This window comes from Bradyrhizobium sp. 134 (assembly GCF_023074155.1).
Taxonomy (GTDB): Bacteria; Pseudomonadota; Alphaproteobacteria; order Rhizobiales; family Xanthobacteraceae; genus Bradyrhizobium.
The window spans coordinates 452364-565672 of record NZ_JADPKX010000046.1 but is presented as its reverse complement, the minus strand read 5'-3'; the positions used below and the strand labels follow the sequence as shown (position 1 = coordinate 565672).

105 protein-coding genes, 1 other RNA gene and 3 pseudogenes (2 of these 109 cut by a window edge) are annotated in these 113309 nt (G+C 63.9%); 48 read left to right on the top strand and 61 right to left on the bottom strand.

Annotation, left to right across the window (positions count from 1 at the left end; translation table 11 throughout):
• The 4 genes in view from IVA75_RS20040 to IVA75_RS20025 are tightly spaced (at most 54 nt apart) and all read right to left on the bottom strand, a layout consistent with a single transcriptional unit that may run on beyond the window.
• Positions 1–434: the beginning of a CoA transferase gene (locus tag IVA75_RS20040; RefSeq protein WP_247284004.1), read on the bottom strand. Its footprint begins 832 nt before the window's first position; 434 of the gene's 1266 nt are visible here — the first part of the coding sequence; the start codon lies at positions 432–434; its stop codon lies off the left edge, out of view.
• A gap of 54 nt (positions 435–488) precedes the next feature.
• The gene (locus tag IVA75_RS20035) at positions 489–1511 is read right to left on the bottom strand and encodes an ABC transporter substrate-binding protein (protein WP_247284001.1); all 1023 of its coding nucleotides are present in this window, start codon (positions 1509–1511) and stop codon (positions 489–491) included.
• Positions 1512–1544: 33 nt separating this feature from the next.
• Positions 1545–2318 (bottom strand): ABC transporter permease, encoded by a 774-nt coding sequence (locus IVA75_RS20030; RefSeq protein ID WP_247283999.1) that lies wholly within the window; start codon positions 2316–2318, stop codon positions 1545–1547.
• Positions 2302–3090: an ABC transporter ATP-binding protein gene (locus IVA75_RS20025; RefSeq protein ID WP_247283998.1), complete on the bottom strand. Its 789-nt coding sequence runs from the start codon at positions 3088–3090 to the stop codon at positions 2302–2304. Before IVA75_RS20025 ends, IVA75_RS20030 begins: the two co-directional genes overlap by 17 nt.
• 164 nt (positions 3091–3254) lie before the next feature.
• On the opposite strand from IVA75_RS20025, the gene IVA75_RS20020 reads away from it, so the two are divergent.
• Entirely contained in the window at positions 3255–3944 is a 690-nt protein-coding gene (locus tag IVA75_RS20020) for an IclR family transcriptional regulator (RefSeq protein WP_256465100.1), read from the top strand.
• Positions 3945–4259: 315 nt separating this feature from the next.
• The gene (locus IVA75_RS20015) at positions 4260–4622 is read left to right on the top strand and encodes a hypothetical protein (protein WP_247283995.1); all 363 of its coding nucleotides are present in this window, start codon (positions 4260–4262) and stop codon (positions 4620–4622) included.
• Between the two features lie 289 nt (positions 4623–4911).
• Here IVA75_RS20015 and IVA75_RS20010 read toward each other — a convergent pair whose 3' ends face one another.
• Positions 4912–5400 carry a hypothetical protein gene (locus IVA75_RS20010; protein ID WP_247283993.1) on the bottom strand — a complete coding sequence of 163 codons (489 nt, stop codon included), beginning with the start codon at positions 5398–5400 and terminating at the stop codon, positions 4912–4914.
• Positions 5401–5724: 324 nt separating this feature from the next.
• Between IVA75_RS20010 and IVA75_RS20005 the strand changes: the two genes are divergently transcribed.
• Complete coding sequence (locus IVA75_RS20005) at positions 5725–7431, top strand: outer membrane beta-barrel protein (RefSeq protein ID WP_247283991.1); 1707 nt, start codon at positions 5725–5727, stop codon at positions 7429–7431.
• A gap of 853 nt (positions 7432–8284) precedes the next feature.
• On the opposite strand, the gene IVA75_RS20000 is transcribed toward IVA75_RS20005, so the two are convergent.
• Positions 8285–8536, bottom strand: a complete 252-nt coding sequence (locus IVA75_RS20000) for a hypothetical protein (RefSeq protein WP_247284119.1) — start codon at positions 8534–8536, stop codon at positions 8285–8287.
• 731 nt (positions 8537–9267) lie between these two features.
• Complete coding sequence (locus IVA75_RS19995; protein WP_247283989.1) at positions 9268–10506, bottom strand: MATE family efflux transporter; 1239 nt, start codon at positions 10504–10506, stop codon at positions 9268–9270.
• Positions 10507–11291: 785 nt separating this feature from the next.
• Here IVA75_RS19995 and queD point away from each other — a divergent pair.
• From queD to IVA75_RS19980, 3 genes are all read left to right on the top strand, one after another.
• Positions 11292–11654 carry a 6-carboxytetrahydropterin synthase QueD gene (gene queD, locus IVA75_RS19990; RefSeq protein WP_018454585.1) on the top strand — a complete coding sequence of 121 codons (363 nt, stop codon included), beginning with the start codon at positions 11292–11294 and terminating at the stop codon, positions 11652–11654.
• 463 nt (positions 11655–12117) lie between these two features.
• Positions 12118–12261 (top strand): hypothetical protein, encoded by a 144-nt coding sequence (locus tag IVA75_RS19985; RefSeq protein WP_247283987.1) that lies wholly within the window; start codon positions 12118–12120, stop codon positions 12259–12261.
• A gap of 1165 nt (positions 12262–13426) precedes the next feature.
• Positions 13427–15130 carry a recombinase family protein gene (locus IVA75_RS19980; RefSeq protein ID WP_247283985.1) on the top strand — a complete coding sequence of 568 codons (1704 nt, stop codon included), beginning with the start codon at positions 13427–13429 and terminating at the stop codon, positions 15128–15130.
• Here IVA75_RS19980 and IVA75_RS19975 read toward each other — a convergent pair.
• The 6 genes and pseudogenes from IVA75_RS19975 to IVA75_RS19950 all read right to left on the bottom strand — a co-directional run.
• Positions 15112–15222: pseudogene (locus tag IVA75_RS19975) on the bottom strand (acyl-CoA thioester hydrolase); the annotation flags it as partial. The gene IVA75_RS19980 and the pseudogene IVA75_RS19975 sit on opposite strands and share 19 nt — an antisense overlap.
• 38 nt (positions 15223–15260) lie before the next feature.
• The gene (locus IVA75_RS19970; RefSeq protein ID WP_247283983.1) at positions 15261–16178 is read right to left on the bottom strand and encodes a metallophosphoesterase; all 918 of its coding nucleotides are present in this window, start codon (positions 16176–16178) and stop codon (positions 15261–15263) included.
• Positions 16179–16307: 129 nt separating this feature from the next.
• Positions 16308–17342 (bottom strand): Holliday junction branch migration DNA helicase RuvB, encoded by a 1035-nt coding sequence (gene ruvB, locus IVA75_RS19965; RefSeq protein ID WP_197031222.1) that lies wholly within the window; start codon positions 17340–17342, stop codon positions 16308–16310.
• Positions 17343–17497: 155 nt separating this feature from the next.
• Entirely contained in the window at positions 17498–18115 is a 618-nt protein-coding gene (ruvA, locus tag IVA75_RS19960) for a Holliday junction branch migration protein RuvA (RefSeq protein ID WP_247283980.1), read from the bottom strand.
• On the bottom strand, positions 18112–18639 hold the full coding sequence (ruvC, locus tag IVA75_RS19955; RefSeq protein ID WP_007599969.1) for a crossover junction endodeoxyribonuclease RuvC: 528 nt from the start codon (positions 18637–18639) through the stop codon (positions 18112–18114). The genes ruvA and ruvC overlap by 4 nt, the downstream gene beginning before the upstream one ends.
• Positions 18640–18710: 71 nt before the next feature.
• Positions 18711–19457 carry a YebC/PmpR family DNA-binding transcriptional regulator gene (locus IVA75_RS19950; RefSeq protein ID WP_027570279.1) on the bottom strand — a complete coding sequence of 249 codons (747 nt, stop codon included), beginning with the start codon at positions 19455–19457 and terminating at the stop codon, positions 18711–18713.
• Positions 19458–19663: 206 nt separating this feature from the next.
• On the opposite strand from IVA75_RS19950, the gene IVA75_RS19945 reads away from it, so the two are divergent.
• Both IVA75_RS19945 and IVA75_RS19940 read left to right on the top strand, forming a co-directional pair.
• Positions 19664–21412 (top strand): methyl-accepting chemotaxis protein, encoded by a 1749-nt coding sequence (locus IVA75_RS19945; RefSeq protein WP_247283978.1) that lies wholly within the window; start codon positions 19664–19666, stop codon positions 21410–21412.
• Positions 21413–21521: 109 nt separating this feature from the next.
• Positions 21522–22946: a methyl-accepting chemotaxis protein gene (locus IVA75_RS19940; RefSeq protein WP_247283958.1), complete on the top strand. Its 1425-nt coding sequence runs from the start codon at positions 21522–21524 to the stop codon at positions 22944–22946.
• A 278-nt stretch (positions 22947–23224) separates the two neighbouring features.
• Here IVA75_RS19940 and IVA75_RS19935 read toward each other — a convergent pair whose 3' ends face one another.
• The gene (locus tag IVA75_RS19935; protein ID WP_007599963.1) at positions 23225–23488 is read right to left on the bottom strand and encodes a hypothetical protein; all 264 of its coding nucleotides are present in this window, start codon (positions 23486–23488) and stop codon (positions 23225–23227) included.
• 179 nt (positions 23489–23667) lie between these two features.
• On the opposite strand from IVA75_RS19935, the gene IVA75_RS19930 reads away from it, so the two are divergent.
• The 5 genes and pseudogenes from IVA75_RS19930 (at position 23668) to IVA75_RS19910 (ending at position 28645) form a co-directional block, all read left to right on the top strand.
• Positions 23668–23988, top strand: coding sequence for a hypothetical protein (locus IVA75_RS19930; RefSeq protein WP_081747973.1), 321 nt, complete (start codon positions 23668–23670; stop codon positions 23986–23988).
• Between the two features lie 77 nt (positions 23989–24065).
• Positions 24066–24206, top strand: a pseudogene (locus IVA75_RS19925) (ATP-binding protein); the annotation flags it as partial.
• Between the two features lie 448 nt (positions 24207–24654).
• The gene (locus tag IVA75_RS19920; RefSeq protein WP_247283948.1) at positions 24655–25119 is read left to right on the top strand and encodes a (2Fe-2S)-binding protein; all 465 of its coding nucleotides are present in this window, start codon (positions 24655–24657) and stop codon (positions 25117–25119) included.
• Between the two features lie 8 nt (positions 25120–25127).
• Positions 25128–27305 carry a molybdopterin cofactor-binding domain-containing protein gene (locus tag IVA75_RS19915; RefSeq protein ID WP_247283938.1) on the top strand — a complete coding sequence of 726 codons (2178 nt, stop codon included), beginning with the start codon at positions 25128–25130 and terminating at the stop codon, positions 27303–27305.
• Entirely contained in the window at positions 27302–28645 is a 1344-nt protein-coding gene (locus IVA75_RS19910; RefSeq protein WP_247283935.1) for a cytochrome c, read from the top strand. The genes IVA75_RS19915 and IVA75_RS19910 overlap by 4 nt, the downstream gene beginning before the upstream one ends.
• Positions 28646–28810: 165 nt before the next feature.
• Here the strand turns inward: IVA75_RS19910 and IVA75_RS19905 are convergent, their stop codons facing one another.
• From IVA75_RS19905 to IVA75_RS19885, 5 genes are all read right to left on the bottom strand, one after another.
• A complete protein-coding gene (locus tag IVA75_RS19905) occupies positions 28811–29635 on the bottom strand; it encodes a TIGR00282 family metallophosphoesterase (protein WP_247283933.1) in 825 nt (274 codons plus the stop codon).
• Positions 29613–30209 carry a 5-formyltetrahydrofolate cyclo-ligase gene (locus IVA75_RS19900; RefSeq protein WP_247283930.1) on the bottom strand — a complete coding sequence of 199 codons (597 nt, stop codon included), beginning with the start codon at positions 30207–30209 and terminating at the stop codon, positions 29613–29615. The genes IVA75_RS19905 and IVA75_RS19900 overlap by 23 nt, the downstream gene beginning before the upstream one ends.
• A 196-nt stretch (positions 30210–30405) precedes the next feature.
• Positions 30406–30565, bottom strand: a non-coding RNA gene (gene ssrS, locus IVA75_RS19895) — 6S RNA.
• Positions 30566–30613: 48 nt separating this feature from the next.
• Positions 30614–30997, bottom strand: a complete 384-nt coding sequence (locus tag IVA75_RS19890; protein ID WP_007599950.1) for a cell division protein ZapA — start codon at positions 30995–30997, stop codon at positions 30614–30616.
• Positions 30994–31284, bottom strand: a complete 291-nt coding sequence (locus IVA75_RS19885) for a DUF4164 domain-containing protein (protein WP_007599949.1) — start codon at positions 31282–31284, stop codon at positions 30994–30996. Before IVA75_RS19885 ends, IVA75_RS19890 begins: the two co-directional genes overlap by 4 nt.
• A 454-nt stretch (positions 31285–31738) precedes the next feature.
• Between IVA75_RS19885 and tkt the strand changes: the two genes are divergently transcribed.
• From tkt to IVA75_RS19840, 9 genes are all read left to right on the top strand, one after another.
• Positions 31739–33724, top strand: a complete 1986-nt coding sequence (tkt, locus tag IVA75_RS19880; protein WP_247283928.1) for a transketolase — start codon at positions 31739–31741, stop codon at positions 33722–33724.
• Positions 33725–33870: 146 nt separating this feature from the next.
• Positions 33871–34878, top strand: a complete 1008-nt coding sequence (gene gap / locus IVA75_RS19875) for a type I glyceraldehyde-3-phosphate dehydrogenase (protein ID WP_247283909.1) — start codon at positions 33871–33873, stop codon at positions 34876–34878.
• A 33-nt stretch (positions 34879–34911) separates the two neighbouring features.
• Complete coding sequence (locus IVA75_RS19870) at positions 34912–35070, top strand: hypothetical protein (RefSeq protein WP_247283907.1); 159 nt, start codon at positions 34912–34914, stop codon at positions 35068–35070.
• Positions 35067–36263: a phosphoglycerate kinase gene (locus tag IVA75_RS19865; protein ID WP_247283905.1), complete on the top strand. Its 1197-nt coding sequence runs from the start codon at positions 35067–35069 to the stop codon at positions 36261–36263. Before IVA75_RS19870 ends, IVA75_RS19865 begins: the two co-directional genes overlap by 4 nt.
• A gap of 66 nt (positions 36264–36329) precedes the next feature.
• Positions 36330–37397 (top strand): class II fructose-bisphosphate aldolase, encoded by a 1068-nt coding sequence (gene fba / locus IVA75_RS19860; protein ID WP_027570269.1) that lies wholly within the window; start codon positions 36330–36332, stop codon positions 37395–37397.
• Between the two features lie 165 nt (positions 37398–37562).
• On the top strand, positions 37563–38603 hold the full coding sequence (locus IVA75_RS19855) for a class I fructose-bisphosphate aldolase (RefSeq protein WP_247283903.1): 1041 nt from the start codon (positions 37563–37565) through the stop codon (positions 38601–38603).
• A 3-nt stretch (positions 38604–38606) separates the two neighbouring features.
• Positions 38607–39281 carry a thiamine phosphate synthase gene (locus IVA75_RS19850; RefSeq protein ID WP_247283901.1) on the top strand — a complete coding sequence of 225 codons (675 nt, stop codon included), beginning with the start codon at positions 38607–38609 and terminating at the stop codon, positions 39279–39281.
• A gap of 8 nt (positions 39282–39289) precedes the next feature.
• Entirely contained in the window at positions 39290–40384 is a 1095-nt protein-coding gene (locus IVA75_RS19845; RefSeq protein ID WP_247283888.1) for a tetratricopeptide repeat protein, read from the top strand.
• 85 nt (positions 40385–40469) lie between these two features.
• The gene (locus tag IVA75_RS19840; RefSeq protein ID WP_247283884.1) at positions 40470–41255 is read left to right on the top strand and encodes an inositol monophosphatase family protein; all 786 of its coding nucleotides are present in this window, start codon (positions 40470–40472) and stop codon (positions 41253–41255) included.
• A 33-nt stretch (positions 41256–41288) separates the two neighbouring features.
• On the opposite strand, the pseudogene IVA75_RS19835 reads toward IVA75_RS19840, so the two are convergent.
• The 5 genes and pseudogenes from IVA75_RS19835 to IVA75_RS19815 all read right to left on the bottom strand — a co-directional run bounded on the left by IVA75_RS19835 (position 41289) and on the right by IVA75_RS19815 (position 51244).
• A pseudogene (locus IVA75_RS19835) lies at positions 41289–42420 on the bottom strand (AAA family ATPase).
• Positions 42421–42701: 281 nt separating this feature from the next.
• Positions 42702–45854 (bottom strand): multidrug efflux RND transporter permease subunit, encoded by a 3153-nt coding sequence (locus IVA75_RS19830; RefSeq protein ID WP_247283874.1) that lies wholly within the window; start codon positions 45852–45854, stop codon positions 42702–42704.
• Between the two features lie 6 nt (positions 45855–45860).
• Complete coding sequence (locus tag IVA75_RS19825; protein ID WP_247283864.1) at positions 45861–47054, bottom strand: efflux RND transporter periplasmic adaptor subunit; 1194 nt, start codon at positions 47052–47054, stop codon at positions 45861–45863.
• A 266-nt stretch (positions 47055–47320) separates the two neighbouring features.
• Entirely contained in the window at positions 47321–49921 is a 2601-nt protein-coding gene (locus IVA75_RS19820; protein WP_247283862.1) for an autotransporter outer membrane beta-barrel domain-containing protein, read from the bottom strand.
• A gap of 303 nt (positions 49922–50224) precedes the next feature.
• Positions 50225–51244, bottom strand: coding sequence for a cyclopropane-fatty-acyl-phospholipid synthase family protein (locus tag IVA75_RS19815; RefSeq protein ID WP_247283851.1), 1020 nt, complete (start codon positions 51242–51244; stop codon positions 50225–50227).
• A 219-nt stretch (positions 51245–51463) separates the two neighbouring features.
• On the opposite strand from IVA75_RS19815, the gene IVA75_RS19810 reads away from it, so the two are divergent.
• The 4 genes from IVA75_RS19810 (at position 51464) to IVA75_RS19795 (ending at position 54298) form a co-directional block, all read left to right on the top strand.
• Entirely contained in the window at positions 51464–52486 is a 1023-nt protein-coding gene (locus tag IVA75_RS19810; RefSeq protein WP_247283840.1) for a flagellar motor protein MotA, read from the top strand.
• Positions 52487–52490: 4 nt separating this feature from the next.
• On the top strand, positions 52491–53519 hold the full coding sequence (locus tag IVA75_RS19805; RefSeq protein WP_247283836.1) for a peptidoglycan -binding protein: 1029 nt from the start codon (positions 52491–52493) through the stop codon (positions 53517–53519).
• Positions 53519–53965 carry a GNAT family N-acetyltransferase gene (locus tag IVA75_RS19800; RefSeq protein ID WP_247283834.1) on the top strand — a complete coding sequence of 149 codons (447 nt, stop codon included), beginning with the start codon at positions 53519–53521 and terminating at the stop codon, positions 53963–53965. The genes IVA75_RS19805 and IVA75_RS19800 overlap by 1 nt, the downstream gene beginning before the upstream one ends.
• A 111-nt stretch (positions 53966–54076) precedes the next feature.
• Entirely contained in the window at positions 54077–54298 is a 222-nt protein-coding gene (locus IVA75_RS19795) for a hypothetical protein (RefSeq protein ID WP_027570257.1), read from the top strand.
• A 331-nt stretch (positions 54299–54629) separates the two neighbouring features.
• Here IVA75_RS19795 and IVA75_RS19790 read toward each other — a convergent pair whose 3' ends face one another.
• Together IVA75_RS19790 and IVA75_RS19785 are read right to left on the bottom strand one after the other, a co-directional pair.
• Entirely contained in the window at positions 54630–54803 is a 174-nt protein-coding gene (locus IVA75_RS19790; protein ID WP_247283832.1) for a hypothetical protein, read from the bottom strand.
• Between the two features lie 253 nt (positions 54804–55056).
• Complete coding sequence (locus IVA75_RS19785) at positions 55057–56883, bottom strand: ABC transporter ATP-binding protein/permease (protein WP_247283831.1); 1827 nt, start codon at positions 56881–56883, stop codon at positions 55057–55059.
• Positions 56884–57101: 218 nt separating this feature from the next.
• Here IVA75_RS19785 and rpmE point away from each other — a divergent pair, with 218 nt between their 5' ends.
• A complete protein-coding gene (rpmE, locus tag IVA75_RS19780) occupies positions 57102–57329 on the top strand; it encodes a 50S ribosomal protein L31 (protein ID WP_007599895.1) in 228 nt (75 codons plus the stop codon).
• A 90-nt stretch (positions 57330–57419) separates the two neighbouring features.
• Here the strand turns inward: rpmE and IVA75_RS19775 are convergent, their stop codons facing one another.
• Together IVA75_RS19775 and IVA75_RS19770 are read right to left on the bottom strand one after the other, a co-directional pair.
• Positions 57420–57929 (bottom strand): DUF1465 family protein, encoded by a 510-nt coding sequence (locus tag IVA75_RS19775; RefSeq protein WP_007599893.1) that lies wholly within the window; start codon positions 57927–57929, stop codon positions 57420–57422.
• A gap of 538 nt (positions 57930–58467) precedes the next feature.
• Positions 58468–58659, bottom strand: a complete 192-nt coding sequence (locus IVA75_RS19770) for a DUF1192 domain-containing protein (protein WP_247283829.1) — start codon at positions 58657–58659, stop codon at positions 58468–58470.
• A 111-nt stretch (positions 58660–58770) separates the two neighbouring features.
• On the opposite strand from IVA75_RS19770, the gene IVA75_RS19765 reads away from it, so the two are divergent.
• Positions 58771–59769 (top strand): NAD(P)H-quinone oxidoreductase, encoded by a 999-nt coding sequence (locus IVA75_RS19765; protein WP_007605500.1) that lies wholly within the window; start codon positions 58771–58773, stop codon positions 59767–59769.
• Between the two features lie 154 nt (positions 59770–59923).
• Positions 59924–62800, top strand: a complete 2877-nt coding sequence (locus IVA75_RS19760) for an EAL domain-containing protein (protein ID WP_026232774.1) — start codon at positions 59924–59926, stop codon at positions 62798–62800.
• Between the two features lie 12 nt (positions 62801–62812).
• On the opposite strand, the gene IVA75_RS19755 is transcribed toward IVA75_RS19760, so the two are convergent.
• Positions 62813–63082, bottom strand: coding sequence for a hypothetical protein (locus IVA75_RS19755; protein ID WP_027570252.1), 270 nt, complete (start codon positions 63080–63082; stop codon positions 62813–62815).
• Positions 63083–63226: 144 nt separating this feature from the next.
• Here IVA75_RS19755 and IVA75_RS19750 point away from each other — a divergent pair, with 144 nt between their 5' ends.
• A complete protein-coding gene (locus IVA75_RS19750) occupies positions 63227–64723 on the top strand; it encodes a diguanylate cyclase (protein ID WP_247283827.1) in 1497 nt (498 codons plus the stop codon).
• 106 nt (positions 64724–64829) lie between these two features.
• Here the strand turns inward: IVA75_RS19750 and IVA75_RS19745 are convergent, their stop codons facing one another.
• Positions 64830–65705, bottom strand: a complete 876-nt coding sequence (locus IVA75_RS19745) for a UTP--glucose-1-phosphate uridylyltransferase (protein WP_007599884.1) — start codon at positions 65703–65705, stop codon at positions 64830–64832.
• 203 nt (positions 65706–65908) lie between these two features.
• Between IVA75_RS19745 and IVA75_RS19740 the strand changes: the two genes are divergently transcribed.
• On the top strand, positions 65909–67306 hold the full coding sequence (locus IVA75_RS19740) for a lytic murein transglycosylase (protein ID WP_247283816.1): 1398 nt from the start codon (positions 65909–65911) through the stop codon (positions 67304–67306).
• A gap of 202 nt (positions 67307–67508) precedes the next feature.
• On the top strand, positions 67509–69197 hold the full coding sequence (locus IVA75_RS19735) for an SGNH family hydrolase (RefSeq protein WP_247283813.1): 1689 nt from the start codon (positions 67509–67511) through the stop codon (positions 69195–69197).
• 138 nt (positions 69198–69335) lie between these two features.
• Here the strand turns inward: IVA75_RS19735 and IVA75_RS19730 are convergent, their stop codons facing one another.
• Both IVA75_RS19730 and IVA75_RS19725 read right to left on the bottom strand, forming a co-directional pair.
• Entirely contained in the window at positions 69336–69710 is a 375-nt protein-coding gene (locus IVA75_RS19730; RefSeq protein WP_247283788.1) for a CsbD family protein, read from the bottom strand.
• Positions 69711–69769: 59 nt separating this feature from the next.
• A complete protein-coding gene (locus IVA75_RS19725; protein WP_247283786.1) occupies positions 69770–70507 on the bottom strand; it encodes an SDR family oxidoreductase in 738 nt (245 codons plus the stop codon).
• Positions 70508–70606: 99 nt separating this feature from the next.
• Between IVA75_RS19725 and IVA75_RS19720 the strand changes: the two genes are divergently transcribed.
• Together IVA75_RS19720 and IVA75_RS19715 are read left to right on the top strand one after the other, a co-directional pair.
• Positions 70607–71386 carry an SDR family oxidoreductase gene (locus IVA75_RS19720; protein WP_247283784.1) on the top strand — a complete coding sequence of 260 codons (780 nt, stop codon included), beginning with the start codon at positions 70607–70609 and terminating at the stop codon, positions 71384–71386.
• 200 nt (positions 71387–71586) lie between these two features.
• Positions 71587–72474 (top strand): TauD/TfdA family dioxygenase, encoded by an 888-nt coding sequence (locus IVA75_RS19715; protein ID WP_247283782.1) that lies wholly within the window; start codon positions 71587–71589, stop codon positions 72472–72474.
• 129 nt (positions 72475–72603) lie between these two features.
• On the opposite strand, the gene IVA75_RS19710 is transcribed toward IVA75_RS19715, so the two are convergent.
• Positions 72604–73248 carry a YqgE/AlgH family protein gene (locus IVA75_RS19710; RefSeq protein WP_007605477.1) on the bottom strand — a complete coding sequence of 215 codons (645 nt, stop codon included), beginning with the start codon at positions 73246–73248 and terminating at the stop codon, positions 72604–72606.
• A 142-nt stretch (positions 73249–73390) separates the two neighbouring features.
• Here IVA75_RS19710 and IVA75_RS19705 point away from each other — a divergent pair, with 142 nt between their 5' ends.
• From IVA75_RS19705 to IVA75_RS19685, 5 genes are all read left to right on the top strand, one after another.
• Positions 73391–74230, top strand: a complete 840-nt coding sequence (locus IVA75_RS19705) for a protein-disulfide reductase DsbD domain-containing protein (protein ID WP_247283772.1) — start codon at positions 73391–73393, stop codon at positions 74228–74230.
• A gap of 230 nt (positions 74231–74460) precedes the next feature.
• A complete protein-coding gene (locus IVA75_RS19700) occupies positions 74461–75828 on the top strand; it encodes a flippase (RefSeq protein WP_247283770.1) in 1368 nt (455 codons plus the stop codon).
• Positions 75829–75881: 53 nt separating this feature from the next.
• Entirely contained in the window at positions 75882–76118 is a 237-nt protein-coding gene (locus IVA75_RS19695) for a hypothetical protein (protein ID WP_106941873.1), read from the top strand.
• Entirely contained in the window at positions 76115–76429 is a 315-nt protein-coding gene (locus tag IVA75_RS19690; RefSeq protein ID WP_247283760.1) for a type II toxin-antitoxin system RelE/ParE family toxin, read from the top strand. Before IVA75_RS19695 ends, IVA75_RS19690 begins: the two co-directional genes overlap by 4 nt.
• A 222-nt stretch (positions 76430–76651) precedes the next feature.
• Entirely contained in the window at positions 76652–77476 is an 825-nt protein-coding gene (locus IVA75_RS19685; RefSeq protein WP_247283758.1) for a sulfite exporter TauE/SafE family protein, read from the top strand.
• A gap of 46 nt (positions 77477–77522) precedes the next feature.
• On the opposite strand, the gene IVA75_RS19680 is transcribed toward IVA75_RS19685, so the two are convergent.
• The 12 genes from IVA75_RS19680 to cysG all read right to left on the bottom strand — a co-directional run bounded on the left by IVA75_RS19680 (position 77523) and on the right by cysG (position 88740).
• Positions 77523–78311, bottom strand: coding sequence for a 3-hydroxybutyrate dehydrogenase (locus IVA75_RS19680; RefSeq protein ID WP_247283756.1), 789 nt, complete (start codon positions 78309–78311; stop codon positions 77523–77525).
• Position 78312: 1 nt separating this feature from the next.
• Positions 78313–79488: a patatin-like phospholipase family protein gene (locus IVA75_RS19675; RefSeq protein WP_247283755.1), complete on the bottom strand. Its 1176-nt coding sequence runs from the start codon at positions 79486–79488 to the stop codon at positions 78313–78315.
• A 78-nt stretch (positions 79489–79566) separates the two neighbouring features.
• The gene (locus IVA75_RS19670) at positions 79567–80070 is read right to left on the bottom strand and encodes a CAP domain-containing protein (RefSeq protein WP_247283753.1); all 504 of its coding nucleotides are present in this window, start codon (positions 80068–80070) and stop codon (positions 79567–79569) included.
• 91 nt (positions 80071–80161) lie between these two features.
• Positions 80162–81199, bottom strand: a complete 1038-nt coding sequence (locus tag IVA75_RS19665) for a sulfate ABC transporter ATP-binding protein (protein ID WP_027570238.1) — start codon at positions 81197–81199, stop codon at positions 80162–80164.
• Positions 81189–82100, bottom strand: a complete 912-nt coding sequence (gene cysW, locus IVA75_RS19660) for a sulfate ABC transporter permease subunit CysW (RefSeq protein ID WP_247283751.1) — start codon at positions 82098–82100, stop codon at positions 81189–81191. Before cysW ends, IVA75_RS19665 begins: the two co-directional genes overlap by 11 nt.
• Positions 82101–82109: 9 nt before the next feature.
• Positions 82110–82946 carry a sulfate ABC transporter permease subunit CysT gene (gene cysT / locus IVA75_RS19655; RefSeq protein WP_346658431.1) on the bottom strand — a complete coding sequence of 279 codons (837 nt, stop codon included), beginning with the start codon at positions 82944–82946 and terminating at the stop codon, positions 82110–82112.
• Positions 82947–82982: 36 nt separating this feature from the next.
• Positions 82983–83984, bottom strand: coding sequence for a sulfate ABC transporter substrate-binding protein (locus IVA75_RS19650; protein WP_247283740.1), 1002 nt, complete (start codon positions 83982–83984; stop codon positions 82983–82985).
• A 120-nt stretch (positions 83985–84104) separates the two neighbouring features.
• Positions 84105–84836 (bottom strand): phosphoadenylyl-sulfate reductase, encoded by a 732-nt coding sequence (locus IVA75_RS19645; RefSeq protein ID WP_247283730.1) that lies wholly within the window; start codon positions 84834–84836, stop codon positions 84105–84107.
• Positions 84833–85348, bottom strand: coding sequence for a DUF934 domain-containing protein (locus IVA75_RS19640; protein WP_247283721.1), 516 nt, complete (start codon positions 85346–85348; stop codon positions 84833–84835). The genes IVA75_RS19645 and IVA75_RS19640 overlap by 4 nt, the downstream gene beginning before the upstream one ends.
• Complete coding sequence (locus tag IVA75_RS19635) at positions 85335–86990, bottom strand: nitrite/sulfite reductase (protein WP_247283711.1); 1656 nt, start codon at positions 86988–86990, stop codon at positions 85335–85337. The genes IVA75_RS19640 and IVA75_RS19635 overlap by 14 nt, the downstream gene beginning before the upstream one ends.
• Positions 86991–87001: 11 nt before the next feature.
• Positions 87002–87319, bottom strand: a complete 318-nt coding sequence (locus IVA75_RS19630) for a DUF2849 domain-containing protein (RefSeq protein WP_247283709.1) — start codon at positions 87317–87319, stop codon at positions 87002–87004.
• Complete coding sequence (gene cysG, locus IVA75_RS19625) at positions 87316–88740, bottom strand: siroheme synthase CysG (protein ID WP_247283707.1); 1425 nt, start codon at positions 88738–88740, stop codon at positions 87316–87318. The genes IVA75_RS19630 and cysG overlap by 4 nt, the downstream gene beginning before the upstream one ends.
• A gap of 245 nt (positions 88741–88985) precedes the next feature.
• Here cysG and cysD point away from each other — a divergent pair, with 245 nt between their 5' ends.
• The 3 genes from cysD to IVA75_RS19610 all read left to right on the top strand — a co-directional run bounded on the left by cysD (position 88986) and on the right by IVA75_RS19610 (position 94168).
• Positions 88986–89780, top strand: a complete 795-nt coding sequence (cysD, locus tag IVA75_RS19620) for a sulfate adenylyltransferase subunit CysD (protein ID WP_027570229.1) — start codon at positions 88986–88988, stop codon at positions 89778–89780.
• A gap of 19 nt (positions 89781–89799) precedes the next feature.
• A complete protein-coding gene (gene cysC / locus IVA75_RS19615) occupies positions 89800–91716 on the top strand; it encodes an adenylyl-sulfate kinase (protein WP_247283705.1) in 1917 nt (638 codons plus the stop codon).
• Positions 91717–92002: 286 nt separating this feature from the next.
• Complete coding sequence (locus IVA75_RS19610) at positions 92003–94168, top strand: malate synthase G (protein ID WP_247283704.1); 2166 nt, start codon at positions 92003–92005, stop codon at positions 94166–94168.
• A 151-nt stretch (positions 94169–94319) separates the two neighbouring features.
• Here the strand turns inward: IVA75_RS19610 and IVA75_RS19605 are convergent, their stop codons facing one another.
• Entirely contained in the window at positions 94320–94475 is a 156-nt protein-coding gene (locus IVA75_RS19605; RefSeq protein ID WP_007599832.1) for a Thivi_2564 family membrane protein, read from the bottom strand.
• Positions 94476–94748: 273 nt separating this feature from the next.
• On the opposite strand from IVA75_RS19605, the gene IVA75_RS19600 reads away from it, so the two are divergent.
• On the top strand, positions 94749–96842 hold the full coding sequence (locus IVA75_RS19600; protein ID WP_247283702.1) for a methyl-accepting chemotaxis protein: 2094 nt from the start codon (positions 94749–94751) through the stop codon (positions 96840–96842).
• A gap of 75 nt (positions 96843–96917) precedes the next feature.
• On the opposite strand, the gene IVA75_RS19595 is transcribed toward IVA75_RS19600, so the two are convergent.
• Together IVA75_RS19595 and IVA75_RS19590 are read right to left on the bottom strand one after the other, a co-directional pair.
• On the bottom strand, positions 96918–97571 hold the full coding sequence (locus IVA75_RS19595) for a DUF2865 domain-containing protein (RefSeq protein ID WP_247283700.1): 654 nt from the start codon (positions 97569–97571) through the stop codon (positions 96918–96920).
• Between the two features lie 17 nt (positions 97572–97588).
• On the bottom strand, positions 97589–98392 hold the full coding sequence (locus IVA75_RS19590) for a L,D-transpeptidase (RefSeq protein WP_247283698.1): 804 nt from the start codon (positions 98390–98392) through the stop codon (positions 97589–97591).
• A 231-nt stretch (positions 98393–98623) separates the two neighbouring features.
• Here IVA75_RS19590 and IVA75_RS19585 point away from each other — a divergent pair, with 231 nt between their 5' ends.
• The 5 genes from IVA75_RS19585 (at position 98624) to IVA75_RS19565 (ending at position 102746) form a co-directional block, all read left to right on the top strand.
• Complete coding sequence (locus IVA75_RS19585) at positions 98624–99736, top strand: AI-2E family transporter (protein WP_027570223.1); 1113 nt, start codon at positions 98624–98626, stop codon at positions 99734–99736.
• A gap of 78 nt (positions 99737–99814) precedes the next feature.
• The gene (locus IVA75_RS19580) at positions 99815–100186 is read left to right on the top strand and encodes a DUF883 family protein (RefSeq protein ID WP_027570222.1); all 372 of its coding nucleotides are present in this window, start codon (positions 99815–99817) and stop codon (positions 100184–100186) included.
• A gap of 76 nt (positions 100187–100262) precedes the next feature.
• Entirely contained in the window at positions 100263–100718 is a 456-nt protein-coding gene (locus IVA75_RS19575; protein ID WP_027570221.1) for a hypothetical protein, read from the top strand.
• Positions 100719–100906: 188 nt separating this feature from the next.
• Positions 100907–102049 (top strand): OpgC domain-containing protein, encoded by a 1143-nt coding sequence (locus IVA75_RS19570; protein ID WP_247283696.1) that lies wholly within the window; start codon positions 100907–100909, stop codon positions 102047–102049.
• A gap of 88 nt (positions 102050–102137) precedes the next feature.
• Complete coding sequence (locus IVA75_RS19565) at positions 102138–102746, top strand: TetR/AcrR family transcriptional regulator (protein ID WP_247284112.1); 609 nt, start codon at positions 102138–102140, stop codon at positions 102744–102746.
• A gap of 7 nt (positions 102747–102753) precedes the next feature.
• Here IVA75_RS19565 and IVA75_RS19560 read toward each other — a convergent pair whose 3' ends face one another.
• The 13 genes from IVA75_RS19560 to urtC form a co-directional block, all read right to left on the bottom strand.
• The gene (locus IVA75_RS19560) at positions 102754–104412 is read right to left on the bottom strand and encodes an HWE histidine kinase domain-containing protein (protein WP_247283695.1); all 1659 of its coding nucleotides are present in this window, start codon (positions 104410–104412) and stop codon (positions 102754–102756) included.
• 299 nt (positions 104413–104711) lie between these two features.
• A complete protein-coding gene (gene ureG / locus IVA75_RS19555; protein ID WP_247283693.1) occupies positions 104712–105335 on the bottom strand; it encodes an urease accessory protein UreG in 624 nt (207 codons plus the stop codon).
• A gap of 50 nt (positions 105336–105385) precedes the next feature.
• Positions 105386–106114 carry an urease accessory protein UreF gene (locus tag IVA75_RS19550; protein WP_247284107.1) on the bottom strand — a complete coding sequence of 243 codons (729 nt, stop codon included), beginning with the start codon at positions 106112–106114 and terminating at the stop codon, positions 105386–105388.
• Positions 106095–106703, bottom strand: coding sequence for an urease accessory protein UreE (locus tag IVA75_RS19545; RefSeq protein WP_247283691.1), 609 nt, complete (start codon positions 106701–106703; stop codon positions 106095–106097). The genes IVA75_RS19550 and IVA75_RS19545 overlap by 20 nt, the downstream gene beginning before the upstream one ends.
• A gap of 14 nt (positions 106704–106717) precedes the next feature.
• Complete coding sequence (locus IVA75_RS19540) at positions 106718–107017, bottom strand: putative quinol monooxygenase (RefSeq protein WP_007599815.1); 300 nt, start codon at positions 107015–107017, stop codon at positions 106718–106720.
• 140 nt (positions 107018–107157) lie between these two features.
• Entirely contained in the window at positions 107158–108873 is a 1716-nt protein-coding gene (gene ureC, locus IVA75_RS19535) for an urease subunit alpha (RefSeq protein WP_247283689.1), read from the bottom strand.
• A 37-nt stretch (positions 108874–108910) separates the two neighbouring features.
• Positions 108911–109450 carry an HD domain-containing protein gene (locus IVA75_RS19530; protein ID WP_247283681.1) on the bottom strand — a complete coding sequence of 180 codons (540 nt, stop codon included), beginning with the start codon at positions 109448–109450 and terminating at the stop codon, positions 108911–108913.
• 57 nt (positions 109451–109507) lie between these two features.
• A complete protein-coding gene (locus IVA75_RS19525; protein ID WP_007599812.1) occupies positions 109508–109813 on the bottom strand; it encodes an urease subunit beta in 306 nt (101 codons plus the stop codon).
• Between the two features lie 9 nt (positions 109814–109822).
• The gene (locus tag IVA75_RS19520; protein ID WP_027570212.1) at positions 109823–110125 is read right to left on the bottom strand and encodes an urease subunit gamma; all 303 of its coding nucleotides are present in this window, start codon (positions 110123–110125) and stop codon (positions 109823–109825) included.
• A 24-nt stretch (positions 110126–110149) separates the two neighbouring features.
• On the bottom strand, positions 110150–110980 hold the full coding sequence (locus tag IVA75_RS19515) for an urease accessory protein UreD (protein WP_247283678.1): 831 nt from the start codon (positions 110978–110980) through the stop codon (positions 110150–110152).
• A 31-nt stretch (positions 110981–111011) separates the two neighbouring features.
• The gene (urtE, locus tag IVA75_RS19510; RefSeq protein WP_007599806.1) at positions 111012–111707 is read right to left on the bottom strand and encodes an urea ABC transporter ATP-binding subunit UrtE; all 696 of its coding nucleotides are present in this window, start codon (positions 111705–111707) and stop codon (positions 111012–111014) included.
• A gap of 3 nt (positions 111708–111710) precedes the next feature.
• Positions 111711–112472 (bottom strand): urea ABC transporter ATP-binding protein UrtD, encoded by a 762-nt coding sequence (urtD, locus tag IVA75_RS19505; RefSeq protein ID WP_247283666.1) that lies wholly within the window; start codon positions 112470–112472, stop codon positions 111711–111713.
• Positions 112469–113309 carry the 3' portion of an urea ABC transporter permease subunit UrtC gene (gene urtC / locus IVA75_RS19500; RefSeq protein ID WP_247283646.1) on the bottom strand. The gene runs 338 nt beyond the window's last position, so 841 of the gene's 1179 nt are visible here — the last part of the coding sequence; its start codon lies off the right edge, out of view; it ends in the stop codon at positions 112469–112471. The genes urtD and urtC overlap by 4 nt, the downstream gene beginning before the upstream one ends.

Genomic DNA, 113309 nt, shown 5'->3' with positions numbered 1-113309 from the left:
ATCTGGTCATAGGCCGGACGGGCGGACCATGGCCCGCTCTGCCCAAAGCCGGAGATCGCGCAGTAGACGAGACGCGGGTTGTGCCTGCTGAGCACATTAAAGCCTAGGCTAAGCCGTTCCATCACCTTCGGCCGGAAGCTTTCGAGCACCACATCGGCTTCCTTGACGAGTCGCAAGAATACCTCGCGGCCCGATTCCGACTTCAAGTCCAGCGCCACGGATTGCTTGCCGGCGTTCACCGCGACAAAAGAGAGGCCCTGCAAGCGCTCTGCCCTTTGCGGATCGGCGCCGAGGCGCCGCGCGAGGTCGCCGCCGTTCGGATTTTCGACTTTGATGACCTCCGCGCCAAGACGCGCGAGATGATAACCGCAGAACGGACCGGCCAACACGTTCGACAGGTCCAGGACGCGGATGCCGGTGAGCGGCAGAGACATCTGAAGACGCCTTCCTTTAGGTGATCCGATGGTGAGGGCTTGGCCGGCTGGCAGCTATTTCAGTTGTTGTGCGGCGCGTTCCGCGAAACGATTGGTGAAGGTTTTGTTCAAGTCGATCTTTGCGGCAGCGATTTTTGGATCAAAGTCGCTTAGGACAGCCAGCGGGACCTTGGCCGCCTCGATGTCCATCTGTCCGGTTGGCGAGAAGAGCGCTTTCGATGCGTTCATGATTTCGATATTCACCTCGCGATTGTCAGTCTTGTAACCAGGAGGAATCGTATCGACGAGCTGCTCCGTCGGCGTTGCGTTGATCCAGCGGTGAGTTTTGAGCAAGGCGTTGACCAGGCGCTGGACCGTTTCGGGATTTTTGTCGATGAAAGTCTGCTGAAGGTAGAGACACGCGGTCGGATAGGACCCGCCGAAGGCCTGCTTTGAGCCTTCGATCGTGCGCGCATCGAACAGCGCTGTCGCGTTCTTTTTGCGCGCGAGAAGCGTCGCGATGGGATCGAAATAGACCAGGGCATCGACGTTCATGGCCTCAAGCGCCACCATGCCCGGTGCGCCGCTGCCGACGGCAATGATGTTGACATCGCGTGAACCCAATCCTGACTTCTTGATGTAGTAGCGCGCCATACTCTCCGTCGATGACCCCGGCGCCGTGATCCCGAGCCTGAGCCCCTTCAGGTCGGCGCCGGATCTGACCTTGTCGGCGAGGTCGCTGCGGACACCGAGCAGGACGCCGGGAATGTCATTCAGCAGGAACACGCAGGAAATTTGCTTACCCAGCACCTGCATCTGAATGGTATGATCGTAAAAGCCGATAGTCCCGTCGACAGAGCCGCCGATCAGGGCCTGCAGAGCCTTTGAGCCACCGGCCTGGAAGTTCTCGACGGTAACGTCAAGGCCTTCTTCCTTAAAGGAGCCAAGCTTCACTCCAAGTTCGACAGGCATATAGTTGAGGATTTGTGACCCCACCGCGATCTTCAATTTTGTTTTCTCGGGCTCGGTGGCATGCGCCAAAATGACCGAGAATGCGGCCAGCGCCACCACCGGCATCAATCTTATGGAAACGTGCATGCGAACCTCCATAATTGAGGGGAGAGCGTACCATCAGCTTTCGTGCGCAGGCGCCGGCCGCCAGACCAGGAGCCGCTTTTCCGCGCAGTCGACAATGGCATCGAGGACAACGACGAAGGCGGAGAGAACGATAATTCCTGCGAACACTCCGGTCGCATCGAGGACGCCTTCGGCCTGCGCAATTAAGTGCCCCAATCCTGCGGACGAGCCGAGATATTCCGCGACCACGGCTCCCATCACAGCCATGCCGACGGACACCCGCAGGCTCGACAAAATCCAGGTCGTGGCGGACGGCAGGTAGACGTGCCGTAGCAGGGACGACTTCGATGCACGCAGCAGGCGGGCATTCGCCAGCACGACCGGATTGACCTCGCGGACGCCCTGGAACGTATTGAAGAATGCGACGAATAGAACCAGCGTGACGCCGAGCGCAACCTTGGAGGTGAGGCCCAATCCGAACCAGATGACGAAAATGGGTCCAAGCAAGATCCGCGGGATGGCGTTGAACATCTTGATAAAGGGCTGAACGACTTCGGCAGCAAATGGGCTTAAGCCCAGCCAGATCCCAAGCGCTGTGCCGATCCCGATGCCAGCCAGGAACGACAGGACCGTCTCCAGCAATGTTATGCCAATATCGCCCCAAAAGTCCGCCGTCGACATCCACTCCCCGATCCTTACGACAAGTGTCGACGGTGCCGGAAAGAAGAAGGGATCGATCAGTCCGGCCCAGACGCCCAATTCCCAGATCAGGATCATGCCAAGCAGGATGGCGAACTGCGTGAGAGCGACCCTACCCCTGCGTGACATAGCTTTTCTCCACTTCGGCGCCGAGCAGCGACCAAATTTCACGATAGAGCGCGACGAATTCGTCGGTGGTCTGCAGCGCAGAAACATCGCGCGGACGAGGGAGCGTGATCCTGACGTCGGCAACCATGCGGCTGGCGGGACCGGCAGACATCACAACGACGCGGTCCGCCAGCGTGATCGCCTCATCGAGATCATGGGTGATGAAGATGAGCGAGCGCCGGTCCGCCTGCCAGAGGTCGAGCAGGATGCGGTGCATGAGTCGGCGTGTGTGAACGTCCAGCGCGGAGAACGGCTCATCCATGAGAACGATTTTGGGCTCCATGATGAGGGTTTGTGCCATCGCAATGCGCTTGCGTTGGCCGCCGGACAATTGATGCAGATAGCGCTCCTCGAATCCCTTCAATCCGACCTTGGCGAGCCAGGGCCGTGCCTGCTCGCGCGCTTTCGCGACCGACCTGCCCTGAAAGACGAGCCCGAGGCCGACATTGTCCTGGGCGGTCTTCCAGGGCAGCAGCCCTTCCTGTTGAAGCATGTAGCCGGACTGACCGTTCAGGCCCGTAAGAGACTTGCCGAAAATGCGAACGTCGCCGGCGGCGGGCTTCAGCAGTCCGGTGACAGTGTTGAGAATGGTCGATTTTCCGCAGCCGGTCGGCCCCACCACTGCAACGAATTCCGTCTCGGCCACCTGGAGGTTCATGCTTTTGACTGCCGTGAAGTCGCCGAAGCGAATCATGACGTCGTGCAAGTCCACGGCAAGTCCCGGCCGCCCCATTGTTTCGCTCCATAGAACTTGTTCTGAAACCTGGAACCGAGTAGCTCGCGTTCTCACGAGGAGTCAATCGTATTCTGGCGTGCAGGATTGTGCTCGCGCTAGCTTGGGTGGACTCCTGGCGTCATTTTGACTATTGGTTCTGCAGAGCAGAACCAGAGGTAGCGATGGTAAGAACAGGCGTTGATGCGGTCGGGCGGGCACTGGCAATCCTTAAGGCATTCGACCCGGAGCGCGCCGCGATGACGCTGACGGAGATTGCGAATGCGACTGACCTCTACAAGAGCACAGTCCTTCGCCTTGCCGCATCTCTGGAGGCGGATGGCTTCCTGGTGCGGGGTACGAACCGGCTATTTCGACCCGGACCGGAGCTATGGCGCCTTGGGGCGCTCTATCAGCGCGGGCTCGACCTTGGTGACCTGATCAGACCCTCGCTCCATCGTCTGGTCGAGGCTACCGGAGAGACCGCATCCTTCTACATCGCGGAGGGCGACGAGCGCATCTGCCTTTATCGCGTCAATTCTCCGCGTTCGGTCCGGCATCACCTCGAAGAGGGTCACCGACTGCCGATTGACCGCGGCGCTGCCGGCCGTGTTCTTACCGCCTACCGCGATTCTGCATCAACTGATGGAAAGAAGGTCAGAGATCGTGGCTTCTACGTCTCGATCGGCGAGCGGGATCGTGAGGTCGCGGCCGCAGCTGTGCCTGTGATCGACGTTCATGGCCAATTGCGCGGCGCTCTCTCGGTCTCCGCCATTCGGAGTCGGTTTGATGCAGATGCTCGGAAGGCTGCGATTCTAGTTCTGAAGTCCGAGGCTAAAGCGCTGATCGGTCAGCTGCCCGCAAGCGAGCGCTGAACTACAATGGCAGCGTTCCGTTTATGACGCACAGCTCAGCGGGTGCCGCCAGGGCCTCTCCTAAGCGCAGCGTGCATTTTTCACATTGTTGAGGAGCATCGGGGCGCGAATCGGCGAGGCGTTCTTTTGCAACAAGAATTTGGTGGTGGAAGGAATGCCCTGACAACGACAGAGCGTGCAGTGGTGACGCCCCTGAAGCCGTTCCTGGAGTCGTCCAAGTGATCCCGCCGCAGATCATCCTCGAGCTCGACGCCACCCACCTGTACACGGGCATCAGGAGGGAGGCTTCTTCAAAGGCTACGCTGCTGGATATATGTGCTGGTGTTCTGGAGCCGGCATCTGCTGAGGGCCAAGCTGCGGCGCGCTGACATCGATGCAAGCGCGGCCAGAACGTTGCGCAGATTGTGCGGACGTTCGACCCATTTGGCCACCATCTTCGGCGTGGTGTTGAACTGGCGCGGCGGCGTGCATTGCTCAGTGCCGTTTCCACACACCGCACCATGGCCTCTCGACCTTTCGGCGCTCCTTGAGAGCTTCTGGCAGGCTCGACATCCGCCTGATACGCCGCCTATCTCAGTCCGTCATCACCCAGGTTATTCAGAGATCGAAGTGATCGATGATGATCTCGGTCGTTCAGCCGCCGGCGGCTTACACACGCCGGCTTCGAGCGAATGGTAGCGGAGGTTTGCCTTGGTAGGGTTGGTGCGGTTTGCGCCCGCGAGGTCTCGCGCTTCGCTCGCAACAGTCGGGATTGGCAGCAACTCATCGAGATGTGCCGCGTGGCCGATACCGGTTCTGGTCGATCAGGAGACCATCTAAGCGCCGAGGCATGGCAACGACCGCCTGCTGCTCGGGGTAAGGGGCAGCCTCAACGAGTACGAACCGGATCTGTTGCGCCAGCGCTCGCTCTCGGCACGCTGTGAGAAGGCGCTCCGGGGCGAGTTGGTTATGGCAGCGCCCGTCGGCTTCATGAAGCCCGGCCACCGTTATGAGAAAGACCCGGATCGGCGTGTCCAGGATCAAGATGGTGTTCGACCAGGTCGAGGAACTGGGCGGATCGCGACAGGCGCGTTGCTGGCGCCACGGGTCCAATCTCGATCCCGGTGAAGCAGACCAACGGGGACACGGCCGGCGGCGACCACACTACTCCGCCATCAGCAGGCTTAAACACCGGGATATGGTAGTTCGAGCGCATTGATGTGACGCGCTCGGGGTACGCGATTGCCGTTGCCGGTCTTGAGGCCATTGCGATTGAGGGGGCGGCAATGAGATCGTCGCTGGCGATCAGCACCAGTCGGCGCGCGGTTGGATGGTGTCGGCGGAGAGCATCACGCAACTGATGCCGCCGTTCTTTAGCTCTCTTGCCGGCCGCGGTTGCAGCGGCGATCGCCCCGGGGACCGACGACACCAAAGCGGCGCTTCCTCGATCACCGCGCTGAACGATGCGGAGTTGCATGCCCTACACCGGCGTATTGACGGGCGATGGGACAACTGTTCGAAGCGCGACGCCCTGTCGGACGATAGCAGCGCAGGCTGTCAGTCTTGAGACAAATGTCAGCAACTTGACGCTACACACCTCACGGAGTGCCTGCAGAGCGTCGAACTCTCTTCGGCACGAGGTTTGCTTTACTCAGTCATCATCATCACCACGCAGTGCGATGGTCTTCGGGACGGGCTCGGCGCATCGCCGTTAGCGTCTGGTCCGCCCCGACGTTTTGCTGCGGCGATAACTTAAGGGCGCTCGGTTGTCGACCGAGAAAATGCAGGGAAGGAAGTATTGGTGCGATCTGGAGTTTTTCTTTCGGGAGCCACAACAATTGCGCTCATCGCAACCGGTGCAGCCAATGCGGCGGACCTTGAGCCAGAAGTGAAACTGCCACCAGCGGTGTGGAGCTGGTCCGGAGGCTATATTGGCGGGCACGTCGGCGGTGGGTACGGCCGAACCTCCTTCGGTAATCCCTACGGTCCGTCAATCTATGGCGGCGGCGTCGATACCCCAGTGTTCCTCGCAGGAGGCCAGATCGGCTACAATTGGCAGAAGAACGGCTGGGTCTTTGGCGTCGAACTAGATGCCAGCGGCGCTGTCTCCGATGGCACAAATACTTGTCTGGCCGCCTCCGGCTTTGTTGTGAGCGCAAACTGCACGGCTGGTCCAAACCTCTTTACCACCGGGACCGGTCGCGTCGGTTACGTGTTGGATGCTCTCGGCCATACGCTGGCCTATCTCAAGGGAGGCGTGGCTTGGCAATACAATCAGGGCAACGTCCTCAATAACTACGAATTCAATGACCTCGGGCTACAGAAGAAAACTCATTTCGACTATGGTCAGGTCGGTGGCGTCATCGGGCTGGGCGTCGAACAAGCGCTTACGCCTGCATGGTCGGTCAACGTAGAGTATGACTATCTGCATTTCGGTGGGCCAAGCGTCGCAACGCCTACGACGGTGCAGCTTCCGCCGTTCGCAATTCTTCCGGCGAACACAACGAGCCTGTCCAGCAGCTATCACATCGGAAAGATCGGGTTGAACTACCATTTTGGCGCCGACCCATGGGCGGCGCAATGGGCCGATGCGCCGCTGTATGCGAAAGCACCTGCCGGCGCGCCGCCGATTGCTTACACGGCCGGTTGGTCGTTCGAAGGCGGATCGCGGCTCTGGCTCAGCCGGGGACGATTCCAATGGGACGCCAGCGCTGTTCCCCATGGGATCGCTACTGGAGATCCTAACATTCTTGTATCAAGGCTCACCTACCATGGCCTCGACGGACTTTCCGGGGAATTATTTGGCCGTCTTGACAGCCCGTGGGGAGTGTTCCTGAAGAGCAACGTCGGCATCGGGCGCTTCGATAAAGGAAAGATGAACGATGAAGATTGGAGCCTCCCGAGCGGGGTCTCTTATAGCAACACCATATCGGGCCAGGCAAACGGAAGGTTCACCTATTATACGGTCGACGCGGGTTACGATTTTTTGCGCGGCGCCAACTACAAGCTAGGCGGATTTATCGGCTGGGCCTATTACGCCCAGAACTCCGACACGATGGGATGCATGCAGATTGCCAACCCCATGACACTATGCCCGGCGTCGGCTGATCAAATCATTGGCAGCCAGGATACGCAGTGGAATGCACCTCGCGTCGGCCTGAGCGCCGAAACCATGCTTACCGAGCGTTGGCGTTTAAGCACGGATGTCGCTTACCTGCCTTGGACCGATTTCGCTGGTCGCGACCACCATCTCTTGCGCCCGGGGACGACCTTCGTTGATCAACGCGGCAACGGAGGCGGGGGTGTACAGGTTGAAGGCGTGTTGTCCTACTTCATTACCGATAATCTCAGCATCGGCGTCGGCGGGCGCTATTGGGCAATGTGGAGCGAAAAGGACAGCGAAACGACGTGCACAGGCTGTTATCGGGGAACCACTGCGACTCAGTTTTCAAGGTTCAGCATGGAGCGCTGGGGTACGTTCTTTCAGGCCTCTTACAAGGTCAATTGAAAAGGCCCCACCTTAGTCAAGCTCCAGACACCAGCCCTGCTGGACGAGCATCCTGAAGCCGTACGCGTTTCCCTGGCAGAAGTACCTTGAACCGTCCTAGGCGTTTTCGAAGCTGGAAGTCATTACCGGCGTGGCCCGCCCGGATTTACGTTGGATTCCGCCGCCAAATAATAGTGAGATACTGTCGAGCAGCTGATGGAAACGTGGAAGCGGCGCCAGGCTGAAATCGGTAACTTCAACAAGCTCCGCATTTGCCTTTGTAGGACGATTCGCGAAGTGTGACGGGTGAAAACAAGGTTCAATTCTGATCGACGGGCGGTTCGTAAGACGCACGCACTCATTCACTAGTAAAGAAGGGGCCGCCGCCGTGAACTTCGGCGGTGACCCACCTAGGCCTACGGTGCAGAAACTCCGGTCCGTCATCGGCCCGGCATATCGAACTGGATAACAAAGACATTCAGCGAGATCACACTAATGGGGAAACCGTCCGCGTGTTTCTTTTGCTCCACGAACGCGCTCGACACCTATCGCGATGGCTGCCGTGCGATTGTTTTCACGTTTGCTTCGCGCCAAGACGCGCTCGAAAGCACGATCCAAAGTTGATACTCCCTACTCGTGACTTCCTCCTCCCAGAATAGTCGTTGGAAGCCCTGCACCCCATTCAAAGTAGCTGACCACGACACCGCCCGAGTTGCGGAGAATATGGGGATGAGAAAGATCTGCTCCTGATGGCCTTGCTACTGGCTATTTCGCGGTCGATGCCCCGTTCCGGGCAGCCGGAACAAGCACGTCACACGGGATCGTCAGCAGCTCGCCTGGGTCTAGAGCAAGCTCGCTGGAGTGGCCAACCAGGCTACCTAGGAGGCAGCATGTCCGACCAGCTGTGGTATATCGAGCGCCGAAGTCGATAAAGCGCGCCCGTGTGATCTCTGACTCCGATCACTTTCGCTCGCATATTGTGTAGCTCGAGTGCGGTGATCGAACCGACATCTCCAAAGCCTTGAACAATACCGTGACAGATTCCTTCGGCATCAGCAGGCGGGTTCTTAGGTCGTCTGGTATCCTCGGGATAATTCGCGATCAGTTCGAATTGCTTTACGGCCATCTCAAACACTTGCCCAGTGCAGACAGTCACGATAGCTCCTGAGCCTGGATATGAAACGTCGGAATGCTTGTGCTTCAGAGCACCGAGCTCCCTGGTGCGTGTTGCGCGTTTCAGACGCGGGTGAGACAACTAGTCCAATCAGCAAGATTGCGTCTCGCGGTCACGCCAGAAATATCACCAATGCGATGAAAGCGAGATTGACCGAGGCGGCCACGACGGCCCAACAGCAAATCGTGGCAGGCGAAAATTCAAGAGCGTCCTGCGAAGTGTCGACCCAAAGCGGCGGCATTCAAGTCAGCTCCAAAGACGCGGGTTAAGAGACAAACCTGCATAAGCGCAGAAACCACCCACTCTGCTAAAGCCGAGCCTTTCGACCGCGCGTAGAGCCCTTGCCACCCCGCCTGCGAGCGGGAGCACATCGGCTATCGCTCGCCGAACTGCCCGATCCGTCCGCTAGGCGAGCCGGTGCGATCGGCGAGCGCGAGGAGCACGGCTGGAGGAAGGACCGCGCGGATCGCACGCCCGCGAGCCCGCAAAATCCGTACCCACTGGCAGCCCGTCTTGCCGCGAGCTTCTCGGGAGGCTTGCGCCCAATGCTCTGGGTTCGATGACATCCATTCTAAGGTCAACCCCCTATCCCGATCGCTCTTGAGCCACGGTGCCGGAGCGCTCGTCTGAGCTCACCGAACTGATGGAACATGACGAACAGAGCGATCATTCCGGCGCCCAACTCAGCGATTGCTTGACTGGCTAACAGCCCATCGAAACCCGCAACCACCGGGAATAACAGTACGGCCGGTATGAAGAGATAGCCCTGCCTCGCCAGGGCCACAATTGCACTGAGGCGTGCTCTCCCAAACGCCTGAAGCATTGCCGTCACGAAACTCTGAACCCGCCAAAGGCCTTGCAAAAACAACAACGGCCGCAGAATACGCGATGGAGAATGCGACCGTCACGAAGAGCATGAACTTCGCAGCCTTCAGAATACGAACATAGTCGCGTGCGCCCCAACCGAAACCCAGGATAGCTTGAGCGCCTATGCAGAACCCGGTGATAGGCAGTGCGCCGACCATCAAGATTCGCACAGCTATTCCAACTGCAGCGATGGAATCATCGCCGAACGGTGCGGCAGCTCCGTACAAGAGCATAACCGCAAGAGCCGATAAGATACTCGTCATTGTCGCTGGCGCGCCCACCAACGCGAGCTGTCTGATGCGATCTGCTCGCAATGATATGTGAGATATCCTGACGAGAACTGTCCCGCCAAGCTTCGAAAAATACGCAATATACAGTCCAATAGCGGCGATCTGCGATGCCAACGTTGCGAGGGCTGCGCCACGCACGCCAAGGTCAAACAAGAATATGAAGACAGGGTCAAGCACAGCGTTCAGTAGAAACGCGGTAAGCATCGCCCACATGCTGAATCGCGTATCGCCTTCGGCTCTGACAATGAACCCGCTAACGATGTTTAGAAGCATCAGGGTGTTCCCGAACAAAAGCGTTCCCGCGTAATCGAGCGCCACGGGCATGATGGTTGGAGTCGCTCCGAGGATTGCGAATATCGCTGGCAGACTTGGAAGCAGAGCGACGGTAACTATGATGCCAATCGGAGCGGTGAGCGCGAGAGCTGTACTTGCGCCTCGACTCGCCTCTAGGTACTCACGAGCGCCCAGATGACGAGATATGAAGGACGCCGTTCCAACACCGATTCCCTGTGCGGCTGCCGCGAGCAGGACCATGATCGGCAAGGTCATGCTCACAGCTGCGGTCGCCTGCGCGCCAAGTGCGCCAACAAAGATCGCATTGACGACCTGCTGTAAAGCATGGATCGATAACCCAACGACAGATGGAATGGCGAGCCGCAGGATAAGGCTCGAGAGATTCGGGTCCGATAGATCGATGTGCTGTTTCTTCTGTGGCATCAAACTTCGCTCGCTCTCGAGCGCGAATTCCGTATCCGGCTCATTCATGCATGAACGTGTCGCGACTTTCCAAATTCGCTGATCGCGCACTCAGCGCAAGCTTTTCCGATCCGCTCTTGCACAGCGGTACATAAGTTTATCTGCGCCGATCGATCGTCGTGATCGCGTGGACCCGTTTGACGTTTCACAAGCTGATTTTTGCCTTGGTCGATTTTCCCTAGGCATACGCCTCCCGCCAATCGCAGGCTTCTGCGGCTCTTAAGTAGAACAACGAGGATCCTGATTGAGGTGTCCGTGCGTAGCCACCTAGGTTCTGCCAGTCATATTGTGCCGTTCTGCCCTTTGTTGACTTCTCATCCGTTGCGTTTTTCCTCGATGATGATCGGCGGGGGAACGCGGCCGGACCCTAGAGCCTCAACCTGGCTTTGGCATCTACCGGATCTTGTAGTAGACGCTCCATCGTCTGCATGGCACACGCAATGAACGTGCCCAGAACCAGTGTTAGGTTCGGCGACGATGTCGTGCAAGCGCTCCATGATCTCGGGTTCCTTGTCGCGATCGAGACGAACGGCAGGCTGCTGGTCCCGGCCGGCGTGGTAACTGGGTTTGCGGCAGCAAATCGCGCCGCACTGGCCATCGCTCGCGGACACGAACTCAAAATTCGTGTAGCCGCAGCCGTGTGCCGGCGGTTCGATGAGAGGGCTCGGACGATTTCTGCTTCGGCCCACAGACGGCCCTGGCGCCGTCGACCACATGCGGCAGGCCGTCGCGCAACGCCTGACTGATCGGAAATGGCGAATCAGCGTGCAATGTCACAAACATCCCGGCATCAGATGAAGATATCCCAGGTATTTAAGTTCGAGGCAGCGCACCGACTTCCAACCGTCCCGCAGACACATCGCTGTCATCGGACGCACGGTCATTCCTATCGCGTCGAGGTCGTGCTGAACGGGCCCGTCGATCCGCACACCGGGTTCGTAATGGATTTCTTCAGCATGGAAGAAGCGTTCGGTCTTCTTCTAAAGAAGCTCGATCACCATTGCCTGAACGAAGTCCCGGGACTCGAAAATCCGACGGCGGAAAATATCGCCATTTGGATCTGGCAGCACGCGAAACCGCGCCTTGCGCAACTCTCGAGCGTGAGGGTGTACGAGACGACAGATTGTTGGGCCGAATATGAGGGGCCCGATCGCTGAATTCCGCGCTCATTTTGGGCTGTATTGATGCGGCGCGCCTGTCCTTCTTCGGCTCCGAAACGACGATCTGCGCTTCGGCTCCTCATCGGCCCGATCCGCGGGCAGATTCCCTCGCTCGCGGGAGGTCAGACGACGGCGCCCAGCAAGGCTAGGATCTCAAGGAGCGCGAGGCAGCCATTGACAGCGCCATGAGCCGCCGCCTTCATCAGCAAATGCGGCAGCCGTAAGCCTCCGAAGCCCGCCGGACCAATTGCCCGGGTTGAGCCGATTTATGCCTCCCGCGACGACCTGGTGTATGTGCCTGCATGGATGATGATCAGGACCTTTACGCGAGAGGCGGCCTTGAGGGACGACCGGGTTTGACGGGAATCTGAGTCGAGAAGGCCCTCATCATAGGGCACTTTCGGCTTCGGTAGGTTCCCCTTCCACGCCACGCTCGTCGAGCGCTTGACGCGCCGCGCCGGTGAAGCCATCCGGCGTCAGCCTCGAGGGACTGGCACGGCCATGGGGCGTGGCCGAGCCGTACAAGACGGGCCTTGCCCAGAGCGGTGCGAAGCGCGCGCAAGGCCTGATCTTCACCGCCGAGCTTGGTGAACTCACACACTAGGAAGACAGCGTCATCCTTCTTGCGCTCGATCTTTTCAAGCGAGGTCTGATGCTTTGGCATCGTGGTCTCCGTTCCCACAAAACATGGGCGCATAAACGCGAAGACGTTCAATAAAATAGGACAAAACATAATTACACCACTCCGACGCACCGAGGCGGCCATCCTAATGCCTCGACGGAGCCGCGATTCCCGTTGCGGGCTGGCTGATTCCTCGTGGAAAACGGCGAAGGTATCCTGTCCAACCCGATCTTGGCCGAGACGGCAGACTCGGCGTGCTCTTCCCACCACAGGCCAGCGGGTCGCGTATATCGCCAGCGCTGGTGAGGCGCCACGTGGCATCATCGACGGTGTCTCGCCAGCCGACAGGGAGGAAATCCGCGGGGATCCAGACGCCGGACGGGAGCTGAAGCGAGTTCAGTTTTGAACTGCTTGGATGCCGGAACGGGAGGACTCTGTCAGAAGTAAGCGTTTTTCTGACAGTGCTTTTTCGACGCGCGCTTGCGGAGCTCACCCACACGCGAGTGCTTGCTCTTGGAGGCTCGACGAAAGGGTCATCGAACCAACGGAATAAGAAAGCCCCAACCAGCGACGGTTCCTTGGGTCGAACCACGGCGTCTGGGCTGTGCGCGACAATCCGTCCGCCAGCGGTTGATGGACGAGCCGGCGCTCCGCGCCGGCCACTACACATCTGTACGAGAAGCCTCATGAACCGAGAACGGGTCCGCTAGGCACAGCTCACGCAGCCACGGACTTCGTCGCCGTCACCCGCAAGTATTTTTACTCCGCTTTGCTTAGCGTATCTGCTCTCGACTACGCGCCTCATCGCTAGGAATGCCCTCACGCGCGCCGCGGCACTTCAACAATTTCATTTTCATTCGACGCTGCCGAAGTCAGCATGCGAGAAGCGTTGCGAGTAATCGCTGCGGCTTGGCTGTAGCGCAGCGCAGAAATTTAGGCTAGCTTCTGCTCGCGAGTTTGCAAATGCGTACCCGCACCCGACCTCTCCGAAGACAACGAGCGATCATTCGACCGCTCGCCCCCTCACATCCTCAGAGCTGGGATAATCCGGACAATGAGGAAATCTGGTTTGAGTTGGCACGCGCTATCGGACGTCAGGTCGCACGGGATGAAAATCACGGCTCGGGGCAGCCGATAAAGGACCGACATGACGACAGCGTCATCGAAGAAAACGGCCGTACTATACGCCCGTTATTCCAGCGACATGCAAAAGGCGACCTCGATTGATGGTCAGCTATTGCTCTGCCGGAAGGTCGCATTGCGCAACGACCTCGATGTCATCGGCGAGTTTGTCGATGCCGCAAAATCTGGTCTTACCGAAGGTGCGCGGGACGGCTATCAGCGTTTACTCAACGGTGTGAGAAACCGGGTCTTTGACGTAGTCGTGGTTGAGCATTTCGACCGCTTGTCGCGCGATCCCGCAACCATCCAGCGTCTCAAGCAGGTTTTCGAGTTCAACGGCGTTGAGCTGATGGATCAGAAGGGGGTCTATGCGACCGCCACTGACATCAGCATCGCAAGTCTCTACAACACGATTTACAAGCCGCAGCTCGCCGAAAAGGTTCGGCGCGGCCATGACAACGCTGTTGCCAACGGAAGAATTCCTGGCTCATGCGCCTATGGTTATCGACCGAGGCCGGGCGCGCCGGGCGAACGCGTGATCGATGACAACGAAGCAAAGATTGTGCTCCGCATCTTCAGCGAATATGCAGCGGGCCGCTCGACCCGAACTATCGCCGCTGATCTCACCCGCGAAGGCGTGCCCTCACCAGGGGCAACTCGTCACAAGAACAAGGCTGATCGTACCACCTGGAATCACCAGTGCATTACAGGCGGCCGGCATGGTCGCGGTATTATCGGCAACGATCTATATATAGGCGAGATACATTGGAACGTTCGCTCGACAATTCTCAACCCGGAGACCCAGAAGAAACAGAAGCGCCGCAATCCAGAAGAGCGCCACATCATAGTTAAGAAGCCGGAGCTACGGATCGTGCCGCAAGCGCTCTGGAATCGAGCGCATGAGGTTCGTAGCGCGCGCGCCGTATCTATGTTCGGACCGACTGGCAAGCCGCGGCGTCGCGCCGTGATCCCGCGCAACAACGAGCACCCGCTTGCCGGTGTGCTCCGGTGCGGCGTCTGCAATGGCCACATGCGAATCGCTCAATCCTCGCGTAACGGTGCACCGCGCGCGGCATGCGCGAGCGCGCATCAGCGGGGCACGTGCGAGCACACCCGTAGCTTCGACATGGACGTTCTGCTCGAGGATGCCTCCGACAAAATCCAACTGAAATTGCTTTCGCCGAAAGCCATTGAAGAGGCGATGTGTGCCTGGAAGGAGGAGCGCAAAAACGATCGGAACAAGGGCAGCGAACACTCTAAGCTAGAGCGTCGACGCCGCGTGTTGACTACCGAGATGGAACGCCTGTCATATGCCATCGCAAATAGCCGCCGGAAGCCGGACGAGTTGCTCAAGCGCATCGATGAGTGCGACCTGGAGCGGGAAAGCGTTGAAGAGCGCTTGCGGCTGCTGGGCGCTGGCGGCGAAAATGTCATTGGCTTCGATCACCCGAAATTCGGTGACCGATACCGTTCGGAGGTTAGAAGACTGGTCACCGCGCTCAAGGCCAATCCGAAGGCGATCGAAACTCGCGTAGCCTTCCGCAACTTGATCGAATGCATAGTAGTGCATCCGGTTCGCAAGCGGATGCCCTACGAATATACGCCCTACCTGAACAGCTCCGCGCTTTACGGCAAGAACCTTTTCCCAGAAAACCGCAGCAAGGCGCGAGAAATCAGCACGTTTGCCTGCTACGACAATGGCAAGTCAGGGAAATCCGTGTCCTCGTAGTAGACGCGGACCTGCATGTGGTGGCGGCCGTCGCGGATCTCGCCGTCGAGATGAGCTGTCACGTCACGAGCCTCTTCGCTTTCGGTAACCAGTCCGTTTTGCGCAAAAACGGCCGGCTGCGCAAGCGCGGCTAGACGATCAAAGGCCCCCGACCCAGCGTCACCTCGACGATCTCCGGCGGCACGCCGACGCGGAGCGGCATGATGCTGCAACCGAGGCCGCCGGAGATGATGACGTCGCATTTCAGCCGGATATGACCATAGGCGAGCCGGAGGCCGTGCTGCGGCGGAACTGCCGGCGACCAGCCGAGCAGGCGGACCTGACCGCCATGGGTGTGGCCGGACAGCTGCAACGCGACGCGGGCGGGCACGCGCGGCGCGATATTGGGCTCATGCGCGAGCAGGATGATCGGCGCATCGTCGCTGACCTTGGCAAGCGTCGCGTCGAGATCGTCGGCGCCGAAGCGCCCCGTGCTCCGGAAGCGTCGCGCCGGCAGAAAGGCGAGCTGATCACCGAGGCCGGCGAGCCAGAACGCGCGACCATCCTTGGTGAGCCGAATGACGTCGTTCTCGTAGACGGGAATACCGGCCGCCTCCAGCGCGCGATGCGCGACCGTCGGCCCGTGGCCGGCCTGCTGCACGGTCCTGTCCGCCCAATAGTCGTGGTTGCCCATGACGGCATGGACGCCGAGCGGCGCTTTCAGGCCGGCCAGCACCTTGGCCCATTCGTTCGCCGGAATGATGCGCGTGACCTGGTGCAGGCCCGCGACATAGTCGCCGAGCAGCACGATGATATCCGCGTTCAGCGCATTGGTGCGATCGACGATGGCCTCGATTCGCTCCAGCGACATCCAGGGATCGCAGGCGTGGATGTCGGCGATCACGGCGATCTTCAGCGGAAAATCCGCAGGCCATTGCCGCGGGGTTGGATGATAGCGGGTGACCCGAAGCCGCAGCATCGGCTCGACGCCGACGCCATAGGCCGCGGTCGATACACCGAGGGCGGACAGGCCGCCGATGGAACGGAAGAAATGACGGCGCGTGATCATGGCAGCCCGATCGTGATGCGGCTTCTTGATGCGATCCTATTGGAGCGGAAATGGGGTGCGTTTGTGCAGACCCTCTGCACGAGATGACCGGAAATTCATGACGGCCCGAGCAGGCTGCACTTGCGTAGATCAGTCGTCGCTCTCGTCGGTCCCGAACAGGCCGAACTGTGCCGCCGCATCGCGCGAGGGCTCGGCTATCCCGAGATGGCGGAAGGCGTGCGAGGTGAGCAGGCGGCCGCGCGGGGTCCGCTGCAGATAGCCACACTGGATCAGATAGGGCTCGATGATGTCCTCGATCGCGTCGCGCGGCTCGGACAAGGCGGCGGCCATCGTCTCGACGCCGACCGGGCCGCCGCCATAGTTCTGTGCGATGGTCGTGAGGTAACGGCGGTCCATCGCATCAAGGCCGGCGGCATCGACCTCGAGCGCGCTCAGCGCGTGATCGGCAATCTTGCGATCGATCCTGTCGGCATCGGCCGCCGAAGCAAAATCGCGCACGCGGCGGAGCAGCCGGCCGGCGATGCGTGGCGTGCCGCGCGCGCGTCGCGCGATCTCGTTGGCGCCATCCGCGCTCATGCCGACGTTGAGCACGCGTGCGCCACGGGTGACGATGCTCTCAAGCTCTTCGATCGTGTAGAAATTCAACCGGATCGGAATGCCGAAGCGGTCGCGCAAGGGATTGGTGAGCAGGCCGGCGCGCGTGGTGGCGCCGACGAGGGTGAATTTCGACAGCTCGATCTTCACCGAGCGCGCCGCCGGGCCCTCGCCGATGATGAGGTCGAGCTGGAAATCCTCCATCGCGGGATAGAGCACTTCTTCCACCGCAGGGCTGAGGCGATGGATCTCGTCGATGAAGAGCACATCGCGCTCTTCGAGATTGGTGAGGAGTGCTGCGAGATCGCCGGCCTTGGCGATCACCGGGCCCGACGTGGCACGAAAGCCGACGCCGAGCTCCTTGGCCACGATCTGCGCCAGCGTGGTCTTGCCGAGGCCGGGGGGACCGACGAACAACACGTGATCCAGCGCCTCGCCGCGCTTGCGCGCCGCCTCGATGAAGATGGACAGATTCTTGCGCGCCTGCTGCTGGCCGACGAAATCGGACAGCGATTGCGGGCGCAGCGCGGTGTCGCCGACATCATCGCTGCGGCGCTCGGGCGTGACCATGCGGTTGGCCTTGGGATCGCTCACTCAGCGGACTCCCGAAAATCGTAGGGTGGGCAAAGGCGCTCTTCGCGCCGTGCCCACCATGTCGCTGATCGCTCTATAGATGGTGGGCACGCTTCGCTTTGCCCACCCTACGAGATTGACCATTTCCGCGCTCACTTCGACAGCTCCTTCAGGCCGAGCCGGATCAGCTGCGCGGTCCCGGCGCTCTCGCCCGCGCTGCGCGCGGCCGATGCGATCGCGGCCGCCGCCTGCGGCTGGCCGTAGCCGAGATTGACCAGCGCTGAGATCGCGTCCGCCACGGGTCGCGGCGCGCGCTGGTCGTCGACGGCACCGGCGAGGTGCACGACCGCCGGATCGACATTGGCGAAGGCCGGCGCCTTGTCCTTCAGTTCGGTGACGATGCGCTCCGCGACTTTGGGGCCGACACCGGGCGTGCGCGCCACCGCGGCCTTGTCGCGCAACGCGATCGCGTTGGCGAGGTCGGACGGCTGCAGCGTACCGAGCACGGCGAGCGCGACCTTCGCGCCGACGCCCTGCACGGTCTGGAGCAGGCGAAACCATTCGCGTTCCTGGTCGCTGCGGAAGCCGAACAGTTTGATCTGATCCTCACGAACATAGGTCTCGATCGACAGCACGGCGGCCTCTCCCGGCGAGGGCAGATGCTGCAGCGTGCGCGTCGAGCAATGCACCTGATAACCGACACCGCCGACGTCGAGGATGACGAAATCCTCGCCGAAGGAATCGATCAGGCCCTTGAGCTTGCCGATCATAGGCCTGCCACCTTCAGCCGCAGCGCGGTGCTCTGGCGATGATGGGCATGGGTGATGGCAATGGCGAGCGCGTCGGCGGCGTCCGCGGACGGCGGATCGGCCTTGGGCAGCAAGATCTTGAGCATCATCGCGATCTGCTGCTTGTCGGCGTGGCCGGCGCCGACCACCGTCTTTTTCACCTGGTTCGGCGCGTATTCGGCAACGCTGATGCCGAACATCGCGGGCGCGAGCATGGCGACGCCGCGGGCCTGGCCGAGCTTCAGCGTCGCGACGCCGTCCTTGTTGACGAAAGTCTGCTCGACCGCGGCTTCCATCGGCTTGTGACCGGACAGGACGGCGGCGAGCCCCTCATGGATCGCGAGCAGCCGGCTCGCCAGCGGCAAATCGTCCGGCGGCTCCACCGAGCCGCAGGCGACATAGATCAGGCGATTGCCCTCGGCCTCGATCACGCCCCAGCCGGTGCGGCGCAGGCCAGGGTCGATGCCGATGATGCGAACGGGGCCACGAATCGGAAGCGTCGTCATGGGCCAGTGATAGCGGCTGGCCGCCGTGGGGGAAACAGAAACAGAACGGAAGTAACAGGGGAAGTGGCCCCCTACCCGCCCATCTTCGCCAGCAGCGCGTCCGACACCTCGAAATTGGCGTAGACGTGCTGGACGTCGTCGTGCTCGTTGAGCAGGTCCATCAGCTTGAGCAGCTTCTCGCCGGTCTCGTCGTCGACCGCGACCGTGTTCTGCGGCTTCCAGATCAGCGCGGCCTTGCGCGGCTCGCCGAACTTGGCTTCCAGCGCCTTGGCGACGTCGCGATAGCCTTCGGTCGAGGCGTAGATCTCGTGGCCGGCTTCGCTCGATATCACGTCGTCGGCGCCGGCCTCGATCGCGGCATCCAGCACCGCATCGTCAGAGGCAACGCTGCGGTCGTATTCGACTATGCCGGTGCGGTCGAACATGAAGGACACCGAGCCGGTTTCGCCGAGATTGCCGCCGGACTTGGTGAAGAAGGAGCGGATGTCGGAAGCCGCGCGGTTGCGGTTGTCGGTCAGCGCCTCGACGATGACGGCAACGCCGCCGGGTCCGTAACCCTCGTAGCGGATCTCGTCATAGTTCTCGCCGTCATTACCGAGCGCCTTCTTGACGGCGCGCTCGATATTGTCCTTCGGCATGTTCTCCTGGCGCGCCGCCGTGATGGCCGCACGCAGGCGCGGGTTCATGTTGGGGTCGGGCGTCCCCAGCTTGGCCGCGACGGTGATTTCCCGCGCCAGTTTGCCGAACAGTTTCGACTTCTGGGCATCCTGCCGCCCCTTGCGGTGCATGATGTTCTTGAATTGGGAATGTCCGGCCATGCGTGATCTTCTCTAGGGGAATCGTGCGCCAAGGTGAGCGTGGGAAGCGCGGCCTTATAGGCCGCCACCCCCCCGGAAAGAAAGAGGCTCTACGACTTTAAGGTAACACCGTACGGGCCCGTGCCTAGATGTCAGGCATCGTTAACCCTGATTTCATTCCAGCCTGCGAAAATAGCGTCCGACCGTCCCCCGACAAGAGAGACCTGATGGCATTCGGACTATTTCGGAAGCGTCTGCCGGACATGACTGCAACTGCGGCTGCCCCGCAGGCTGCACAGCCGGCGGCCCATTCCGAGCCTGCCGCGGCCGTCGAAAGCGATTCGGCCAAGGAAATCCTGGAACTGCTGGAACTCGAGCTGGGCGCCATGATTCGCCAGCTCGAGCGCGCCGCCAATTCGGTGGCCGGCGGCGCCGAGGCGACCGCCACGACGCTTGCCGCCATCCGCGACCGCACCGACGCCCTCACCGGCCGGACCAATGCCGCGCAATCGAACGCCTCCACCTTCGCCCATGCCGCCGACAAATTCACCCAGTCGGCGCTGGGCATCGGGGCGCAGGTTCGCGAGGCCGGCAAGCTCGCGGACGAGGCCAGCGCCGCGGCGCAGGAAGCCCGCGCCAACGTCGATCGCTTGCGCGAATCCTCGGCCGCCATCGGCAACGTCGTCAACCTGATCGCACAGATCGCACGGCAGACGACGCTGCTCGCGCTCAACTCGACCATCGAGGCCGCGCGTGCGGGCGCCGCGGGAAGAGGCTTTGCGGTCGTCGCTACTGAGGTCAAGGCACTGGCGGTGCAGACCCAGGGCGCGACGGAGGAGATCACCAAAAAGATCGACGCGCTGCAACGCGACGCCGCCGGCTCCGCGGATGCGGTGCACCGCATCTCGCAGGCGATCGAGGCCATCCGCCCGGTCTTCGAGACCGTCAACGGCGCGGTCGCCGAACAGAACGCCACCACCAGCGAAGTCTCCGGCAACGCGACAAGCGCGTCGCAGTTCATCATCTCGGTCGGCGAAAGCGCAGCCGAGATCGATGCTGCGACCAAGGCGGCCGAGAGCCACGGCGAGAACGTCGCGAGCGCCGGCAAGGCCGTGACCGCCTTCGCACAGAAACTGAAATCGCGTTGTGCCGTGCTGCTGCGCCAGAGCGAGCACGACGATCGCCGCAAGACCGAACGGCTGCCCTGCCATCTCAAGCTCGAAACCGCCCGCGGCGTGCTGCCGGTCTACGAGATAGCGATGGACGACGTGCTGATCGGCGGCGCCGACGCGGGCCGCCTTGCATCGCAAGCCATGATCGAAGGCACCCTCGAAGGCGTCGGCGCCTGCCGCCTGCGCGTGGTCGAGCAGTCCAAGGCCGGCGCGCGCGCGCAATTCGTCAATCCCGATGCCGCGCTCCGCGAGAAGATCGAGGACAGGCTCTGGTCGATCCACGAAGAGAACACGGAGTTCGTGACCCGCGCCATGGAGGCGGGTAACGCGCTGACCGGAATCTTCGAGCAGGCGGTTGCTCGCGGCGAGGTGAAGATCGAGGACCTCTTCGACACCGATTATGCCGAAATCGCCGGAACCAATCCGCAGCAGTACCGCACCCGATATCTGGACTGGGCCGACCGCGCGCTGCCGTCGTTCCAGGAAGCGTTTCTGGAAAAGGACCCGCGCTTGGCGTTCTGCGCCATGGTCGATCGCAACGGCTTCCTGCCGGTGCACAACAAGATCTATTCGCATCCGCAGCGGCCGGGCGATGCCGCGTGGAACACAGCCAACAGCCGCAACCGGCGGATGTTCAACGATCCGGCGGGGTTGGCTGCCGCGCGCAACCTGCGCTCGTATCTGGTGCAGAGCTATGCGCGCGACATGGGCAACGGAAATACTGTGATGATGCGCGAGATCGACGTTCCGATCCGCGTGCAGGGCCGGCACTGGGGCGGATTTCGGACGGCCTACAAGCTCTAGTGCGCGCTCAGGCAAGACGCCAACGCGCGAATCATCTCTTAAGACCGGAATTGGAATGGGAATGCCGCGGAGAGCCGGCGAACGGCTCTGACTGGAGGACTCTCAAGACATGTCCGTCGTACAACTTGCAGTACTGGACACCGGCTCCAACCGAACGCTTGCCGAGCGGCTGATCGATCAGCTCGCCGACCGCATCGGCGGCCTCGGCGTGGAACTCGCCGACATCGCCGGCAACGTCCAGGAAGTCGCAAGCCGCGTCGCGAACCAGTCGGAACGGTTTCATCATCTCCAGGAAACCGCCGAGACAATGGTGTCGGCCAACCACGACATCGCCAATGCGTCGCAGGCGGTTCAAACGACCACGTCGGCGGCGGTCGGCGAGATCGCGCAGTCGCGCGGCGCAGTCGACGCCGCCGTCAGCCATATCTCCGAGCTCGTTGCAGCGGTGGAGCGGATCGAGGCGCGCTTGAGCGCCGTCGGCTCCGCGCTGGCGCAGGTGGCAAAAGTGTCCGGCTCGATCGAGGCGATCGCGAAGCAGACCAACCTGCTCGCGCTCAACGCCACCATCGAGGCAGCACGCGCCGGCAATGCCGGCCGCGGCTTCGCGGTGGTGGCAAGCGAGGTCAAGAACCTCGCGGAAGCCACCCGCCAAGCCACACACCAGATCTCCGACACCGTGCGCGATCTCGACGGCCAGATCGAAGGCCTGATCGGCGAGAGCAGCGATGCTTCGCAGCGCGCGAAGACGGCCGGCGAAGGCGCCCAGCGGATCTCCGGCATCATCTCGCGGGTCCAGCAGGGCTTCGCCTCGGTCGAAGCGGAGATCGGCAGCGTCACGCGCGCGGCGACTTCCAATCTCGGACATTGCGACAGCGTCATCAGCGAGCTCAACGAGCTCGCCAAGGGCGTCGACCTCTCCTCGCGCGATCTCAAGAACGCGGATCAGCGCGTGACCAAACTGCTCGACACGTCCGAAGGCCTGATCGCGCTGATCGCCGACAGCGGCGTGGAGACATCCGATGCGCCGCTGATCCGCACCGTCGTCGAGACCGCCAAGCGGATCTCCGACGAGTTCGAAGCCGCCATCGGCCGCGGCGAGATCACGCTCGACCAGTTCATGGACGAGAACTATCGGGAAATCCCCGGCACCGATCCCAAGCAGTACAACACTAACTATGTCGACTTCACCGACCGCGTGCTGCCCGCGATCCAGGATCCGATCCAGAAGTCCGATCCCCGCATCGTGTTCTGCGTCGCCTGGGCCAAGGGCGGCTATCTGCCGACGCACAACCCGAACTACCGACTGCCGCAGGGCAAGGACCCGGTCTGGAATAACGCCAATTGCCGCAACCGCCGCCTGTTCACCGATCGAGCGGTGCAGAAGGTCGCGGCCAACACCAAGCCGTTCCTGCTCCAGACCTATCGCCGCGACATGGGCGGCGGGCAGTTCGTGCTGATGAAGGACCTGTCCTCGCCGATCATGATCCGCGGCAAGCACTGGGGCGCCTTCCGGATGGGCTTTCGGCAGAGCTGACGGTCACTCCTGCGGACCTTGAATCAAAAAACCTCGAAAACAACCCCATTCACAGTAGCCGGGGCGAGCAGAATCAATGGCTTAAGCGCCCGATGAATCCGTCGATCCAGGCGTCTCTGAAGCGCTTGCGGCGTCGGGCAAAACAGGCGTAGAGTGCTATTATTCCGAAATTTCCATTCCTCCCTTCTCTCCTTGTCGAAGCCATCCCCGCCAGACAAAGAAAAGCCGCCACCGGAACGAAACGATGACGGCTTCCTCCTGGCTTGCGAAACCGGCCTTTACCGCCCGGCTCCAACGCGATTGACGCCACCATTCGCATTGCCACCGGCGTTATGACGGACTGCGGCGCGCGCCACCGGGCGCGGCCTGAGCACGACGCCTGCCCGAGCAACGCAACCCGCCGGATATTCTACGTACTGGCAGTAAATCACCGCCTTGGCTGGGGTTGGACTGAGCGACAGGGTTGCAAGCCCAAGCAGGCCGCTGGCGGCGATGCCCGCGACCGTCGCTGACTTGATCGAAAGAAGCTTCCTCGGATGCATGGCGGACCTCCCCCTTCGCACTTGCGTCACCGAAAGGTGACGGAAGCGCCTCAGGTGCGGCTGAACATAGCGTAGGCGTCGCAAATGCGCGGGTTCGATTGATCTACATCAAGCTCACGCGCGGAGTGAGCCGCAATCTCGCGAGCGGGGCTTAAGGAATTCATGGAAGGGTTTCTGTCATGCTCCGCTTCATTCTTGCTTCTCTTGCCGCTTTCGTTTTGCTCACCGCCTGCTTGATCCCCGATGATGCCGAGGCCCGGCGCGGCGGAGGTGCCTATCGGGGTGGCGGCGCTTACCGCGGCGGTGCGGTCGCAGTTCGAGGACCGCGGGGCGGCGGCGCTGTTGCGGTGCGCGGCGCGGGCTATCGAGGCGGCTATCGCGGCTACGGCTATCGGGGCTACGGTGTAGGAGCGGCAGCGGTCGGCGCGGCTGCCGTTGGCACTGCTGCGTACCGCCGCAGTTGCTACGATGCTTACGGAAACTACATTTGCGCCTATTGATCCATGGCGACGCCCGATAGCGCGGCTTGGCCTTCTGTGCGCACAAGCAAGCGCCGGCGGTGACCGTTCGAGCCGTTTACACCAGCAAAGCGGAAGGCATGGGCATGGGCCTGTCCATTGCGCGCACCATTATCGAAGCGCACAACGGGTTCATATCAGCGAGTAATCGGGAGCACGGCGGTGCCTCGTTCACGATCAGGCTTCCCTTTGCCGGTTGATGCACAACGGTGCCCGTACGCGGAGACGGACCCTCACCCGAGTGAGCCTGCGTCTACGGGCGTCGCTGCCCTCTCCCACAAGGTGAGAGGGCACATCAATGAGTCGCCGCAATTGATCGCGTCAGAAGCCCGCGCCGTCGATCGACTTCCATAATCGCACGAGTTTCGTCATCGCATGATTTTGCGCATTCGCACGATCACCTGCGGCGAGCAACGGCGCATGTGAAGAAAAAGCGTCAGAAAATGACGATTATCATATCAATTAGCCCAAAATCACCGCAGCGATCGCCGCACAAATTCGTGAACGTCATGGCCTGACGCGCTCGCTACGCAAATATGCATTGCCGGAAATAGTCGACGCTTCATCGTTTCGCATCGATATGATTATTGTGCGCGCAAATTCGCTGACTAGATCGCCGTAAGCGATCGAGCGAGCAAGGGGATGCATATGGCAACTGTTCTCACCATCAATGGCGAAACGAAATCGTTCGAGGCGCCACCTGAAATGCCGCTGCTGTGGGTGCTGCGCGACGTCCTTGGGATGACCGGCACCAAGTTCGGCTGCGGCATCGCGCAGTGCGGCGCCTGCACGGTGCACGTCGATGGCAAGGCAGTCCGCTCCTGTGTCTTGCCGGTCAGCGCGGTCGCGAACCGCGCCGTCACCACGATCGAGCATGTCGGCAGCACGCCTGCGGGCACGAAGGTGCAGAAGGCCTGGCTCGATGCCGAAGTGGTCCAGTGCGGCTATTGCCAATCCGGCCAGATCATGGCGGCCGCGGCACTGCTGGCGGCAACGCCCAGCCCTGACGATTCCGACATCGACGCCGCGATGGCTGGCAACATCTGCCGCTGCGGCACCTATGTGCGCATCCGCGAGGCCATCAAGCAGGCCGCCTCCGGTCGTCAGTCGTGAGGTCCGCCATGATCACCGACAAGACTCTTCCTGACGTCTCCCGCCGTGCGCTTCTGACCGGCGGTCTCGCCACCGGCTTCCTGCTCGCCTTCCACCTGCCGCTGCGCGCCGCCGTCAACGAGCCGGAGCAGCCGAAGGACACGACCGACGGCAAGTTCGCGCCCAACGCCTTCATCCGCATCGACGAGACCGGCCGCACCGTCCTGATGATGCCGCAGGTCGAGATGGGCCAGGGGGTCTATACTTCGATTGCGATGATCCTGGCCGAAGAGCTGGACGCCGATTGGGCAAAGGTCGCCGTGCTGCATGCGCCGCCCAACGACAAGCTCTACGCCAATCCCGCCTTCGGCTTGCAGGCCACGGGTGGTTCGACCTCGATCCGTGCCTGGTGGAAACCGTTGCGGGCAGCCGGCGCCAGCGCGCGGGCGATGCTGGTGCGGGCCGCAGCAGTGCAATGGCAGGTCGAACCTGCGAGCTGCACCGCGTCGAAAGGCGAGGTCGTGCACGCCGCAAGCGGCCGCAGGCTCGGCTATGGCGAACTGGCACTGGCCGCACAGGGCCAGACGCCGCCGAAGGATGTTTCGGTCAAGGACCCCAAGGACTTCGTCATCATCGGCCAGCCGCTGAAGCGGCTCGACACGCCGGACAAGGTCAACGGCAAGGTCGTCTACGGCATAGACGCGATCCTGCCCGGCATGAAGATCGCAGCGATCGCCAATTGCCCGGTCTTTGGCGGCAAGGTCGGCAAGGTCGACGACAGTGCGGCGACAAAAATCCCGGGCGTGCGCAAAATCGTGGTGCTCGAGGACACAATCGCCGTGATCGGCGACCACATGTGGGCCGCCAAGAAAGGCCTCGATGCGCTCAAGATCGAGTGGGACGAGGGACCGAACGCGAAGCTCAGCACGGAGGATATCTGGCGGCATCTGCGCGCCGCCAGCGCGAAGGACGGCGTGGTCGCGAAATCGGTTGGCGACATCGCCAAGGGGCTCGCAAGCGGCGACAGGTTCGAGGCGAGCTTCGAACTGCCGTTCCTCGCGCACGCCTCGATGGAGCCGATCAACGCCACCGTCCACGTCAGGCCTGATGCCTGCGAGATCTGGACCGGCACGCAGATCATGACACGCGTGCAATCGGAGGCCGCGAAGGCCGCCGGCCTCCCGGTCGACAAGGTGATCGTCAACCAGCATCTGCTCGGCGGCGGCTTCGGCCGCAAGCTCGAGCCGGACATGGTGGTGGCCGCCGTGAAGATCGCAAAGCAGGTCGATTATCCCGTCAAGGTGATATGGACCCGCGAGGAGGACATCCAGCACGACGTCTACCGCCCGGTCTATCGCGACCAGGTCACGGCATCGCTGGTCGACGGCAAGGTCGCGGCCTGGAAGTACAAGGTCGCCGGCTCCGCCGTGCTGGCGCGCTGGCTGCCGCCGGCGTTCCAGAAGGGTATCGATATCGACGCGGTCGATGCCGCGGTGGATGCGCCCTACGACTTCGCCGATTTCCATGTCGAATATGTCCGCGCCGAGCCGCCGGGGGTGCCGACAGGATTCTGGCGCGGCGTCGGTCCGAACAACAACGTGTTCGCGGTCGAATGCGCGATGGACGAGCTGGCGCGCAAGGCCGGCAAGGACCCCGTCGAATTCCGCCGCTCCATGCTGACCAAGAATCCGCGCATGCTCGCGGTGCTCAATCTCGCCGCCGAGAAATCCGGCTGGGGCCAACCGCTGCCACCGCGCGTCGGTCGCGGCGTCTGCGTCCAGCCGTCATTTGCAAGCTTCCTCGCCACCGTGGTGGAAGCGGAGATCGACGATATCGGCGAGATCACGCTCCGCCGCATCACATCGGTGGTCGACACCGGCATCGCGGTCAACCCCGATACAGTGAAGGCGCAGATCGAGGGTGGCCTGGTGTTCGGCCTCACCGCCGCGCTCTATGGCGAGATCACCATCGAGAAGGGCCGCGTGCAGCAGTCGAATTTCCACGACTACCGCATGATGCGCATCGACGAGATGCCGAAGATCGAGGTCGTCGTCGTCAAGAGCGGCGAGGCGCCCGGCGGCATCGGTGAGGCCGGCGTCAATGCCGGACCGCCGGCGCTGCGCAACGCCATTTACGCGGCAACCGGCGTCGCGCTGCGGCGCCTGCCGATCGATCGGAAACTGCTGGCTGCGGGGAAAAAGGCATGAGCGGCAAGATGCGTATCTTCACTGGCATCGTCGTGATCGCCATTGTCGTGGTGGCGCTCGGCGTCTGGATCATCCGCGGGCCCGGCCCACTCGACTTCGCCGGCGGCCCCAAGGTGGCGCTGGCGGATTACCGCGCCGGCAAGCCGACCGGCGTGCCGGCAAGGCTGGAGAAGGCGAGCCTGGTTGAACGCGGCGAATATCTCGCGAAGGCGGCCGACTGCATGGTCTGCCACACCAAGCCGGGCGAGAAGGACTATTCCGGCGGGCTCGGCTTCAAGCTGCCGTTCGGCACGCTCTATTCCACCAACATCACGCCGGACAAGGACACCGGCATCGGCAATTACAGCGACCAGGATTTTCTCAACGCGGTCCAGCGCGGCAAGCGCCATGACGGCGCCCGGCTCTATCCGGCGATGCCCTACACGTCCTACACCTACATGACCGACGAGGACGTGCTGGCGGTGAAGGCCTATCTGTTCAGCCTGCCTGCGGTGCGCGCGAAGCCGCCGGAGAACACGCTGTCCTTCCCGTTCAACCAGCGCTGGGCGATGATTGTCTGGTCGGCCGTGTTCAATCCCGACACACGCTTTGCGCCTGATACGTCGAAGAGCCCGGAGTGGAATCGCGGCGCGTATCTTGTTGAAGCGTTGGCGCATTGCGGCGAATGCCACACGCCGCGCAATCTCGGCTTTGCGCTGGACAACCGCAAGAAGTTCGCGGGCGCGATCACGGCCGGCTGGCGCGCCTTCAACATCTCCTCCGACAAGGCCACCGGCCTCGGCAGCTGGCGTGACGAGGACCTGATCTCCTATCTGTCGCTCGGCCATGCGCCCGGCCACGGCTCGGCGTCGGGTCCGATGGGTGAAGCGGTCGACCACAGTTTCAGCCAGTTCGCGCCTGAGGACATAAGCAGCATCGTCGCCTATTTGCGCAGCGTACCGCCGCAGCCCTCGCCCGACCTGCCGGCAACCACCGCGCCCGTCGCGCCCGCCTCGCACAAGGACGGCATCACGGCGGATGCGCGCGGCAAGAAAATGTTCGCCAGCGCCTGCGCCAGCTGCCACGGCTGGAGCGGCGAGAGCCCGGTCTCGGCGATGGCAACGCTGACCGGCACCTGGGCCGTCAACGACCCCGCCGCCACCAACGTCGCGCAGATCGTGCTGTCAGGCACCAAGCGGAATACGCCCGACGGGGCGCTGTCGATGCCAGCATTCGGCAACGCGTATAGCGATGACGAGATTGCGGCGGTGGCGAATTACGTCACGGCGCGGTTTGGCACGAAGGGGTCGAAGCTGACGGCAAAGGATGTCGCGGGGTTGAGGGAGCAGACGGCCGAGTAGGTGCGGTGAGCGCATCACTCTCGGCGTCGTCCCGGCGAAGGCCGGGACCCATAGCCACAGCGATTTGTTTGGCAAAGATTCGTCGTTCGGTACTCCGGCTGCGTGCAATGGATAGATCACGCGGTATGGGTCCCGGCCGGGACGACACTGAATATGTGGCGCCGTTCAGCTCAACCAGAATTTCGGCGTTGCCGGCTCCAGCCGGCCGCCGGCGCGCACCGGTGCGATGCGCAGTGCGAGTCCGGTCGCGTCATCCGTCTCCACGGCAACGCCGCTGAGCGTCGCGGCGCCTGCCGCCGGCTCGAAGCGGCCCGAGGGTATCCCGGAGGTGAACCTCCGCAGCGGCTCTTCCTTCTGCATGCCGATGATGGAATCGTAGTCGCCGGTCATGCCGGCATCGGTCATGTAGGCGGTGCCGCCCGACAGGATCTGGTGGTCGGCGGTCGGCACATGGGTGTGGGTGCCGACGACGAGGCTGGCGCGGCCGTCGCAGAAGAAGCCGATGCCCTGCTTCTCGCTGGTCGCCTCGCAATGGAAGTCGACGACGATGGCATCCGCGGCAATGCCGAGCGGGCAGGCGCCGAGCTCGCGCTCCAGCGCTGCGAAGGGATCATCGAACGGGGTCATGAAGACGCGGCCCAAAGCGTTGACGACGAGCGCGTGCTTGCCGTTTTTGGTCTCGACCAGCGCGGCGCCGCGGCCGGGCGTACCGCGTGGATAATTCGCGGGCCGCACCAAACGATCCGCGCGCTCGATGAACACGAGAGCTTCGCGCTGGTCCCAGGAGTGATTGCCGAGCGTCACCGCGTCGGCGCCGGCGTCGAGAAACTCCTGATAGATCGCTTCCGTGATGCCGAAGCCGCCGGCGGAATTCTCGCCGTTGACGACGACGAAATCGAGCGACCAGTCCTTGACCATGCCAGGCAGATATTCGGCGATGGCATTGCGCCCGGCACGGCCGACGACATCACCCACGAAGAGAATGCGCAACTTCAGAACTCCGGAAATCGAATACGTCGGATTCCGTTAGCACATAATCCAGCGCCACGTCGTGGGCTAGTGCCGGAACCGCCTTGATCTCCTGCGCTGCGAAAGCGAGCCCGATGCCGACGATATTCTTGGCTTTTCGCAGATGCGCGAAGGTGTGGTCGTAATGCCCCGCGCCATAGCCGATGCGATGGCCGAGACGATCGAAGGCAGCGAGTGGCGTCAGCATGATGTCGGGAATGACTTCAGCGGCCCCAGGCGACGGCTCGGGAATGCCGAGCGGGCCGAGCATCAGGCGATCGTTGGGATGGAAGACGCGGAAGATCAGCGACTGGCCGCGCGCGGTGACGCAAGGCAGCGCGAGCCTGGCGCCCTGCTCGGCCAGCTTCTTCAGCAGCGGCATCGGATCGATCTCGCTGCGGATCGGCGAATATCCCGACACGATGCTGCCGGGCAGAAGCTGGAACGGCAGCCCGCGCTTGGCGAGCTTGGCGGCGGCGGCGGTGCGCTTCTTTTCGCTCAGCGCATCGCGCGCCGCGAGGGCTTTGGCGCGGAGTTCGGCTTTGGTGTTGGTCATGCGCGCTTGCTCCGAAGGCTGAGCCTTGCTCCGCCGTCATCACCCGCGAAGGCGGGTGATCCAGTATTCCAGAGACGCCAGTGATCAAACATCGACGCCGCGGCGTACTGGATGCCCCGCCTACGCGGGGCATGACACCGCTGGTTTGTCGAGGACGCAATTCGAGAGGCACGAACTAGGAGGACGAATGCAAAAGTGCGAAGCCGCGAACGCCGTTGAAGCACTCGATCCCGGAGTTCCCTACGAAAGTAGGTGGGCACCATATGTCCGAGCCCACGGGCCCGGCCAGGGACAGTTCCCTAAAGGATCGATAAGGCCCCGGGGATAATGGCTCCTGACGCGCGTCGCAGCCCCGCTCGGGCAATGTAACAACGATGCTGACGAATCGCCAGCCCGGTGAACGGTCAGCCGATGGCGATCCCGTTGCCGACGGTGCGGTTCAGGACCTGGGTCGACTTTTCGATGCGCTCCGCCGCAGAGTTCAGTGCGTTCACGACCGCGGTCTGGGTCAGCCGGGCGCGCTCGACGGCGGCGTTGCGGAAATCCCGTAGCTCGGTCAGTTCCTGCTCCATGGTCCGGATGCGGTTGCCGGCGTCGACCAATTCGTCGCAGACGGTCAGCGCCGCCATCACGGTGAGCCTGGCATCACCGATCTCGCCGAACTTTCCGCGCAGCGACTGAATCCGCGTCTCCAGGCTTTCGGCGAGCTTGAGCAGCCGCACCTCCTGGCCTTCCTCGCAGGCCATGCGGTATTGCCGGCCGTTGATGGTGACGTTGATGTGGCTCATCCGTCCTCTCCGGTATCGAGCACCGAGCGAATCGTGACGATCGCGGAATCCAGCCGATCGGAGATCTCGCGGCTGGAGCGCTCGAGCTTGCGCGCCTTCACCAGCGCGCCGTCGAGTTCGTCGGCAAGCCGCGAGCGGTCCGCGCCGAGCGCCTGGATTCGCGCCGCGAGCTCGTTCTCGTCGCGATCGGCATCGCGCCGCCGCTCCACGGCGCTTTCGAGCGAGTCGAGCGCCGCCATGAGCCTGCGGGTCGCGATCTCGATCTCGACGGCCGAGGACTCGGTCATGGCAGAGCTGTTGGATACGCGATCGTTCATGCAGTCAGCGGCGGAACCTGTGGCCTTGCCCTTGGGCTTTTCCTTTGGGCATTTACCTTGGAGCTTGCCGTCCGGCAAAAGACTCGGTTCGGCAAGCGGTTAGAAGCAGAAATTTACGTGGCAAGCTAGCGGAGCGCAACGCCGCCACGAAACTATGCACTGATAGATCGGGATGGGATTCATCCCGATCTATCAGTTCCTGCCGGGCATGACCTGGCCGGAAAACCGGCCTCCACTTTGCGCTAACGCGGCCCTGCGGGTCCGGATCATGCCGTAAGCAACTTTTACGGCCAAACCGGCGTTTGATTGCCTTGGCCTGCCGGAACCGAGATGCTATCCCAGCCGCGACCCCAGCGGCCGAAAGGCTCCTTCCGGCGCGGCCAAATCCAGCCACAAGCGCCTCATTCCAGACGGATTTTCAGACATGACGCAGGTCGATCACAACCGTATGGCCAATGCGATCCGCGGCCTTGCCATGGACGGCGTCGAGAAGGCGAAATCGGGTCATCCCGGCCTGCCGATGGGCGCCGCCGACATGGCGACCGTGCTGTTCACGCAATTCCTGAAATTCGACGTCGCCGCGCTGGACTGGCCGGACCGGGACCGCTTCGTGCTCTCGGCCGGGCACGGCTCGATGCTGATCTATTCGCTGCTGTATCTGATCGGCAGTCCCGAGATGACGATCGCCCAGCTCAAGGACTTTCGTCAGTTGGGGTCGCTGACTCCGGGACATCCCGAGCACGGCCACACCAAGGGCATCGAGACCACCACCGGTCCGCTCGGCCAGGGCATTTCCACCGCCGTCGGCATGGCGCTCGCCGAGAAGATGCTCGCGGCCGAGTTCGGCAAGAAGATCGTCGATCACCACACCTATGTGATCGCTTCCGACGGCGATTTGATGGAAGGCGTGTCGCAGGAAGCGATCGCGATGGCCGGGCACTGGAAGCTCAACAAGCTGATCGTGCTGTATGACGACAACGGCATCTCGATCGATGGCCCGACCTCGATCTCCGATTCCGTGGACCAGGTGAAGCGGTTCAAGTCGGCGGGTTGGGCAGCCGAAAAGATCGACGGCCACGACCAGGCCGCGATATCGGCCGCGATCACGCGCGCGCAGAAATCAAACAAGCCGACGCTGATCGCGTGCCGCACCACCATCGGCTTCGGCGCGCCGCACAAGGCCGGCACCAACAAAGTGCACGGCGAAGCGCTCGGTGCCGACGAACTCAAGGCCGCCAAGGAAAATCTCGGCATTTCGCTGGAGCCGTTCTCGGTGCCCGACGACGTGCTCAAGGCCTGGCGCGCGGCCGGCAGCCGTGGCGCGGCGGCACGACAGGAATGGGAAGCAAGGCTCGGTGAACTCGGCGGCCGCAAGCGCGCCGAATTCGAGCGCCGGCTGCGCCACGAGCGGCCGGCCGCGCTGGCAAAGGCGTTCAAGGGCTACAAGAAGGAGCTCTTGGAAAAGCCGATGAATGCGGCGACCCGCAAATCCTCCGAAGCCGTGATCGAAGTGATTGCCGGCGCGATGCCGATGGAGTTTCTGGCGGGCTCGGCCGATCTCACCGGCTCCAACAACAACAAGGCGAAGTCGGCGACTGCGTTCTCGGCCAAGACGCCGAAGGGCCGCTTCATCCATTACGGCATCCGCGAGCACGGCATGTGCGCGGCGATGAACGGCATCTTCCTGCACGGGGGTTTTGCGCCGAACGGCGCCACGTTCCTGGTGTTCACGGATTATGCCCGGCCCGCGATGCGGCTCGCCGCGTTGATGGGGACCGGCGTCGTTTATGTCATGACCCATGATTCCATTGGCCTCGGCGAAGACGGCCCGACCCACCAGCCGGTCGAGCATCTCTCAGCACTTCGCGCCATTCCCAACATGCGCGTGTTCCGCCCGTGCGATTCCATCGAGGTTGCCGAGTGCTGGGAGCTCGCGCTCAACCGCATCGACGGCCCGACAGTCCTGGCGCTGACCCGGCAGAACCTGCCGCAACTGCGCACCGCCGCGCCGAACGAGAGCCCCTGCCGATTCGGTGCGTACGAACTGGTGGCCGCCCAGGGCGAAGCCAAGGCGACGCTGTTCGCCTCGGGCTCCGAAGTGGAGATGGCCGTGGCCGCCCAGAAGCAGCTCGCCGAGCGCGGCATTCCGACCCGGGTGGTTTCGGTTCCCTCGCTCGAGCTCCTGCTAGCGCAACCAAAGGAGCGCCGCGACGAGATCATCGGCAACGCCCCGGTCAAGGTCGCGATCGAGGCCGCCGTACGCTGGGGCTGGGACGCCGTGATCGGCCAGGATGGCGAGTTTATCGGCATGCACTCCTTCGGCGCCAGCGCCCCTCTCAACAAGGTATTCCAGCACTTTGGCATTACCGCCGAGGCCGCGGTTAACGCCGTTCTGAAACGCGTTTCCTGAGAGTTGAGATTGCCGAAAAAAAGGACTACCTAACTCTCATATGATCAAGCCCCGCCCGGCCGAACCGGGCGTCCGCCCTAAAAAAACCCTCGCAGGCGCGCTAGCGCGTTGTGCGGGATGACAACGGTCATTGAAGGAGACGAAACATGGCAGTCCGCGTCGGAATCAACGGTTTTGGCCGCATCGGCCGCAACATCCTGCGGGCCATCGCCGAGTCCGGCCGCAAGGACATCGAGGTCGTCGGCATCAACGACCTCGGCCCGGTCGAGACCAATGCCCATCTGCTTCGCTTCGACAGCGTCCATGGCCGTTTCCCCGGCACCGTGACCGTCGATGGCGACACGATCAGCCTCGGCGGCAACAAGATCAAGGTGACCGCCGAGCGGGATCCCTCGAAGCTGCCCTGGAAGGATCTCGGGATCGACATCGCGATGGAATGCACCGGCATCTTCACCTCGAAGGACAAGGCCTCCGCGCATCTGACCGCTGGCGCCAAGCGCGTTCTCGTTTCTGCGCCCGCCGACGGCGCCGACGCCACCATCGTCTACGGCGTCAACCACGACACGCTGACCCGGGAACATCTGGTCGTCTCCAACGGCTCCTGCACCACCAACTGTCTCGCGCCGATCGCCAAGGTGCTGAACGACCTCGTCGGCATCGAGACCGGCTTCATGACCACGATCCACGCCTATACCGGCGACCAGCCGACGCTCGACACCATGCACAAGGATCTCTACCGCGGCCGCGCGGCTGCGATGTCGATGATCCCGACCTCGACCGGCGCCGCCAAGGCGATCGGCCTCGTGCTGCCGGAGCTGAAGGGCAAGCTCGACGGCGTCGCGATCCGCGTGCCGACCCCGAACGTCTCGGTCGTCGACCTCAAGATCGTCGCCAAGCGCGCCACCGACGTCAAGGAAATCAACGCGGCGATGAAGCGCGCCTCCGAGCAGCAGCTCAAGGGCATCCTCGGCTACACCAGCGCGCCGAACGTCTCGATCGACTTCAACCACGACCCGCACTCCTCGACGTTCCACGAGGACCAGACCAAGGTGCAGAACGGCACGCTGGTGCGCGTGATGTCCTGGTACGACAATGAGTGGGGCTTCTCCAATCGCATGGCGGACACTGCCGTGGCGATGGCGAAGGTGATCTAACCAACACGCGTCACGGCACAGCCGGAGAACGCCATGACCTCGCAACTCGTCGCCCTCGCGCTCCTCTTGGCGTTGATGGGCGGCCTGTTGTTCCTGTTCTTGCGATCGGGCTCGAAGATCAAGCCCGATCCGGATCGGAAGATCGAGGACTGGCCCAACATTACCCAAGGCGGTTCAGGGGATACCTCGTGACCAACAAATTCCGCACCCTCGACGACGTCGACGTGAAGGGCAAGCGCGTGCTGCTGCGCGTCGATCTCAACGTGCCCATGGAGAACGGGCGCGTCAGCGACGCGACCCGGCTCGAGCGCGTCGCGCCGACCATCACCGAAATCTCCGACAAGGGCGGCAAGGTCATCCTGCTCGCGCATTTCGGTCGGCCGAAAGGACGCGATGCCAAGGACTCGCTCAAGCCCGTCGCCGAGGCGCTCTCGAAGGTCGTGAAGAAGCCCGTAGGCTTCGCCGACGACTGTATCGGCGAGCCCGCAGCCAAGGCCGTGGCGGCGCTGAAGGACGGCGACATCCTCTGTCTGGAAAACACCCGCTTCCACAAAGAGGAAGAGAAGAACGATCCGGCCTTTGTCGCGGAGCTCGCAAAACTCGGCGACATCTGGGTCAATGACGCGTTCTCGGCCGCGCACCGCGCCCATGCCTCGACCGAAGGCCTCGGCCACAAGCTGCCCGCCTATGCCGGCCGCACCATGCAGGCCGAATTGGTCGCGCTGGAGAAGGCGCTGGGCTCACCGACCAAGCCCGTCATCGCGATCATCGGCGGCGCCAAGGTCTCGACCAAGATCGACCTGCTCGAAAACCTCGTGACCAAGGTCGACGCGCTCGTGATCGGCGGCGGCATGGCCAACACCTTCCTGCACGCCCAGGGCGTCGGCATCGGCAAGTCGCTCGCCGAGAAGGATCTCGCCGCGACCGCGTTGCGCATCATGGAAAAGGCGGAAGCCGCCAACTGCGCCATCATCCTGCCGGTCGACGCCACCGTCGCCTATCATTTCGCGGCCAACGCGCCGTCGCACGCCTATGGCCTCGACGCGATCCCGGCCGACGGCATGATCCTCGACGTCGGTCCGCAGTCGATCGCACGTGTCCATGCCGCGATCGACGATGCGGCGACGCTGGTCTGGAACGGACCGCTCGGTGCCTTCGAGATGCAGCCGTTCGACCGCGGCACGATGTCCGCCGCCAAGCATGCCGCCGAGCGCACCAAGGCCAAGAAGCTGGTCTCGATCGCGGGCGGCGGCGACACCGTTGCGGCCCTCAACCAGGCCCATGTGGCCGGTCAGTTCACCTATGTCTCGACCGCCGGTGGCGCATTTCTTGAATGGATGGAAGGCAAGCCCCTGCCCGGCGTCGAAGTTCTGCGCACCAAGTAATCGGTCGGCAAGTCGTAGCCGCCTTCAAGCAGTGGCCTTGCAGGCCCAAACGGGAGAAAAACACAGATGGCTCGGATCACGTTGCGTCAATTGCTCGACCATGCGGCGGAGAACGATTACGGCGTCCCGGCCTTCAACATCAACAACATGGAGCAGGCGCTGGCGATCATGGACGCGGCCAACCAGGTCGACGCGCCCGTCATCATCCAGGCCTCGCGCGGTGCGCGCTCCTACGCCAACGACGTCATGCTCAAGCACATGATGGACGCGGTGACCGAGATCTACCCGCACATTCCGGTCTGCGTGCATCTCGACCACGGCAACGAGCCGGCAACCTGCATGACCGCGATCCAGGCCGGCTTCACCTCGGTCATGATGGACGGCTCGCTCAAGGCGGACGGCAAGACCCCCGGCGACTGGGGCTACAATGTCGGCGTCACCAAGACCGTGACCGAGATGGCCCATCTCGGCGGCATCTCGGTCGAGGGCGAGCTCGGCGTACTCGGCTCGCTCGAGACCGGCATGGGCGACAAGGAAGACGGCCACGGCGCCGAGGGCAAGCTCAGCCACGACCAGCTCCTGACTAATCCGGATGAAGCCGTGAAGTTCGTCCAGGAGACCCAGGTCGACGCGCTCGCGATCGCGATGGGGACGTCTCACGGCGCCTACAAATTCACCCGCAAGCCCGACGGCGACATCCTCGCCATGAACGTGATCGAGGAGATCCACCGCAAGCTGCCGAACATGCATCTCGTCATGCACGGCTCCTCGTCGGTGCCCCAGGACCTCCAGGACATCATCAACGCCTATGGCGGCAAGATGAAGCCGACCTGGGGCGTGCCGGTGGCCGAGATCCAGCGCGGCATCAAGAACGGCGTGCGCAAGATCAACATCGACACCGACAACCGCATGGCGATGACCGGCCAGATCCGGAAAGTGCTCAAGGACAATCCGGAAGAGTTCGACCCGCGCAAATACCTGAAGCCCGCGATGGAAGCGATGACCAAGCTGTGCAAGCAGCGGCTCCAGGAATTCAATACCGCTGGCCAAGCATCCAAGATCAAGAAGGTGCTGACCACGGCCGAGATGGCCAAGCGCTACGCCAAGGGCGAGCTCGCCCCGAAGGTGGCGTAAGCCAGCCCCACTTTCTCCGTCATTCCGGGCGGTAAGCCCGGGATGACGCCTTGTTGCCGGCGCCCCCTCCCCCCCCTTACCCTGCGACGAACGTTAACTCGGCATTTGCCCGAGAACGGTCTATTTTCACCGGCAAGGGCAGAATCGTTTTGGGAGGACATCTCGATGAATCTGACTGAGCTGAACAGGATCGCGACCGCTCTGGTCGCGCCCGGCAAGGGCATCCTTGCCGCCGACGAATCCTCCGGCACCATCAAGAAGCGCTTCGATGCGATCGGCGTGGAATCGACCGAGGAGAACCGCCGCGACTATCGCGAGATGCTGTTCCGCTCGAACGAAGCCATGAGCCGCTATATCTCCGGCGTCATCCTCTATGACGAGACGATCTGGCAGAACGCAAAGGATGGCACGCCCTTGGTCAAGCTGATCGAGAGTAGCGGCGCCATTCCCGGCATCAAGGTCGACGAAGGCACGCAAGCCCTGCCGATGTGCCCCGGAGAGCTCGTCACCGTCGGGCTCGACAAGCTCGCCGAACGGCTGAAGAAGTATTATGAGCGCGGCGCGCGCTTCGCCAAATGGCGCGCGGTGATCGACATCGGCAGTGGCACTGACGGCCGGGGCATCCCCTCGATGACCGCGATCAGCGTCAACGCCCACGCGCTGGCGCGTTATGCCGCGCTATGCCAGGCCGCGCAGATCGTGCCGATCGTCGAGCCCGAAGTGCTGATGGACGGCGATCACGACATCGATCGCTGCTATGAGGTGACGAGCCGTGTGCTCAACAAGACGTTTCAGGAATTGCGCGTGCAGCGCGTCGCGCTCGAGGGCATGGTGCTGAAGCCGAATATGGTAGTCCCCTGCAAGAAGTCTGCGAAGCAGCCTGCCGCCGAGGAGGTCGCGGAGAAGACGATACGGCTGCTCAGAGCGTGCGTGCCCGCGGCGGTGCCCGGCATCGCCTTCCTCTCCGGCGGCCAGTCGGACGAAGAGGCAACGGCGCACCTCAACGCCATGCACAAGCTCGGCCCGCTGCCCTGGGGCCTGACCTTCTCCTACGGCCGCGCCCTCCAGGCCGCGCCGCAGAAGGCCTGGTCCGGCAAGGCCGAGAACGTCGCAGCCGGACAAGACGCATTCAGTCATCGCGCGCGCATGAATGGCCTCGCCGCCAAAGGCGAATGGCAAAGCAGCCTGGAACAGAAAGCGGCCTAGATCTTGTCGAACAAATCTCCTCCGCCGCGCCCGGCGCCGCGCCTTTATCTCGCGACGCCCGTCGTCGACGATCCCGCTTCGCTTCTGACCGAGCTGCCCGGCCTGCTCGCCGCCGCCGACGTCGCGGCCGTGCTGTTGCGTCTGAAGGTGACCGATCAGCGCACCATGATCTCGCGGATCAAGGCCTTCGCGCCGCCGGTTCAGAAAGCGGGCGCCGCGCTGCTCGTCGACGGCCATCCTGAGCTCGTCGCACGCGGCGGCGCCGACGGCGCGCACCTGCCCGGCATCGCCGCGCTGAAGGAGGCGCTGCCATCGTTGAAGCCCGACCGCATCGCCGGCGTCGGCGGGCTGACGACGCGGCACCATTCCATGGATGCGGGCGAGATCGGCGCGGATTACGTGCTGTTCGGCGAGCCCGACGCAAAGGGCCAGCGGCCGTCGTCGCAAGCGATCGCCGAGCGGCTGGACTGGTGGGCCGAGCTGTTCGAACCGCCCTGCGTCGGCTTTGCCATCTCGCTGGAGGAGGCCCACGAATTCGCCGCCAGCGGTGCCGATTTCGTGCTGGTGGGCGACTCCATCTGGACCGATCCGCGCGGACCCAAGGCGGCGCTGATCGAGGCCGACGCCGCGATCAAGAAGGCTCATGCGACTGCGCTTGCAGAACAGGAGCACGGCTAGCGCCCGTCATGAAGCTCCCGCGCATCACCATCCTGGCCACGCTGCTGCTCACAGTGCCCGCGGCCGCGCAGCTCCAGATCACGCCGCCCGTGGCAACGCCGAACCCTTCAGCCGAGAAAAGCAAGGACAAGCCGAAGGCCACGCCGCACACCATCACCAAGAAGAAGGAAGCAGCGCCGGCACCAAAGCCTTCAGCTTCCCCCAAGCCTTCAGCCTCTCCAAAGCCTGCTCCGGCCGCGACCGTGATCCCGGCGCCTCCGGCCGACAATCCCAACGTCGATCTGGTGTTCGGCGCCTATCAGCGCGGCCAGTACAAGACCGCCTTCGAACTCGCCACCGCTCGTGCCGAGACCGGCGATGCCAAGGCGATGACCATGCTGGGTGAGCTCTATTCCAATGCCATGGGCATCCGGCGCGACTACGCCAAGGCACTGCAATGGTACAAGCGCGCCTCCGACGCCGGCGACCGCGAGGCGATGTTCGCGCTCGCCATGCTCAGGATGTCCGGCCGTGGCGGCCCAGTCGACAAAAACGAGGCGGTCAAGCTGATGGCGTCCGCCGCCAAGCTCGGCGAGCCCAAGGCGGCCTATAACCTCGCGCTGCTCTATCTCGACGGACAGACCCTGCCGCAGGACGTCAAGCGCTCCGCCGAGCTGCTGCGCCAGGCGGCCGATGCCGGTCTGCCCGAGGCGCAATACGCGCTCGCGACCTTCTACAAGGAAGGCACTGGCGTGCCGAAGGATTTGGAACGGGCGGTGCGTCTGCTCCAGGTCGCCACGCTGACCGACAATGTCGATGCCGAGGTCGAATACGCCATCGCGCTGTTCAACGGTACCGGCACGCCGAAGAACCAGCCGGCGGCCGTCGCCCTGCTCCGCAAGGCGTCCCGCCAGGGCAGCGCGATCGCGCAGAACCGGCTGGCCTGGGTGCTGATCAACGGCATGGGCACGGCCGTGGACAAGGTCGAGGGCTTCAAATGGCATCTGGTGGCCAAGACCGCCGGCAAGGGTGATCCGGAGCTGGACAAGCAATTGTCCGATTTGCCGGCCGAGGACCGGGCCAAGGCCGAGGCCGCCGCCAGGAAATGGCTCGGGGCCAAATGACTTGACGTTGAGGCCCCCGCAGGGCACCCCATCCCTCAAACAGGCGCGATTTCGCGCCATTTCCCCCGATCAAGACCGGAAGCTCATGCTGTATTCCGCAACTATCAACGTCATGGTCAAGGCCGCGCGCCGCGCCGGCCGCAGCCTCAAGCGCGATCTCGGCGAGATCGAGCATCTCCAGGTCTCGCTGAAGGGACCGGCGAATTTCGTTTCGCTGGCAGACAAGCGCGCCGAGGAGATCCTCTACCAGGACCTCGCCAAGGCCCGTCCCGGCTACGGCTTCATCGGCGAGGAAGGCGGCACGCGCGAGGGATCCGACAAGAGCCACACCTGGATCGTCGATCCGCTCGACGGCACCACCAACTTCCTGCACGGCATCCCGCAATTCGCGATCTCGATCGGGCTGTCGCGCGAAGGCACGATCATCGCCGGCGTGATCTACAACCCCGCCAATGACGAGCTCTACATCGCCGAGCGCGGCAAGGGCGCCTTCCTCAACGACCAGCGCTTGCGCGTGGCCGGCCGCCGCCAGCTCAACGAATGCGTGGTGGCCTGCGGCCTGCCCCATATCGGCCGCGGCGACCACGAAGAATTCCGCCGCGAGATGACCGCGATGCAGGAGCGCGTCGCCGGCCTTCGCCGCTTCGGCGCCGCTTCCCTCGACCTCGCCTTCGTCGCCGCCGGCCGCCTCGACGGCTACTGGGAACGCAATTTGCAATCCTGGGACGTCGCGGCGGGCCTGATCATGATCCGCGAAGCCGGTGGGACGGTGACCGACATCGACACGCCGGGCGACCCGTTGGTGACCGGGAATGTCGTGTGCGGGAATGAATTCGTGCACGGGGAATTGGTGAAGATTTTGCGGAAGTAGGCCGCAGTAGCACGACGGCTCGATCTACGACGTTCAAGAATCGTCGTCCTCGTCATCTTCCTCGTCACGATATTCACCGCCAATGGTCAGGCCGTCGATCGCCGTAGCGCCTTTCGACTTGATGACCCGGCGAAGCGGGACCGAACTCTCGCTTCGCAGTGCGTCCATCAGCTGTTCCGAATGGGTGACGATCCAGATGTCGGCGCGGCGCGATGCCTTGGCGATGAGCCGGGCCAGCGGCGCCAGCAAGCGACGGATGCAGGCTGGTCTCGGGTTCGTTCAGCGCAATGAACGGCGGCAGCCGGTAACCCATGAACACCGCGAGCAGGCAGATGTATTTCAGTGTCCCGTCGGATAGTTCATGAGCCCTGAACGGCCGCGGCATGTCCGGCAATTGCAGAGCGAATTCGCACCTGCCATTTTCTTCCCATGCGCGGAGTTCGGCGCCCGGGAATGCATCCTGGATTGCGTCCTGCAGGTCGTTGGCGTCTTCCCGAATGACATAGAGGGTCGCCAGGGTGGCAGCTAAATCGATTCCATCGGCGCTGAGCGAGGGCGTTGCGATCGCCAGACAAGGCTTTCGTATCGGCGACGCCGGATCAGTGCGAAAGTCATGATAGAATCGCCAGCCCAGCATTGCATTTCTGATCAGGTCGATTTCCGGGCATTGCTTGCCGTCGGAAAAAGCCGCAAGCGCGGTCTCTGACGGCAGCACTGCATCCTTGTGAGCGTTCCAGGCGCCGCTCTCGCCGCGGACGCTGATGAGCGAATTGATGCGCTCCATCAGCTTGACCCTTCGTCTGCCGTTCGTCGCCTCGATAATTTCGGTCTTGATCATCGGCTCGCCGGAAAACGCGGCCTGAAGCGGGCTCGGAAACCCCAGCTCGATGAAATAGCTCATGCTGTCGAATGTGGCCGAGAGCCGCAGCCGGCCGTCTTCGCCTCGCTTGCGAATGCCGGACCAGCAGACCGAATTCAATCCGCCTTCATCGGCGATCGTGCGGGTAATCTGACCGGTCGCCGCGTCGCGCAACAGCGACAAGGACTTGTAGAGATTGGATTTGCCGACTCCATTCTCGCCAACGAACACGGACAAGGGATGGATGGGTATGGAGAGCCGCCGAATGGAGCGATAGTTCGAGATCGCAATGTCGGACGGACGCATCACATGCTCTCGATCGGCGGGTGACTGGGCATTCGCGCGCACGGTGCGAATAAGTTGTTTCAATCCAGGGATGCAGTCTGGATTGAGGCCTCCGAGAAATCAAGCCGACCGATCCGGCTTTCAGTGGCCGACTCTCACCAGCGCAAACCCGACGGTCATCATCCGCGAAGGCGGATGATCCAGTATTCCAGAGCGTCTGTTGGGTACGGAAAGGCCGCGGCGTACTGGATGCCCCGCCCCCCGTGCGCAATTGCGCACTAGGCGGGGCATGACACCTCACCTTACGGCTTGGCCGGCGCGGGCGGCCCGTACATCTCGGCCTCCTTCGCCACCTTCTCCCGATCCCCACCCAGCACGCGTTGCACCGAGACGAAGAACACCGGCACCATCAGCAGCGCCAAAATCACCACCGCGATCATGCCGCCCATCACGATGCTGCCGAGCGCCTGCTGGCTAGCGCCGCCGGCGCCATGGGCGATGGCCATCGGCAGCACACCGCAGATGAAGGCCAGGCCCGTCATCAGGATCGGACGGAAGCGCAGGCGGCAGGCCTCGATGGTGGCATCCACCAGCGGCTTGCCTTCTTTCCGCAGATCCTTGGCGAACTCGATGATCAGGATCGCGTCCTTGGCCGCAAGGCCAATGATGGTGATCAGGCCGACGGTGAAATAGACGTCGTTGGGCAGGCCGCGCAGCATCGCTGCGACCACGGCGCCGACGATGCCGAGCGGCACGGTGAGCAGCACCGCGAGCGGAATGGTCCAGCTCTCGTAAAGCGCGGCGAGACACAGGAACACCACGAATACCGAAAGCCCGAGCAGGAACGGCGCCTGCGAGCCCGACAGCTTCTCCTGCAGCGACTGCCCGGTCCATTCATAGCCGAAGCCGCGCGGCAGCTTGCCGGCAAGCCGCTCCATCTCCGCGATGGCATCGCCCGAGGTGAAGCCGGGTTTCGCCTCGCCGGAGATGCGCACCGCCGGATAGTAGTTGAAGCCGGTAATCTGCGTCGGTCCGCGCGCCCATTCCACGGTGGCAAAGGACGAGAACGGCACGAGCTGGCCGCGGCTGTTCTTGACGTTGTAGTTGAGGATGTCCTCGGTCCGCATGCGGTCGCGGGCATCGGCCTGCACCACGACGCGCTGCATGCGGCCGCGGTTCGGGAAGTCGTTGATGTAGTTCGAGCCGAGATTGGTCGAGATCGTATTGTTGATGTCCTCAAAGGTGACGCCGAAGGCGCCGGCCTTTTCCCGGTCGATGACGAGATTGACCACGCCGGCCTCGGGCAGGCCTTCAACATAGACCTTCTGAAGCACAGCGCTCGCATTGGCCTCCGCGATCAACTGATCGGCGGCGCGCATCAAGGCCGGATAACCCTTCTGGCCGCGGTCCTGCAGGCGGAACGAGAAGCCCGAGGAGTTGCCGAGATTGTCGATCGGCGGCGGCTGCAGCGCGGAGATCTTGGCGTCGCGGATCGACGACGACAGATCACGGTTGATGTCGGTAACGATCGCGGCCGCCGAATCCTTCGGCCCGCGCTCCGACCAGTCCTTCAGGGTGATGAAGGCCTGCGCGGTGTTCATGCCCTGGCCGGAGAAGCTGAAGCCGGTGAGGAAGGTGACGTTGTCGACGCCCGGGCGCTGCGCCAGGTATTTTTCCACTTTCTCGATCACCGCCTCGGTCCGGCCATAGGACGAATCCGACGGCGTCTGCACGTCGGTGGTGACGAAGCCCTGGTCGTCGACGGGCAGGAAGCCGCCGGGCAGGTTGACGAAGGCCCAGGACAGGCCGGCGAGCAGCGCGACATAGACCAGCATCAAGCGGCCGGTGCGCTTCAGCGAGAAGCCGACGGTGCGGGAATAGCCCTCCTTGCTGCTGTCGAGCATGCGGTTGAACCAGCCGAACACGCCCTTCTTGGCATGACCGTGGCCGGCAGCGACGGGCTTGAGCAAGGTCGCACACAGCGCCGGCGTCAGCGACAGTGCGAGGAAGGCGGAGAAGCCGATCGCGGCGACCATGGTCACGGAGAACTGGCGGTAGATGATGCCGACCGAGCCCGGGAAGAACGCCATCGGCACGAACACGGCCATCAAGACCAGCGTGATGCCGATAATGGCGCCGGTGATCTGCGACATCGCTTTCCGCGTCGCTTCCTTCGGCGGCAGCCCCTCCTCCGCCATGATGCGCTCGACGTTCTCGACCACGACGATGGCATCGTCGACGAGGATGCCGACCGCGAGCACCATGCCGAACATCGAGAGCATGTTGATGGAGTAGCCGGCGAGCAGCAGCGTGGTACAGGCGCCCAGCAGCGCTACCGGCACCACGATGGTCGGAATGATGGTGTAGCGGATGTTCTGCAGGAACACGAACATCACCACGAACACCAGCACGATGGCTTCGACCAGCGTTGTCAGCACCTTCTTGATCGAAGCCTCGACCACGGGCGTGATGTTGTAGGGAATCTCGTAGCCGATATTGGCCGGGAAGAAGCGAGACAGCTCCTTCATCTTCTCTTCGACGGCACTCGCGGTCGCCAGCGCGTTGCCGGTCGGCGACATCAGCACGGAGAGGCCGGCGGTCGGCTTGCCGTCGAGACGGGTGTTGAACTGGTAGCTGAGGCCGCCGACCTCGATGCGCGCGACGTCGCGCAGCCGCACGGTCGAGCCGTCGGCATTGGCGCGCAGGATGATGGTGCCGAATTCGTCCGGGGACGAGAGCTGGCCCTTGACCAGCACCAGCGCGGAGGTGCGCTGGGTCGCGGTCGATGGCTCGGCGCCGATGCTGCCCGAAGCGACCTGCGCGTTCTGCGCGGCAATGGCCTTGTTGACGTCGTCGGCGGTCAGGCCATAGCCGACCAGCTTGGCCGGATCGACCCAGACGCGCAGGCTGCGTTCGGTCGAATACAGCGTGGCGCGGCCGACGCCGGGGATGCGGCGGATCTCGCCGAGCACGTTACGAATCATGAAGTCGCCGAGCCCGACCTCGTCCAGGCTGCCGTCGGTCGAGTTTAGCGTGATGATCTGGAGCACCGCGCTGGAGGCTTCCTCGATCAGGATGCCCTGCTGGATCACGGCGCGCGGCAGCCGCGCCTCGACGCGCTTGATGCGGTTCTGCACCTCGACCGAGGCGGCGCTGGTATCGGTGCCCGGCACGAAATTGGCAATGATCTCGACCTGGCCGAGCGAGTCGCTGGTCGATTCGAAATTGAGGATGCCGGAGGCGCCGTTGAGCTCCTCCTCGATCAGCCGCGTGACGCTGTTGTAGAGGTTTTCGGGCGAGGCCCCGGGATAGCTGGTCGAGATCGAGATCGAGGGCGGCGCGATGATCGGATATTGCGCGATCGGCAACAGCGGAATCGAAATTGCGCCGACCAGACAGATGAACAGCGCGACAACCCAGGCGAAGATCGGCCTGTCGATGAAGAAGCTCGCCATGGCGCGTTACCGCGTCAGCTTCTGGGCGTGCCGATTGTCGGCGGTCGCATCCGCTTCCGACCAGGATTGCGGCTTGACCTTGTCGCCGGCGGCGAACTTCTGGAACCCTTCGACCACGACCTTGTCGCCGGCCTTCAGACCCTCGGTGACGAACCAGATTCCGTCCTGCACCGAACCGGTGCGCACCGGCTGCACCGCGATGTGGTTGTCGTCCTTGACGACGAACACCTCGCTGCCGCCGCCGCCATTGCGCTGGATCGCCTGCTGCGGCACCGCGATCGCGTCGCTATCGAGGCCCTGGTCGATGCGGACGCGGACATACATGCCTGGCAGCAACTCGCGCTTGGGATTGCGGAACTCGCCGCGCAGGGTCACCTGACCGGTATTGGCGTCGACCTTGGCGTCGGAGAACAATAGTTTGCCGTCGAGCGAGTAGAGGGTGTTGTCGTCGAGCACGAGATGCACCTTGGCGGCATCGGGCGCGATGCGCTCGAGGTCGCCGCTCTCGAAGGCGCGGCGGAGCTGGTTGAGCTCGTTCACCGACTGGGTGAAGTCCGCATAGATCGGATCGAGCTGCTGAATGGTGGCCAGATTGGTCTCGTTCTGGACCGCGAGCGCGCCCTCGCTGACCAGGGCGGCACCGACGACGCCGTCGATCGGCGCGCGCACGGTGGCGTAGTCGAGATTGAGCTTGGCGCGTGCGAGGTCGGCCTTGCGGCCCTCGACCTCGGCATGGGCCTGACGCTCGGCCGCGATCGCCTTCTCGTTCTCGGCTTCGGGCGCGGCGCGCTGGGCTGTGAGCGTGGCGATGCGGCGGGCCTGCTGCTGGGACTGCATCAGCGCGGCCTCGGCCTTGGCGACCGCGGCGTCGTTGGCCATCACCTCGACCTCGAACGGACGCGGATCGATCCGGTACAGCGGATCGCCGGCCTTCACCTCGCTGCCCTGTCGGAACAGGCGCTCGACCACGATGCCGGAGACGCGCGGCCGCACGTCGGAGACGCGCGTCGGCGCAATGCGGCCCGGCAGCTCGCGCACCACGGCGCGCGGCTGAGGCTTGACGATGACGATGCTGACGTCGGGGTCGTTGGGCTGGGCGGCTGAAATGGCGGAGCTGGATTCGTCGCAGCCTGCCAACAGCGGCGTAAAGGCCGCGAGCATCATTGCAACGCATGCCGATCGCGCGCGAAGTCCTGACATGAAGTGGGGTGCCCCGATATTGTTGAAAACCGATCATGCTCCGCGGGGCCCGTTCTGGGCGATTCCGCGCGGCCGCTGCCGTCAAAATAGAGGGGACGTGCTGCGACGCAACGCACCTTGCGGGCGGCCCAATGTCACACGGTCTATGCTCCTGAGTTCAGGGCGCTTTTTACGCCTCACTCGATTGTGAGTCCGGTTCCACCGCCGCGTGCTGCGACAGAAGATCGCAACGAGCGGTGTTCCCACCCTGCTGCGGGCGGCGTGACTCACCAGGTGAGACGGAAGCCCCCGGTGCCCTTGTAATTGCGGTTGTCCGCGCCGTTGTTGAGGCTCGCATTGTAGGAGACTTCGCCGAAGACAGCGTAGCGCCCGTTGGCCCAGCTATAGGTGCCGCCGCCGCCGATGCTGCCCCACAGCCGATCTTGCGCATTGGCGAAGCTGGTGCCCGCGACATCCACGGTGGTGCCGTTGAGGAACTCGTAACGCAGATTGGCAATCCCGTAGACATCGGATCGCACGATACCCGTGCCGTCGTTCCAGGTCCTCTGATGGTTGAGTGCAAGCCCGGCGCGGCCGAGCAGGCTGTCGCCATCGCGCAACGCGACCGGCGCGCCGAACCGATCGGCAAAGCCGTCGAAAGCGACCTTCGCATAGGAAAGCTGCGCCTGCGGCGTCAGCAGCCAGCCATTGCCCAAACCGATCCGCTTGCCGGTTTCGGCGCTGAAGGCATAACCGAGCCCTTCATTGCCGTGGATCAGGCTGCCGGCCAGCACGGAACTGAGATCGCTGCGATAGAACATCGACTGCGCCTGACCGTCGACATAGAAGCCGTTGTCGCCATACCAGGTCAGCGTGCTGCCGACGCCCGTCCCCTCGACGCGGATGCGCCCGTTGCCGAAGAACGACGCGACATCGGCGGTCGTCAGGCCGTATTGTGCCGTGAGCCCGACGAACAACCGGCCCCGCTCGTTCTCAAACGCAAGGCCATCGAGCCCGGTCTGCACTTTCAGATGGTCGGCCTTGTAGGTCGAACCCGCAGTGTTGGAGGGCTGCAAATCCGAATGCCCGCCTTCGATGCGGCCCCAGAACGCCGTCGGCGCCGATGACGCCGCGCCTGGCACCGGCGCGGCGCCGGCGCGCGCCATCGCATCGCTGCCACCCCAATAGCGGTTGCCGACGCGCTGCTGCAGCGTCGGCAGATCGTTCATGCCGAGCAGCACCTGTGCATAGTTTTCGTACAGCGGAACGCCCGGCTGATAGAGTGGACCGGCAGGTGTCGCGGGCGGCGGGTTGAGCAGGCTTGAGCGCAGATACCAATCGCCGTCGCCCGGGCTGGCAATGCCGTTCTTCTGCAACGTATAGGCATAGGCACCGCCGACCACCGCCTGCTCGCCGTGAAAGACATAGCTGCCCAAAAGAGAAAAGCTGCCGTTGGACGCGCCGACCACATCGATCACCTTGATGCCTTCGCCGGTCTGCGCGCCGGTGCCGCCGACATTGGTGACGCGCAACGACGACGAACCGGACGTGCTTCCCTGCACTCGCAACAGATCGGTCTGAGAGCCATCGCCGCCGAGCCGGCTGTTGAGCTGCACGGTGCCGCCACTGCCGACATAATTGCCGGCAACGCTCAGCGTGGTGCCCGGCGCGCCGCCGAGGGTGACCGTGCCGGCATTGTCGAGCGAAGCGAGCGTTTGATTGAAGCCGGCAAGGTCGAGCGTGCCGCCGGAGGCGACCGTGACGGCCGAGGCCGCGCTGAAGGTGTTGGCCGCCCCGGCGCGGAGTGTGCCGCCGTTCACGGTCGTTGCGCCGTTGTAGGTATTGGCGCCCGCGAGCGTCTGGGTGCCGCCGGTGAGCGTCAGGCCGCCGGTGCCACCGATCACGCCGGCGAACTGATCGTTCGCGTTGGTGATGGTGAGATTCTTCGCACCCAGCGCGACGGTGCCAGTTCCTGCCAGGCTTTGAATGCTCGTGCCGGCGGCAGTGATGCCCGAGATACTGAAGGTTCCGTTTGCGACGACCCGGCTTGACGCGGCAACCGAGCCACTACTGGCGAGGGCAAGCGTGCCCGCCTGGATCACCGTCGCACCGGTATAGGTATTGGCTGCGCGGAGATTGAAGGTACCTGTGCCGGTCTTGGTCAATCCGCCGACGCCGGAAAAACCGGAGCTCGCGCTCACGGTGAAAGCCTGGGTGTCGACGGTCAGCCCGCCTGTGGCGATGTTGAGTGTTCCCGCCGAAAATCCACCGATGAAGAAGGCGGTATTTATCCGGGCGCGCAGGATGGCGTTATCGAAATTGACCTGTCCGGTTCCGACAGCGACGCGTGCGAGAGTGTTCGTCTCGAGTGTGCCGCCACTATTGATATTGAGCGTGCCCGCGCCGCCAGCGAAGGTTCCGAGCGCAACCCCTGATTGGGCGACGACTCCGGCGCCGTTCTGGATGTTGAGTGTGCCATTGCCACTGGCGCCGATTTCGATCTGGTCGCCGGATGTGATCCATTGCGATCCGGCGCCGCTGACAGTCACGGTGCCGTTGTTCCCGCCTGCGACTCCAATCGCGAGAGACGCGCCGTTGCTCGTCAGCGTGCTGCCGTTCTGAATCGTCAGACTGCTGGAAGATCCGCCAAGGAAGATGCTTCCGGTCGCTCCGACCGCCGCGCCACTGGCGCCGAGCACGGTCGGGTTTGGCGAGGTCGTATTGATGTTGACGCCGTTGCCCGCGATTGGGACCACTCCGCCCGACCAGTTGCTGCCGACCGTCCAGTCATTGCTGGTCGTACCGGTCCAGCTTTGGGCGGAGGCGGATGCTGTGGACAGGGCTATCAGTGCCGCTGCCGAGGCGCTTGCCAGAAGCAAGCGAAGCATTCGCGTCCGGGTGTCGCTGGATCGAGAGCGCTGCGTCCGTTTCAGACTCCTCCGCAGCGGATCATCGTGGTGTCGTCGGATCGAGGCAGCACCGATGCATTCGCGCATACGTCATTCCAATTGGGTCCGCACCGTTCAGGGGATGCGGATTTCGTGTCGTATCGTCCACGAAGGACAACCACGACGATAGGCGAGCGGAAATGATCGGACAACAATCGCAACATGTTCCTGCAAAGAAAACGCGCGGCGTGTGCCGTTTGCGCAACGAAAGACGCTTAACAAATTCTTTCGAGTGTCCGCGCCTTATCCCGCCGCCTTCATCCGGTAGTGGCTGACGCCCCACTCGGTTCCATCGGCATAGCCGAACAGGCCCGAGGTAGCGAGAAAGAACCAGCGCCAGCGACGCATCTGCAGGGCGGTCTCCTCGCCATGGATGTTGCGCAAGGCCCCCTCGATGTAACAGCGATGCGTGTCGAAATTGGCGAGCCAGTCGTTGGCGGTGCGCTGATAATGCGTCCCGCTCCAGCACCATTCCTTCTCGACCGTGAAGATATCGTCGAATTGCCTGACGAGGTGATGGCTCGGCATCAGCCCGCCCGTTGAGACGCGCTGCGCGATCCAGTCGTCGCGATCGGCCCGGTCGAACAGGTGAGAGCCGGAGCGATGGGCGACGATGTGCATGAAGAAGCGCCCCTCGGGCGCGAGCCATGACCGCAGGCGCGTCATCAGCTTGCGCCAGTTCATCACGTGCTCGAACATCTCGACCGAGACGATGCGGTCGAATTGGCCGTCAGGCGCGAACACGTTGATGTCCGCCGTGACCACCCGCAGGTTGAGGAGACCGCGCAGCCGTGCCTCTTCCTCGATATGGGCGCGCTGCGCCTGCGAGCTCGACACCGCCGTCACCTTGGCGTGCGGAAACTGTCGCGCCATCCACAGCGACAGCGAGCCCCAGCCGCAGCCGAGCTCGAGGATGGTCTGGCCGTCGGCGAGAGCGGCATGCTCGGCGGTCTGGCGCAACGCCTCCTCCTCGGCCTCCTGCAAGGTGGTCGCGTCCGTCTTGTAGAAGCAGCAGGAGTATTTGCGGTTGGGACCGAGCACCTTCGCAAAGACCGAAGCGGGCACCTTGTCATGCCCGGCATCCGCGTCCTCGGCGATCGGCCGCAGCATCATCCGCCCGGCGAAAGCGGCATCGTCCGGCCCGCCCAGCGCGGACAGGCGCGTCACCGTGCGCGAGCACAGGCGCTGGATCGCCGCGCGGATCACGACATCAGGCAAAGGCACCCGTTCGGCAGTCCCGATGATCGCGGACACGACGCTCATGCGACGACTCCGTCTTGGGCGGCGGGTTTTGGGCGCCAGGGGGAAAAGTGCGACTTGAACCTGTGGAATGCCGACGATTTGCAAAGTACGTCCTTACCAAAGCCCGGTTTCAGCGTTGGGTTCCCCAGCTCTCCCCGAAATCGGCGCATCCGGCGCTTTTTTTGGGCTGGCGCTGTGCCATAGTGCGCCCCGCAAGCAAGTTAACGGATGATACCGGCCATGCCGCCAGGCGCCTCGCCCCGCTCCTCCATCGACATCGAATATACAAAGCTATCCTCGCCCAGCGTCTTCCTGGTGCGGATGCTGGTCTTCCTGGTGCTCTGCGCCCTGGTCGGGGTGGTGCTCTACAAGCAGATCATCCAGGCCTTCTTCGCCAATCCCGGGCTCAATGCCTTGATCGGCGGCGTGCTGTTCATCGGCATCATCCTGGCCTTCCGCCAGGTGATCCGGCTCTATCCCGAAGTCTCCTGGGTCAACAATTTCCGCATCGCCGATCCCGGCCTTGCGCCCGCCCGCCACCCCAAGCTGCTGGCGCCGATGGCGATGATCCTCGGCGGCGAGCGCACCGGGCGGATGTCGATCACCCAGACCACCATGCGGCACCTGCTCGACTCGATCGCGACCCGCCTCGACGAGGCCCGCGACATCTCCCGCTACATGACCGGGCTGCTGGTCTTCCTCGGCCTGCTCGGCACCTTCTGGGGCCTGATCGAAACGGTCGGCTCGGTCGGCAAGGTGATCGACGGGCTCAAGGTCGGGGGCGATTCCGGCGCCCTGTTCGACACGCTGAAAGAGGGGCTGGCCGCCCCGCTCGGCGGCATGGGCATCTCGTTCTCGAGCTCGCTGTTCGGCCTTGCCGGCTCGCTCATCCTCGGCTTCCTCGATTTGCAATCGAGCCAGGCGCAGAACCGTTTCTACACCGATCTCGAAGACTGGCTTGCCACCACCGTCCGCGAATATGGCAGCGGCGAAGTGGCGGTCGCCTCCGGTGGCGGCGGTGGCATTGCCAGCGGCGAGCTTCAGGCCGTCGTCGAGCGCTTACGTTCGGTGCTCGAGGAAGGCAGCGGCAGCCGCGGCACCACCGCGGCGATGGCGAGCCTCGCCGAAGCCATCCAGGCGCTGGTCTCGCATATGCGGACCGAGCAGCAGATGATCCGCGAATGGGCCGACGGCCAGGGCGAGCAGAACCGCGAGATCCGGCGCCTGCTGGAGCGCATCGCGCGTCAGCCCGAGAAGGGTTAGCGACATGGCACTGGCGCGCGGCCGCCGCGGCGATACCTCCTTCAACTACTGGCCCGGCTTCGTCGACGCGCTGTCGACGCTGGTGCTGTCGATTGTGTTCCTGCTGTCGGTGTTCCTGGTCGTGCAGTTCTTCCTGTCGCAGGAGGTCACCGGCAAGGACAAGGCGCTGGAGCAACTCAACGCCAAGATTGCTCAGCTCAACGAGCTGCTGTCGCTGGAGAAGCTCGGCAAGCTCACGCTTGACGACCAGGTCTCGTCGCTGAAAGCCGGCCTTGCTTCGGCCGAGAGCGAGCGCGACCGCATCAAGGGTCTCTATGACGGGCTCGCCGCCGCCGGCAACGACGCGCAAGGCAAATCGTCCGAGCTCGGCAAGGCGCTGGACTCCGAGAAGGCGGTTTCCGCCCGCGCGCTGGCGCAGATCGAGGTGCTGAACCAGCAGATCAGCGCGTTGCGGCGGCAGCTAGCGGCGCTGGAGGAAGCGCTCGACGTCTCCGAGAAGCGCGACAAGGAATCGCAGAATCGAATCGCCGATCTGGGCTCTCGCCTGAATGTCGCCCTGGCGCAGCGGGTGCAGGAATTGTCGCGCTACCGCTCGGAATTCTTCGGCCGCCTGCGCGCCATCCTCGGCAACCGCCCCGACATCCGCATCGTCGGCGACCGCTTCGTGTTCCAGTCCGAAGTGTTCTTCGACACCGGACAGGCGGTGCTGCTGCCCGAAGGCCGCGCCGAGCTCGACACGCTCGCGACCGCACTGATCGATCTCGACAAGAAGATCCCGAACGAGATCCCCTGGGTGCTGCGCGTCGACGGCCACACCGACGTGCGTCCGGTCAACGGTGCGAATTTCAAGTCGAACTGGGACCTCTCGGCCGCCCGTTCGATCTCGGTGGTGCAATATCTGATCTCGCTCGGCGTGCCCGCCCAGCGCCTCGTCGCAGCCGGCTTCGGCGAATTCCAGCCGCTCGACACCGCCAACACCGAGGAAGCCTACAAGCGCAACCGCCGCATCGAGCTGAAGCTGACGGAGCGGTAGTGAGCGCCCCCCATCTTCGTCCTTACCTTCCCGCGGACGAGGCCGCCTCAATCGAGCTCTGGCATCGCACCTGGCAGCAGGCCTATCCGCAGATCGACTTCGCGGCACGGCTGGACTGGTGGCGCGAACGCTGGCGCAAGGAGCTGGTGCCGAAGGCTTCGATCGTGGTGGCGGAGCAGGACGGCGCACTCACGGGCTTCGTCACCATCGACGGCGACGGCTATCTCGACCAGCTCGTTGTCGATCCCGCGCATTGGGGCTCGGATGCGGCGCGGCTGCTGGTGGACGAGGCCAAGCGTCTGTCACCGACCGGCGTGACACTGCTCGTCAACAAGGACAACAGCCGCGCCATCCGCTTCTATGAGCGCAACGGCTTCGCGCATGCCGGCGACGAGGTGAATCCGACCTCGGGACGTCCGGTGCTGAAGATGCAATGGCGATCTTGATTCTGGCGACCCTGATTCTGGCGGCGTGACGCCCGTCACGTCGGGATCCCAGGACGTCAGCTAGTCGTTGTGCCCGGAGAAATCGCTCCGGCAAGCGGATGGAGATGACCGATGAAACTGAGCGATCTGGCCAAGGGATCTTCGGTCCTGCTCGGCGTCATCGTCGCCGGATATGTCTCCACGAGCTATGTCGACCAGCGCCTCGCCACGCCGGTCAAGACGACGAGTGCTCCGACGAACGGCCTTGGGCCATCGGCCTGCGTCGATGAGGACGGGAGCTGGAAGAACTGGCCATGGCCGAATGTGCCGGCGCTGTCGCCGAAGTGTCGATGATCGGCGCTGTCGCGTAACTCGCCGTGACGCGCTCTCGGCTCAGGCGGAGTTCGAGCTCGAATTGCCAGCTCTTGGCTTTGAGGATCGCGTGGCGGCTTTCTTCGCGAAGCTCGATCGACTCGTTGATCGTTCGCTGCGCCCGCTCCAGGAGTTCGCGGGTCTCTTCGCTGTATGGCTGGGCCATGATGCGCACTCCCGTTGAGGCGGGAGCGCAAATCATCTCTCAGGCACCGACGCCTATGGACGAGCCTTTGGCCGGCGATACCTGATTAGGCGCCACATCCGGGGGAACCGCAAGGTCCATCCACTCGGCTCAGGGCGCGCGGGCGCCCTATCCGAAATTCCGGAAGCCCACGATGAGCAATCCGAAACTCAACACAGCGATCGCGCCTGTGCCCACGATAACAAGCAGGGCCGCCTTCCATCCCGCAAGGCCGCGCTTTTGCTGCCGAATAGCGAACAGGATGAGGAGGATGAAGAGTACCGGACCGATCAGAACAATCATTCAAGTATTCCCAATCACCAGGGGCACAGGGCGGCCGATCCGGATCGTGCTCTTCGCGAGATCGACAAACATCCATCATCCGCTTGCTATGAAGGAAGACCTTGTCGCGCGACGCGCCTGCCAAAATCTCCGCCGTCATTCCCCGCGAAGGCGGGGAATCCAGTACGCCGCGGCTTCTCGATTGATCACGACCGTCTCGGAGTACTGGATCGCCCGCCTTCGCGGGCGATGACACTGTGCGTGAGGCGACGCCTCACGCCCCCTCGAACTGCAACCTCGCCAGCCTGGCATAGAGTCCGTTCGCGGCCACGAGCTCCGCATGCGTGCCCTGCTCGACGATCCTGCCCTGGTCCATCACCAGGATGCGATCGCACGACAGCACGGTGGCGAGGCGGTGCGCGATGACGAGCGTGGTGCGGTGGCGCATCAGTTCTTCCAGCGCGGTCTGCACCAGCGTCTCGCTTTCGGCATCGAGCGCGGAGGTGGCTTCATCGAGCAGGAGAAGCGGCGCATCGCGCAGGATCGCACGCGCGATCGCGATGCGCTGGCGCTGGCCGCCGGACAGCGTCACGCCGCGCTCGCCGAGCGGGGTGTCGAAACCTTCGGGCAGGCGGCGGATGAACTCGGCGGCGTGCGCGAGCTCGGCGGCGCGCTCGACCTCGGCGTCGGTGGCATCGGGCCGGCCGAAGCGGATGTTGTCGCGGGCGCTTGCCGCAAACACATTGGATTCCTGCGGCACCAGCGCGATGCGGGAGCGGAATTCACGCGGATCGGCAGATTTGACCGGCACGCCGTCGAGCGAGATCGCGCCGCTGCGCGGATCGTAGAAGCGCAACAGCAGATGAAAGATCGTGCTCTTGCCGGCGCCGGACGGACCGACGATCGCGACCTTCTCGCCGGGGCGCACGGTGAACGAGACGGCATCGAGCACATTGACGTCGCGCCGTGCCGGATAGGCGAAGCTGACATGGTCGAAGCCGACTTCGCCGCGCGCCGGCACCGGCAGCGCGCGCGGCGAGGTGGGCGCGGTGATGTCGGGCTGCACATGCAGGATCTCGAACAGGCGCTCGGAAGCGCCTGATGCCGCCGATATCTCGCCCCAGACCTCACTGAGCTGGCCGAGGCCGGCCGCGGCGAAGGCCGCATAGAGCACGAACTGGCCGAGCCGGCCCGGCGTGATGGTGCCGGTCAGCACGTCGTGCGAGCCGATCCAGAGGATCGCGACCACGCTTGCGAACACGATGAAGATGATGATGGCCGTGAGCACGGCGCGCGCCTGCGTGGAGGTGCGCGCGGCCTCATAGGCCTGCTCGACCTCGCCGCCGAAGCGCCTCTCGGCGAGGCTCTCGCTGGTATAGGCCTGCACGGTACGGATCGCACCGACGAGTTCGCTCGCATAGGCGGAGGCCTCGGCCAGCGTGTCCTGCGCATTGCGCGACAGCCGCCGCACCCAGCGCCCGAAGGCGACCAGCGGCAGCACGATCAGGGGAATGGCCAGCAGCACGAAGCCTGATAGCCGCGGGCTGGTGATCACCATCATCGCCGCGGCACCGAAGAACATCATCAGGTTGCGCAGCGCGATCGAGACCGAGGCGCCGACGGAGGATTTGATCTGGGTGGTGTCGGCAGTCAGGCGCGACACCAGCTCGCCGCTGCGCGCGGAATCGAAGAAGGCCGGCGACAGCGACAGCAGATGGGCGAAGACGTCGCGCCTGAGATCGGCGACGATGCGCTCGCCGATCGTCATCACGAGGTAGTAGCGCGCCGCACTCGCCAACGCGAGCACGGCGACGACGGCGATCATCACCGAGAAATAGCTGTTGATCAGCTCGATGCCTTCAGGCGTCAGGCCGAAATCAATCATCCTGCGCACCGCGACCGGCACCAGCAGGGTGGTCAGCGCCGCGATCGTCAGCGCCACGAAGGCCAGCGCAGCCCGGCCGCGATAGTGCGCGACATAGGGCGCAAGCGCCAGCAGCGGCCGCAGCTTCGCGCGGCTCTTCGCCGGCGCCTCGATCAGGTCGGCCTCGATCGACGGGGCCTCTGCGGGCCCGGTTTCAAGCCGTTCTACTGCGCTCATGAGATCCGACCAAAAGACAAAGACAGGTAGTCTGCTCCAGATAGGCCGCGCGAGCAGGCGTGGCAAATCCGGGATGTCCCTTAGGGGGCCGCCCGGTCCCCTAAGGCCCCAAAGGCTCTGCAATGGCTTGTTTTACAGGGGCCCGTGGGGTATAGACCCCGCCAAATCCCTCATTCGATAGCCACTCAAGTGAGGCGCCGGGGCGCCGAGGAATTGCCATGAAAGCCGAAATTCACCCGAACTATCATACGATTAAGGTCGTGATGACCGACGGAACCGAGTACCTGACCCGCTCCACCTGGGGCAAGGAAGGCGACACGCTGAATCTCGACATCGACCCCAAGTCGCACCCGGCCTGGACCGGCGGCAACGCGCAGCTGATGGATCGCGGCGGCCGCGTCTCGCGCTTCCAGAAGAAGTTTTCGGGCTTTCTCAAAAAGGATTGATCCGGCCCTCGCGGCTGGAGACGAAAAACGCCCCCGGAGAGCCGGGGGCGTTTTTTGTTTTGGGGGGACGCTCGTCGCAATGACGGGAGCTTACCGCTCGAATGCCGCCTTCAGTGCGTTGAGATGCGGCACCAGCGGGTTGCCGATCGAGGAATGATCGACCGGCGGGGTGTGGATGGTGGTGTCCAGGCGGCGCACGCGGGTCTGGAGGCTCATCGAGCGATGGATCAGATCCTGGAGCTGCGACGGCAGCTTCTCGATGCTGTCGGTGGAGCCGGGATCGGCGGCGGAGAGCTTGACCTTGGTTTTTTCCCGGTTGGCCTGGCCCAACGTCATCTCGCCTTCCTTGACGGCGCGGTGCAGCAGCAGCCATGAGGCGAGCTGCATCAGGCGGGTGGTCAGACGCATGCTCTCGGTCGCATAGGTGAGGCTGACGGCGCGATCGAGCGCCTTGGCCTCGGTGCGGCCGGCGCCATCGAGATAGGCGGCGGTCTCCTCGACCAGGTCCATGCCCTCGCGGAACAGGACGCCGAACGCCGCAGAATTAGTGAACCGCTCGCTGAGTTGAACGAGAGCGCCTTCGGCTTGCAAACGTTCCATGGTTAACGCCCCTTACGCAACTGTCTGACTGCCCGGCTTTGGCGCCGGCTTATGATGAACAAATCATTGCGCGGGCGGGACGCCGAGTCCAGTGACAAGCATGGATATGGTTTCCGCGGGTCTTTGCTCGGAATTCAACCGGTGCGAGACGCAAAAAGGCGGAGCTGGGCGCAAAAAAAAAGCCGCCGGAAAACCGGCGGCTTTGAAAGTTGATAACAGGGAGGCGTCAAACAGAGTGGACAGGAGCCACTCGGTGTCCAAACAAGGACAGTTCCCAGTCATAAACTCGAAAGCTTAATGTGGAGTAAACGAGCGAATATTTTGAGGGTTCGTTAGCCATGTCGGTCAGTGGCCGAGTGCGCCCGCGGAACAAACTCTCTCCGTCGCCACGGCCTAGTGCGCAATTGCGCACGGGGGCCGGGGCCGATAGCCACAGGGAAAAGTCGTCGCGCGAGCCGGCAACTCCGAGTCTTCGGAAAACTGCTCGCACGGCGTATGGGTCCCGGCCTCCGCCGGGACGACAGCTATTGTTTCGAGCCTACTTCTTGAAGACGCTGTTCGCCGCATCGCGCGAGGCGCGCTTCTTTGTTGCGGCTTCTTCCAGCCTTGTGATCTCGCCCTTGAGCAGCGCGAGGCGCTCGGTCAGTTCCTCCACCGACAAGAGCGAGAGATCCTGTCCGATGTCATGGCTGATCTTCTTGCGCGGGCGGTCGTCGTCTTCCATCGCCATCCTGGTTCCTCCTGCGTTCGCTTCACAAGCGGCTGAGGCGGTTGCCAGCCTGCACCGCGCTGGCTAAGCAATGGCCTCGTTCCATCCCGCACCTTTGCTCAAGGACACATCATGGACAAGCTGCCCGCGCAAATGACTGTGGTCGCCATCTCGAAACCCGGCGGACCGGAAGTGCTGGTGCCGGAACAGCGGGCGCTGCCGCAGCCCGGCCCCGACGAGATCCTGGTCAAGGTGCAGGCCGCCGGCGTCAACCGGCCCGACGTCGCGCAGCGCTCCGGCGCCTATCCGCCGCCGCCCGGCGCCAGCGACCTGCCCGGCCTCGAGATCGCCGGCGAAGTGGTGGCCGTCGGCAGCAACGCCAAGCGGCACAAGATCGGCGACAAGGTGATGTCCTTGGTCGCCGGTGGCGGCTATGCGCAGTACTGCATCGCCCAGGACGGCCAGGCGATGAGCGTGCCGCCGTCGCTGTCGATCAAGGAAGCCGGCGCATTGCCGGAAACGCTGATGACGGTCTGGCACAACGTGTTCGAGCGCGGCGGGCTGAAGGCCGGCGAGACGCTGCTGATCCATGGCGGCTCGTCCGGGATCGGCACCATGGCGATCCAGCTCGCCAAAGCGTTCGGCGCCAAGGTGATCGTCACCGTGGGATCGCAGGACAAGATCGATGCCTGCCTCAAGCTCGGCGCGGATCGTGCCATCAACTACAAGACGGAAGACTTCGTCGCCGTGGTCAAGGCGGAGACGAACAATGCCGGCGCCAATCTGATCCTCGACATGGTCGCCGGCGACTATGTCGATCGCAACTATGACGCCGCCGCCCTCGACGGCCGCATCGTGCAGATCGCGACCCTCAACGGACCCAAGGTCACCGTCAACATCGCCAAGGTGATGGTGAAGCGCCTGACGCATACCGGTTCGACGCTGCGCCCCCGTAGTAATGCGGACAAGGCGGCGATGGTGGCCGCGATCGAGGCGAAAGTGATGCCGCTATTGCGCGAAGGCCGGGTCAAGCCGCTGATGGACAGCACTTTCCCGCTGGAAAAGGCATCCGACGCGCACCGGCGGATGGAAACCTCGGCACATATTGGCAAAATTGTGTTGGAGGTCTAGGCCAGCGGCCCACAGGGCAAGCCGGAAACCCTTTGATTTTCCTTGCTTTCGTGGCATCTATCGCGACGCACCGAACCACCTTGTTCCGTTCGGAAAACGCCGTGCACCGAAGAGCCTGCACCGAACAGTTTGCGTCGAACGCGGAGAACTGACCTTGCGTCTGATCAGGTGCCTCGCGCCCATAGCGCTGGGCCTCATGATTCTCGTCTGCGCGTTCCCGGCGCGCGCGCTCGACGCTGTCAGCGTCCGCGGTGACGCGCCCGCGATCGACCTCACCGGCGTGCTCGAGCATCAGCGCAGCGACGCCGACCGCATCCAGGTCTCCACCGCGCCCGGTACCGACGGCATCGTCCGCCGCATCGAGGTGCGCGCCCGCGAAGGGGGCCAGAACTGGGTGGTGTTCGCGCTCGCCAACAACACCGACGACCAGCTCGACCGCCTGATCGTCGCCCCGCATTACCGCATCGTCTCTTCGGGGCTGCTGTGGCCCGATCTCGGGCTGTCGCGCATCGCGACCATCACGCCCTCGACGGGCGACCGGCCGGAGCGGCAGGAGAGCCCGACCGCCGACGTCTTCCGCGTCACCCTCGATCCCGGCGCCGTCGTCACCTTCGTCGCGGAGCTGCGCACCGACAAGCTGCCGCAGCTCTATCTGTGGGAGCCGGAATCCTACAAGGACAAGGTCAACTCGTTCACGCTGTACCAGGGCATCGTGATCGGCATCTCCGGCTTGCTGGCGCTGGTGCTGACCATCCTGTTCGTGGTCAAGGGCAGCATCATGTTCCCGGCCGCCGCGGCGCTGGCCTGGGCGGTGCTGGTCTATATCGGCGTCGATTTCGGCTTCTGGGGCAAGGTGCTCGACATGTCGAACAACGCCGAGCGCATCTGGCGCGCGGCCGGCGAGGCGATCCTGGCGGCGACGCTGCTGGTGTTCCTGTTCGCCTATCTCAATCTCAGTCGATGGCACGTGCGCTATTCCCACATCACGGTGGGCTGGCTCGCGTTCCTGGGCTCGCTGGTGGCGCTGGCCCTGTTCGACCCTGCGGTGGCCTCCGGCATCGCGCGCATATCGCTGGTGCTGATTGCCTTCGCCGGCTTCGCGCTGATCGTCTATCTCTCCACCCACGGCTTCGACCGCGCGGTGCTGCTGATCCCGACCTGGTTCCTGCTGGTGGTCTGGGTGGTCGCGGCCGGCATGACGGTCGCGGGCTCAGTCACCAACGACATCGTCGGCCCTGCCCTGCTCGGCGGCCTCGTGCTGATCGTGATGCTGATCGGCTTCACGGTGATGCAACATGCGTTCGCCGGCGGCGGCGCCACCACCGGCGTCGTTTCCGACATCGAGCGCCGCGCGCTGGCGCTGGCCGGTTCCGGCGATCTGATCTGGGACTGGGACGTCTCCGCCGACAAGGTCTTCACCAGTCCCGAGACCGAAGCCCTGCTCGGCCTCAAACGCGGCACGCTGGAAGGTCCGGCCGCCTCCTGGCTCGAAGTGTTGCACCCGCTCGACCAGGACCGTTTCCGCGCCGCGCTCGACAGCGTGCTCGACCAGCGCCGCGGTCGCCTGGTGCAGGATTTCCGCCTGCGCACGCCGGACGGTCACTTCATGTGGTTCGCGCTGAAGGCGCGCCCGGTGGTCGGCTCCGACGGCGAGGTCTCGCGCGTGGTCGGCACCCTCACCGACGTCACTGAGCTCCGCAACGCCGAGGAGCGCCTGCTCCACGATTCCGTGCATGACAATCTCACCGGCCTGCCCAACCGCAAGCTGTTCATGGACCGCCTCGGCGCCGTCGCTCATTTTGCCAAGACCATGCCGACGTTGCGGCCGACGCTGATGGTGATCGACCTCGACCGCTTCAAGCAGGTCAACGATTCCGTCGGCATCGCGGTCGGCGATTCCATCCTGCTGACGCTGGCCCGCCGCCTCACCCGCATCCTGAAGCCGCAGGATACGCTGGCGCGGCTTGCCGGCGACCAGTTCGGCCTGATCCTGCTGTCGGAGCAGGACCCCGCCCGCATCACCGCTTTCGCCGAGACCATCCGCAAGACCATCCGCGCGCCGATCGCCTTCAACGAACGCGAGATCTTTCTCACGGCCTCGATCGGCCTTGCCTTGTCCGATCCGCAAGTTCAGCTCACGGACGAGATCATCAAGGACGCCGAGCTTGCGATGTATCACTCCAAGCGCATCGGCGGCGACCGCATCGACGTCTACAAGTCCGCGATGCGCGCGCGAAAGACCGACCGGCTGACGCTGGAGAGCGAACTGCGCCGCGCCATCGAGCGGCAGGAGCTCACGATCCTGTACCAGCCGATCGTGCGGCTTGAAGACCGCTCCGTCGCCGGCTTCGAGGCGCTGGTGCGCTGGGATCATCCCAAGCTCGGACGCATGGCGCCGTCGGAATTCATCACCATCGCGGAAGAGACCGGCCTGATCATCGACCTCGGCATGTTCGTGCTCGACCAGACCGCCAAGCAGCTCTCGATCTGGCAGCGCGCGATGCGCTCGCGCGAGCCGATCTTCGCATCGGTCAACGTCTCCTCGCGGCAATTGCTGCGCCACGATCTGATCCACGACATCCGCACCGTGCTGTCGCGCTCCTCGGTCGCGCGCGGCACGCTGAAGCTGGAACTGACGGAATCGTTGGTGATGGAGAATCCGGAGCACGCGGCACAGATGCTGACGCGGATCCGCGAGCTCGGCACCGGGCTGTCGCTCGACGATTTCGGCACCGGGCATTCGTCGCTGGCCTATCTGCAGCGCTTCCCGTTCGACACCATCAAGATCGACCAGTCCTTCGTTCGCACCACCAACCGCGGCACCCGCCCGGTGATCCTGAAGTCCATCATTGCGCTCGCGCACGACCTCGGCATGGACGTGGTCGCCGAAGGTGCCGAGACCGATTCCGACGCGGTCGAGCTCTACCAGATGGGCTGCGAATATGCGCAAGGGTTTGCCTTCGGCGAACCCATGGATGCCGACGCCGCGATGCGCCTGCTCACGGAAGTGCGCCTGGAAGCGGCGAGCTAGCTTCCCCTCGCCTCACCCAGGCCTGCGCCGATCACTCTTCAGCTTGGTGAACCGCACGCTCTCGCCGTCCGGCATCCGCATCGCCTTGAAACCCGCGGCGAGGCAGGCTTCGCGTTGCGGCATTTGGATATCCGGGCTGCGCAGGCTGTCCCACCATGAGGCACGATTCGCCGCGCGCGGCAGGGCCGCGCCGATGATCTCTTCGATCTGTTCATAGGTCAGCACGAATTCCGTCTGCTTCTGCCGCATCAGATAATCGCGCAACGCGTCGTAGTCGTTCACCGCTGTCCTCTTCGCTGGTCGAAGCCCCGCTTTGCCCAAAAACGTGAGCCGCGGAAACCAATTTTTAACTCATTCCGGCAGCGCCGTCCCGGCTTAAACACTACTCAAGCTTTCGGGCGCATTCACTGGTGTCGGGAGCAAACGATGTTGTCTCGATGGCGCGACGTCACGGCCCGACGGCCATGGCGGCTTTCGGCGAAGCTGCTGATCATCTCGTCCGTGGTGACGGTGATCGGCTTTTCCGCCATTTGCGTCAACGTCATGCTGGACATGCGTCGCGGCGAGGAGGCGCTCGCCCGCCAGACCCTGGAAAACCTGGCGACGACCATCGAGTCCGACGTCAGCCGCAACATCGAGATCTACGATCTGGCCCTCAAGGCGGTCGCCAGCAACATGCTGCTGCCGGAAATCGCCACGGTCTCGAAGCCGATCCGTCACCTGATCCTGTTCGACCATTCGACCACGGCGAGGCATTTCGGCGCGATCCAGGTGTTCGACGCCGACGGCCGGTTGACCATCGACGCCTCGACGCTCGATCCCGTTGCCGTGAACCGGGGCGACGAGGATTACTTCAAGGCTCATCGCGACAGTCCCGAAACGGGCCTCTTCATCAGCCGCCCGATGCTGTTCCGCGGCGCCTATGCAATCGTGCTGAGCCGGCGCATCAGCGACACCGACGGCGGCTTCCTCGGGGTCGTCGCCGGCTCGATCCGCTTCAGCTATTTCCACGAGTTGTTCGAGCGGCTGAACCTCGATCCCCATGACACCATCACCGTGCTCAAGCGCGACCGCACCATCATGATGCGGCGCCCGTTCGACCTCGACGTGATCGGCACCAACCTGAACGATCGGCGGACATGGAAGGCCGAAAATCTCCGGGTCGGCGCCTCCTATGCGGGCCAGGGCCCGGTCGATCCGACTCCGCGACTTTATGTGCGCAGCAGCGACAGCGGTCCGCTGTTCGTGGTGGCGGGCAAACCGCTGGCCGCGGTGTTCGAGCTCTGGCAGAGGGAAGCCTACCGCATCGGCGCCGTGGTGCTGGCGCTCAGCCTGTTCATGCTCGCATCGACGCTGGTGCTCGCGCGCGAGATCGGCCGGCGCGCCGAGGCCGAGCGCAAGCTCGAGGAGATGGCGACGACCGACGCGCTCACCGGCCTGAAGAACCGCCGCAAGTTCGACCAGGTGATCGACGTCGAATGGCGCCGCGCGATGCGGCAGCAGACGCCGATCGCGCTCTTGATGATCGATGCCGATCACTTCAAGGCCTACAACGACACGTTCGGCCACCAGGCCGGCGACCAGGTGCTGGTCGGCATCGCCATCTGCATTTCCGATTCGGTGAGCCGCGCCGGCGATTGCGCGGCGCGCTATGGCGGCGAGGAATTCGCCGTGCTGCTGCCGGGCACCTCGGTCCCCGACGCCCTCACGGTGGCCGAGAAGATCCGCGCCAAGGTGCAGGGCTGGTCCGACGACCACACGAGCTCGACGGTGTCCTGCGGCATCGCGAGCCTCGTTCCGACCACGGGCGTGGACTGGCCGCTGCTGGTCGCCGCCGCCGACAAGGCCCTCTACGCCGCAAAAGCCGGCGGCCGCAACCAGTCGGTGGTCGCGAGCCTGCCGAAGCTGTCGCTGGTGGCGTGAGGAGTTCGTTCCCTCATTGCGAGCGAAGCGAAGCAATCCAGACTGTCGCCTCGGAGGCAGCCTGGATTGCTTCGTCGCTTCGCTCCTCGCAATGACGAGCGGAGCGCTACTGCCCCAGATATTTCTTCATCTCCGCAATGAGCCCGTCACGCAGCTCCGGCCGCTTCAGGCCGTAGGCGATATTGGCGCGGAGGAAGCCGGGTTTGGAGCCGCAATCGTGGCGCTCGCCCTCGAACTCGACGCCGTAGAATTTTTGCGATCTGGCGAGGCCGATCATGGCGTCGGTGAGCTGGATCTCGCCGCCGGCGCCGCGCTCCTGGGTCTCCAGGATCTTGAAGATCTCCGGCTGCAGGATGTAGCGGCCGGTGATCGAAAGATTGGAGGGCGCGGTGCCCTTGGCCGGCTTCTCGACCATGCCGTCGACCTCGAACATCTTGCCGGTACGTTTGCCGACGCCGCAGATGCCGTATTGATGGGTCAGATGATCGGGCACCGGCTCGACCGCGATGACGTTGGATTTTTCGCCGAGCTTGCTGGCGGTGTCGATCATCTGCTTCAGGCAGCCGGGCGAATTGAGCACGAGTTCGTCGGGCAGCACGACCGCGAACGGTTCGTTGCCGACGATGTCGCGCGCGCACCAGACCGCGTGACCGAGGCCGAGCGGCGCCTGCTGGCGGGTGAAGCTGACGGCGCCGGCCTCCGGCTGGTTCTGCGCCAGAACGTCCTGCTCGGTCTTCTTGCCGCGCGCGGCCAGCGTCGCATCGAGCTCGAACATCCGGTCGAAATGATCTTCGATGACACTTTTGTTGCGGCCGGTGACAAAGATGAAGTGCTCGATGCCGGCTTCCCGGGCCTCGTCATAGACGTACTGGATCAGCGGCTTGTCGACGATCGTCAGCATTTCCTTCGGCATCGCCTTGGTGGCGGGCAGGACGCGGGTGCCGAGGCCGGCAACGGGAAATACGGCTTTGCGGATTTTCATGGGATTGATCGAATACCTGAGGAACACGTGAAGGGAGCAATGGCATCTTGCTAGCTTGTTTGCAGCCGCCAACAAAGGCGGATGTGGGGCCTCATCCTCACAGAGTTAAGAAAAAGGCCACCATCAAAATTTCACCTTTGTTAAGCTGTTGGCAACCGTAACCAGGCCTCCTGAGGGCGGATTTTGGCCGGACAGGTGTGGACATGATGCAATCAATGGCAGGGCTGGCAAAACGGGGCGGGTCCGTGACCGGTGCGATGATGATTGCGGCCGCCCTGCTGTTCCCGCTTCCCGCCGGCGCGCAGGCTCAGAACGGTCTGTCAAATCTGTTCGGCGGTATCTTCTCCGGCCCCAACGCGGCGCCTTCGCCAGCAGCGCCCGGGCCCAGCGGGGCTCAAACGGGAGTTCAACCCTGGACCGGCGAGGACGGCGCCTCCGGTCATCCGCTGATGACAGCCGCCGCGATCCGAGAGGCCGCGGGCAATTTCAACAATTGCGTCGCGGGCATGTGGCCCGATGCCGCACGGCGCAACATCACGCAGGAAAATTTCCAGCGCTTCACGGCAGGCCTCGCACCCGATCTGCGCATCATGGACCTGATGGATTCGCAGCCCGAGTTCACCAAGTCGATCTGGGATTATCTGGACATCCTCGTGAACGACAACCGCCTCGCCAAGGGCCGCGAGGTCCTGGCCAAATACAAGGCGCAGTTCGACGCCACCGAAAAAGCCACCGGCGTCGATCGCTACATCATCGCCTCGATCTGGGGCATCGAGTCCAACTACTCGACTCAGATGGGCGACCGCAGCGTGCTGCAATCGACCGCGACGCTCGCCTGCATCGGCCGCCGCCAGGGTTACTTCAAGGACGAATTCCTCTCCGCGCTGGAGATCCTCAACCGCGGCGATCTCAGGCCCGAGCAATTGCGCGGCTCCTGGGCCGGCGCCTTCGGCCCGACCCAGTTCATGCCGACCGCGTTCAAGCGCTTTGCCGTGGACGGCGACGGCGACGGCCGGCGTGACGTCGTCGACAATCCCTCCGACCTGATCGCGTCAACCGCCAACAATCTGAAAAAGGACGGCTGGCAGGCCGGCCAGACCTGGGGCTACGAGGTCGTGGTGCCCCAGGGCTTCAACTACATGCTGGCCGATCGCGCCAAGGCGATGACGGTGGCGCAATGGGAAAAGCTCGGCCTCAAGCGCCCGGCCAACCAGCCCTTCCCGCATCCGGCCGAGAAGGCCTATCTGCTGGCGCCGGCCGGCGCGCAGGGGCCGGGCTTCCTGATGCTGCAGAACTTCCGGGTCATCATGAAGTACAATCCGGCCGAGGCTTATGCGCTGGCGATCGGCCATTTCGCCGACCGCCTGCGCGGCGGCCAGCCGTTCGTGCAGCCCTGGCCGCGGCAGGAACGGGAGCTGTCTCGGACCGAGCGGCTGGAACTCCAGCAGCTGCTGGCCCAGCGCGGCTTCTACAAGGGCACCCCGGACGGTCAGTTCGGCGGCCAGACCCGGGAAGCCCTGCGCAACTTCCAGGCCTCGATCGGGGTCCCCGCGGACGGATTTGCCTCCTCCGACGCGCTGAACCGGCTGCGCGGGCGGTAAAATCGCGCCGAAAGTAACCCTGAACAGGGATTTTGGCCGGCAGTCTTGACCGGGGCGGCGGTTCGCCGTGTATGGGCCAATAATCTTGGGCCAAGGATCTCAAGGATCTGAAGAGAATCTGAAAGAGAATCTGCCCGTTTGGCGCCCGATTCCGTTATTATATCGAGCCTGTCCTGATCCCCATTGCACGTGCCGAGATCGCATGTCGAAGAAGTCCCTGTTCAAGGTGCTGACCGAGACCGGCCCGCTGATCGCGCTGGGGACGGCGCTTGCGATTCTGGTGTCGGTCGCGGGACCCGCCTCGGCGCAGTTCTTCAACTTCCCCGGCTTCGGCGGCCCACCGCAGCGCGCGGCTCCGCCGCCGCCGCGGAACGGTGGAGGTGGCGGTGGCGGTGGCGGATGGTTCGGCGGCGACTTCTTCGCGCCGTTCCAGCAGCAACAGCCGCAAGCACCGCGTCAGGACTTTTCGCGCGCGCCGGCGCCGGCCAAGCGCGAGACCATTCCCGACAGGAACGTGCTGGTGATCGGCGACGCCATGGCCGATTGGCTCGCCTACGGCCTGGAGGATGCCTACACCGAGCAGCCCGACATGGGCGTGATCCGCAAGCACAAGACCACGTCCGGCCTGATCAAGTATCAGCCCAAGGGTGAGCCCTCGGACTGGACGGCTGCTGCAAAGGGCATTCTCGAGACCGAGAAGCCCGACGTGATCGTGGTGATGCTCGGCCTCAACGACCGCATCGCGATCCGCGAGGCGGCGGCGCCCGATAAATCGGACAAGGCGACGGACAAGAAGAACGACAAGGGCGCGCGCGGCAAACCACCGGCCAAGCCCGGCGATGCCAAGCCCGGCGACACCGCCGCGAAGCCGGACGACAAGCCGGCCGATGCCGACCTGCCGCAGGATGATGCCGACAACGCTGACGCACCCGCAGTCGCTGCGCCCGAGAAGACCGCGCGTAACCCGAACGGCCTCTACGAATTCCGCGACGAACGCTGGGTCGAGCTCTACGGCAAGAAGATCGAGGAGCTCGCCAACGTCCTCAAGTCCAAGGGCGTGCCGGTGCTCTGGGTCGGCCTGCCCGCGATCCGCGGTCCCAAGGGCACCGCGGACATGCTGTTCCTGGATTCGCTCTATCGCGAAGGCGCGGCCAAGGCCGGCATCACTTACGTCGACGTCTGGGACGGCTTTGTCGACGAGGCCGGCCGCTTCTTGCAGAAGGGCCCGGACTTCGAAGGCCAGATCCGTCAACTCCGCAGCGGTGACGGCGTCTATTTCACAAAACCCGGCGCGCGCAAGCTCGCCCACTATGTCGAACGCGAGATCACCCGCCTGCTCGCCGGGCGCTCCGGCCCGATCGCGCTGCCGAGCGAACCGGCGACCCCCGACACCAGTGCCGAACCCGGCAAGCCCGCGCCGCGGCCGCTGGCCGGCCCGATCGTGCCGCTGGTTGCGGCCTCGATCTCGACCGATCAATTGCTGGGTGGGCCGGGCTCACGTCCTGCCGCCGTCGATGCGCTCGCTGCGAAGACGATGGTGAAGGGCGAGCCACTGGCTGCGCCGGCCGGCCGCGCTGACGATTATGCCTGGCCGCGCCGCGAAGTCGGCCGCGAGCAGGCCAAGGGCGATACGCCGGTCGCCGCGACGACGCCTGATGGCGGTACGCCGGGTGCGGCCGCAGCGATCGCCCCGCCAAAGCTTGCGCCAAAGAAGCCACCGGTGCCGCAGCAACCGGCACAGGCAGCGCCATCGATGCGAGATTTCTTCGGCTTTGGCTCGCCGCCGCCCCCGCCGCGTCAATTGGCGCCCGCGCCGCGCAATCCGAATCCCAACCCCGCGATCCCGCGGCCGCCTGGCAATGTCGGGCGATCGGCGGAAGTGTTCCGATAGTTGATCTCATGTCCCGGACGCGGCGCAGCCGCAGAGCGGACACCGCCTTGCAACATCCATAAAAAAAGGCCCCGGCTCGGCAACGCGGCGTTACACGCCGCGCTGCGTCCGGGGCCTGATGCTTATCGCGCCTTGGCTTCAGCCGTAATAGCGCCAGCGCGGCGGCGGGCGGCGGGAAGGCCGTGCCATCAGCAACGCGAGCGCGAAGCCTATGCCGCCGGCGACCAGCAGCGCGCCGAGCGGGTTGTCCTGCACCTTCTGGGCAATCGCCTGCGAACCGTCGCGCAAGGTTTCGGCCGGCTTGTCGTAGGCGTCCTTGGCATAGCTGGCCGCGGTGTCGGTCGCGTCACGTACGGCATCCTTGGCCTGGCCGTAGAGATTCTGCACGGTGCCTGCGGCTTCCCGCGCCTTGCCCGACGCCTGTGTCTGCGCATCGCCTGCGAGATCACCGACTGCGCCTTCCGCGCGTCCTGCGAATTCCTTGGTCGAGCCGACAATCCGATCTTTATCCATGATGCTCCTCCTCAGGGGTCAGCCCAAGTAACCGATCAGGAGCGGCGCGGTTCCTCACGCTAGAGAATAAGCCCGCCGTCGACGACCAATGTCTGGCCAATGATGTAGGACGACAGCGGCGATGCCAGGAATAGCGCCGCGCCCGCCATGTCAGCCGGCGTGCCCAATCGCCGCAGCGGAATGCGTGAAAGTGCACCTTCGAGCCGCTTTGGATTGTCGGTCGTCACCTTCGTCATCTTGGTGTCGACCAGACCGGGCGCGATGCCGTTGACGCGGATGCCGTCCTCGGCCCAGGCCTCGCCCAGCGTCCGCGTCAATCCGACCGCGCCGGTCTTCGACGCGTTGTAAGCAGGATTGCCCATGGTGGAATGATAGGCCGCGGTCGAGGACACCATGATCAGCGATCCCCGCGAGTCCCGCAGCATGGAATGAAAGCGCGTGGCGCAGGCCATCAGGCTCATCAGGTTGACCTCGACCACCTTGCGAAAGCCCGCCATCTCGAACTCGCCGCGGCGATAGAGCACCGCGCCCTGCGCGAGCACCAGGATATCGAGTCGCTCGAACGACGGCTTGAAGGCTTCGACCGCGCCGGCATTGCCGACGTCGAGCTGCGCGTAGGAGAGACCGGTGAGATCCGAACCTTCCGCTTGCGAATATTCCTTCGCGTGAGCCCGTGTACCGCAGACCGCAACTTGCGCGCCCCTGGCGCGAAAGGCTTGCGCAATGCCGTTGCCGATGCCGCTGGATCCGCCGACGACCAGCACCTGCTTGCCTGAGAAATCGAGCTCGTTCGTCATCGCTGGCCTCCCCGAGTGTCTTGCTTGTTTGACCTGTCTGCGGATCGATGACAGCCTTGTCAATCATAACAAGAACAAGCAGGGCTCAGAGGAAGCAGCATGGCCGATTTCAAACAGCTCAGCCGGTCCGTAAAGGGCCTGACCGTTCTCGTCACCGGCGCGGCCAGCGGCATGGGACGCGCGACGGCACGTGTGTTCGCCACCGAGGGCGCCAACGTCGCCGTCACCGATTACGACGAACAGGGCGCGCTGGCCGCGGCGAAGGAGATCGCGGCAAGCGGCGGCGCCGCGAAAGCCTGGAAGCTCGACGTGGCCGACGGCGATGAGATCAAGCGCGTGGTCGGCGACGTCGCTGCGCATTTCGGCGGGCTCGACATCATCGTCAACAATGCCGGCATCTCCGTGCGCGTCGCGATCGACGACGAGGCCTATGAGGACGCATGGGCCAGGGGCATCGCGGTGATGCTGACGGCGCATCCGCGCATCATCCGCGCCGCGCTACCTCACTTGCGCAAGTCGAAGAGCCCGCGCATCGTCAACATCGCCTCGACCGAGGCGCTCGGCGCCACCGCATTGCACAGCCCCTATTCGGCGGCGAAGGGCGGCGTCGCCAGCCTTACCCGCTCGCTGGCGGTGGAGCTCGGCCGCGAAGGCATCACCGTCAACTGCATCTGCCCGGGGCCGATCCGCACCGCCATCACCGATAGGATCCCGGAAGAGCACAAGACCATCTACGCCAAGCGCCGCACTGCACTGGGCCGCTACGGCGACCCCGAAGAGGTCGCGCACATGACGCTGAGCCTGTGCCTGCCGGCAGCGTCCTTCCTCACCGGCGCGGTGATCCCCGTCGACGGCGGCCTGATGGCGCGCAACGCGTGAGCGGCACCAAAGGTGCGTAGCCTGGATGGAGCGCAGCGCACTCCGGGGTTCTCACCTCGCGGGAAGACTTCCCGGATTACGCTGCGCTCCATCCGGGCTACGGGCAGCTATGCGCGCCTAGCGTTGACATCGCTTGTTACGGGAGTAACTTTTTCACCGACAGAGCGGACCAACCGCTCGCGGTTCGCGGGAGAAACGTCATGACGATCGCCATCCGGCAGCTTCACAAACATTTTGTCGGCGAGGTTTCCGGCCTCGACCTGCGGCAACCTCTCACCGAGGCCGAGACGCGCGAGATCGAAGCCGGCATGGACAAATATGCGGTGCTGGTGTTCCACGACCAGGACATCACCGATGAACAGCAGATGGCTTTCGCGTTGAATTTCGGCCAGCGCGAGGACGCGCGCGGCGGCACGGTCACGAAGGAAAAGGACTACCGCCTCCAATCGGGCCTGAACGACGTCTCCAATCTCGGCAAGGACGGCAAGCCGCTGGCAAAGGACAGCCGCGCGCATCTGTTCAACCTCGGCAACTGCCTGTGGCATTCCGACAGCTCGTTCCGCCCCATCCCGGCAAAATTCTCGCTGCTGTCGGCCCGCGTGCTCAACCCGAAGGGCGGCAACACCGAATTCGCCGACATGCGCGCGGCCTATGACGCGCTTGACGACGAGACCAAGGCGGAGATCGAGGACCTCGTCTGCGAGCACTCGCTGATGTATTCGCGGGGATCGCTCGGCTTCACCGAATACACCGACGACGAGAAGCAGATGTTCAAGCCGGTGCTGCAACGTCTCGTGCGCACCCATCCCGTTCATCGCCGCAAGTCGCTCTATCTCTCATCGCATGCCGGCAAGATCGTCGGCATGAGCGTCCCCGAGGGTCGGCTGCTGCTGCGCGATCTCAACGAGCACGCAACGCAAAGCGAGTTCGTCTACGTCCACAAATGGAGGCTGCATGATCTCGTGATGTGGGACAACCGCCAGACCATGCACCGCGTCCGCCGCTACGACCAGTCGCAGCCCCGCGACATGCGCCGCGCGACGGTCGCAGGCACGGAGCCGACGGTCCAGCAGCAGGCGGCGGAGTAGGCGTTACTCAGCAATCGGTGTCATCGCCCGGCTTGACCGGGCGATCCAGTACTCCGAGACAGTTGTGATAGAACCGATGCGCCGCGGCGTACTGGATGCCCCGCCTTCGCGGGGCATGACAGCGAGGCGCTACGCGTGCCCGGCCTCGTTCGAGAGCATGCCGGGATCGATGCCGATCTTGCGCAGCGCGCGTCCGTATTTTTCGTCGACGTCGTCGCCGAAGATCAAATCCGAATCCGCGTCGCAATGCAGCCAGCCATTGCTCTGGATTTCGGTCTCGAGCTGGCCCGGCGCCCAGCCGGCATAACCGAGCGCGAGGATGGCGTGCTTGGGGCCGGAGCCGTTGGCGATGGCGCGCAGGATGTCGACGGTCGCGGTGAGGCAGACGCCGTCGTCGATCCGGAGCGTCGCGTTCTCGATGTAGAAATCGCTGGAGTGCAGCACGAAGCCGCGGCCGGTATCGACCGGACCGCCGCGCAGCACCTTCATGCTTTCGGCGTTCTCAGGCAGCTTGATGTGCTCGCCCTTGTTGATGATGCCGAGTTGCTGCAACAGCTCGGGGAAGTCGATGCTGCCGGCCGGGTGGTTGACGATGATGCCCATCGCGCCTTCGGCGGAGTGGGCGCAGAGATAAATCACCGAGCGCTCGAAGCGCTCGTCGCCCATCACGGGCATGGCGATCAACAGCTGGCCGTCGAGGTAGCCCGCCGAACTCGGGAGCGCGGGGGCTGACTTGCGGGTGCTTTCGCCCGTCCTCTTGCCTGTGGGAGCCATCGGTGAAGCACTCCGGTTTCAATTCCTATCCTGATGTCGGGCCGGGCCGCTGTCAAATCAAGGCTTGGAGGGCCTTGATTCAAGTGCATCCATCACAAGCAATTCAATGGTTTGCCGCGGGGTGACCCTGTAAAGACGTACCATGCTGACAAGAGTTCCCCGGCGTGCGGCGATTGGCGTCGCGACAACCCTGCTCGCGTCGTCGCTGGCGCTTGCGGCCCATGCCGACGATTCATCGCCGTGGCAGCGCGATGGACATTCCGCGGTGCGGTTGCTCGCGGGATCGCGCAGCGGCGCCGTCCTGCTCGGCGGTATCGCCTTCCAGATCCAGCCCGGCTGGAAAACCTATTGGCGCATGCCGGGCGATTCCGGCGTTCCGCCGCGCTTCGATTTCTCGAAATCCGACAATGTCGAGGCGGTGACGGTGATGTGGCCGGCCCCGCAGAAATTCGACGACGGCGCGGGCGGCCATTCGATCGGCTATCACGACCAGATCGTGCTGCCCCTGCGCATCATCGCCAAGGCGGCCGACAAGCCGGTGACGTTGCGCGCCGAGATCAATTATGCGGTCTGCGAAAAGCTTTGCATCCCGGTCGAGGCTCGCGCCGAGCTTGGCTTCAACAGCGTCGCCTCGACCGAGGACGCCAATTTGCGTGCAGCGCTCGACACCGTGCCCAAGCCTGCCACGATCGGCGATCCCAACCCGCTCACCATCCGGGACGTCAAGCGCGACGGGCCCAAGAATGTGGTGGTGGACGTCGTCGTGCCGGATGCGCGCACCGTCAATCTCTATGTGGAAGGTCCGACGCCCGATTGGGCGTTGCCGATCCCGGCGCCGGTCGAGCCCAGCCCACCGGGCGTGAAGCGATTTTCTTTCGAACTCGACGGACTGCCGCCGGGCGCCAAGCCCGACGGCGCAGCGCTGAAGTTCACGCTGGTCGGACCGGAGAAGTCGTACGAGTTCAATACCAATTTGGATTAGTTGTCGTCCCGGCGCAGGCCGGGACCCATTACCCCAGGGATTAGTTTGGCGAAGACTCCTTCTTTGGAACTGCTACCCAATTCCTCCTGACAGATCACGCGGTATGGGTCCTGGCATTCGCCAGGACGACATCCTTGATCCAACCGAATCTTAACGAATGGTTGCTAATCCCCAGGGCTCCTGCGGCAAGTCTGCCGCAGCACTCGTGCGCGCCTCGGGGACCCTTCGATTTGGCCGTGATGGATGCAGAACCCGCAACGACCGGACCTGCCGGCCTCATCGCGCGGCTGCGCGAAAAATTAACGGGCGGGTCGAGCGAAGCATCGCTGACGCGGCGGCTGGCCGGCACCATCTTCGTCATCCGCGTGATCAGCGCCGGCCTTGCATATTTCTCTCAGGTTCTGCTCGCGCGCTGGATGGGGACGTCGGACTACGGCGTCTATGTCTATGTCTGGACCTGGGTGCTGCTGCTCGGCAGCATGATGGACTTTGGCATCTCGGCCTCCGCGCAAAAGATCATTCCGGAATACCGCGCCCGTGGCGAGCATGCGCTGCTGCGCGGCTTTCTCTCGGGCAGCCGCTGGCTCACCTTTGCGGTGTCCGCACTGGTGTCGCTCGGGCTCGCCGGCATGGTCAAATTGCTGTCACCCTGGATCGATCCGGCCGAGGTGCTGCCGCTCTATATCGGCTGCATGACGCTGCCCGCTTTCGTCGTCGCCAACACCCAGGACGGCATCGCGCGCTCGCATGACTGGATGCAGCTCGGCCTGATGCCGCAATTCATCATCCGCCAGGCACTGATCATCGGCATCACGGCCTGCGCTTTCCTGCTCGGCTATCATCTCGGCGCGGTCGCCGCGATGGTCGCGAGTGCCGGCGCGGTGTGGATCGCGATGACCGGGCAGATGGTGGTGCTGAACCGCAAGCTCGCCGATCACATCGAGCCCGGTCCCAAGGCCTACGACGTCGGCGGCTGGCTCGCCGTGTCGCTGCCGATCCTGCTGGTCGAAAGCTTCTATTTGCTGCTGTCCTACACCGACGTGCTGGTGCTTCAGCAGTTCCGTCCCTCCGACGAGGTCGGCGTCTATTTCGCCGTGGTGAAGACGCTGGCGCTGGTCTCCTTCATCCACTACGCGATGTCGGCGACGACCGCGCATCGCTTCGCCGAGTACAACGCAAGCGGCGACAAGGCGCGGCTGTCGGCTTACGTGGCGCATGCCATCAACTGGACGTTCTGGCCGTCGCTGGCGGCGACCATCGTGCTACTCGCGCTGGGCAAGCCGCTGCTCTGGCTGTTCGGGCCTCAATTCGTGGTCGGCTACGACATCATGTTCGTCGCCGCCATTGGCCTCGTGGTCCGATCCGCGATCGGCCCGGTCGAACGGCTGCTCAACATGCTCGGCCAGCAGAAGATCTGCGCGCTGGCCTATGCGCTGGCCTTTGCGATGAACCTGATGCTCTGCATCGCGCTGGTGCCGCGCTTCGGCGGCCACGGCGCTGCGGCCGCGACCTCGATCTCGCTCAGTTTCGAGACGGTGCTGCTGTTCTGGATCGTGCGACAGCGGCTCGGGCTGCACGTGCTGGCGTTCGGGCGCTAGCCGTCGGCTCACGGCGATGGGAAAGCCAACCGCCGCCTGATATAGTCGGATCCATGGCCGCAAGCGATCTACGAAACCTTCTGGAACGTGCCCAGACTTGGCCTGAAGAGGCCCAGAACGAGCTGGTCGCCATTGCCAGCGAAATCGAGAGTGAGCTGCTCGGCGGCGAGTATCTTGCGACGCAAGAGGAATTGCGGAGCATCGATGCGGCCTTGGCGTCCATAGATCGCGGCGAGGTCGCTACGGATGCCGAGGTTGCGGAGGCCTTCGCGAAATTTGCGCGCGGATGAAGGTCGTCTGGACGCGAGAGGCGCTTGCTGATCTCGCGGACATCGCGACCTATTATGCCAGCAACGCCAGCCCTGTGGTCGCCGAAGCTGTCGGCCGGAGATTTGTTGAGGTCGTGGAGCGCGTCCTTCGCGCGCCTTTCTCGGCGCCACGCGTTGCGCACCGTTCCGAGGTTCGTGTCGCAGCGGTCGTCCGCTACCCATTCCGGATATTTTACCGTGTCCGTGGCGACGTAATCCATATCGTCCACATCCGCCACACGTCCCGGCGACCGGTCGCGGGGCTGAATGAGCCCGGTAGGCAATATGCCTAGAGCGTTATCGGTTCTGATTGATCAGAACCGAAGCTCTGGATTCTTGTTTGACGTCTAACCGAATGTCCGTTTTGCAAGAGAGCGATGAATTGGAGAAAACACCTCCACTTCGGCCCCCTGCAGGAGGATTTTTCTTATTCGCTCCAATCGGTTGCGCTGCAGGGAAAGTTTATTCTACGTCATATTGCCCAACTGACGAGATAAACCTAAGATTCCCTGGACATGATCGATCCACTCTACGTCGCCTCCGGGTTCGGCGTCGGCCTGCTGGTCGGGATGACCGGCGTCGGCGGCGGTTCGTTGATGACGCCGCTGCTGATCCTGCTGTTCGGGATTCATCCATCGACCGCGGTCGGCACCGACCTGCTCTATGCCGCCGCCACCAAGACCGGCGGCAGCTTGGTCCATGGCTGGTCGCGCAGCGTGCACTGGCCGGCGGTGCTGCGGCTCGCCTGCGGCAGCCTTCCGGCGAGCGCGCTGACGCTGCTCGTGCTGTGGAAGCTCGACCTCAAGAGCGATTCCGAGCGCAATCTCGTCAACCTCGTGCTCTGCTTCGCGCTGCTGCTGACCGCGACCTCGCTGATCTTCCGCAGATCGATCATGGAGCGCTATCGCCGGCGCCTGGAGCAGGTCGATGACCGCACCACCGCGATCGCAACCGTCGTCACCGGAATCGTGCTCGGCGTGCTGGTCTCGATTTCATCGGTCGGCGCCGGCGCGGTCGGCGTCACCGTTCTGCTGCTGCTCTATCCGCGCCTGCCGGTGGCGACCATCGTCGGCTCCGACATCGCCCATGCCGTCCCGCTGACGCTGATCGCCGGAATGGGGCACTGGGCGCTTGGCGACGTGGATTGGGCGCTGATGGGCGTGCTGCTGTTGGGCTCGCTGCCCGGCATCGTCGTCGGCAGCTTTAGCGCGACGCGCGTGCCCGAGACGGTGCTGCGCCTGACACTTGCCAGCGTGCTGTTCGTGGTCGCCGGCAAGATCATGTTCGCGGAGTTGCACCTGTCCTCGGCATTCGAGACGGCGCTGGCCTGGACGCACTGAACGAAAATGGCGGAGCTCGGCTCCGCCATTTGCCAGCCGTCGCGCTCTACTCCGCGGTCCAGCCGCCGTCGATCGACAGGTTGGTGCCGGTGATCTGCGCGGCATCGTCGCCGCAGAGGAACAGCGCGAGGGCTGCGACCTGCTCGGAGGTGACGAACTCCTTGGTCGGCTGCGCATCGAGCAGCACGTCGTTGATGACCTGGTCGCGCGTGAGATTGCGGGCCTTCATGGTGTCGGGGATCTGCTTCTCCACCAGCGGCGTCCAGACATAGCCGGGGCTGATGCAGTTGCAGGTGATCTTGCTGGTCGCGACCTCGAGCGCCACGGTCTTGGTCAGGCCGGCGATGCCGTGCTTGGCCGACACATAGGCCGACTTGAAGGGCGAAGCGACCAGCGAGTGCGCGGAAGCGGTATTGATGATGCGGCCCCAGCCCTTCTTCTTCATGCCGGGGACGGCTGCGCGAATGGCATGGAACGCCGAGGACAGGTTGATCGCGATGATCTGGTCCCATTTCTCCGGCGGGAATTCCTCGATGGGCGAGACGAACTGGATGCCGGCATTGTTGACGAGGATGTCGACCGAACCAAAGCTCTTCTCGCCGAGCGCGATCATCCCGGCGATTTCGACCGGCTTGGTCATGTCGGCGGGCGAATAGACCGCCTTCACGCCGAAATCGGACTCGATCTTGGCGCGCTCCTTCTCGATGTCCTCCGGCGAGCCAAACCCGTTGATGACGACATTGGCGCCGGCGGCGGCGAAGGCGCGCGCATAGGCAAGCCCGATGCCGCTGGTCGAACCGGTCACGACGGCATTCTTGCCTGACAGACTTCCCATATTACTCGCTCCTTTTTGGCGGGGGCGCAGTGACGTCCCCCGTGAGATCGTAGGTCACCATGGTCTCGCCGGATTGCGGCCGCTCGAGCCAGTCCTTGTGGCGCATCGACAGATGCACGTCACGCACGCCGGCTTCCCAATGCTCGACCATCGCGACATGCGAGAAATCGTAATCCTTGGACGAGGATTCGTAATTCTTGCTGCGGTAGATCAGGTGCACCACAGTCACAGTGCTTTCGCGCGATACCTTGGCAAGGAATTCCACGGAAGGGTCGTTCTTGAGATAATCGGGCAATTTGGAAATCAGGTCGCGCACGGCCCTGCGGGCGTTGTGCACCTGCTTGTTCTTGTCAGTGTTCATCCGCGTGCGGCTGGAGAAGCGGATGTCCTTCTCGCGCTCGGTCGCCTCGAGCAGCGAGGTCGGCAGATCGCCGCGCGCGCTGAACAGGTCGATCTGGAAGATCAGGAGGTCGCGGTCGGTCTCGGTGTCCAGCACGTAGTCGAGCGGCGTATTGGAGGCGATGCCGCCGTCCCAATAATGCTCGCCCTCGATGACGATGGACGGAAACCCGGGCGGTAGCGCGCCGGAGGCCATGATGTGCTCGGGGCCGATTTTCTTGCCGAGCTTCCTGAACTCGAAATTGTCGAAATATTTGAAGTTGCCCGAGGTGACGCCGACCGCGCCGACCGACAGCCGCGTCTTCAGATCGTTGATGCGGTCGAAATCGACCAGTCGCTCCAGCGTCTTCTTCAGCGGTGCGGTGTCGTAATAGCTCTCGGCCTGCGGGCTGCCGGGCGGCCAGAGCGGCGCGGGCGGGATGCGCGGCGTGAAGAAGCCTGGCACGCCGAAGGTCGCGATCAATGCGGCGCTGGTCGAGTTGAACAGTTCGCGGCTGTGATCGCTCTTGCCGATCGGCTTCCACGGCACCGGCGCGGAGACCATCTCCCAGAATTCCTTGAGCCGCTTGACGCGCGTCTGCCCTTCGTTGCCGGCGATGATCGCGGCGTTGACCGCGCCAATCGAGATGCCGGCAACCCAGTCCGGCTCGAAGCCGGCATGGCAGAGCGACTGATAGGCGCCGGCCTGATAGGAGCCGAGCGCGCCGCCGCCCTGGAGGACCAGGACACGTTGCGCGTTCGCGGGGATTGTTGCGACTTCTGGACTATGATCGGTCATGCGGGAACAGTAGCAGATGGCGAGCGACCGTGGCGACAGTCTGCCGCGGCGTCAATGCATCCCGGGATCAAGTCTGGCTTATCGGGAGTCCGTCGAGGCCAGGATCATGGTCCAGAACACCTTGTATTTGGTGCCGGGAGCATAGCCCGCCGCGATGCCTAATTTTGTGACACCGCTCTTGAGCATGTTGGCGCGGTGGGGGGGCGAGTCGCGCCAACCCGAAAACGCTTCCGCCAGCGTATGATAGCCAGCCGAGACGTTCTCGACTGCAACGGTCGCCGGATAGCCGCCGGCGCTGAGGCGCTTGGCCAGCGGCGCGCGGACGTCATGGTCCATCTTGTTGGCCGCTGCCATGGCCTGGGACTGGGATTCGGCGAGCCGCATCAATTCGGGGTCGATCACGACGGTCCCGAGCCCGTTGTTCTGGCGGTATTGCGAAATCATGATCGCTGCCGCCTGCGCATCGAGCTTTGCGCCCGGGACAGCCATATCGGCATACATCGAGGGTTGCTGGACCGGTGCTTCGTTGCCGGCGCAGCCGGCGAGCAGCAAAGTGATGAGTATTGCGGCCGCGGCGCGCATGAACAGGAGCCCCCAAAATCAGGGGCCGTTGTTGCATACCAACCGTGGCTGAAAGGTGAATATTGAGGAAAAATTGACCCTTTGATCCCGCTCAGGTGCCCGCAAATATCCGGTAGCGGCGGGGCTCCAGGCCGATCGTGTCGCCGGCGCGCAGTTCCCTGTCGCGGGGAGCGTCGATCTCGATGGTCTCGCCGCCAGCGAGTGCCACCTCGGCCCGCTGTACGGGACCGAAATTCCGGACATGCCGCACGGCGCCCTCGAAGGCCCCGCTGCCGGGCGGGCCGACCAGCATGTCGTGTCGCCGCACGAACAGTCTTGACGCGCCAGGCGCAAGCCCATCTGCCGCGAGCTGAAGCGGCCGGTCGCCGAGCGTGATGAGACCGTCGGCGATCAGCACCGGAAGCTCGATGGATTCGCCGATGAAGCTGTGGACGAAGGCGGTCGCGGGGCTCTCATAGACGTCATCGGGCGAGCCGATCTGCTCGATCTTGCCCTTGTCCATCACCACCACGCGGTTGGCGACTTCGAGTGCCTCCTCCTGGTCATGGGTGACGAAGATCGAGGTGACGTTGATCTCATGGTGCAGCGAACGCAACCATTTGCGCAACTCCTTGCGCACCTTGGCGTCGAGCGCGCCGAAGGGTTCGTCGAGCAGCAGGATGCGCGGCTCGATCGCGAGCGCGCGGGCCAGCGCGATGCGCTGGCGCTGGCCGCCGGAGAGCTGGCTCGGATAACGGTCGGCGAGCCAGTCGAGCTGCACGAGATCGAGCAGCTCCTTGACGCGCGCGCGGATGGTCGCTTCGTCCTTGCGGATCGCGCGCGGCTGCACGCGCAGCCCGAAGGCGACGTTCTCGAACACCGTCATGTGGCGGAACAGCGCGTAGTGCTGGAACACGAATCCGACGTGCCGCTCGCGCGCCCCCTGCGCCAGCGCATCCTCGCCGTTGAAAGACACCTCACCGGAATCGGGCCAGTCGAGGCCGGCGATGATGCGCAGCAGCGTTGTTTTGCCCGAGCCGGACGGACCGAGCAGCGCCAGCAGCTCGCCGTCATTGACCTTGAGGTCGACGCCGTCGAGGGCTTTGAAGCTGCCGAACTTCTTGACGAGATTCCTGACTTCAATGCTCACTTGCGTCGTGTCCTTCGTCGAGGTGATTTTCCAGAACGGTTTTCGCGATCAGCGTGATCAGCGCCAGCATCGCCAGCAGCGAGGCGATCGCGAACGCCGCGACGAACTGGTATTCGTTGTAGAGAATCTCGACCAGCAGCGGCATCGTGTTGGTCTCGCCGCGGATATGGCCGGAGACCACAGAGACCGCGCCAAACTCGCCCATCGCGCGCGCGTTGCAGAGCAGGACGCCGTAGAGCACGCCCCATTTGATGTTGGGCAGCGTGACGCGGAAGAAGGTCTGCAGGCCCGAGGCGCCGAGCGAGATCGCGGCCTCCTCCTCTTGCGTGCCCTGCTCCTGCATCAGCGGGATCAACGCACGCGCCACGAAGGGGAAGGTCACGAAGGTGGTCGCAAGCGCGATGCCGGGCACCGCGAACAGGATCTGGATATCATGATCGCGCAGCCAGCCGCCGAAATAGCCCTGCGCGCCGAACAGCAGCACGAAGACGAGGCCCGAGATGACGGGGCTGACCGAGAATGGCAAATCGATCAGCGTGATCAGGAAGGTCTTGCCCAAGAATTCGAATTTTGAAATCGCCCAGGCCGCGACCAGGCCGAAGACAAGATTGAGGCCGACGGAAATTGCCGCAACCAACAGCGTCAACTTGATTGCGGACAGCGCCTCCGGGTCGGCCAGCGCGGCGAAATAGGCGAGGACTCCCTTCGAGAAAGCCTGCGCGAACACCACGACCAGCGGCAGCACGACGAAGACAGAGAGAAAGGTCATCGCCAGCGCGATGATGACGATGCGGACCGCGCGCGGTTCGGTGCGCAGGTTGTTCCGCGCGGCCGCCGCATGCGCGCGTGCCTTGGCATCGGGAGGCGAGAGCGAAACCGAATCTGCGATCTGCATCGTCATGATCCGCCCTCAGCGTGCCGGGATCCGGCTCTGCGCCCAGCGCTGGAGCCGGTTGACGGCGAAGATGATGACGAAAGACACGATCAGCATGACCACCGCGATGGCGGTCGCGTCGGCATAGCGGAATTCGGAGAGGCGGATCACGATCAGCAGCGGCGCGATCTCGGAGACGTTGGGCAGATTGCCGGCGATGAAGATCACCGAGCCGTATTCGCCGACGGCGCGTGCGAAGGCGAGCGCCAGCCCCGTGAGCAGCGCCGGGCCGAGCGAGGGCAGGATCACGCGGATGATGGTCTGCCAGCGGCTCGCGCCAAGACTTCCGGCGGCCTCTTCGATCTCAGGATCGAGGTCCTGGAGCACCGGCTGCACCGTGCGCACCACGAAGGGGATGCCGATGAAGATCATGGCGACGAAGATGCCGACCGGCGTGAACGCCACCTTGATGCCGGCCGCCGCAAGCGGCGCGCCGAGCCAGCCCTTTTCGGCGAACAACGCGGTCAGCGCGACGCCGGCGACCGCCGTCGGCAGCGCAAAGGGCACGTCGACAATGGCGTCGAACAGCCGCCTGCCCGGGAAGCGGTAACGCACCAGCGCCCAGACGATGATGCTGCCCATCACGAGATTGACGCAGGCGGCCGCAAAGGCGAGTCCAAAGGACACGCGCAACGCATTCAGGGTGCGGCGGCTGGAGAGGATGTTCCAGAACTGCTCGGGGCTCAGCTCAAGCGATTTCAGAAACAGGCCCGCGAGCGGAATCAGGATGATGATCGACAGCCAGGACAGCGTCAGCCCCATGGTGAGACCGAAGCCCGGCAATGTCCGGCGTCGTGCTGCGATTGCGCTCACCAGGCCCCCTGTTTAAGCCCCGCCGACAGCGCCCGATCAGTTCTTGTAGATCTGATCGAAGACGCCGCCGTCGGCAAAATGTTCCTTCTGCGCCTTGGTCCAGCCGCCGAAAAGTTCGTCGATCGTGAACAGCTCGACCTTCGCGAAGGAGTTTTCGTGTTTTTTGGCGATCTCGGGATCGCGCGGACGATAGAAGTTGCGCGCCGCGATTTCCTGACCTTCCTTGGTATACCAATATTGCAGGTAGGCGTCGGCGGCGTTACGGGTGCCTTTTTTATCGGCAACCTTGTCGACGATCGTCACGGGCGGTTCCGCCAGGATCGAGAGCGGCGGCGCCACGATCTCGAATTTTTCCGGGCCGAATTCCTTGAGCGCCAGGTACGCCTCGTTCTCCCAGGCGAGCAGCACGTCGCCGACGCCGCGCTCGACGAAGGTCACGGTCGCGCCGCGCGCGCCAGTGTCGAGCACCGGCACCTGCTGATAGAGCTTTCCGATGAAATCCTTGGCTTTGTCCGCCGAGCCGTATTTCTTCTGCGCAAAGCCCCAGGCCGCCAGATAATTCCAGCGCGCGCCGCCTGATGTCTTCGGGTTCGGCGTGATCACGGCGACGCCCGGCTTGAGCAGATCGTCCCAGTCCTTGATGCCCTTCGGATTGCCCTTGCGGACCAGAAACACGATGGTCGAGGTATAGGGCGACGAGTTTTGCGGCAACCGCTTCTGCCAATCAGCCGTCGCGAGGCCTTTGCTGGCGATGGCGTCGATGTCGTAGGCGAGCGCAAGCGTCACCACGTCCGCCTGCAATCCGTCGATCACGGCGCGCGCCTGCGAACCGCTGCCGCCGTGCGACTGCTTGATCTCGACGCTCTTGCCGGTTTCCTTCTGATAGGCTGCCGCGAACGCCTTGTTGAACTCGACATAGAGCTCACGCGTCGGATCGTACGACACATTCAGCAGATTGATGTCAGCGGCCAGAGCCGAGCTTGCCAACAAGCCTGTCACGAGCAGTCCTGCAGCGAGCGGAACGATACGGCGCATCATGTCCATCTCCATTCACATCAATGACGTCGGCGCCATCGATGGCAGGCATAACTCGGGTCGAAACGCGCTTAAGTCAACGGAACCGGATTTTCTTGTTCGTAGCAGGGCAGCGTGACCATGCTACGAAGTCTTCATCGTGTGGATGCCGCATTCCGTCTTGGCCCGGCCGCGCCAGCGACCGGCACGCTCATCCTCGCCTTCGGCCGTTCTGCTCGTGCAAGGCATACACCCAACCGACAGGAATCCGGACGCAACCAGAGGATGACGCGGCAATTTGGCACGGGCGAAGATCGCTTCGAGTTCCTCGCGCGAAACATTGGCGAAGGGATTGAACTTCAACCGTGCACCGTCGTCCTCGACCACCGGGATGCCGGCGCGCGCGCTGCCCTGGAAGCGCTTGCGGCCGTTGAGCCACGCATCGAACGGCTTCAGCGCCCGCGCCAACGGCTCGACCTTGCGAATACGGCAGCAGGCGTCGGGATCGGAGAACCAGAGGTCGCGGTCGGGATCCTCGCGCGACAGCGTCTCCTCGGCGGGCTTGATCGAGCGGACGTCCTTCAGGCCCAGCGTCGCGATCAGCGTGTCGCGATAGGTCAGCGTCTCCTCGAACAGCCAGCCGGTGTCGAGGAAGATCACCGGGATCGCCGGATCGACGTCGGCCATGACCTTCAGCAGCGTCGCCGATTCCGTGCCGAAGGACGACACCAGCGCGAGCTTGTCGCGACCGACCGTCTTCAACGCAGCGGCGATGATTTCGGCGGGCGAGGCATCGCGCAAGGCGCGATCGAGCTCCTCCGCCGAGGGCAGCGCCGAGACGGAGATTGACGACACCGGAGAGGCGATTGCGTTCACGTGCCGACACCCTCGGAATGACGCAGTTGCATGCGCCGGTGCAGCGCCGTGATCCGGCCGTCACCGGTGGGTTGGTAGAATACCGAGTAGCGCTTCGCGGTCTGCATGAAGGCTTCCGCGTCGGCCTGCTTCTTGACGTCGAAGGAATCGAAGCCCGCGCGCAGCATGAACACGAACTGGTCCCGCAGGATCTGGCCCGTCGCACGCAATTCGCCACGGTAATTGTAGCGCTCGCGCAGTAGCCGCGCCTGGCTGTAGGCACGTCCGTCGCGGAAGGTCGGGAACACCAGCGCGACGACGGCGATCTTGCCGAGATAGGGCACCAGCTCGGCGATGTCGCGATTGTTCGGCCAGATCACGCCGACCTTGCCGTTCCGCTTGAGCAACGTATCCGCCTCGCCCACGAAGCGTTCGGCCGGCACCAGGATGTCGCCGCCCTCGGGCAGCGGCGTGTCGACGGCGAGCTTGACGAAGCTGTCGTCGGCGATCTTTCCGCCGTTAACGAGTGGCATAAACGCGCTCCTTGAAGGGTTCGACGCCGAGGCGCTTTACGGTGTCCATGAACAGCTCTTCGGGCCGCTCGCGCAGCGCCAGATAAGCTTCCACGATGTCCTCGACGACGTCGGCGACCTCGTCGAACTTGACGCCGGGGCCGATCAGATTGCCGAGCGCTGCGCTTTCGTCGGCGCGCCCGCCGATGGTGATCTGGTAGACCTCCTCGCCGTTCTTCTCGACGCCGAGAATGCCGATGTGACCGACATGGTGATGGCCGCAGGCGTTGATGCAGCCGGAGATGTTGATGTGCAACCGGCCGATCAAATTGGCCAGCTCGTGATTGGCGAAACGCCGCGTCAGCTCCTGCGCGATCGGGATCGAGCGCGCATTGGCCAGCGAGCAGTAGTCGAGCCCCGGGCAGGCGATGATGTCGGTGATCAGATTGACGTTCGGCGTCGCGAGACCGAGCTTGTCGAGCGCCTTCCACAACGCCGGCAGGTCGCGCTTGGCAACGTGCGGCAAAGCGAGGTTCTGCTCGTGGCCGACGCGGATCTCCCCGAAGGAATATCTGTCGGCGAGATCGGCGAGCGCATCCATTTGCTCGGCGGTGGCATCGCCCGGAGGCGCGCCGATCGGCTTCAGCGAGATCGTGACAATGGAATAGCCCTGGACCTTGTGCGGGGCCACCGAGTTCTTGCGCCACGCCTCGAAATCCGGATCGGCCGCGGCCTGGCGCAGCTCGTCCGGATTGTGCGGCAGCTTCTCGTAGGCGGGATAGGTGAAGCGCGAGCGGATGTCCTCGACCACCTCGTCGTCGATCTGGAGCGAGGAGTTGCGGATGTGCTGCCACTCCTCCTCGACTTCGCGCGAGAACTTCTCGATGCCGAGCTCGTGCACCAGGATCTTGATGCGCGCCTTGTAGATGTTATCGCGGCGGCCGTACTGGTTGTAGACGCGCAGGATCGCTTCGATATAGCTGAGAATGTCGCGGCCATGCACGAAGTGCTTGATGGTCTTGCCGATGAACGGCGTGCGCCCGAGCCCGCCGCCGACCAGAACCTCGAAGCCGGTCTCGCCCTTCTCGTTCTTGATCAGCTTCAGCCCGATGTCGTGGATCTTGATCGCGGCGCGGTCGTGGTCCGACGCGGTGATCGCGATCTTGAACTTGCGCGGCAGGAACGAGAATTCCGGATGCAGCGTGGTGTGCTGGCGGATCAGCTCCGACCAGATGCGGGGATCCTCGATCTCGCCGGGCGCGACGCCGGCCCACTGGTCCGAGGTGACGTTGCGCATGTTGTTGCCGGAGGTCTGCATCGCATGGATGCCGACCTCGGCGAGATCGGCCAGCGCATCCGGCAGCTCGGCGAGCTTGATCCAGTTGAACTGGATGTTCTGCCGCGTCGTGAAATGGCCGTAGCCGCGGTCGTATTTGCGCGCGACGTGGGCGAGCGCCCGCAACTGGTTGGACGCCAGCGTCCCGTAGGGGATCGCGACCCGGAACATGTAGGCGTGCAGTTGCAGATAGACGCCGTTCTGCAGCCGCAGGATCTTGAACTCGTCCTCGGTGAGCTCGCCGGACAGGCGGCGCTTCACCTGGTCGCGGAATTCCGAGACGCGCTCGTTGACGAGCGTGCGGTCGATTTCGTCGTAAGCGTACATGAGAGAATGCCTTAAACCTGGACCGGCTGTCCGATGGTCACGCCGGTGCGGCGGATCTGTTCGCGCAGATTGCCGGGTTCGACCTTGCCGTCGGCGTCGACCTGTACCGGGGCGATATAGGGACCGATCGCGCCCACGTCATCGGCCACGGACTCCGCAAGCAACGCTTTCGCCTCGTCGGAGTTGCGCACGATCGCAGCTTCCGAGAGGTCGGCAGACCAGCCCTTGGCGGCGGTGCGGTACACCACGATGCCGTCCCAGGTGCGATTGGCGGTCACGACCGAGGGGCCGGCGATTTTGATCTTTTTCTGTTCAAGCGGGGAGGTCATTCGGCTGCATCCAATAGGTCAGAGATGATTTGCTTTGGGGTTTGGCGGCGAAGCGATCCGGCATGCCGGACCACATCGCCGATGATGAGAATGGCAGGCCCGCCATTGGTCCGTCGCACCAGCTCAGGCAGGTCGCGCAGCGTGCCGATCGCGCCTTGCGCATCGGGGCGCGTGACGCGGGCGAACACGCCGACCGGCGTCTCCGGCGAACGGCCGGCGGCAAACAGGCCAGCGCGTATAGCGGGCGCAGCCGTCATGCCCATGTAGACCACGACGGTCATCCTGGCGTCGGTCAGCGTCGACCAGTCCACGACTTCCGCGTCGCGCGCCTTGTGCGCGGTGAGGAAGGTGATGCGGGTTGCTTCGTGACGGTAGGTGAGCGGCACCTCGAAATCGGCGGCGCCACCAAGGCCTGCGGTAATGCCGGGAATGATCGAATAAGCAACGCCGGCAGCACGCAGCGCTTCGACTTCTTCGCCGCCACGGCCGAACACGAAGGGATCGCCGCCCTTCAGCCGCACCACACGCTGGCCGGATTGCGCGGCCTCGATCATACGCTTGTTGATGGCGTCCTGCCCGATGCCGGGCTTGCCGACGCGGCGGCCGACCGGCACACGCGTGGTGTCACGGCGGATGCGATCGAGAATTTCAGGCGAGACCAGCTCGTCGTGGAAGACGATATCGGCATCCTGGAGCGCGCGCAGCGCCTTGATGGTGAGCAAATCCGGATCACCTGGACCGGCGCCGACCAGCGCGACCGAGCCTTCCGGCTTGTCGGCCCGCGCGAAAGCGGATGGATCGGAAATCGCCTTGAGCGCTGCGTCCGCGTCGCCTTTGCGGCCGGCCAGAATGGCAGCGCCAATCGGGCCGTCGATGACGCGCTCCCAGAAGCGGCGGCGCAGCGGAAACTCGGCAATACGTTCGTTGATGGATTTACGGAAGCCGCCGATGAACTCGGCGAGTTCGCCGATGCGCGCCGGCAGCAGCGCCTCGATCTTCTCGCGCACGCGCCGCGCCACCACCGGCGACGTGCCGCCGGTGCCGACGGCGACCACGACATCGCCGCGATCGACGATCGCCGGAAAGATGAAGCTAGAATGCTCGAGATCGTCCATGACGTTGACGGGCAGGCCGAGCGCCTTGGCGCGGGCCGACATCGCCACGCCGACATCGCCTGCGCCGGCGCAAACGACGGCGATGATTCCCGAGAGATCGGCGGTCAAAGGATCGGCCGCCGCAATGTCGATACGCGCGGCGTCCTCGGAGCTCAGACCCAGGTCCTGATTGCCGTCGATCGCATGCACGCGAATGCGCGCACCGGCCGCAGTGAGCACGCGCAGCTTGGCGCGCAAAAGCTCACCCGCACCGATGAGGACCACCGGACCGGCGTTGAGATCGAGGAACACGGGCAAGAACCGCATACGATACTCGCTTCCCCCACATGCGGGGTTGACTGGAATTATTTTCTATATATGTGTCGTTTCGAGCGCGCAAAGAGAAAATTTTTTCTTCTCCCTTGCACCGCAACTATAGAATTTTCGCCTCCAAACGCAAAGTGGCAGAGATGCATCTTCTCAAGGACAATTCCACTGCTGGCGGGCTGAGCAGCCCCGCTCTCGCCGAGCGCGTGCCCGCGCAAGAATTTTCTGCCGACCTGGCACCGAGCATGGACCATCTCGACCAGCTCGAGGCCCAGAGCATCTACATCTTCCGCGAGGCTTTTGCCCGTTTGAAGAAGATCGCCCTGCTGTGGTCGCTCGGTAAGGACTCCAACGTCATGATCTGGCTGGCGCGCAAGGCGTTCTTCGGCCGTCTGCCGTTCCCGGCCCTCCATGTCGACACCGGCAAGAAGTTTCCGGAGATGTATCGCTTTCGCGATCACTACGGCAAGGAATGGGATCTCGATCTGCGCGTCGAGCCCTGCCCGCCGATTGATGCCGTCGACCCAACGCTGCCGCCCGCCGCCCGTTCCGCCGCGCGCAAGACCGAGGGCCTCAAGATGGCGCTCGGCAAATACGGTTTCGACGGCCTGATCGCCGGCATTCGCCGCGACGAGGAGGCGACGCGCGCCAAGGAGCGCGTGTTCTCTCCGCGCGGCCTGGAGGGCAATTGGGACGTGCGCGACCAGCCGCCGGAGTTCTGGGATCATTTCAATGCGTCGCCGCCGCAAGGCGCGCATTTGCGCATCCATCCGATCCTGCATTGGACCGAGTCCGATATCTGGGCCTACACCAAGCGCGAGAACATCCCGATCATCCCGCTGTATCTGTCGCAAAACGGCAAGCGCTATCGCTCGCTGGGCGATCAGGACATCACCAATCCGGTCGCCTCAAACGCGTCGAACATCGACGAGATCCTGATCGAGCTCGAGCAGACCAAGGTGCCGGAACGTTCCGGTCGTGCGCTCGACCACGAGACCGAGGACGCTTTCGAGCGCCTGCGCGTCGCCGGCTATCTCTGATCAAGGACGCGAGCGTCGTATGAACATGATCGTCACCCCCGCATCGCCTGCGACCCCGAACGGCACCACGCGTCCGCAGGTCCGCATCGTCATCGTCGGCCATGTCGACCACGGCAAGTCGACGCTGGTCGGCCGCCTCTTGCACGAGACCGGCAGCCTGCCCGACGGCAAGCTCGACATGCTCAAGGCCGTCAGCGCGCGGCGCGGCATGCCGTTCGAATGGTCGTTCCTGCTCGACGCGCTGCAGACCGAGCGCGACCAGGGCATTACTATCGACACGACGCAGATCCGCTTCCGCACCAATTCGCGCGACATCGTGCTGATCGACGCACCCGGCCACGCCGAATTCCTGCGCAACATGATCACCGGCGCCTCGCAGGCCGACGGCGCGGTGCTGATCATCGACGCGCTCGAAGGCGTGCGCGATCAGACAAGGCGGCACGGCTATCTCCTGCATCTGCTCGGCGTGAAGCAGGTCGCGGTCGTCGTCAACAAGATGGACCGCGTCGACTTCTCCGCCGAGCGCTTCAAGGACATCAGCGACGAGATCTCGGCGCATCTGCAAGGTCTCGGTGTGAAGCCCACGGCCGTGATCCCGATTTCCGCCCGCGACGGCGACGGCGTCGCCGAGCGCACCGACCGCATCGGCTGGTACAAGGGTCCGACCGTGGTCGAGGCGCTTGATGGACTCGAGCCGGCGCGGCCGCTCGAAGCGCTGGCGCTGCGCCTGCCGGTGCAGGCGATCTACAAATTCGACGATCGCCGCATCGTTGCGGGCCGGATCGAATCCGGCAACCTGGTCGCCGGCGACGAAATCGTGATCATGCCCGCCGGCAAGATCGCCAGGATCAAGACGGTCGAGAGCTGGCCGGTGACGCCGGTCGCGGGCCGACAGGGTGCGGGCCGCTCGGTCGGCATCACGCTCGACCGCGAGCTGTTCCTCGAACGCGGCGATATCATCGCGCATACGAACAGCGCGCCGCGCGAGACGCGGCGGCTGCGCGCACGGATCTTCTGGCTGCACGACAAGCCGCTGGCCAAGGGCGACCAGCTCCTGGTTCGCTGCGGACCGAAGGAAAGCCGCGCCACCGTCGTCGCAATCGAGAAGGCGGTCGATCCGGGCGAGCTGTCGAGCGTCGAGAACAAGGCGATCGGGCGCAACCATGTCGGCGAGATCGACATTTCCCTTTCGAATCCGATTGCCACCGATCCCTACACGGAGAATCCGCGCACCGGCCGTCTCGTGATCGAGGTGTCCGGGCGCATCGCCGGCGGCGGTCTCGTGCTGTCGGTCGATGCCGGCCAGCGCGCCGTGCCCGTCGACATCGTGCCGGTGGAATCCGCGCTGCGGCCCGACGAACGCTCCGCGCGCTATCGTCACAACGGCGCCGTGGTCTGGCTCACCGGCCTCCCCGCTTCCGGCAAGTCGACTCTCGCAAAAGCGCTGGAGCGGCGGCTGTTCAGCAATGGCGGCTCGCCGATCCTGCTCGACGGCGATACGCTACGCGCCGGGCTCAACAGCGATCTCGGCTTCTCGACCGCCGATCGCAGCGAGAACATCCGGCGTCTCGCTGAAGTCGCGACGCATCTCGCCCGCAACGGCCACATCGCCATTGTCGCCGCCGTCTCGCCCGCCCGCGAGGACCGCGCCACCGCGCGCCGCATCGCCGACACTTCGTTCCGCGAGATCCACGTCGCGACGCCTGCGGAAATTTGCGAGGAGCGCGACCCCAAGGGCCACTACAAGAAGGCCCGCGCCGGCACGCTCGCGTCGTTCACCGGCATCCTCAACGACTACGAGACGCCGCAAGCCGCTGAGCTCGTGATCGACACCTCGATGCGGACGGTCGCCGAGGCGGCGGACGAGATCGAACGGATGCTCAAGACGACCGGCGTGCTGTTCGACGAACTCGTGGACCTCGCCGCGAATATTTGAGCCGGGCTGCTGCCCCGCTGTCGTCGCCCGGCTTGACCGGGCGACCCAGTATTCCACCGACTGCAGTGATTCAGCCCAGAGGCCTCGGCGACTGGATTCCCCGCCTTCGCGGGGAATGACACCGTGCGTCCCCCACCTCGCCTTGACATTTTGACAACTTTTGGGGGCCTTCTCACGGCCCCGATTTTGGGGCTAATAAGACCCCGAAAGCCGCTCTTGGAGCGCATTTTGCTGCTGTCGGGTCAAAAGCAGCCAAAAACAGCCATTTCCAACGAGAAAGCCCATCATGAAACGCGTCGACGCCCACGGATTGAAGATTGCTCCCGTCCTGTTCGATTTCATCGCCAAGGAAGCGGCCCCGAAGACGGGAATCGCGCCGGATGCGTTCTGGGCCGGGCTTGCCGCCATCATCAAGGAGCTGGGCCCGAAGAACCGCGCGCTGCTGGCGGTGCGCGACACGCTGCAGGCCAAGATCGACGACTGGCACCGCGCCAACAAGGGCAAGGCGTTCGACCTCAACGCCTATACCGCCTTCCTGAAGGAGATCGGCTATCTCGTCCCGGAGCCGGCGACGCAGAAGGTCGAGACCACCAATGTGGACGAGGAGATCGGCAAGATCTGCGGCCCGCAGCTGGTCGTGCCCCTGACCAACGCACGCTACGCGCTGAATGCGGCGAATGCGCGCTGGGGCTCGCTCTATGACGCCTTCTACGGCACCGACGCGATCCCGCATGATCCGTCCGAGAGCGGCAAGGGCTACAACAAGGCGCGCGGCGACAAGGTGATCGCAAAAGCGAAAGCCTTCCTAGATGCCGCCGTGCCGTTGGCGACCGGCAGTCACACCGACGTCACCGCCTATAGCGTGGTCGCAGGCCAGCTCGCGGTGAAGCTGAAGAGCGGCAACGCCACCGCGCTGAAGAACGCCGCGCAATTCGCGGGCTTCCAGGGCGACGCAGCCGCACCGAGCGCGGTGCTGCTCGCCAACAACGGCCTGCATGTCGAGGTGAAGATCGACCGCAGCAGCGCGATCGGCAACGACGATCCGGCCGGCGTTGCGGACATGGTCATGGAGTCCGCGGTCTCCACGATTCTCGACATGGAAGACTCGGTCGCGGCCGTCGATGCCGAGGACAAGGTGCTGGTCTATCGCAACACGCTCGGCCTGATGAACGGCACGCTGTCGGCCGATTTCGAGAAGGGCGGCAAGACGCTGACGCGCTCGCTCAATGCCGATCGCAGCTACAAGACGCCTGACGGCAAGGGCGAGATCAAGCTGCACGGCCGCAGCCTGCTGCTGATGCGCAATTGCGGTCACCACATGTTCACCGACGCGGTGCTGGACGACAAGGGCGAGGAAATTCCGGAAGGCCTGCTCGACGCCGCCGTCTCCGGGCTTCTTGCCGTGCATGATCTGAAAGGCAACTCCAAGGTCAAGAACAGCCGCACGGGATCTGCCTATATCGTCAAGCCGAAGATGCACGGCCCCGACGAGGTGTCGCTGACCTGCGAGATCTTCGACCGCGTCGAGAAGATGCTGTCGCTGCCCGAGAACACGCTCAAGGTCGGCATCATGGACGAGGAGCGGCGCACCACCGTCAACCTCAAGGCCTGCATCCAGCGCGCCTCCAAGCGCATCATGTTCATCAACACCGGCTTCCTCGACCGTACCGGCGACGAGATCCACACCTCGATGGAGGCGGGTCCGATGATCCGCAAGAACGAGATGAAGGCGCAGCCCTGGATCAAGTCCTATGAGGATTGGAACGTCGACATGGGCCTGACCTGTGGCCTGCCCGGCCATGCCCAGATCGGCAAGGGCATGTGGGCCGCGCCCGACAAGATGGCGGACATGCTGGCCCAGAAGCTTGCCCATCCGCAGGCCGGCGCCACCACCGCCTGGGTGCCCTCGCCGACGGCCGCGACGCTGCACGCGCTGCACTACCACCAGGTCAACGTCACCGCGCGCCAGCAGGAGCTCGCCAAGGGCGGCCCACGCGCGAAGCTCGAAGACATCCTCACCATCCCGGTGTCGAAATCGAACTGGGCACCCGACGACGTCAAGCAGGAGATCGACAACAACTGCCAGGGCATTCTGGGCTATGTCGTGCGCTGGATCGACCAGGGAGTCGGCTGCTCCAAGGTGCCTGACATTCACGACGTCGGCCTGATGGAAGACCGTGCCACCTTGCGCATTTCCAGCCAGCACCTCGCCAACTGGCTGCACCAGGGCGTCATCACTGAGGCGCAGGTGATGGAATCGCTCAAGCGCATGGCGGTCGTCGTCGACAAGCAGAATGCGGGCGATCCCATCTACAAGCCGATGGCGCCCGCCTTCGACGGCACGGCCTTCAAGGCGGCTAGCGACCTCATCTTCAAGGGGCGCGAGCAGCCGAACGGCTACACCGAATACATCCTCACCGCCCGCCGCCGCGAGGCCAAAGCGGCGGGGTAGGCCCGAATAACCGAGCACCAAAGCCCCGGCTCACGCCGGGGCTTTTTTGTTGGAGCCGTAGCCCGGATGGAGCGAAGTGTAATCCGGGGCCGCTATGGTTTGGGGCAAGACCCGGATTGCGCTGCGATCCGTCCGGGCTACGAAAGCCCGGCTAGAACACGGCCAGATATTTCAGCAGCGACACGATGCCGATGATGATGACGACGACGCGCGCGATCTGCTTGGCGCGGCCGTCCATCGGCAGCATGTTGATGAGGTAAAGTACGAGAATGACGACGAGAAAGGTGACGAGTACGCCGACCAGCATCGCTAGGACCCCCTTTAGGCAAAATTGCTGACAGTCTCCTAACGCGCAACTCCCGGCTTGGTTCCATCGACGCAACCCTCTGCAACTTCTAGTAAATACGTACTTCTACCGTCAGCCGGCCTGCCTAAAACTTTACCCTTTTCCTTTCAGATGCAGTCACCGTTTGGGCCCTGAGCCACAAACGGCATGCGATTGCCTGGTCTTGCGTGCGCCCACTTTTCCGATGTTGCCGGGCGACTTCACGCACTTTGTAATGGGAATTGGGGGACTTCGATGCTGAATCGTCTGACCGTATCCGCGCTGCTGAAGGCGGTGATCGCGATCACGTCGGTCTGCGTGGTGATCGCACTCTCGCTCACCGCCTACGAGTCCTGGGATCGCCTGAAGACCGCCAACCGCATCTCGCAGATCGCCGACACGTCCGCCGATCTGTTCAAGGCGATGCACAATCTGCGCACCGACCGCTCGACCACGGTCCGCCTCCTGAACGCGACCGAGCCGATGGACGGCGAGATCGAGAAATATCTGCGCGCCCTGCGCGATGCCCAAATGCCCGCCATGGCGCGCGCGATCGAGCTGCTGCCGACCATCGACTTTCCGCAATCGGGTACGCTGGTACCGGAGCTCGCGCGCCTCTACAAGCTGCTGATCGAGGAGCAGAAGCAGTTCTGGGAGGATGTGGCCAAGCCGAAGGACCAGCGCCGCGCCGGCCTGCCCAAGGAATACATGGAGACGACACAGGGCCTGCTCGACACGCTCGACAAGCTTTCGAACACGTTGGCCGCCACCGTCAATCACCTGGACGCCGCGATCGACCAGTTCCTGTCGATCAAGCAGAACGCCTGGCTGCTCCGCAACACCGCGGGTGAGGCGTCGCTGATCGTCTCGACCGGGCTGGCCGCCGGCAAGATCACCCCGGAAGGCCGCTACGCCTATACCCAACATGTCGGCGGCACGAGCGCGATGTGGAAGGCGCTGGAGGTGTCGACGTCCGGCATGCAGTTGCCGGCGGGGCTCGCTTCCGCGATGGCCTCTGCAAAGTCCTCTTATTTCGAGCCGCAATATCTGGCCTTGCGCGACCGTCTCGCGGACGCGCTGGTCAAGGGTGAGAAGCCCGAGATGACGGCGAACCAATGGAGCCCGCTCACGGTCGGTCGCATGGCGAGCGCGGTCGCAGTGGCAGAAGGTGCGCTCGATGCTGCCAAGATCCACACGCAGGAGCAGCGCGGCGCCGCACAGCGCGCGCTGATCGTACAGCTTACGCTGCTGGCGCTCGCTATCGGCCTTGCCGTCGGCGCGATCATGCTGGTCAGCCGCCGCGTCATCACCCCGCTCAACACCATTCGCGACGCCATGCTCAAGGTCGCCGGCGGCGATCTTGCCGTCGACAGCGGCTATCTCGACCGCAACGACGAGATCGGCGCGCTTGCCGGCGCGCTGGAGACCTTCAAGCAGCAGGCCAACGAGAAGCTCACGATCGAGGCGCAGGAGCGCGAACGCAATGCGGGCGCCTCGGCGCGCCAGCGCGCGGTCGAGACCTATGTCGGCGAGTTCGAGGGCGCGGTGCGCAAAACGCTCGGCGAATTGAGCGAAGCCTCCGGTGAAATGCGCAAGACCTCGGGCGATCTCTCCGCGGTATCGCGGCAGACCAACGACCGCGTGCAGGTCGCGGGCAAGGCCTCCAATGACGCGTCCATGAGCGTCGACAGCGTCGCCGCCGCCGCGGAGGAGCTCAGCGCCTCGATCAACGACATCAGCCAGCAGGCCGCGCATGCCGCAGGCATCGCCAGCCGCGCCGTGACCCAGGCGCGCGACACCGACGGCACGGTCCAGGGACTTCAGAAGTCGGCCGGCCGCATCGGCGAGGTTGTCGGCCTGATCAACACCATTGCGCAGCAGACCAATTTGCTCGCGCTCAACGCCACGATCGAGGCGGCCCGCGCAGGCGAAGCGGGGCGCGGCTTTGCCGTGGTCGCCTCCGAGGTGAAGTCGCTGGCGAGCCAGACGGCCAAGGCAACCGAGGAGATCTCCGAGCAGATCGCCGACATCCAGAAGGTCGCGGGCGATGCCATCAGCGCGATCCAGACCATCGGCGGCATCATCGGCGAAGTGAACGAGGTTGCGACCGCGATCGCCGCCGCCGTGCAGGAGCAGGGAGCGGCCACGCAAGAGATCACCCGCAGCACCCAGTTTGCGGCGCAGGGCACCAAGAACGTCTCGGACAACATCACCGGCGTCAAATCCGATGCCGACGCTGCCGCAGCCGCCGCTGACAACGTAAAACACGCCTCCGAGATGCTTGAGAGCCAGAGCCGCCAGCTCGGCCATGAGGTCAGCGACTTCCTCGGCAAGATCCGCGCGGCGTAGCGTAGTCCGTTAAAGAGAGAGCCGCGCCCCACACCCTCAACGTCGTCCTGGCTTTCGCCAGGACGACGTTGAGGGCTACTCCTTCGCCACTACTGGCACTTGGCGGAATCTTGCGCGCACCGAATCCGGCAACGGGGAGAAATTCATCGCGACACCGCGGCGGTCGTTCGCATTGCGGCTGGCGACCACCAGACCGTCGGCGCCCGCGACGATGTCGCCCTTGCGCAAGGTGGGATCGTCGTCGACCTTGACCTGAGCGAGCCCGACCGGATCTTTGCCGTTGCAGGTGCAGCCTGCGACAATCTCATTGCGATAGCGGAACGCGTTGGGCAGGTCGGAATATGATTTCCCCTTGTCCGTCGTCGCGTCCTCGATGTTGCCGCCATAGACCAGCGAGGTCTCCGAGGCCGGACAGAAGCTCTTGCAGGATTGCGCCTTGCTCTCGGAATCATTTCCCTGCGCCGGGAAATAACGTCCGTCGCAGCCGCGCACGCAATAGGCCGTGCCGCCGCCGTAGGAGGCCCGCTGGCGCGGCGTGTCGTAGCGCGGCATGTCATCGGTCTGGAACGGCATGCGAATCTCTGGCGCCGCCCGCCCGCGGAAGCCGCCGAACAGGGCCGAGAAAAAGTCCTCCGCATGGGCCGATGGGGTCAGCGCGAGGCCGAAGGAGGCAACGGCGACGAATGCCGCCGCGCCACCGGCGAGTTTGCCGATCGAACGTCTCTTCATGTGACCTCACTCGACCCTTAGTTTACGGCCGAATTCGAAATGTTCAGCGCCTGACGGCCCGAGGGCAGCGCCGTCACGGCCGGACGCTTGCGCACGGAATCCCCGCCTTTGGCCATCAGCGGCGCGTTCTTGGGCAGCACAACGACCTTGGCACCGACATTGACGCGGCCGAACAGGTCGGTGACGTCCTCATTGGTCATGCGGATGCAGCCGGACGAGACGAACTTGCCGATCGTGGTGGGATCGTTGGTGCCATGGATGCGGTATTCGCTCGACCCGAGATACATCGCACGCGCGCCGAGCGGATTGCCGGGGCCGCCAGCGACGAAGCGGGGCAGATAGGGTTGGCGCGCGATCATCTCAGCCGGCGGATGCCAGTCCGGCCACTCCGCCTTGCGGCTGACGCTCTGCACGCCCGACCAGGTGAAACCCTCGCGCCCGACACCGACGCCATAACGGATGGCGCGGCCCTGGCCGAGCACATAGTAAAGATAAGTATTATTGGTATCGATGACGATGGTACCGGCCGGCTCGCTGCGGTCGAAGCTGACAATCTGCTTGCGCAGGCGATCGGGCAGCGCGGCATCCTCGTCGGAAGCCTGCACGTTCGGGCTTGCATAGCCTTGGTTCGCATAGCCTTGGTTTGCATAACCCTGCGAATAGCCCTGGTCCTGCGGGTAGGCCTGATCCTGCGGATAGGTGTAGCCCAGTGTCTGTGCGCTTGCGGCGCCGAACGGCAGTGCCAGCAAAGCGGTTGCGAACGCGAAAGCGGTGATGCGGCGCGGCGATAAGCGGCGTCGGACTGCAGAGAACTTCGTCATGTGCTGCCCCGTTGGATACCTGCATCAGCCCGTTGGATACCTGCATCAGGGTGATGCTCTGGTCCGACCAACGCGGTCGAGCCGATACAAGTTCCCCTGCCCGATGCAGCAGCGACGTCACAGTCAAGCGAGCATTTCTTCACGAAGCCGCGATGGAACCCGCAGGGCGCTTGGACGTTCTCTCCTGGTCCTTGGGCGCGCGGACCGAAGACTCCGTGCCGGAGAGGTATTGTGCGCGTCCTTCCCAGTGAACGTATGACTTCCGGCAACGGCGAAGGCACCCCGCTTCCCGAGAGCCACGGCGAGCTCCCCCCGGTGATCCGCCGCACCGAGCTCGTCGCCTTCTCGCTCGCCGGACTGCTCCTCATTGCAATCGTCGCGGTGCTCTATGTCGGAAAGGCGTTCTTTCTGCCTGTCGTGATGGCGTTCGTCACCGGCACGATGCTCTCACCGGCGGCGACCTTCCTGGAGAAACGGAAAGTGCCGCGGAGCCTCGCCGCCGCGCTGATCGTGTTCGCGGTGACCGCCGTGGTCGGCTTCATCGTCGCGCTGATCGCCTCGCCAGCGATGGAATGGAGCTCGCGCCTGCCCGAACTCGGCGCGCAGTTGAAAGACAAGGTCCACGTGTTCGACCGGCCGCTGGCGCTGTGGCGGGAGCTGCAGATGATGCTCGGCGGCTCGGAGGGATTGCCAAGTTTCCAGATGCCGAAATTCGATTGGGTGCAGCCGACGATCGAATTCCTGTCACCGACCTTTACCGAATTCCTGCTGTTCTTCGTCACCCTGATCCTGTTCATCGCCAGCTGGCGGGACCTGCGACGGGCGATGATCATGACCTTCAGCGATCATGAGGCACGGCTGCGCACGCTTCGCATCCTCAACGAGATCGAGGTCCATCTCGGCAACTACCTCTTGACCGTGACCCTCATCAATGTCGGCGTCGGCGTCGCCGCCGGCATTGTCTGCGCGCTCACCGGAATGCCCAATCCGGCTGGCCTCGGCGCGCTCGCGGCCACCCTCAATTTCATTCCGATCATCGGACCGGTGGCCATGTTCGCCATTCTGGTCGTGGTGGGACTGGTCACCTTTCCGACCGTCAGCGGCGGCCTGATGGCGGCGCTCGCCTTTGGCGGCATCACCTTCCTGGAGGGACATTTCGTCACGCCGACCATCATCGGCCGACGGCTGGCGCTCAATGCGCTCGCGGTGCTGCTGGCGCTGGCGTTCTGGACCTGGCTGTGGGGGCCGATGGGCGCGTTCCTGTCGTCGCCGCTGCTGATCGTCGCCCTGATCCTGAAGGAGCATCTGTTGCCGCAGGATTCGCCGCAGCTCCCGCAGGACTGACCGGTTTCCGTGGACGGAACTTACGCGACGACGAAACGTTTCCCGGCTGTCTCAACCGTCAACAGCTCGGAGCCCCCGATGTCCGCCACCAATGCCGAAGCCGGGATGAGAGACTGGACCGACAAAGCCACCCGAGAACGCCTCGAGAAGGATGTAGCAGCCGTGAAAAGCGATATCGCCGCCCTCACCGATCAGATCACCGACGCGCTCAATACTTTTGCCAACTCCTCCAGCAAGCAAGCCCGCCGCGGCTATAGCCAGGCGCGCGAAAACGTGGATTCCGCGATCGACGACATGTCGGAACGCGGCAGCGCGATGATGGGCGCGGCACAGGAGGCCTATGGCTCGATCGAGGAGACGCTGGAGGACGCGATCACGCAGCGGCCGCTCGCGACCGTCGGGCTCGCGCTCGGCATCGGCTTCCTGATCGGCGCGGTCTGGCGTCGCTGAGATCGCGAACGGGTATTGAGACGGTGGCGCAGCGGCGCCGCCGGTGCCGGCTTGTGGGGATCTGAGGAGCAAGGCCATGTTTCAGCGCATCATCGACGGGATCAGCGCATCCACCGGTACTACTGTGCGGCTGACATCGCTGGCAGCAGGCGCGGCGCTCGCACTCTTCATCACCACGTGCTTCCTGTGCGCGGCAGCGTTCATTTCTGTGCTCAACAAATATGGACCGGTGCAGGCCTGCCTCGCCGGTGCAGGCATTTTCTTTCTGCTGACCCTGACCGCAGCGGTGAGCTATTGGGTCTACAAACGGCAGCTGCGCAAGCAAGCTCATATCGCAGCCGAGCGCGCCACGAGGTCGGCGGCCTCGAGCATGCTCGCGGACCCCATGCTGCTCGCCACCGGACTTCAGATCGTTCGCGCCATCGGGATCAAGCGGCTGTTGCCGATCCTGGCGATCGGCGGCGTCGCGCTCGGAATCATGGCGAGCCGCGCCGGCGTACCCGACGATGCCTCGGCCGAACCTGCCGAGTAGCGGCTAGCGCGCGTTAGAAAATTTCGTCATAGGTCCAGCAAGCGCATCTTTCGGAATTCGACACCCGCGGGCGCCCTGCCAAATTTGCGTGGCCCGACGCGAATGTCCCTACTCACGCAAACGCTACTCGGATAGGCAGGCGGTTGCCGCTAAAAGCAGCGCCCCTGATTCCAAAAGTCATTTTTTCGATGAAACCGTCTGTCCAGGCGAACCTCGCCGCATTCCATCACGACCCCCGGCTCTATTTGACGCTCGGCATCGCCAATTGGTCGGTTTTCGTCGACCACATCCCGAACAACGTGGTCAATTTGCTGACGCTGCGCAACTTCGGCTTCAGCGGCGCCGCAGACTTGTTCGTGTTCGTGGTGGGCTATGGCGTCGCGATCATTCACGGCAGGATAGCGCTTGAGCGCGGCTACGTTGTCGCGGCGACGCGCATCTTTCGCCGCGTCTGGCGGCTGTATGCCGCCTATGTCGTGCTGTTCGTGATCTATATCGACACCATCGCCTATGTCGCCTCGCAATCGATGGCGCCCGAAATCATCCACGAATACAACATATCGGGAATTCTCGAACACCCGCTGCGAATCCTGGTGCGTGGCCTCGTGCTCCAGGAGGAGCCGCTGAATCTCGATCTGTTACAGCTGATGATCCCGCTGATGGCCTTCTTTCCGTTCGCGCTGTGGGGGCTGTTGCGGCGGCCGAACCTGACGCTGGCTGCATCGGTCGCGCTGTACGTTGCGGCGCGCTGGTTCGACTGGAATTTCCGGGTCTATCCTGACCAGGAGTGGACCTTCAACCCGTTCTGCTGGCAGATGCTGATGGTGCTGGGCGGCTGGTTCGCCGTGACCGGTGCGTCGGGCCGCGCGCTACATTGCCTGTCCTGGCTGCGCGTGCTTGCAGGCGCCTATCTCGTATCCGCGATGGCGATCACGCTGATGCGCCACTCGCCGGCGCTTGCCGCCTACCTGCCGGACATCGTGCTCGACAACATCACGCCGACAGACAAGGAAAACCTCGCACCCTATCGCGTAATCCACTTCCTCGCACTCGCTTTCATCGCGACACATCTCGTGCCGGCCGATCATCCCGGCCTGCAATGGAGATCGCTACGGGCGGTCATCCGATGCGGCGAGGAATGGCTCGCGGTGTTCTGCGTCGGCGTGTTCCTGTCCTTCGCCGGCCATCTCATCCTGATCACGGGTGCCAATCTGGTGATGATGCAGATCGCCGTGAGTCTGGCCGGCTTCGCGGCGATGGCCGCGGTCGCATACTACATCGTCTGGTCGAAGCGGCAGGACCTGCCGGCGGCCTTGCGGCAACAGGCCTAGCCCGGCACCTTCCGATTCCGCTAGGCCGGCCATCGCGGCTGGGCTAAGCGGAGCGGCAGCGGATTGCGCGAGGAGGCGGGGCGTGGCGATGGCGAATGGCGGGGGTGAGGGAGCCGACAGCGCGCCCCGGCGCGGCCGGCCGAGGTCGATCGAGACCACCAACGCCATTCTCCAAAGCGCCTATGCGCTGATGGCCACCACCGGCCTTGCCGCCACCACCATCGACGCGATCGCGCGCCACTCCAGCGTCTCCAAGATGACGATCTACAAATGGTGGCCGTCCCGTGAAGCCTTGCTGATCGATGCCTTCCTTCATCAAGCCGCGCAGATGCTGCCGCTGCCGCCTGCAAGCTCGGGCAGCCCCGCCGCGCGCGCACGCCGCCATGCCGCCGCCTATGCCGAAGCGCTCCAAGGCGAGTTCGGCAAGGTCCAGCTCGCCGTCATCTCCGAATGCATCTCCAAGACCGGCTCCGCCGAGCTGTTCTACGCCCGCTACCTGCAATTCCGCCGCGACGCGCTGATCGAGATGATCGCCGCCGGCCAAAACGACGGCAGCATTCTGGCGGAAGCACCGCCGGAGGATCTCTACGACGCGATCTATGGCAGCCTGTTCTACCGTTACGTCTTCGGCATCGCGCCGATCACACCGGCCTACGCGCGCAATCTGGTTGACCTCGTGCTGCGGTCGAAGAGCTAACCTGGAATCACCGCGCGGGCCGGATCGGTGCCGACAGCTTGTCGGTGCGGTCGCGCTCGGTCATGTCCTCGACCGTCTCCATCGGCGCGGTCAGCTCATAGACATAGGAGACGTCGGTGAAATAGCGCTTGGCGGTGCCGCCGAGCGCCTCGGGCGCGACGCGGTCGAGCAGGATCAGGCCGAAATCGGAATCGGGGCGGCGCGTCGCTTCGCTGGTGTTGAACTCCTCCCAGCGGAAATAGAAGACCTCGCCGGCCTCCTCGTTCGTCACCGTCCAATTGGCCGTGATGTGCGGATGCTTGCCGACCAGCGACAGGCCTTCGTCGGAGTGCGAGGCGAGCTCGAAGAACAGCAGCGACAGGCTCTGCGCCGCGCGCGCGCTGACTGCGATATCAGGGCCGGTGACGGCGATGCGATCGGCATGCGGAATCGCGCGCGCCTCGAACAGGCCCTTCAGCTTGACACCCTGCCACTGGCTCTCGCTGAGCAGCGAGACGACGTTGGACATGGCGTGGATGCGGCCGATCAGGAGCTCGCGCGCGACATCGATGTCGGAGCCATGGCGCAGCGTGCGGGTCACGATCGACTGGATCACCGCCAGGATGTTTTTGACCCGGTGGTTGAGCTCGTCGATGACAGCGGTCAGCCGGCGTTCGAAGCCGATTCTGACCTGGATTTCCCGGCTGAGCCGCAAATTGTTGTAGGCGACATAGCCGAACAGGCCGCACACCATCGCGGTGATCGCAAAGCCGATCGCCGCCACGATGATCGCGGTCTGTTCGGCGCGGCGCGCCGAATTGGTCTTGGCGTAATAGCCGAGCTGCCAGTCGCGGCCACCGAAGCTCACCGTGCGCGTCGCCGACGGCGCGGGCCCATCGGCCGCCGTCGTTCGGCCGGAGACGACGCCTTGATCGTTGGCGACCAGCTCGCCACCCTCCAGGCGCGGATCCTTCAACGCGACCGCGAACAACGACATGTCGTCGTTGGTCAGCATCAGGGAAGAGAGCTCGTAGGAAAATGTGATGAAGCCCGCCGGCTCCGTTGCGCCCTCGGGGATGACGGGAGCGGCCACAATGATGCCGATGGGCCCGTCGCCGCGCAGGAGGGCAACCGGTTCTGAGGCAACCGATCTCTTCTCCACTCTGGCGCGCGTCAGCATGGCGCTGCGCACCTGGTCCTGGTCGTAACTGCGGCCAGGCAGCCCCTTGGTCTCGTTGCTGCGCGGCTCGAGATCCAGCAGCACGTCGATCGGCTGGGTGACACCTGCCGGATCGATCGGCTTGTCGTCATAGGTGCGGATTCGCGGATTGGGGAAGCCGGCGCTCGCGATGGCGGCCTGCGCTGCGGCAAGCTCGTTCGGCTTCAGGCGGGCCACCCAGCCCGCCACCACGAAATCGGTCTTGAAGGCGTAGATGGCCGAGCGCAGCGGCTCGAGCATGTTTGGCTTGAGCACCGACGGTGCCCGGAACAGGCCGGAGGCAACCCGCGCGAGCAGTTCACGCTCGGTGAGCCGGTCCTGGACCAGGCTCGCATGGACGTCGATCGCGCGCGCAAGCGCGATCCGGTCCAGCGCCAGCTCCTGGTCGTGGACGCGATAAGCCGCAAGCCCGGAGAGCAGGGCTCCGAGAAGAGCAATGAAGCCGATGATGAAACCCAGCCTGACCACGCGACTACTCAGGCGAAAGCAGGAGGTCGGCAATAAACACGGAGCATATGGACGCCGCTCGAACGGGCACGTGCCGAAACAGGGCGAACCCCAATGGCCGAGATAATGGAGGAGGAGGCATCGATACGCAACTTGGGTCGCCTGAGAAGCTTAAAGCCGCCCGGCCGATGGTCGGGCCGGGATGGATTTGCTCCGGGCACCGGAGGTAATCAATTGCCGTGACCGAAATTTGTTCCGCGGACACGGCTCTGCCCGTGCCGTTATCAGGGGAAAACGCCTGCGCCAGGTGGTCGCGCCGGTCAGCCGGCCCGTTTCAAGCCGCCTTTGGCCTCGATGAAGCCGACGATGCGGTCCAGCCCCTGGCTCTTCTTCAGGTTGGTCATGACGAACGGTCGCTCGCCGCGCATGCGCTTGGCGTCCGTCTCCATCTTTTCCAGGGAGGCGCCGACATAGGGCGCCAGGTCGATCTTGTTGATCACAAGGAGGTCGGACCGGGTGATGCCCGGGCCGCCCTTGGACGGGATCTTGTCGCCGGCCGCCACGTCGATGACGTAAATGGTGAGATCGGCGAGCTCAGGGGAAAAAGTGGCAGCGAGGTTATCACCGCCGGATTCGATCAGCACGAGATCGAGCCCGGGAAACTTGGCGCGCATATCCGCCACCGCGGCGAGATTCATCGAGGCGTCCTCGCGGATCGCGGTGTGCGGGCAGCCGCCAGTCTCGACCCCGGCAATGCGATCCGGCGTCAGCGAGCCCGAGCGCACGAGGAATTCCGCATCCCATTTGGTATAGATGTCGTTGGTGATCGCGGCGATGTCGTAGCGCTCGCGCATGGTCTTGCAGAGCAGGTCCATCAGCGCGGTCTTGCCCGATCCGACCGGACCGCCGATGCCGACACGCAAGGGACCGTGAGATGTAGCCATTGCTTCTTTCCTATCGTCGTCCTGGCGGCTGCGGAGTGTACTGGCCGCAATCAAGATCTGAACAGCCGCGTATATTGCGTCTCGTGCCGCAGGCTGGCGAGGTCGGCGCGAAGCGTCGCGCCGCCGACATCGTCCAACGTCGCATTCAGCGCACGATTCGCAGTCGCGGCAACCGCGGCTTCCAGCTTCACCAGCACGCGCTGGCTGTCGGTCTGGCCGAGCGGAATGAGCCGACTGGCCGCGGAAACCCAGTTCGAGACCAGCGCATGCAGGAAGGCGTGCAGCGTCGGCGCCAGCGGCACGCCGTGCATCGCGGCGACCACGCCAACGGCAACGGGATAGACCAGTGGCGTCCGGCATGCCGCAACCATGCCATCCAGCCCGTCGGCATCCCACGCGGCGCGGGCGATATCGATAAAGGCACGGCCCTGCGATGTCGTCTCCAGCTGCCGCTCGCGCGAGGGCACGAACGCCGCGGCGAGCTCGGCGATATCGCTCAAGGTGTCGCCCTCGCCCGCTTCAGTGGCGCGATAGGCGTGGACCAGAAACGTCGCATCGCAGAAGCCCGAGCCGTCGCGAAGCATCGCATCGAGCCAGTCCGCCAGCGACGCGGTGTCGGTGATGTCGCCGGCCTCGACCGCCCATTCGATGCCGCTGGAGTAGGAAAAGCCCCCGACGGGAAACGCGGGCGACAGCCAGGTCATCAACCGGTACAGCGCCGCCGCCTCGCGCTCCGCGAGGTCGCGGGCCGCGACCGGCTCATTTGTGGTCATGAGCATGCTTGTGGCCGTGGTGATGATCGGGGTGATCGCAATGCTCGTCGTGGTGATGGTGATCGTGACCGTCGCCATGTGCGGCATGATCATGGTGGTGGCCATGATGATCATCGTGGCCATGATCGTGATGCGCATGGTCGTCGTGTCCATGCGCATGACCGGCATCGGCATAGGCGCCGCCCTCGGGATCGAACGGCGCCTCGATCTCGATCACGCGCGCACCGAGGCCCTTCACCATGGCTTCGATGACGTGGTCGCGGCGGATGCGCAGGCCCTTGGCCATGATCTGCGTCGGCAGATGGCGATTTCCGAGATGCCAGCCGACGCGAATAAGGTGGTGCGGATCGTGGCCGCGGATCTCGAGCAGCGGCTCGGGCGCGGCGACCACCTCGACCAGCCGGCCGTCCTCCAGCACCAGCGCATCGCCGCCGCGCAGTGCGACGGCATTCTCCAGGTCGAGCAGGAACTCGAGCCCCCGCGTCCCCGTCATCGCCATGCGGCGGCGGTGTCGATCGTCGAAATCGAGCACGACCGTATCCGCCGGCGCTTCCGCGAAGCGGTGTTGTCCCCTGACCTGCGTCGCCCGGATCATGCGCTTTTACCCCGTTACCGTGTCTCGACCTTCTCGGGCGTGATCACTTCGATCTTCGGCGGCGCCGTAAAACACTTCACCGCGACGCGGCCGAAGGTCTTCATGTGCTCCATGGCGCGATGCGGCACCAGCGCCTCGGCATTCTCCCACTGCTCGACGAACACCATCTTGGCGGGATCGGTGACGCTCTCATGCAGATCATAGGCGATATTGCCGGGCTCTTTCCGGGTCTCCTTGATGCAGGCGGTGGCGGCTGCAATGAATTCGGCGCGCGTTTCAGGCTTGATGGTCAAGGTGGCGACGACATAGATCACGAGAAATCCTCCCGGCTTTTCTTCTGGGCTTCAGATACCGGGCGGGACCTTAGACCAGGCGGGATCGAACGCAAAACCGGAAAAGCTGTCTCCGATATGCGACCAAGACATATTCCTGGGACATGCGTTGAGGCGCTATTTCAGTACATGAAATATCGTTGCGCCATCGGCAGCACCTCGGCGGGGGCGCAGGTCAAAAGCTCGCCGTCGGCACGGACCTCATAGGTCTCCGGATCGACCTCGATATTGGGCGTGGCGTCGTTGTGAATCATGCTCTTCTTCGAGATCCTGCCGCGGGTGTTCTGGACTGCATAGAGCTTCTTGTCGATGCCGAGCTTGCGCGCGAGGCCACCGGTGATCGCGGCCTTCGAGGTGAACACCACAGAAGACGCAGTGCGCGCCTTGCCGAAGGCGCCGAACATCGGCTGGTAATGCACCGGCTGCGGGGTCGGGATCGAGGCGTTGGGATCGCCCATGGGAGCCGCGACGATCATGCCGCCCTTGACGACGCAATCCGGCTTGACGCCGAAGAAGGCCGGCGACCACAGCACGAGATCGGCGAGCTTGCCCTTCTCCACCGAGCCGATCAGCTTCGAAACGCCGTGGGCGATCGCGGGATTGATCGTGTATTTGGCGATGTAGCGCTTGACCCGGAAATTGTCGTTGTCCTTGCCCTTGTCCTGCGGCAACGAGCCGCGCTGCTTCTTCATCTTGTCGGCGGTCTGCCAGGTCCGGATGATGACCTCGCCGAGGCGGCCCATGGCTTGGGAGTCCGAGGAGATCATGGAGAGCGCGCCGAGATCATGCAGGATGTCCTCGGCCGCGATGGTCTCCTTGCGGATGCGGCTTTCGGCAAACGCCAGATCTTCCGCGATCGAGGGGTCGAGGTGGTGGCACACCATCAGCATGTCCAGATGCTCGTCGATGGTGTTGCGCGTGAAGGGCCGCGTCGGGTTGGTCGACGACGGGAGCACGTTCTTCAGCCCCGCGACCTTGATGATATCAGGGGCGTGACCGCCGCCGGCGCCCTCGGTGTGGAAGGCGTGGATGGTGCGGCCTTTGAACGCCTTGATGGTATCCTCGACGAAGCCGGATTCGTTCAACGTATCGGTGTGGATCATCACCTGGATGTCGTAGTCGTCGGCGACCGACAGGCAGGTGTCGATCGCGGCCGGCGTCGTGCCCCAATCCTCGTGCAGCTTCAGCGCACAGGCGCCGGCCTTGATCATCTCGACCAGCGCCGCGGGCCGCGAGGCGTTGCCCTTGCCGGAGACGCCGAGATTGACCGGGAAGGCGTCGAACGACTGGATCATCCGCCCCATGTGCCAAGGCCCCGGCGTGCAGGTGGTGGCGAACGTGCCGTGCGACGGACCGGTGCCGCCCCCTAGCATCGAGGTGACGCCCGACATCAGCGCGTGCTCGATCTGCTGCGGACAGATGAAATGGATGTGGCTGTCGAAGCCGCCGGCGGTGAGGATCTTGCCTTCACCCGCGATCACGTCGGTGCCGGGGCCGATGATGATGGTGACACCGGGCTGGATGTCGGGATTGCCGGCCTTGCCGATGCCAGCGATCATGCCGTCCTTGATCGCGACGTCGGCCTTCACGATGCCCCAGTGATCGACGATCAGCGCATTGGTGATGACGGTGTCCGCCGCGCCCTGCTTGTTGGTGACCTGCGACTGGCCCATGCCGTCGCGGATCACCTTGCCGCCGCCGAACTTCACTTCCTCGCCGTAGGTGGTGAAATCCTTCTCGACCTCGATGATGAGGTCGGTGTCGGCCAGCCGCACCTTGTCGCCGGTGGTCGGGCCGAACATGTCGGCATAGACGGAACGCTTTATTTTGACGGACATCACAAGCCCCGTTTGCGTTTGAATTTTGGATCGGTGCTCACAGCGAGGTCCTCGCTGTGAGCACCGTGTCGTCGAATGTCGTATCCAGCCAGGAGTTACCGCCGCGGCAACCGGCGACAACCTGCTCGGCCCAGTCGGTGTAATCGACGAGATCGTCACGTTCCTCGGCCGTCGGATCGGAATGTACGCGCGCGCCGATATTGCTGATCTTGTCGGCGATCTTGATCAGCCTGGCGCCAGCCGATTTCTTCGGTGCGTCGAGCACCTGACGCCGCCGCCGCTCCGGCTTCGGCAGGCTCATATCGTCGGTGCATTCCTCGACAAGCGACGCGACACGGTCGGAGAATTTTTGCGCGAGCTCCTCGCGCGTGGTGTCGGTGTCCTCGATCGCATCATGCAGCCAGCCGGCGGCAACGAGTTCGGCGTCGGCGCCGTCGGTCGCGGTCGCAAGCAGGTTCGCGACCTCGGCGAGGTGGTTGATGTAAGGCTCATGACCTCGGCCCTTGCGCGCCATGCCGTTGTGGCGGCGCGCGGCGAGTTCGGCGGCTTCGGAGATGAGGCGGACAGGTGACAGCATGGCAAAGTCCTCCGTTTTCGCCTCAACCGTGGCGCGCCACGCTCGTTCCTGTGGATTTCACAGCTTCCCCATCACGTCGCCGCGGAAGCCGTAGATGGTCTTCTTACCGGCCACCGCGACGAGCTGAACGTCGCGGGTCTGGCCCGGCTCGAAGCGAACGGCGGTGCCGGCGGCGATGTCGAGGCGCATGCCGCGGGCTTTCTTGCGATCGAACTTCAGCGCCGGGTTGGTCTCGAAGAAATGATAGTGCGAGCCGACCTGGATCGGGCGGTCGCCGGTGTTGGCGACCGTCAGCGTCACGGTCTTGCGGCCGGCATTGAGCTCGATCTCGCCGTCCTGGATGAAGAGTTCGCCGGGAATCATGCTTCTCTCCTACCTGATCGGCTCGTGCACAGTGACGAGCTTGGTCCCGTCCGGAAAGGTCGCCTCGACCTGGATGTCGTGGATCATCTCTGGGATTCCCGGCATCACCTGCTCGCGGGTGAGGACCTGCGCGCCCGCCTGCATCAGCTCGGCGACGGTGCGGCCATCGCGCGCACCCTCGAGGATGAAATCGGAGATGAGCGCGATCGCCTCCGGATGGTTGAGCTTGACGCCGCGATCCAGCCGGCGGCGGGCCACGATCGCCGCCATCGAGATCAGAAGCTTGTCCTTTTCGCGGGGAGACAGGTTCATGCGAAATCTCTTCCGTTCACTTCGTCAATTCAACCAGAGCCGCGGCAGCGCCGCACCGGTGCGCGCCAATACGGCCATCATGTCGGCGCGCAAGCGCGCCGCATCTTGGGCACAGAACCGTGCCATTGCAAAGCCATTCCAGGCGGATATCCCGACCTCGCCGGCGAAGGATTCCGAGGCCTCGCGGAGACGCTCGATCAGGGCCTCGTCGCCGGGCACGATCAGCGCCGTGCCGATCGCAGCGCCGCCCTTGGCCACCGCCGATCGCGCAAGCTTTGCGCCGATATTGCCGTCGAGCCTGACGGTCTCGGCGAACACTAGCTTGCCGCCGCGACGCAGCCGCCAGTGGTCGACGAACTCGCCTTGCTCCATTCGTTCGCCCATGGCGGTACGGCCGAACACCACGATTTCGCACAGCAGAAGCGACGCAGTCACATCGAGGTCAATGTCGAAGCGGCGCCGAACGCGCGCCCGGTCGAACAGGATCGTCTCCTGCGGCAGCCAGCCGAGATGTGCGCCTGCGGCAACCTTCAGCGTTATATTGAGCTCCGCCGCCTGCGCTGGCGCGCGGTAGACCTTTTCCGCGGCTGCCGTCGTCAGCGTCAGCTTCGAGCCATCTGCGGCCGCGATTTCGATGTCGAAACGATCGCCGCCCGCAACGCCGCCGGCCGTGTTGACGAACACACCGGAGAGACCCTCGTCCTCCGGCGAAGGGAAGCGCACGCGCAGGGAGCCGGACTCATGCAATATCCCGCGACGTGTCACACCGTCGCGCGCGTGGACGTCGAAGCGCACCGCGCCGCGGGCGCGGTTGGCGTCGAACACCGAAGATGTCGCTAAAACGTCGCTGCGCATCCGCCTCCCCAGCCGGTCGCGGCAGAATGGCTTACAGCGCCATCTGGCGGCTGATTTCGCTCGCGTCGAGATTGGAGCGGTCGCAGGTGAACTTCACCGCGCCGCGATCCATCACCGCAAAACTGTCGCCGAGTTCGCAGGCAAAGTCGAGATATTGTTCGACCAGCACGATGGCGATGTTGCCGAGATTGCGCAGATACGAGATGGCTCGGCCGATGTCCTTGATGATCGAGGGCTGGATGCCCTCGGTCGGCTCGTCGAGCAGCAGCAGCTTTGGCCGCATCACCAGCGCGCGCCCGATCGCGAGCTGTTGCTGCTGGCCGCCGGAGAGATCGCCGCCGCGCCGGCCGAGCATGGATTGCAGCACCGGGAACAGCGAGTACACGTCGTCCGGAATGTGCTTGTCCTCGCGCCTGAGCGGGCCGAAGCCGGTCTTGAGATTTTCCTCGACCGTCAGAAGCGGAAATATCTCGCGCCCCTGCGGCACGAAGCCGATGCCCTTGCGCGCGCGCTCATAGGGCTTCAGACCCGTGATATCGTTGCCGTCGAGCACGATCGCGCCCGAGGAAATCGGGTACTGCCCGACCATCGCGCGCAGGAGCGAGGTCTTGCCGACGCCGTTGCGCCCGAGCACGCAAGTGACCTTGCCGGGTTCGGCCGCGATCGAGACGCCGCGCAGCGCCTGCGCCGCGCCGTAGAACAGGTTGATGTCCTTGACCTCAAGCATCGCTCACCGCCCCAGATAGACTTCGATGACCCGCTCGTTGGACGAGACCTGGTCGATGGTGCCTTCCGCGAGCACGGTCCCCTCGTGCAGGCAAGTGACCTTGACGCCGAGCTCGCGCACAAACGTCATGTCGTGCTCGACCACCATCACGGTGTGAGTCTTGTTGATTTGCTTGAGCAGCTCGGCGGTGAGATGCGTCTCCACGTCGGTCATGCCAGCGACGGGTTCGTCGACGAGAAGCAGTTTCGGATCCTGTGCGAGCAGCATGCCGATCTCGAGCCACTGCTTCTGGCCGTGGCTGAGGCTACCGGCGAGACGGGCGCGGGCATCGGTGAGGCGGATCGTCTCCAGCACCTTGTCGATCTGCTCGGATTCCGCCCGGCTGCCGCGCCAGAACAGCGCACCCTTGACGCTGTGGTCGACATTGAGCGCGAGCAACAGATTGTCCTGCACGGTCTGGCTCTCGAACACGGTCGGCTTCTGGAATTTGCGGCCGATGCCGAGCTCGGCGATGCGGGTCTCGTCCAGCCGCGTCAGATCGGTGACGCCGTCGAACAGCACGGTGCCTTCGTCAGGCTTGGTCTTGCCGGTGATGATGTCCATCATCGTGGTCTTGCCGGCGCCGTTCGGGCCGATGATGGCGCGCATCTCGCCGGGCTCGAGCGTCAGCGAGAGGTTGTTGATGGCGTGGAAGCCGTCGAACGAAACGTGCACGCCGTCGAGATAAAGCATTGCGGAGGTGGCGCGGGTGTCCATGACGTTCATTGAGCTTCCTCCGCCATTTTAGGTTCGGTGACGCCGTCTTCGGCCGCGGCGCTCGCAATGGTCGCGGCGTCGCGCCTTTCCTTCGACGAGTCCCACCAGGCGTTGAAAGTGCCGACGATGCCCTTGGGCAGCAGCAGCGTCACCAGGATGAACATGGCGCCCAGCATGAACAGCCAGTAAGGCGCGAGCATGCCGGAGGTGAAGAACGTCTTTGCGTAGTTGACGACGACGGCGCCAAGCGCAGCGCCGACCAGCGTACCGCGGCCGCCGACGGCGACCCAGATCACTGCCTCGATCGAATTGCCCGGCGCGAATTCGCTTGGGTTGATGATGCCGACCTGCGGCACATAGAGCGCGCCGGCGACGCCCGCCATGCAGGCCGACACCGTGAACACGAACAGCTTGTAGGACTCAACGCGGTAACCGAGGAAGCGCGTGCGCGATTCCGCATCGCGCACGGCGATCAGCACCTTGCCGAGCTTGGACGAGACGATGGCGCGGCAGATCAGGAAGCCGGCGATCAGCGCCAGACAGCTCAGCGCGAACAGCGCAGCACGCGTGCCCTCGGCCTGCACGTTGAAGCCCAGGATGTCCTTGAAGTCGGTCATGCCGTTGTTGCCGCCGAAGCCGAAATCGTTGCGGAAGAAGGCGAGCAGCAGTGCATAGGTCATCGCTTGCGTGATGATCGACAGATACACGCCCGTGACGCGGGAGCGGAAGGCGAGCCAGCCGAAGCAAAAGGCGAGCAGCCCCGGTACGACCAGCACCATCAGCGCGGCAAACCAGAACATGTCGAAGCCGTACCAGTACCAGGGCAGCTTCGAGTAGTTCAGGAAC

Excerpts from the sequence above, each read along its gene's own strand:
- IVA75_RS20035 (WP_247284001.1), bottom strand. The coding sequence starts at position 1,511 with ATGCACGTTTCCATAAGATTGATGCCGGTGGTGGCGCTGGCCGCATTC.
- IVA75_RS20030 (WP_247283999.1), bottom strand. The coding sequence starts at position 2,318 with ATGTCACGCAGGGGTAGGGTCGCTCTCACGCAGTTCGCCATCCTGCTT.
- IVA75_RS20025 (WP_247283998.1), bottom strand. The coding sequence starts at position 3,090 with ATGGGGCGGCCGGGACTTGCCGTGGACTTGCACGACGTCATGATTCGC.
- IVA75_RS20020 (WP_256465100.1), top strand. The coding sequence starts at position 3,255 with ATGGTAAGAACAGGCGTTGATGCGGTCGGGCGGGCACTGGCAATCCTT.
- IVA75_RS20010 (WP_247283993.1), bottom strand. The coding sequence starts at position 5,400 with ATGCAACTCCGCATCGTTCAGCGCGGTGATCGAGGAAGCGCCGCTTTG.
- IVA75_RS20000 (WP_247284119.1), bottom strand. The coding sequence starts at position 8,536 with ATGGCCGTAAAGCAATTCGAACTGATCGCGAATTATCCCGAGGATACC.
- IVA75_RS19995 (WP_247283989.1), bottom strand. The coding sequence starts at position 10,506 with ATGAATGAGCCGGATACGGAATTCGCGCTCGAGAGCGAGCGAAGTTTG.
- queD (WP_018454585.1), top strand. The coding sequence starts at position 11,292 with ATGAAGATATCCCAGGTATTTAAGTTCGAGGCAGCGCACCGACTTCCA.
- IVA75_RS19980 (WP_247283985.1), top strand. The coding sequence starts at position 13,427 with ATGACGACAGCGTCATCGAAGAAAACGGCCGTACTATACGCCCGTTAT.
- IVA75_RS19970 (WP_247283983.1), bottom strand. The coding sequence starts at position 16,178 with ATGATCACGCGCCGTCATTTCTTCCGTTCCATCGGCGGCCTGTCCGCC.
- ruvB (WP_197031222.1), bottom strand. The coding sequence starts at position 17,342 with ATGGTCACGCCCGAGCGCCGCAGCGATGATGTCGGCGACACCGCGCTG.
- ruvA (WP_247283980.1), bottom strand. The coding sequence starts at position 18,115 with ATGATCGGCAAGCTCAAGGGCCTGATCGATTCCTTCGGCGAGGATTTC.
- ruvC (WP_007599969.1), bottom strand. The coding sequence starts at position 18,639 with ATGACGACGCTTCCGATTCGTGGCCCCGTTCGCATCATCGGCATCGAC.
- IVA75_RS19950 (WP_027570279.1), bottom strand. The coding sequence starts at position 19,457 with ATGGCCGGACATTCCCAATTCAAGAACATCATGCACCGCAAGGGGCGG.
- IVA75_RS19945 (WP_247283978.1), top strand. The coding sequence starts at position 19,664 with ATGGCATTCGGACTATTTCGGAAGCGTCTGCCGGACATGACTGCAACT.
- IVA75_RS19940 (WP_247283958.1), top strand. The coding sequence starts at position 21,522 with ATGTCCGTCGTACAACTTGCAGTACTGGACACCGGCTCCAACCGAACG.
- IVA75_RS19935 (WP_007599963.1), bottom strand. The coding sequence starts at position 23,488 with ATGCATCCGAGGAAGCTTCTTTCGATCAAGTCAGCGACGGTCGCGGGC.
- IVA75_RS19930 (WP_081747973.1), top strand. The coding sequence starts at position 23,668 with ATGCTCCGCTTCATTCTTGCTTCTCTTGCCGCTTTCGTTTTGCTCACC.
- IVA75_RS19920 (WP_247283948.1), top strand. The coding sequence starts at position 24,655 with ATGGCAACTGTTCTCACCATCAATGGCGAAACGAAATCGTTCGAGGCG.
- IVA75_RS19915 (WP_247283938.1), top strand. The coding sequence starts at position 25,128 with ATGATCACCGACAAGACTCTTCCTGACGTCTCCCGCCGTGCGCTTCTG.
- IVA75_RS19910 (WP_247283935.1), top strand. The coding sequence starts at position 27,302 with ATGAGCGGCAAGATGCGTATCTTCACTGGCATCGTCGTGATCGCCATT.
- IVA75_RS19900 (WP_247283930.1), bottom strand. The coding sequence starts at position 30,209 with ATGACCAACACCAAAGCCGAACTCCGCGCCAAAGCCCTCGCGGCGCGC.
- IVA75_RS19890 (WP_007599950.1), bottom strand. The coding sequence starts at position 30,997 with ATGAGCCACATCAACGTCACCATCAACGGCCGGCAATACCGCATGGCC.
- IVA75_RS19885 (WP_007599949.1), bottom strand. The coding sequence starts at position 31,284 with ATGACCGAGTCCTCGGCCGTCGAGATCGAGATCGCGACCCGCAGGCTC.
- tkt (WP_247283928.1), top strand. The coding sequence starts at position 31,739 with ATGACGCAGGTCGATCACAACCGTATGGCCAATGCGATCCGCGGCCTT.
- gap (WP_247283909.1), top strand. The coding sequence starts at position 33,871 with ATGGCAGTCCGCGTCGGAATCAACGGTTTTGGCCGCATCGGCCGCAAC.
- IVA75_RS19870 (WP_247283907.1), top strand. The coding sequence starts at position 34,912 with ATGACCTCGCAACTCGTCGCCCTCGCGCTCCTCTTGGCGTTGATGGGC.
- fba (WP_027570269.1), top strand. The coding sequence starts at position 36,330 with ATGGCTCGGATCACGTTGCGTCAATTGCTCGACCATGCGGCGGAGAAC.
- IVA75_RS19855 (WP_247283903.1), top strand. The coding sequence starts at position 37,563 with ATGAATCTGACTGAGCTGAACAGGATCGCGACCGCTCTGGTCGCGCCC.
- IVA75_RS19845 (WP_247283888.1), top strand. The coding sequence starts at position 39,290 with ATGAAGCTCCCGCGCATCACCATCCTGGCCACGCTGCTGCTCACAGTG.
- IVA75_RS19840 (WP_247283884.1), top strand. The coding sequence starts at position 40,470 with ATGCTGTATTCCGCAACTATCAACGTCATGGTCAAGGCCGCGCGCCGC.
- IVA75_RS19830 (WP_247283874.1), bottom strand. The coding sequence starts at position 45,854 with ATGGCGAGCTTCTTCATCGACAGGCCGATCTTCGCCTGGGTTGTCGCG.
- IVA75_RS19825 (WP_247283864.1), bottom strand. The coding sequence starts at position 47,054 with ATGTCAGGACTTCGCGCGCGATCGGCATGCGTTGCAATGATGCTCGCG.
- IVA75_RS19820 (WP_247283862.1), bottom strand. The coding sequence starts at position 49,921 with ATGCTTCGCTTGCTTCTGGCAAGCGCCTCGGCAGCGGCACTGATAGCC.
- IVA75_RS19815 (WP_247283851.1), bottom strand. The coding sequence starts at position 51,244 with ATGAGCGTCGTGTCCGCGATCATCGGGACTGCCGAACGGGTGCCTTTG.
- IVA75_RS19810 (WP_247283840.1), top strand. The coding sequence starts at position 51,464 with ATGCCGCCAGGCGCCTCGCCCCGCTCCTCCATCGACATCGAATATACA.
- IVA75_RS19805 (WP_247283836.1), top strand. The coding sequence starts at position 52,491 with ATGGCACTGGCGCGCGGCCGCCGCGGCGATACCTCCTTCAACTACTGG.
- IVA75_RS19795 (WP_027570257.1), top strand. The coding sequence starts at position 54,077 with ATGAAACTGAGCGATCTGGCCAAGGGATCTTCGGTCCTGCTCGGCGTC.
- IVA75_RS19790 (WP_247283832.1), bottom strand. The coding sequence starts at position 54,803 with ATGATTGTTCTGATCGGTCCGGTACTCTTCATCCTCCTCATCCTGTTC.
- IVA75_RS19785 (WP_247283831.1), bottom strand. The coding sequence starts at position 56,883 with ATGAGCGCAGTAGAACGGCTTGAAACCGGGCCCGCAGAGGCCCCGTCG.
- rpmE (WP_007599895.1), top strand. The coding sequence starts at position 57,102 with ATGAAAGCCGAAATTCACCCGAACTATCATACGATTAAGGTCGTGATG.
- IVA75_RS19775 (WP_007599893.1), bottom strand. The coding sequence starts at position 57,929 with ATGGAACGTTTGCAAGCCGAAGGCGCTCTCGTTCAACTCAGCGAGCGG.
- IVA75_RS19770 (WP_247283829.1), bottom strand. The coding sequence starts at position 58,659 with ATGGCGATGGAAGACGACGACCGCCCGCGCAAGAAGATCAGCCATGAC.
- IVA75_RS19765 (WP_007605500.1), top strand. The coding sequence starts at position 58,771 with ATGGACAAGCTGCCCGCGCAAATGACTGTGGTCGCCATCTCGAAACCC.
- IVA75_RS19750 (WP_247283827.1), top strand. The coding sequence starts at position 63,227 with ATGTTGTCTCGATGGCGCGACGTCACGGCCCGACGGCCATGGCGGCTT.
- IVA75_RS19745 (WP_007599884.1), bottom strand. The coding sequence starts at position 65,705 with ATGAAAATCCGCAAAGCCGTATTTCCCGTTGCCGGCCTCGGCACCCGC.
- IVA75_RS19740 (WP_247283816.1), top strand. The coding sequence starts at position 65,909 with ATGATGCAATCAATGGCAGGGCTGGCAAAACGGGGCGGGTCCGTGACC.
- IVA75_RS19735 (WP_247283813.1), top strand. The coding sequence starts at position 67,509 with ATGTCGAAGAAGTCCCTGTTCAAGGTGCTGACCGAGACCGGCCCGCTG.
- IVA75_RS19730 (WP_247283788.1), bottom strand. The coding sequence starts at position 69,710 with ATGGATAAAGATCGGATTGTCGGCTCGACCAAGGAATTCGCAGGACGC.
- IVA75_RS19725 (WP_247283786.1), bottom strand. The coding sequence starts at position 70,507 with ATGACGAACGAGCTCGATTTCTCAGGCAAGCAGGTGCTGGTCGTCGGC.
- IVA75_RS19720 (WP_247283784.1), top strand. The coding sequence starts at position 70,607 with ATGGCCGATTTCAAACAGCTCAGCCGGTCCGTAAAGGGCCTGACCGTT.
- IVA75_RS19715 (WP_247283782.1), top strand. The coding sequence starts at position 71,587 with ATGACGATCGCCATCCGGCAGCTTCACAAACATTTTGTCGGCGAGGTT.
- IVA75_RS19710 (WP_007605477.1), bottom strand. The coding sequence starts at position 73,248 with ATGGCTCCCACAGGCAAGAGGACGGGCGAAAGCACCCGCAAGTCAGCC.
- IVA75_RS19705 (WP_247283772.1), top strand. The coding sequence starts at position 73,391 with ATGCTGACAAGAGTTCCCCGGCGTGCGGCGATTGGCGTCGCGACAACC.
- IVA75_RS19695 (WP_106941873.1), top strand. The coding sequence starts at position 75,882 with ATGGCCGCAAGCGATCTACGAAACCTTCTGGAACGTGCCCAGACTTGG.
- IVA75_RS19690 (WP_247283760.1), top strand. The coding sequence starts at position 76,115 with ATGAAGGTCGTCTGGACGCGAGAGGCGCTTGCTGATCTCGCGGACATC.
- IVA75_RS19685 (WP_247283758.1), top strand. The coding sequence starts at position 76,652 with ATGATCGATCCACTCTACGTCGCCTCCGGGTTCGGCGTCGGCCTGCTG.
- IVA75_RS19680 (WP_247283756.1), bottom strand. The coding sequence starts at position 78,311 with ATGGGAAGTCTGTCAGGCAAGAATGCCGTCGTGACCGGTTCGACCAGC.
- IVA75_RS19675 (WP_247283755.1), bottom strand. The coding sequence starts at position 79,488 with ATGACCGATCATAGTCCAGAAGTCGCAACAATCCCCGCGAACGCGCAA.
- IVA75_RS19670 (WP_247283753.1), bottom strand. The coding sequence starts at position 80,070 with ATGCGCGCCGCGGCCGCAATACTCATCACTTTGCTGCTCGCCGGCTGC.
- cysW (WP_247283751.1), bottom strand. The coding sequence starts at position 82,100 with ATGACGATGCAGATCGCAGATTCGGTTTCGCTCTCGCCTCCCGATGCC.
- IVA75_RS19650 (WP_247283740.1), bottom strand. The coding sequence starts at position 83,984 with ATGATGCGCCGTATCGTTCCGCTCGCTGCAGGACTGCTCGTGACAGGC.
- IVA75_RS19640 (WP_247283721.1), bottom strand. The coding sequence starts at position 85,348 with ATGCCACTCGTTAACGGCGGAAAGATCGCCGACGACAGCTTCGTCAAG.
- IVA75_RS19635 (WP_247283711.1), bottom strand. The coding sequence starts at position 86,990 with ATGTACGCTTACGACGAAATCGACCGCACGCTCGTCAACGAGCGCGTC.
- IVA75_RS19630 (WP_247283709.1), bottom strand. The coding sequence starts at position 87,319 with ATGACCTCCCCGCTTGAACAGAAAAAGATCAAAATCGCCGGCCCCTCG.
- cysG (WP_247283707.1), bottom strand. The coding sequence starts at position 88,740 with ATGCGGTTCTTGCCCGTGTTCCTCGATCTCAACGCCGGTCCGGTGGTC.
- cysD (WP_027570229.1), top strand. The coding sequence starts at position 88,986 with ATGGACCATCTCGACCAGCTCGAGGCCCAGAGCATCTACATCTTCCGC.
- cysC (WP_247283705.1), top strand. The coding sequence starts at position 89,800 with ATGAACATGATCGTCACCCCCGCATCGCCTGCGACCCCGAACGGCACC.
- IVA75_RS19610 (WP_247283704.1), top strand. The coding sequence starts at position 92,003 with ATGAAACGCGTCGACGCCCACGGATTGAAGATTGCTCCCGTCCTGTTC.
- IVA75_RS19605 (WP_007599832.1), bottom strand. The coding sequence starts at position 94,475 with ATGCTGGTCGGCGTACTCGTCACCTTTCTCGTCGTCATTCTCGTACTT.
- IVA75_RS19600 (WP_247283702.1), top strand. The coding sequence starts at position 94,749 with ATGCTGAATCGTCTGACCGTATCCGCGCTGCTGAAGGCGGTGATCGCG.
- IVA75_RS19595 (WP_247283700.1), bottom strand. The coding sequence starts at position 97,571 with ATGAAGAGACGTTCGATCGGCAAACTCGCCGGTGGCGCGGCGGCATTC.
- IVA75_RS19590 (WP_247283698.1), bottom strand. The coding sequence starts at position 98,392 with ATGACGAAGTTCTCTGCAGTCCGACGCCGCTTATCGCCGCGCCGCATC.
- IVA75_RS19580 (WP_027570222.1), top strand. The coding sequence starts at position 99,815 with ATGTCCGCCACCAATGCCGAAGCCGGGATGAGAGACTGGACCGACAAA.
- IVA75_RS19575 (WP_027570221.1), top strand. The coding sequence starts at position 100,263 with ATGTTTCAGCGCATCATCGACGGGATCAGCGCATCCACCGGTACTACT.
- IVA75_RS19570 (WP_247283696.1), top strand. The coding sequence starts at position 100,907 with ATGAAACCGTCTGTCCAGGCGAACCTCGCCGCATTCCATCACGACCCC.
- IVA75_RS19565 (WP_247284112.1), top strand. The coding sequence starts at position 102,138 with ATGGCGAATGGCGGGGGTGAGGGAGCCGACAGCGCGCCCCGGCGCGGC.
- ureG (WP_247283693.1), bottom strand. The coding sequence starts at position 105,335 with ATGGCTACATCTCACGGTCCCTTGCGTGTCGGCATCGGCGGTCCGGTC.
- IVA75_RS19550 (WP_247284107.1), bottom strand. The coding sequence starts at position 106,114 with ATGCTCATGACCACAAATGAGCCGGTCGCGGCCCGCGACCTCGCGGAG.
- IVA75_RS19545 (WP_247283691.1), bottom strand. The coding sequence starts at position 106,703 with ATGATCCGGGCGACGCAGGTCAGGGGACAACACCGCTTCGCGGAAGCG.
- ureC (WP_247283689.1), bottom strand. The coding sequence starts at position 108,873 with ATGTCCGTCAAAATAAAGCGTTCCGTCTATGCCGACATGTTCGGCCCG.
- IVA75_RS19530 (WP_247283681.1), bottom strand. The coding sequence starts at position 109,450 with ATGCTGTCACCTGTCCGCCTCATCTCCGAAGCCGCCGAACTCGCCGCG.
- IVA75_RS19525 (WP_007599812.1), bottom strand. The coding sequence starts at position 109,813 with ATGATTCCCGGCGAACTCTTCATCCAGGACGGCGAGATCGAGCTCAAT.
- IVA75_RS19520 (WP_027570212.1), bottom strand. The coding sequence starts at position 110,125 with ATGAACCTGTCTCCCCGCGAAAAGGACAAGCTTCTGATCTCGATGGCG.
- IVA75_RS19515 (WP_247283678.1), bottom strand. The coding sequence starts at position 110,980 with ATGCGCAGCGACGTTTTAGCGACATCTTCGGTGTTCGACGCCAACCGC.
- urtE (WP_007599806.1), bottom strand. The coding sequence starts at position 111,707 with ATGCTTGAGGTCAAGGACATCAACCTGTTCTACGGCGCGGCGCAGGCG.
- urtD (WP_247283666.1), bottom strand. The coding sequence starts at position 112,472 with ATGAACGTCATGGACACCCGCGCCACCTCCGCAATGCTTTATCTCGAC.